The following is a 115,343-nucleotide window of genomic DNA, read 5'->3' as shown; positions in this document are numbered from 1 at the left end:
CAATATGAGAGATTTTTTCAATTGCAACAGGATTCCATTCCTCTTCTTGCTTTCCAGTTAAAAATTGAAAGGGCTCCGATTTCTTTTCGGTAAAGGTCGAAGGTAATACTACAACAAGTGCAGCAGGCACATCTAAAATGTTTATAGGATAACCTATCCCATAATATGGTGTTTCGAATAAGGAATTATCTAAAACGGCGTCTGTTCGTTTCCTTGTGCGTAGTACTTGCTCTGCAATGCTGCCAGATTTTACTTTTTGTCCTACTTCCAAGTTAATGTTTTGATGTCCAGAATGAAAATAGATATAGGAGTTTTCAGCAGCAATTGCAATGGATGAATTAGCTGGAACCCAGTCTTTTAACATTGAAATAAACTGTTGTGAAATATCTTTTGGCAAAGAATTAAACTCATTGTTCATTGTGAATATCCCCCTTGTTTGTAAACAGTTTACCAAATTTCGTCGCCGAAAAAAGCGGTTTCATCATTAAAATTTGGTATTTTATCTAAAAATAATGAAAATTCAGATGTTCTGTTATATATTAATTTACAACAAATAAACCTGTTATGGAACAGCTGGTTAAAAGTTTTTTAACAGAGTATATTGTATACAAAGGGGAAGGTGGAATTTCAATATGTCAACACGTCAAGAAAAAATCCAAGCATTAGAAAAACAATGGGCAGAGAACCCTCGTTGGGCAGGTATTGAACGCTCATATTCAGCTGAAGAGGTTATTAAATTACAGGGCTCTGTTGTACTTGAACAAACTTTAGCAACTAAAGGTGCAGATCGACTTTGGAAATCTTTACACGAAGAACCGTTCATTAATGCATTAGGTGCATTAACTGGTAATCAAGCTGTTCAACAAGTAAAAGCGGGATTAAAAGCAATCTACTTATCTGGCTGGCAAGTTGCTGCTGACGCTAACCTTTCTGGTCAAATGTACCCTGACCAATCCTTATATCCAGCAAACTCTGTACCAGCAGTAGTTAAGCGTATTAACCAAGCTTTACAACGTGCAGACCAAATCGATCATGCTGAAGGACGTGTAGATCAATTTGATTGGTTCGCTCCAATCGTAGCAGATGCTGAGGCTGGCTTCGGTGGTCCTCTAAACGTATTTGAGCTTGTAAAAGGAATGATTGAAGCTGGAGCTGCTGGTGTTCACTTAGAAGACCAATTAGCTTCTGAGAAAAAGTGTGGTCACTTAGGTGGCAAAGTTTTACTTCCTACACAAAATGCTGTTCGTAACTTAATTGCTGCTCGTCTTGCAACAGACGTAATGGGTGTTGATACAATTTTAATCGCTCGTACAGATGCTGATGCTGCTGATATGGTAACATCTGATATTGATCCACGTGATGCTGAGTTTATTACTGGTGAACGTACTCCAGAAGGCTTCTTCCGTACAAAGCCAGGTATCAAACAAGCGATTGCTCGTGGCTTAGCTTATGCGCCATATGCAGATTTGATCTGGTGCGAAACTTCTAAACCATCTCTTGAGGAAGCTCGTGAATTTGCAGCGGCTATTCATGCTAAATTCCCAGGTAAATTGCTAGCATACAACTGCTCACCTTCTTTCAACTGGAAAGCAAATCTATCAGAAGAGGAAATCGCAGAATATCAACGCGAGTTAGGCAAGTTAGGATATAAATTCCAGTTTGTAACATTAGCTGGTTTCCACGCATTAAACCACTCTATGTTTGAGCTTGCGCATGATTATAAAGATAATGGTATGGCTGCATACTCTAAGCTACAACAAGCTGAGTTTGCATCAGAGTCAAAAGGCTACACAGCTACACGCCATCAACGTGAAGTAGGTACTGGTTACTTTGATGATGTGTCTCAAGTTATCTCTGGTGGTACTTCTTCTACAACAGCAATGGCTGGTTCTACAGAAACAGAACAATTCGTATAAGTTTCATAAAGTAGTACGTGTATTCCTAAATTCATAATCATAGATTAGTCTCCTCCGCTCCTCCTAAAGCGGGGGAGGACTACTTAAAATCACAAAGGTGGGGGAAATAACTGATGGAACAAGCAACAACAGGTAAGCTTAAAATTGTTGGGGAACAAAACGAGCAAACAAAAGAAGTTTTAACACCAGAAGCCCTTGAGTTTGTTCTTGCCCTGCACGAAAAATTTGATGTTCGTCGAAAAGAGCTATTAGAGGCTCGCCAAGAACGTCAAAAGCGTCTTGATGCAGGTGAGAAACTCGACTTCTTACCAGAAACAAAGCAGATCCGTGAGGGAGATTGGACAATTGCACCACTTCCAGCAGATTTGCAAGACCGTCGTGTAGAAATTACAGGACCTGTTGACCGTAAAATGGTTATTAATGCACTAAACTCTGGTGCAAAAATGTTTATGGCTTGCTTTGAGGATGCATCTGCTCCGACATGGGAAAACATGATTGGCGGTCAAATTAATATGCGTGATGCTATTAATAAGACAATTGAGTTTACACAAGAATCTAATGGTAAAACGTATAAGTTAAATGAAAAGACAGCTGTGTTATTAGTTCGTCCACGTGGTCTACATTTACTTGAAAAGCATGTACTAGTGGATGGCGAACCGATCTCTGGTAGTTTCTTTGATTTCGGTCTGTATTTATTCCATAATGCTAAAAATGCATTGGCACAAGGTACGGGTCCATATTTCTACCTACCGAAGCTTGAAAGTCATTTGGAGGCACGCTTATGGAATGATGTCTTTGTGTTTGCACAAGACTATATCGGGATTCCACAAGGGACAATTAAGGCTACTGTATTAATCGAAACAATTTTAGCAGCATTTGAAATGGATGAAATTTTATATGAACTACGTGAACATTCAGCTGGCCTAAATTGTGGACGCTGGGATTACATTTTCAGCTATATCAAACGTCTGCGCAATCAACCTGATGTAATTTTACCGGACCGTGGACAAGTAACGATGACTGTACCATTCATGAAAGCATACACGTCTTTATGTATTCAAACATGTCATAAACGTAATGCTCCTGCGATGGGCGGTATGGCAGCACAAATCCCTGTTAAAGGGGATGACGAAGCGAATGCTGTAGCGTTTGCAAAGGTTGCAGAAGATAAACGTCGTGAGGCAACAGATGGCCACGACGGAACTTGGGTAGCGCATCCGGGTATGGTTGCAACGGCAATGGAACAGTTTGATACGATTATGACGACACCAAACCAAATCCATAAAAAGCGTGAGGATGTAAATGTTACAGCAGCAGATTTAGTCGCTGTTCCAGAAGGTACAATCACACTTGAAGGTCTTCGTATTAACTGTAGTGTAGGGGTTCAGTACATTGCTTCTTGGCTACGAGGCAACGGAGCTGCACCGATTAACAACTTAATGGAGGATGCTGCAACTGCAGAAATCTCACGTACACAAGTTTGGCAATGGATTCGTCATCCAAAAGGTATCTTGGATGATGGACGTGGTATTACATTAGCCTTTGTACTAGAAATCTTGGAGGAAGAACTTTCGAAAATTAAAGAGGCTGTTGGGGAACAAGCTTATAACGGTGGCCGCTACGATGAAGCTGCTGAGCTGTTTAAATCTTTAATTGAACAAGATGAATTTGCGGAATTCTTGACGCTTCCAGGTTACGAAAAATTAGCTTAACTTGATGCTGAGGCATAATTGATTTGAGATACGAATCTACTAAACGAACATATTTAACTTTCCTAAATTTGTTGTGGACTAAACTCGAATGGGGTCCACCTTATTCCACTTAATGTAGCGGGCGGGGTCTGTTCCCCTGTTCCTTACTGAAAAATGATCACGGTTACAAAAAGGGGTCTATTAATAAAAAGAGATTTAAAAGGGGTGAAGGATGTCTTACGAGCTTAGATGGGGAGCTTGTAAGGCATTTTTTTATTTTCCAAAATATTGTGAGGGGGAGTATAACATACGAAATAACGAAATATTATTGGTTCCTGGACCGATTAATAGGGAAAACATTAAATGGAATAGGAAGTACAGTTGATACAGAACAAGCTGTTACATGTTCGAAATAAAAATTAGCAATAGTTACGAAATAGCTATTGTTGAAAGGAGATGTCTCGAATTAATCATGAGATATCTCCTTTTTCGATTATTTAACTATAGCAAGCACAAAACCATCGTAGCCTTTATTGCCAACGGTTTGTATAGCTGTAGATTCAATTCGAGATTCTTCTTGCAATAAATCCATAAACTGTCGTACACCTTGTACCCTTTCATCTACATTTTTTTCTTCAATTACAGCGCCATCACGCACTACATTATCAGCGATGATTATTGCTCCTGATTTAGCTAATTCTAATGCCCACTTCAAATAGTGTGGATTATTGGGCTTATCTGCATCAATAAAGATTAAATCGAACAATGACCCTGCTTTTTTCAAAATAGGCAATGTATCTAATGCCTTTCCAACTATAATCTCAACTTTATGTTCACAGCCAGCTCTTTTAATATTTTCCTTGGCTACTGAGGCATACTCGGGATCAATTTCAAGTGTGTAAACTTTACCCTCGTTTGGAAGGGCACGTGCCATCCAAATACTACTATAGCCACCAAGTGTTCCGATTTCTAAAATGTTTTTTGCCCCATTTATTTTAGCTAATAAATATAATAGTTTGCCTTGAGTAGGTGATACATCAATCTCCGGAATACCTGCTACTTTATTAGCTTGTAATACTGCTTCAAGTTCCGTGTCTGCCGGTATTAGTTTTTCCATAAAGTACTTATCTACATTATTCCAAACATTTAAATTGGTCATCAAACAGTCCCCGTTTCGTATTTTTTCTTGCAAGCTTGCATGTAAAGTGTATGATAGGATGAATCATAATAAAAATATATTATTATTATTAATTCATAACTTTAAGTTATGGGGTGAGGTGAAATCGTGAATATTCATGGATTAAAATTGTTTTATCAAGTTGCTAATACTGGTAGTTTTACGAAAGCAGCAGAATTACTTCGTATTAGTCAGCCAGCAGTTTCAAGCCAAATAAAAAAATTTGAGCATGAGATTGGGATTCAATTATTTAAGCAACAAGGACGTGGTGTAGTATTAACTGAATTTGGGGAAGCTTTAGCGGAAAAAGCGAAAAATCTTGTTACGCTTGAAGAGCATATTATTTCGTTCATTGAAGATTATCGTCATGCTAAAGCAGGAACAATACATATAGTTGCTACATACTTACCGGCTAACTTTCTAATTCCTAAGTGGGCAGCTACCTTTAAAGGGGCAAATGAAGACGTAAATTTAGTCATTACGACTACTAACACCAAAGACGCATTTGAGCAATTAATACAGTATAAAGCTGATATTGCTATTTATGGTGGTGGTATTTTAGAAAGACCGGAAGAAGTAGCGTGGGAGGAGCTTTTTGAGGATGAATTATGGTTTGTAGTCGCACCTGATCATCCTTATGCAAATCAGTACATTTCACTTGCTGACATGATGAAAGAGCCTTTTATTATGCGTGAGGAAGGAAGCTCAATGAGAGAGCATCTTTTTTCTTTATGTCAAACGTATCAAGTCAAGCCACCAAAAGTCGCACTACAGTTTAATGGAATCAACGAAACAATCCGTTCAGTTATGGCCGGCTATGGTGCAAATTTTATTTCGTCACTAGCAGTTCGAGAGTATGTTGATAGTAGGCAATTGGCGAGGGTTTATGTAAAGGATGTTCATATTAATCATAAAATTGCAATTTGCACTAGAAAGAATGAAAAGTACAGTGTACTTGTGCAAAAGTTTATAGAAACTGTTAAGAACTCTTTGTAATTGCTTTTTCTTTATGCAAAAAAATGATTATTTGTTATATTATTTGTATAACAATTTTGGAGATGATAGTAATGTTTATTCAAATAGAGCCACAATCTGATGTACCAATCTATGAACAGGTAACACGGCAAATTATTGAAGGAATTGCAAGGGGAGAAATGAAACCAGGAGATACCCTACCGTCTGTTCGTAATTTAGCGGCTGATCTAGGTGTAAATATGCATACGGTTAATAAAAGTTATCATGAGCTGGAGGAAAAGGGAATCATTATAATTAGAGCTAAATCAGGTGCTATTATTCGTTCAGCAGAGGAGCGAGCGTTAACTCCTGAACAATTACAACAAATTGAAAAAAACTTAAAGCCTGTTGTGGTAGAAGGAATGGTGCTCGGCGCAACAGCTGAACAAATCGAGCACATGATAAAAAAGGTATTTTCTGATTTGCAAATACCTGCAAAAGGGGTGTAGTACATGCTACTTGGCGTTTTTTTAACAGTCTACATCATAACATTAGTTCTACAAGTATTTGTTCCATATATAGTACGTGAGACAATCATTTTTGGCGTTACTGTACCTGAACAAAATATAAAACATCCCGCATTGCGAAATATGAAAAAGCATTATGCTCAATTCGTTGGAATATCTGGTGTCATTTTATTAATGATGATGATTGTTAGCTATTATTACTTTGCACAATCCGAGTTCATGCAAAGTATTTTATTGTTAGGATGCTTATTTGCAATGCTTGCAATCAGTATGACATTATATTGGATAAACCATCAAAAAGTTTTAAAACTTAAAAAGGAAGAGCAATGGGGCTTAAATATAAAACAAGTTCGTGCAGTTGACTTAACGGCTCGTAGTCGTGATGAAATGCTTCCGTGGCCATTTTATGTAATCCCTTTTGGTGTTACGGTGTTTCTAATTATCTTTACATTCCGCCATTATGACCAAATACCAGATCACATTGCTGTACACTGGGGACCTAGCGGCGAAGCGGATTCCTGGAGAAGCAAAACATATTTTACTGTGGTTTCAATGCCACTTGTTATGCTGATGATGCAATGTATGATGTGGGGAATTGTAGATTCCATAAAGCGTTCAGCCATCAAGTTGGCTGTTAATCGTAAGGAAGAATCATTGGAAGATCAGCTAAAAAGTCGAAAGTATATGAGCTGGAGCATTATGTTATTAAGTTATGCCCTTACAATATTATTTACGGTATTACAGCTAAGCAATATCTATCCTTCAATGACTACAGGAAATAGGCTATTACCGATATTTATTTTGTTCTTATTGCTTGTTCTGGGCTCAGTCCTTGTTTATGCATGGAAAAAACGCAAGCTAAGGGTGAGCTATGGAGATAATGTTGCTTCAGAGGTAACGGATGTGGATGAGGATCGCTATTGGAAGGGTGGATTAATGTATGTGAATCGTCAGGACCCTTCTATTTTTGTAGAGAAACGCTTTGGGGTCGGTTGGACGATGAATTTTGCAAATCCACGTGGATATATCGTAATTGGTTTGCCGTTACTAATATTGCTGTTGATTTCTTTCTTTTCGTTATAATATAAGTTGTTATGAAAAAATTCGCTACATCCTGCGGGACAGCGAGCACGCGAGGCTTGCAGAACGTCCGCGGAATGGAGCGGATTTTTTGTTAAAAGAATGTACGGGAAACAAGTTGGATGGAGGTAGACGTGAATGAAAATTCTTGTTGTAGATGATGATGTACATATTTTACAGCTAGTGAATATTTATCTGACAAGAGAGGGCTATCAGGTGATACAGGCGGAAAACGGGCAACAGGCACTTAAAGTACTTGAAGGAAACTTACCTGATTTGGCTGTTGTAGATGTTATGATGCCGGGAATGGATGGTTTTACATTAACCGAGACATTGAGCCAGGATTATGATATTCCCGTATTATTATTAACAGCAAAAGGCGAGCTTGAAGACAAAGAACGGGGGTTTTTGGCAGGTTCAGACGACTATGTTGTAAAGCCTTTTGAACCTAAAGAATTGCTGTTTCGCATAGCTGCGATATTGCGTAGACTAGATAAGAAAAATCAGGTGACCATCCAGGTGGGCAGGCTCGTTATCGATCGTCGAAGCTTTGAGGTTGTCATTGGAGAAGATACACTCGTTCTACCGTTAAAGGAATTTGAACTATTGGCATTACTAGCTTCCCGTCCAAATCAGGTGTTTACACGTAGCTTTATTATGGAGCAGGTGTGGGGCTATGACTACGATGGAGATGAGCAGACTTTAAATACACATGTGAAGCGGATTCGTGAGCGTCTGCATCGTTATGAAACAGGTGTTGAGATTACAACTGTACGTGGTGTTGGTTATAAGGTTGAGGTTATTGCATGATAAAAACGTTATATAGTAGATTTGTTGTCACGACGATGCTTGTTATGATCGGTAGCTTATGTATTGGTTTTTTAGCGACAAATACGTATTATCATCAAGTTGTGAAGGAAAAAAACGATGCTAAAAATGTGAAAATTGCGCAGGATATTGCTAAATATATTGAGTCTTCAAAGCCTAACGATTTAGATAGTTATTTAACGACTCTTGGTGAAATAGGTTATCAAATTTATGTAACAACTGATGGCGCAGGACATTTCTTCGGCGGTGAGTATCGTGATAAAACATTACCATCTAATACAGTCAAGCGCGTTTTAAACGGGGAAGTTTATCATGGTATGCGTGACTTTCCAAAAGAGACTTTTGTGACAGGCTTTTTTGCGAATGAGTTAATTAATACGATAGGTGTGCCATTTTCTTATGAAAATAAGCAGTATGCACTGTTCATTAGACCTGACATACGCTTGTTGTTTTCTGAGGTGCATACGATACTTGGTGGACTTATTCTTGTGATGACAGTACTTAGTCTATTGGCAATGCTACTTTTTGCTAAGGCACTAATTCGCCCAATTACGCAACTGACAGAGGCAACGCATCAGCTTGCACATGAAAAATTCGATACGCTATTGGATATAGATCGAGCAGATGAGATTGGACAATTAGCGGTTAGCTTTAATGTTATGACCGAAAAATTACAGGAAAATGATCGAATACGTAAAGAGTTTATTAGTAATGTGTCCCATGATTTTCAGTCGCCATTGTTGAATATTCAAGGCTATGTAGATTTACTAAAGAATCCTTTACTGACCGACAAGGAAAGGCAGGAATATACAACGATTATTGAGCTAGAAACGAAGCGTATGTCGACATTAACTAAGCAATTACTTTTACTAACGTCACTTGATCAATCTACAAGGCTGTTAAAGCGTGAACCTTATCGTTTAGATGAGCAATTAAAGGAAACAGTAAGAAAATATCGCTGGCAGCTTGAAGACGCAAATGTACAATTGTCGTATCAGCTTGAATCAGTAACATATGATGGCGATGCTGGGCTATTACAAAATGTGTGGGATAACTTATTGACGAATGCCATTAAATATAATGTCGAAGGTGGAGAAATTCATATTCACTTGCAAGAATCCTCAAACTCAGTTGAAGTGCTTATTGAGGATAGTGGCATAGGAATAACTGCTGAACAATTACAAAAGGTATTTGATCGTTTTTATCGAGTTGATGCGTCCAGAACAAGGCAAGGAACTGGTCTTGGACTAGCCATCGTGAAGCAAATCGCAGAGCTACATGGAGGAGCGGTTCATATGGACAGTGTGATGAATTCCGGCACAAAGGTCCGCGTCCACTTGCCAAAATTGTAATGAGGAGTTCATGTAAAGTTCATGTTCACAGGATAAACTGCTAATTAAGTTGAAAAAGCTTAGGGGGAGTTATCGTATGGAACAAAAATGGAGTATGCGCCTTATTCGTCTTGCTGCGATTTTTGCCTTATTTGGTACGTATCTAGGCTCACATATGTCTGGCTCCGGTAGTTATGAATATAGACCAATACATGCACATATTTTGCTAGTTGGCTGGTTAAGTATGTTTGCATGGGGTATTTTCTATCGTGCCTTTAAAGTGAAATCACAAAAATTAGTGACAGCACATGGTTGGACAGCTATTCTCGGTGTTTTTGGCTTAACACTAGGCATGTGGTTCTACAATTTAAATCCATTTAGTTTTAGCAGAACATTTACAATGGTTTTCTTTATCGTGGGTGGGACAACATTATTAATTAGTTTTGCTTTATTCATCGTTGTAACATTTATGGTAAACCAAAAAGAAGAAGTGAAAATCTAATAACATACCGTGTCACTGTCTTTAATAAGAGGTGGCACGGTATTTTTTATGAAGGACAGTTAAATCTTTTTTACTATTTGAAAGGTGAATGTCGATAAAATTCAGAAGTTGGGTGATAAAAATTAAAAGTTGAACGATAAAACATGAAAGTTTATCGATAAAACTAAAAAGTTGGGCGATAACTCCTGAAAATGTTCCGATAAAACTAAAAGTTGGATGACATGAGTGTGGGTGAAGCTGCTCATCTGACGCCTCAAAGAAATCGCCTAACTCCACGATATGCATATAATCCCTTTATTTCATATTTTCAAGAGACTTCTTAAGCCATTTTGTTGCCTCGGTATAATCTTGTGCAACACCGTGTCCTTTTTTATAAAGCATACCAAGCTGGAATTGAGCTTTTTGATGCCCTTGATTGGCAGCCAGTCGATACAGCTGGGCTGCTTTCGCAAAATCCTTTGGTACTCCTTGCCCGTGACTGTGCATTTGAGCTAACTGATATTGTGCTTTGGCATGTCCTTTAGTGGCAGCTTGTTCAATCCATTTAGCGGCCTCTGTATAATCCTGTTCGACACCTTTTCCCTTATCAAATAAATTTCCGAGCTGATATTGTGCACCTGAATGTCCTTGGATGGCTGCTAGTCGATAGCAGCGTCGTGCCTCTTCTAAATCTTGCTCGATCCCTAATCCGTGCTCATATAATAATCCTAATTGGTATTCAGATTGAATATGGGACTGATCTGTAGCAGCTCTCCACCATTTTACTGCTTCATCATAATTCAATTCAGCTTCATATAATAATCCGAGCTCGTACTGAGCATCCGCATATCCCTTTTCTGCAGCCATTTTGAAGAGAGGGAGAGCTTTCTCTGGTTGCTGAAGTTGGTATACATAAATACGCCCAAGCTCAAATCCTGCACTTACATGTCCATTGTTAGTGGCTAACTGTAACCATTTTTCAGCTAAAGTTATATCGTTTTCTTTGACATAGAGCACACCGAGACAGTATTGAGCATTTAAATGGCCTTTATGTGCTGCGAGCTTAAACCATTTTATAGCCTCTAGGTGATTCTGAGGAATACCTTGACCAGTGTTGTATAGCATTGCCAATTGGAATTCTGCATTTGTATGGTCTTGAAGTGCAGCTAAATGGAACCATTGCGCAGCTTCTTCAAGATTTTGCGAGATGCCACGACCTTTAAGGTGCATATACCCAAGATTATACTGAGCACTTGCATCACCAGCTAATGCAGCCATTTCAAAATAGGCTATAGCTTCCTCATAGCTTTGCTCGACACCAGTTCCATTGTGATAAAGGAATCCAAGGTTATTTTGAGCACTTGTATTTCCTTGATTGGCTGCTAGCATGTACCATTTTGCTGCCTCGGCAAAGTTTAGTGGCATCCCAAGTCCTTGATTGTATAGAACCCCTAGATTGTATTGTGCATCTGCGTTTTCTAAATCCGCAGCAGCTTTATAATATTGGGTGGCTTCTTCATAATTTTGTGCAACACCATGCCCTAAATGATAGAGCACGCCTAAGCTATAAAGCGCGTTTGCATCATTTTGCGCAGCGGCGCGTTCATACCACATTTTTGCAATAGCATAATCTTTCTTAACACCGCGGCCTTGATTATAAAGAGCGCCTAAATTATATTGAGCACTTGCATTCCCTTGTTTTGCGGCAAGCTCAAACCAGTTTGCAGCACTTTTATAAGCTTCGGTTGATTGGTCATCTTGCAGAAGCAAATTTACATCAGAAGCTGAAGTTATATCTTCAAAGCCTGGTGCTATGCGAATCATTTTGGCCTTTAAGTTACGGTCATAGCGTTCGATAAACCATTCTACAATATCACTTATATAATCAAGAACAATTTTTGCAGCCTTCGCTTCGATAACTTCACTACTATTACTAGAAGTCATTTTGCTTACAAGGTTCATTAATAAATAAATACGACGTGGGTGAATTTTTGCAACAAAGTTACGATTGTTGAGTAACGTTCGCATGTTTTTTAGCTTCGGTTCGGTATGCATTTCTAGCTTATAGAGCTCATATAAAATTTCCTCCAGTACTAGGAGTGATTTTTGAAGAGATATAGCTGGCTTTGAAATGGCGAGCGAGCTAGCATCCTGTAAATTTTTAGCCAATTTAACCAAGTATAAAGCTTTTAATTTCGTACATTGATTTTGGAGAATCTCATATTGTATGACGATAGAACTCACCTCTTTCATAAAATTCCTCTTTTTCTACTTATCACCAATCTAAATATTAAATTTGATAAAACGTATATCATATAATTAGTTGATTGGAGTGAAGACTGGGCGACTCCTTGGGGATCAGCGATAGAGGAACGAAGGCTAAAACCATCACGTCCTGCGATAACGCCTTCGTGATCAACATCGTGCTGTTGCTGTCGCTACGTTGCACTACGCTTTCGCGCAAAAAACATCTGTTGGCCCAAGCGGCTCATCGGAAGCCCCTAGGAAGCTCTGCTCTGAGCGAAAGCGTAGCGTCAGCGATAAAAGCGCCCAGTCGGAACGGAAATCAACCATATGCTACGATGACATCCTCTTTTTTCATATATCGGGAAAATACCGTTATTGTTGAATTGTCCTCGGTAAATGATACTATGTGATATAAGGAGATTTGTAGAAATTCGAAGTAGCAATTACTAAAAAATATATTTGCCAAAGTTTCATGTTATCCGGGGGATAGAAATGATGAAAAATATTGCAGCAATTATACCAGCCTATAATCCACAACAGTCACTAATAACCTATGTCCATCAATTATTAGCCACCTCCATTAGCCAAATTATTATTGTCAATGATGGCAGCGATCAAAAATATGCAAGTGTATTTGAAGAGTTGAAAAAGATTGACTGCTGTCGAGTGTTAGAGCATGACCATAATATTGGTAAGGGAGGCGCACTAAAAACAGCCTTTGCCTATGTAAGGGCGCAAAGGCTGTTTCAAGGTGTCATTACAGTAGGTGCTCATGGCCAACATACGTTACAAGATGTGAAGTTAGTTTTAACGATGACAAAGGTATTTTCTGATGGAATTGTGTTAGGAGTACGTAACTTTCATTCTTCGGACAGCACGTTTTTATCATATTGGGGTAACCGTGCAACAAGTTTGTTTTTTGAAGCCCTTTATCATAGAAAACTAATGGATACACAAACAGGTTTACGGTTTATTTCTATAAAGGAGCTACCATGGCTGATAAAAGTAAAAGGTGAACGGTATGACTACGATACAAATATGTTAGTTGCCGCACTTAAAAGAAAGTGTCCAATTTTTGAAGTAGAGATAGGTCAGTTACGAATTAAGAAAAATACAGTGATTCAGTATGATGAAATAACAAATGCAGGGTCAATTATTTCTAAAATGCTTATGAATTATTTAAAACCAAGAGAAAAATAACTATAGGTGAAGTAATATGCTAGGATAAAGAATAAAAATTACTCAATAACGTAGCGGGTATAGAAAGAAGGAGCAATGATGATGGAATATTCAGATCAAGTGAAAAATCGTGTGAAACGTATGGAAGGTCAGCTACGTGGAATTTTAAAAATGATGGAAGAAGAAAAGGACTGTAAGGCAGTCATTACACAATTATCGGCAGTACGCTCAGCAGTAGATCGTACAGTTGGTGTTATTGTTAGTACAAATCTTTTAGAATGTGTACAAAATGCTGAAGGTGATGGCGAGAAAATGAATGAAGTTATTCAAGAAGCAGTCAATTTAGTAGTGAAAAGCCGTTAATTAAAGGAAAGCCACCTTATAAAAAAGATCATTAATGAAAACTCACTTTAAAACAGGTGAGTTTTTATTTTTTTACAAAAATATAGTTTAATTCGATACTTATATTTTATTTTAGGGTATTTATACCTATTAGTTATGTGTTATTTATACAGTTAAAAGTCACGGCTAGTGAACTTGTCCGATAGATTTATAGCTCCTTCCTTTGTTATTCTAATTACAAGAATATAACAAATGGGAAGGTGATTTATTGTGAAAAAGTGGTTAATAAGCGGAGCAGCATTATTGATGTTAAGCCCAACAGCAGCCTATGCTCAAAATGCAGATGCTCGTTCAGTAAATACTTCCCCAGTAAATGCTTATAATGTAGTAGCTAATATGAAAGTAACAACTTGGGATCAATTCACAACAGAAATCGTAAAGCAATTAAATAATTTCGCTCCCGAAATTAAAATTACATATAGTGGACCAATGACTGATTTTAAAAAGAACTTTTTGGAGTCCTTTGAAAAAGCACAGGAGCAAGCAGTCTATGCGAGTGGTCATATGGAAAGTACCGCTATTTCTGCAGACTCAACAGGCAATGTAACGTTTAAAGTGAAATATTTGACGAACCAAACACAAGAAGTGGCCGTACAAAAAAAGGTGGATCAAATATTAAAAACGATTATTAAGTCTTCAATGACAGAATTCGAAAAAGTAAAAGCGATTAATGATTATATTGTGTCAAATACTACATATGGTACTAAAACAAAGGCTAGTCCCCATAGTACTTATGCATTGTTAATGGAAGGGCAAGCGGTATGCCAGGGCTATGCGTTAACAACTTATAAAATGTTAGAACAAGCTGGATTCGATGTAAAATATGTTGTTGGTACTGTTAATAGTAACGAGGCACATGCATGGAACCTAGTGAAGGTTGATGGTAAATGGTATCATTTAGATACAACATGGAATGATCCATTACCAAATCGTTTCGGCGCTTCTTCATACGATTATTTCTTAGTAACGGATGCACAGCTAAAGAAAGATCATAAATGGATAGCAACAAACTATCCTGCTGCAACAAGTACAAAATATAGCTATATGCAAAATGTTCATTTTGCATATCAGGTTAATAATACACTGTACTTTAGTAATACAGCAGATAAAGATAAATTGTATAAGCTTGATATAGCGAGTGGTACAAAAACAAAGGTCATTGATAAACGTGCCTTATATATTACAGGGGCGGATAACTTTTTATATTTCAGCGATTACAGTAACAGTGGTTACTTAACAAAATTAAATCTTAAAACATTAAAAACTGAGGTGCTCGCGAAGCAAGTAGTTTCTGATTTAAGAATTAATGATAATTATTTAATTTATACTGTTAATGGAAAAGACCAAAAGCTTAAAATAAACTAAGCTTCAAATATCCTTTTCTATTTATAAAATGAAAGCACAAAAGGACTTCAGAGTGAGTTCTTTGTGCTTTTTTTGTATATAATGAAAACAGGAAAACGGTTGGAGGTGAGGATTTTGTGGAAAAAATTAGCCATTATCGTAATTATTATTATTTTTATTGACCCCATTTATACGGCTGGTAAAGCAGTTGTACAACAAGTGATAACTTGGTCAAATAATGATGAAATAGAAACGATGCTTCTTTCAACAAAGGAAAAAATTATAGACGTTACTGCTAAACTTTCAGAGAATGCCTCTATTGAAACGGCCACACCTATAGAAGAAAAGCCAAAAGAAGGAGCAGCCGTTACAGCTCCGGCAGCCAAAAAACCTGAAGCAAAGCTAGTTGTAACTAATGCAAAGGAAATGGCTGATGCGATGTATGCGTATTACAGTAGTTTTTCACCTAAGTTTGAGATTCAATATAAAGGCAATACACAACGAATTGAACAGCTAGTGGAAGAAGCCTATGAAAATGCTATAAAACGAGATGATTATGTATATGGGCATATTAGTAAACACTCAATTCGTTTTGAATATGGAGGAAGAACGGCCACAATTTTTGGAGAGCAAAGTTATTTAATGACACCAGAGCAGGCAGCGTTTGTTGAAATGAATGTGCAAGAGATTGTAGCCTCTATCAATAAAAAAGCTTTAAGTGATGTAGAGAAGGTTAGGGCTGTTAATGATTATATCGTTGCCAATACCGCCTATACGGATCAAACGAATTCAAGTCCACATAGCGCTTATACAGTGCTTGCGGAGCATGGTGGTGTTTGTCAGGGCTATGCATTGCTGGCTCATGCGATGTTACAAAAGCTAGGTATAGAAACAAAATATATAGTAGGCTATGTCGGACAGGAAGGACATGCTTGGAATTTAGTAAAGCTGGACGGTCGATGGTATCACCTCGATACTACATGGAATGATCCGGTGCCTGATCGTAAAGGGGCGGTACGCTATCAATATTTTTTAGTGGATGATCGAACAATGGCAAAAGATCATACGTGGATTGCTAACGACTACCCGAAAGCAACGAGTACGACGTATAACTACTTTCACAATGTAGATTTCGCTACACAGGTAGGGCAACAAATATTTTATAGTAATGTCGCTGATGATAATAAATTGTACGTGCTTGATTTAAAAACAGGTAAATCGAAAAGCGTCTCAAGTTCACGTGCACAGTACATCGTTTATGCAGATGGCTGGGTATATTTTAGTAATTATTCACACGGAGCGTATTTAACAAAGATTCGCCCGGATGGAAGTGGAGAAAAATTATTAAATAGGGAAGAAACAAAGGATCTATTTGTGCAGGACAACTATTTATATTTCACGACAAATGAGCTAAAGAAAATGGCACTTTAACGTTATCAACGAAAACGATATGAGTGACAAGCCGGAAGATAAATACTATGTGTAGTGGTTGATTGGAGTGGAGACTGGACGCCCACAGGAAAGCGCACAGTTGGAACGGAAATCAACCCCTCGTTTTACAGAAGAGTCATACTTTATTTAAATAGGCACCTTAACTGAATAATAGTTTTTCAACAACATGAAAGGCCTATGACATTACAAACTGTCATAGGCCCTTTTTGTTCGTTCCATAAGATAATAGATTGGTTGATGCTGACATAGGGAAACTTCAATTTGTGGATACATCGATTTCATTTCCAGTGAAAAAGTTTTAAAAATCAATGGATTATGCTTAATGGCACCACCATTACAATAAAGGCTAAATGCTTCGCCTTGATAGTCAACTTTCTTCAACACGGCACAAGCAAGGAGCACTAATTCATGGGCAGCACGCATGGATATTTGAATGGCACATGAATCCTTTTTCGTCACGGCATCTGCTAAAAATGCGCCCATTTTTGCAAGCTGCGCATTCGAGTAGGATGGACGAAATAGCCATGTAGCTAACTCTGTAACATCTTGGATCCTTAAATAATCATAGACAGCATTTTTTAAAATGGTCGCCTCACCGCGTCCGTCTTCCATGTGAAAAATGGCACGTATGACTTCTTGCCCTAACCAATAGCCACTGCCTTCATCTCCTGCGCGATGCCCCCAACCACCTGCACGTACTATTTGTGTACCATCAAATGCGTACGCAATGGACCCTGTTCCAGCAATGAGTAATGCGCCTGCCTGTCCAGCAGTAACACCAAGTAAAGTGGCTTGTGCATCATTTTCTATAATAAGCGTATCTATTTTTAACTGTATTGTAGATACGGCACTATGAACGATTGCCGATACGACTTCATGATCTTTGGAAGAATCAATCCCAGCCATTGCAAAGGTAGCAACAGCAATATTTGCATCATCTTGTTGTTGCAAAAAATCCTTCACATTTGCTAATAATGCTTGCAATATTTCTGTAGCAGACTTAGCACCGATTGCTTGATAATTCGATCCACTCGTTGATGTTGTATATTTTATTTCACCAGACTCGGCATGTACGAGCGCACATGCCGTTTTTGTAGCACCACCGTCAATAATAAGTAACAATTCCATCATTGATTCCATTCCTCTATATATACAGTTAATTGTTTTTCTGCTTCAATAATCATAGACTCCTTCAAACGAATCCACTCATAAAGGTTATGAGTATTTTCCTTGGAGCGTTCAAGAGATGCTTTCATCGTTACGGGTGCTGGACCACCAGGTAATGTACGTACAGCAACGAAAGTCTCTGGTTTTAATGTGTTATAAAAATCTTCCTCGGAAATTTTTAATGTTTTACCAGTAATTAATTTAGACTGAGTATTGGTAAGCCCCCATGTAAGACTTGCTAGAGATTCCTCACCATGAGAGAGCAATACTTTAATACATTTACTAACTATACTATGTGCTTGGCGGAATGAAATACCTTCCGAGCGTACTAGCGTATCGGCAAGTTCTGTCACATTGGCAAAACTATTTTCTGCTCGACTTCTTAGTTTTTTCTTGTTTACATCCATCGTGACAACAAGTGAACCAAATAGTTTGTAAATACCTATTAAACGGTCGATGGCGCGCCATAAATATGGTTGCATATCATCCTCTGTGTCTACAATATCTCCAAAAGGCGTATTATGTACCATTTGTAATACAGTACTAGCATCACCAACAACCGCCGAGAGCAATGAACGCGTATGCTCGATCGACACAGGGTTGCGTTTTTGTGGCATGATAGAGCTAACTTGCACGTACGGGCTTGCTAGGGTAAATGCATTGAATTCCTGTGTAGCCCATAATAAAAAATCTTGGGATGTGCGGCCGAGATTAAGTGCCGCAAGCTGAACAATACTTGCTGCCTCTGCAATATAATCTGCGCCAGCAACAGCATCCCACGCATTTTCAATAATATCATCGAATGCCAATAACTCACGCATACGCTCTCGATTAATATTGAAGCCTGTTGTTGTTAGTGCCGCAGCCCCCATACTACTGCGATTTACCGTTTTATAGACATGCTGTAAACGTTCAAAATCTCGGTCAAGTTGATCGATGACAGCTTTCAAATAATGCGCAAAGGTTGTTGGCTGTGCCTGCTGCGTATGTGTATAGCCAATCATAATCGTATCAACGTGTTCCTCAGAAGCTGCGATTAAATCATCTCGTAATGTCAGTAATTCTTGCATAAGCAATAACAATTTTTTTCTTAAAGTCATGCGATAAATGGCAATACCCATATCATTACGACTTCTTCCAATGTGAAGATTCCCAGCAACATCGCCAGCAAGCTCTATTAATTTATTTTCGATGCGGAAAAACAAATCCTCATATCGCGGGCTGTAATCCTCTATACGATAATAGTTCAAGTCTAGTTTTTTTAAAGCAGTACCAATTTCTTTAGCTTCTTCTTTCTTTACTAGCCCCTGTTCTTCCAACATTTTTAAGTGTGCGATATTGATTTGTAGCATAATTGTTAAAAAATTTTTCTTGGCTTCATCGTAAGCCGGCTGTAAAACAATTTTACGATAAATATTAGAAGGGAAGTTCATCCCATCTTCTTGCTGGGTTTTGTTGCGGAAATCTTCAAACATATTAATTGCCTCCTAGTAGATTGGTAGTTATATGGCCGAACCAGCACTGCCTTTAGATAACTTCTCGGAAATAATAAGTACAATTAAAATTAAACAAATTTGTAAGACGCCATATGCACAAGCGGTTCCAAATTTAAAAGAATATAATTTTTGGAATATCGCCACTGATAATGGGATTGTTGACGTACTGTAAATAAGGATAGACGCTACGAATTCGCCAAAACTTTGAACAAGTGCTAGTAACGTACCTGCCAAAATGCCCGTAAATGTAAGTGGTAAGACAATACGTCTAAATGAATACCACCATGTTGCACCTAAACTTCGCGATGCTTCTTCGATTGATTGATCTAATTGCACAAGTGATGCTGATGTCGATCGGAAAACAAGAGGTAAATGTCTAATAAAATAAGCTAACGGCAAAATCCAGAACGTCCCGATAAGAACCTGATTAAAGGAGAAGATATTTTCCGTACTAAAGGCTGCGATTAAATTCACAGCTACAACCGTTCCCGGCAATGCCCAAGGAACCATGATTAAAATATCGAGTAATGTTTTACCTTTAAAATTTAACCGTACCATCGCATAGGCTGCTGCAACACCGAAAATGATATTGCCGAGTGTTGCAACAATCCCCATTCGAATGGAATTCCAAATCGGTCGCCACGTCCGTTCATCTGTAAAAAGTGCTTGATAATGATCCAATGTATAGTCTGTTGGAAGAATTTGTGTTTTCCAGGCACCATCAACGGAAAATGAAATTAATATAAGCACTAAAATCGGCAAAATTAAAATTAATGTACCTATGAAAGACGCAATAGTCGCCATAACTTTCATGCCTCTTGAAGACACTTCAGATCGATGAACACTAATACCTTTGCTGAGATTTTGATAATTTCTGCGGTTTTGATACCAGCGCATAATAATTAAAAAGGTAATGGACACAAAGGATAAAATCATAGATTGTGTCGCTGCCATATCTAAATTCCCATTCGTACGTGATAAATAGATTTGCATTGTCATCGTGCGTTCAACACCGAACATTAAAGGTGCAGTGTAGGATGCCATAGATATCATAAATACGAGTAAGGATGAGGCAACAATCGAGGGTGTCAACATGGGCAAAATAACCTTTGTCCATACTCGAATACGCCCGGCACCTAAGCTAGTTGCGGCTTCTTCTAAAGCTGGATCAAGACCTTTTATAGCTGCTGAGGCAGTTAAGTAGAAGTAAGTGTACATAGTGAATGTGTGTACTACGATAACCCCCCATATGCCTTTTAATGAAAAAGGTACTTGCTCTAAACCAAATAGGTGTTGAAACGCACGTGGGAAAATCCCACTTTCTCCATACAAAAATGTAAAGGATAGCACACCTACTAATGGCGGAAGAGCCATGGGTACTAATACTAAAACAGAGAGTATCCGTCTACCTGGGAAATCATAGCGTTCCAGTAGAAATGCCATGGTTACACCGACGAGTGCACAACAAATAACACTGATAATGGATATATATATACTAGTCCACAATGCCTCTAAATTTGCTGGGCTAGCAATATTAAAAAAGTTTTTATAATTAGATAGCGCATCAGCACCAGAAAAGCTTTCTTTAAAAGTTTGATAGAATGGGTATACTACATAGGCAAACAACACTAAAAATAAAGGTGCAACTAAAATATAGACAAACCAATTTGAGCTAGTTAGTCGTGTCCATGCATTTCCTTCAGAAAGTTTGAGGTGTGTTTTTTCCATGTTGGTACTCTCCTATTCCCCTAAAAAATACAGTGAATCTTGGGCTATATTTAAGGTGATTTCTTCACCGATTTTTTTAAATTGACCGTTCATATTAATAATCATTACTTTTAGTGAAAAATCTAGACATTCCACAATGTAATTCACACTAATTCCTGTAAATTCAACAAAAGTGATTTTACCCGTTAATGTGTTTTCACCAGTACCTTGATTAATGGATTCAGGGCGAATAGAAATAAACACTTTGTCTCCAATCATATGCGTTAAAGTGGGGGAGCTTTGTTGCTTTCGCCCAGTGAGAACAAGTCCACTTGTGGTTTTTACTTGTATATCGTCACCATTAACAGCATCGATTGTCGCCCCAATTAAGTTTGTCTCACCAATAAAATCTGCTACGAAGCGGTTTGAAGGTCGATTATAAATCTCTTGAGGAGTACCGATTTGTCTGACGTTCCCATTTTCCATGACCATTATCCGATCGGACATGGACATAGCTTCCATTTGATCGTGCGTAACATAAATGGTTGTAACACCGAGCTCAGATTGAATACGTTTTATTTCAACGCGTGTTTCTTCACGTAATTTAGCATCTAAATTCGACAATGGCTCGTCTAGTAATAAAATGTCAGGCTCAATTACCAGAGCTCTTGCCAATGCAACTCGTTGCTGTTGCCCACCAGATAATTCATTAATTTTCCGATTCCCATATTGCGATAAATGTACAAGCCCTCTAATACGGTCAACCTTTTGCTTGATCTCCGCCTTCGAAAATTTTCGTACTTGTAATCCAAAGGCGATATTTTCATCTACCGTCATATGTGGAAAGAGAGCATAATTTTGAAACACCATACCGATGTTCCGTTTATTAGGTTGAAGCCTTGTCACATCGAAATCATCAAAAAGAATTTTCCCTTCGCTTGGGTAATAAAAGCCGGCTATCATCCTTAGCGTTGTCGTTTTCCCACAACCACTTGGGCCGAGGAATGTGAAAAATTCACCAGCTTTAATATGAAGATCTAAATCTTTTACGCCATAAATGTGACCGAATTTCTTAGAGACATTTTCTATTTTGACACTTTTCAAGTGAAATGCTCCTTTCTAGTTAGAAAATTAGTTACATGAAGCCTCGAGCAATATATACTCGAGGCTTAAAAACATGAACGATATTCGTAGATGTTTGTTTTATGATATTAAAAGGCTTCTCCATAACGTAGGGTTGATTTCCGTTCTGACTGGGCGCTTTTATCGCTGCCGCTTCGCTTTCGCGCAGAAAACATTTGTTGTTGCTGTAACGTAGCGACAGCAACAGCACGATGTTGGTCACGAAGGCGTTATCACAGGATGTGATGTTTTTAGCCTTCGTTCCTCTATCGCTGATCCCCAAGGAGTCGCCCAGTCTCCACTCCAATCAACTTATATGCATGACATACGTTTTAACAAATATCATTCCTGATTTTTTATGAGTAACCTGTCAGTAACATAGGATAGGTTCACAACTTTTTAATCCTCGGTCACTTTTTCCCGCGTCCTTTAATATTGTTATCCCAATGCTCCATCCATTCAGCTTCTTTTTCAGTCATGAGTTGCCAATCGATATCAAAAGTTTTTAAATCTAATTCTTTAAACCACTCAGGCATTGCCGCTTTATCGATATCTGAGCGAGTAGGGATTTGATAGTAATCGTTGGCTAGTTGAGTCACCATACCTTTTTCAAATAAGAATTCTACGAAGAGCTTTGCATTTTCTAAGTTTTTGGCATTGTTGACAACTGCGACACCATCAACTAAAATCGGTGCACCACTTTTCGGATAAATATAATCAAACGGATAATCAGTCGTATATTTCTTTAATAAAATATCTTGTAAATTCCATAAAGAAACACTGCCTTCTTGTCGTGTCATTTTTAAATAAAGTGCATTTGGATCTTGTGTATATTCCTTCGTGTTGGCATCTAATTTTAATAACCAATCGTAGCCTTTCTCAGGTGAATCTGCACCTTGACGTAAAATCATAGATGAATAAATAGTACGCATCGTTCCAGATGCTAATACACCACGAATTAAAATTTTATCCTTCCACTTTGGATCTAATAAATCATCCCAATCTTGTGGACCCGTTTCTTTCGTTAATACATCCTTGTTAATCATAATGACTTCTGGCAGTAACATTTCACCAAACCAACGACCATCTGCATCTTTATAAGCTGCATCAATGGAGTCGTTAAAGCTAGGCTTCCAAGCTTGAAGTAAATCTTCATTGGCACCAACAGTTAGTGCAGATTGCGTACCACCCCACCAAAAATCGGCCTGTGGATTTGCTTTTTCACCACGTAGGCGCTCTAAAATTTGCTGTGCGCCCATCGTTAAAAATTCCACTTCAATGTCCGGGTACTTTTCATTAAACTGATCGATGACTTTTTGGACCATCTCTTCATCGCGCCCTGTATAAATAACAAGCTTTCCAGATGGTGTAGCTGCCACATCGGTCTTTTCAGAATCGGACGTTTTGCTAGTTGTTGCATCTTTTGTAGAAGTCTTATTATCACTACTACAAGCAGCTAATACAACAACCATCAGCACAAGTAAAAAGCCGAAGATCCGTGTTTTCTGCATAATCTTCCCCCTCCCTAATAGTGAAAAACTTACATACTAACAGTATAATCTGTAGAACTGGCATTAATGTTAGAATAATTAAAAAATTATAGTTAGATTCATCATAGCTAAGGAAATACTAGATAGCAATGGTGCTTCACTAAAGTCGGAAACTCTTTAAAATAGCGAGAATTAAAGCTTTTCGGAATAGATTATCAACTTTTGTTCAAAAGTGGACAAAAGTTGATTTTGGTGATTTTGAAATGCATGCTATTATTTTTAGAACAATTTGAATTATTTGTTTTTTGAAAATGGAAAGGAGTGAAGCAAAAATGAGATACTTATTATCAACAATGTTTGGAGTATTATTATTTTTAGATTTTTCAACTACTCCAAGTTCTGCAGCTGAATTAAATGAAGGGGAAATAGTAGTTGATAGAGCGGATTACAATTCTGAATTAGATTTTCAAAATGCTGTTAATAATTATATGAATGATGATAATTTCCTAACTGTAACAATTATTGATAACAATAACACCATTGAACAAAACGTCGAGGAGAGTGTAAGTAACCAACCAACCAAGGAGTAGATTAGTACCGTATGCAGACAATGTATTTATGGCAGGAAGAACTCAAGGTTCGAAAATACTTAATACACTATGGGGCGAACCTGGAATTAATATTAGCTTAACCAATACTTATTCGACTTCTGCAACACTTGAAGGTACTATGACTGGATTTGATAAAAGTACAGTTTCTGCTGCAGTTGGATTTAATGTGTCAAAATCATTTTCAGTAAGTTATGTAGGTGAATATACAGCTCCGACTACCCACAATGGAAAAAAGTAAGACGAGTAGAATTAGACGCTTTCCTGTACTCGATCTGTATCATTTTGATCATTGGGTTCCGGAGAGAAAAATTATTCCTATGAAATATGTGCCTGCGGAGAGTGGTCTTGCAGGAAAACCGGTAGGGGTATCCTATACAAAAACTTTTAGATATCTATAGACATTATTGGTAGGTGATTTTTTGCCTAAAATTGATGTGAATAGAGATTATAGGTGGGTTTTCAAATGTTCTTTAAACGATAACATTAACTTTCTCCTAAGTTTTCTGATGATTATCCTAAATACTGTTTTTCTTAGGAGTCTTTGGGTACGGTAGGACTTCATATTTGATGCATTAACCTATTTTCGGATGTACCTAAAAACCACAAATTACACGACTACAACGAGCGGGTATCGTGGATGGTTCAAACGGAGCGTTTCAGCCAAACGCTTATATAACAGGTGCCCAAATGGCGAAAATACTAGTGCTTGCATTTGGCTTAACGCCAGAAGGCAATAATACGTTCAAAGATGTCGATCCATCACACTGGGCAAGTGGCTATATTGCCACTCTAGCGGACCATAACATTGCACTAGGCGATGAAAACGGTAATTTTAGACCAAATGAAAACTTAACACGTGCACAATTTACGGCGTTCATGTATAGAGCGCTTGATTTATAGAATAAGGTTTTGAAAAAGAGAGATGTATCGTATATTCGATCCATCTCTTTTTCTATGTGTGCCGGCATGCGTATGAATTATAGGAAAGTCCTTTTTTTAAGAGGGGATATCAAGTAAACTTACTCGAACTAATCTCAAAAATAAGGTTGAACATAATTATCGTAATAATGCAAATAAGAGGTTTATCAAAATATGCTAAAAAGTAAACAAAGATTGATTTGCATCTTCCTATAGTAGGTTTTAACCTTAATAAGCATAATCTTTAGAGATAAAAGGATGTCTTTTTTGCTTTTTTTCATTACACAAGATTCAATTCGCACTAGGTAATTGTAAGAGATAAAAAGTAAAAAAAATACTTAAAAGAGGGAAAAAATGTTTAAAGAAGTTCAGTTAGAGGTATAGGTTAAGTGTAAAAAGTAAATAATCTTGTATTTGTGGCAATGGTATTGATGTTTCTAAGTTTTTCTTTTTCATCTAATGCTAGATTACAAGCCTATCAAAGCAAGAGAAAGTTAACTTTTTGGAATGAATGTTGACCCTGGTTCAGGAGTGATACCAGAGTTTAGTTTTGAAAGGAGATTACTAAATGAAAAAAGCCTTTTTATTATTAGTTTCCACGCTTTTGGTGTTTTCTCAATTATCATTGGGTAGCCTACCTGTTTATGCAACAAGCAATGTAGAGCATGATATTGTAATGCCGAATGATGAAAATAAAAACGAAGCATTTAAAAACATAGAAGAAGCCGAAACGTCAAATATTGAAGATGTTAATATAGCGCCAGGTGAAAATGAAGATGAATTCATAACGAGAAATATGTTCAATGGTGTTGTCATTACGGGCTTTAATGGTTCTGCAAAGGATATCGTTATTCCTAGTGAAATAAACGGTCAACCAGTTGTCATGATAGATGATAAAGCATTTTATAACCATCAACTAACAAGCGTAGAGATTCCGTCAAGTGTGACGACGATAGGAAGACATGCGTTTGCAGAAAATATTTTAACAAATGTAGTAATTCCAGTAGGTGTAACAACGATTGGAGCAAGCGCATTTTTTAGAAATCAATTAACTAGCGTTGTGATTCCTTCTAGTGTAACAAAGATAGAAGAATTCGCATTTACACATAATCATTTAAAACATGTAGAAATCCCGCCCAAGGTGACAACGATAGAGGCAAGCGTATTTGCTTATAATCAATTAACGAGTGTAGAGATTTCCGAAGGTGTAACGACAATAAAGGGGGATGCATTTACTTATAATCAATTAACAAGTGTAAAAATTCCCGAAGGTGTAACAAAGATAGAAGCACATGCATTTGATCATAATGAGCTCACTAGCGTTGAGCTTCCATCAAGTTTAACAACGATAGGATACAATGCATTTTCTTATAATCAATTGATAGATATAAAGATTCCCTCAAATGTGAAATCGATAGCGTCAAGTGCATTTAGATATAACCAGTTAAGGAATGTAGAGATCCAGCTTGGCGTGACAACGATAGGAAAATTTGCATTTGCTAATAATCAAATAGCAAACGTAGATATTGCACCAAGCGTTGAACGTATTGAACAATCGGCATTTGAGGATAATCGATTAACAGAATTAGACCTTCCATCAAGTGTGACAATGATAGAATGGGCTGCATTTAAAAATAATCAATTAACAAGTGTAAAGCTCCCATCAAGTATTAAAACGATAGAGCACACGACATTCGTTAATAATAAATTAACAAATATAGAGATTCCATCGAGTGTAAAAACGATAGGGCCACACGCATTTGCGAATAATCAATTAACAAGCGTAGAGATTCCGACAAGTGTGACAGCGATAGAGTATGGAGCATTTTATAAAAATAGATTAACAAGTGTTGAGCTACCTACAAGCTTAACAAAGATAGATACTTATGCATTTAAAGATAATCAGTTAACAAGTGTGAAGATTCCATCAAGCATAACGACAATAGCATATAGTTTATTTGAAAATAATCAAATAAACAGTGTGGAAATTCCATCAAGTATAACAATGATAGCGCCATATGCATTTAAAAATAATCGATTAACAAGTGTAGAGATTCCGTCAAGTGTAATAGAAATAGGCGGGGATGCCTTCAGTTTTAATGAATTTGATTTCGTAACATTTCACGGAACACCTAAATTAACTAACTCTTCATTCGAAAGTCAACTTAAGCGAGAGGAAAAGGATAAAACGTTTGGTGGCTGGTTTGAAGATAAAGATTATACTATCGAATGGACTAACTCTATTTCCCAGCCAATGACAATCTATGCAAAGTGGAATACAAATTACATTGTTACTTTTAACTCAAACGGGGGAAGTGAAGTACCGTCTGAAAAAGTATTGGAAGGCAATTTACTACAAGAACCAGCTAAACCAGTAAAGGGAGGCTATACATTTGCCGGCTGGTATAAGAACACAGAATTTAAAACAGCGTGGGATTTTGCAAAAGATGTCGTAACAGAAAATATCACATTGTACGCGAAATGGACAAAGAATAATACTTCTGAAGGCGAATCTGGTGAGGTTAAGCCAAGCTATAAGGTCACTTTTAATTCAAACGGAGGAAGTGTAGTGCCGTCCCAAGAAGCTTTAGAAGGAGAAACTTTACTAGCGCCAACTATACCAGCAAAGAAAGGCTATACATTTGCCGGCTGGTATAAGGACACAGGTTTTGCATCAGCATGGGATTTTACAAAAGATGTTGTAACAGAAAATATCACATTGTACGCGAAATGGACAAAGGATAATACTTCTGAAGGCGAATCTGGAGAATCTACGCCAAGCTATATTGTTACTTATGAATCCAACGGAGGAAGTGAAGTTCCATCTAAAGAGGTTTCAAAAGGTGAATTGCTACAAGCACCGCCTACACCTGTGAAGGAAGACCATACATTTGCCGGCTGGTATAAAGATGAAGAACTCACAACAGCATGGGATTTTGAACATGATGTAGTGACAGCTAACGAAGTATTATATGCTGAATGGACAAAGTATAATTCTTCTAACGGTGGATCTGGGCAAGGTTCGCTAAGCTATATCGTCACTTTTAATACAAATGGCGGAAGTGAAGTACCGTCCCAAACAGTGGCCTATAAAGCATCATTGCAAGCACCTTCTAACCCCGTGAAGGAGGGCTATACATTTGCTGGTTGGTACAAGGATCAGGAACTCACAACAGCATGGGATTTTGCTAATGATGAAGTAATAGAAAATACAACATTATTTGCAAAATGGACGGAGCTAAGCAGTGGCTGTAACATTATATTTAATGATATTTCTACGAACTGGGCAAAAGAAATGATTGAAGAAATTGCGAATCGATGCATTATTAAAGGTTATCCAGATGGCACTTTCCGACCAAATGATATGATTCAACGTCAGCATGTGGTGCTTATGATTGACCGTGCATTACAACTAACACCAGTACGCAAAGCTAAACCATTTACGGATGTACCTACAAGCCATCCATATTATGAACAAATCACACGACTACAACGAGCAGGTATCGTGGATGGTTCAAACGGAGCTTTCCGTCCTAATGCTTATATTACTCGTGCACAAATGGCGAAAATACTAGTGCTTGCCTTTGAATTAACGCCAGGGGGCAATAGCTCGTTTAAGGATGTTGATCCATCACACTGGGCGAGTGGATATATTGCCACTCTAGCAGACCATAACATTGCACTAGGCGATGAAAACGGTAATTTTAGACCAAATGAAAACTTAACACGTGCACAATTTACAGCGTTTATGTATCGAGCACTAGGTTTATAAAAATTCATATAGAAATAAGGGAGATGTATCAAAAAATGTGATACATCTCCCTTTCTAATGTAGATTAAAGTATTTACTTACTAATAGTCTCTAAAGATTTATCCTTTTGTCGTCGCTGCGAAAGTATTGTAGGTAGCATCATACCTAGAATAACTAAAATAATACCCGCTATTTGTAAAAAAGTTAAAGGTTCATGTAAAACAATAACTGAAACAGTTACAGCAACGGGTAACTCCATAGCACTTAAAATAGAGGCAAGTGCTCCTCCTACTTTCGGAACTGCTATAGAGAATAAATAAATCGGCAAAATAATACCGAAGAGCCCCAGAGCTAGTCCGAATTTCCATAACCCTCCGGCAAATAATTTACCGTTCCAAAGAACTTCAGGGTTTAAGAAAATACAAATAATGATAAGGGCGACAAAGGAAACAATCAACACGCGTGATGTAGTTGTAATACCTTCCACGTGACGAGAGTTAAATTGGATAAAGCAAGCAAAAGTAAAGGCAGCAGCCAAACCTAGCAGCCAGCCTTGAATAGCAATACCGCTTAAATCTACATTTAGTACGCCAGCAGCTAAAATAGTTCCAGCAAATAATACAATGATTGAAATCACTTCAGGCCGACTTGGTAACCGTTTATGAAGTGCGCAATCTATTAATAAGCCTATCCATGTGAATTGGAAGAGCATTACTACAGCAAGGGAGGCTGGTAGATACTTTAATGATTCACCGTATATAATTCCTGTAGTCCCGGTAAGTATCCCGGCGCACACCAAAATAAGCAGACCCTTTTTAGAAATCCTCGGTAATTGTCTTTGCGTCACTATAAAAATAGTTGCAACAAGCATAAAGCCAATAATATATTGACTCGATACTGCCTCTCCTGTTGTAAAGCCATGCTGCATAGCTACTTTGACAATTGTCGATAGTACACCGTAGCTACTAGAAGCAATGACAATTAAAAGAGGATAAAATAAATTTTTCTTCATGTTTTTTGTTTCACTTCCTAAAATTGCTTCACCATATGATGAAATGGTTCATCGATTATGGACCATGGCTCTGTAATGACAAAGCCCATGCGTTCATAAAGGCGACGAGCGTCTTCTTTTTGTGTTTCAACATTTAATGATAATTTTGTATAGCCTCGTTTTTGTGTTTCCTCTATGGCAAATTTCAGTAATAATGTTCCTATTCCTTTACCACGAGCTTCTGGTGCTACACAAATAGTATCAATATAATATTCATCTTCATGAGCTTCTTTATCGATGATTATAGATGGCGCATTTTTTTCTTCAAGCCATTTTACGAGATTTGCATCCATATGAATGGCTTCGACACCATTATAGTAAACAAGAGTTCCTAATACTTGTTCTTTCTCAACAGCAACAAAACTATTTAAATAGGAATGTCGATTGTCCTCACGCTTGAATAGTACAGTAAGTTCTTGTTCAACGGCTTTAGCTGTTTGTTCACCTGTTAAACGGTTGGCAATATCACCAATCGCATCAATAATTAATGGTACAACGGCATGGGCATCCTGTGGTTGCGCTTGTCGAATTGTAATACTCATTGTCAAAATCCCTACCTTTCTATAGGCAAGTATAACAAAGATAGAGGATGACTCAAGTTTTTGAATAAATGGTGATATTCTGACGGCGTCATTACCTTATTTCAGCAGGCGCCGAACACCCGCTGAAATAAATATAGAAACTAAGTCTAAGTACAAAGCAGATTCCAGACGCATCGTTTATCTGCGCAAAGTGGTAATTATGCCAAGGCATAATTGATTATTTTTCCGAAAGTTTAAAACTTTATACGATATCAGATTTCGTGTTAATCTATAATGACTAGAGTTTCGGGAGGACAACAATGACAAAGGATGATAAGGATTATATTTTAGTTTATGGAGATGCTTTTATTGACTATATCGCAGATGATGTAACAAACACATCTTTTACTAAATATATGGGGGGTGCAACGGTAAATGTTGCTGCTGGAATTAGCCGTATCGGTGCTCCATCTGCATTAATTACGATCACAGGAGACGACGAAGGCTCTCAGTTTGTTCGAGATGGCCTTGCACAAGAAGGGGTAAGCCTGGATTATGCAGTATTTAACCCTGCGAAGCGAGTTAGCGGTGTCTATGTACATTTAACAGAAGCATGTGAGCGAATTTTTAAAGATTATGTCGATGAGACGCCAGATTTACAAGTAGAAGCAATACAATTAAATGAAGCCGCTTTTAAACATGCATCTGCTTTAACTGTGTGCTCCGGTACAATGTTCCATCCTACAGCCCTGGATACAACACGTGCTGCTGTAGAGATGGCAAAGGAAAAAGGGGCAATTATCGCAATGGATGCGAATATTCGTCCTCTGCGCTGGAGCAGTGAGCAGTTTTGTCGTGAAACGATCACGTCATTTTTTGAGCACGTAGATATTTTAAAGGTTACTGATGAAGAATTATTTTTCCTAACAGAAACAACTAGCTTGGAAGAGGGCATTGAGCAATTAAACAGTTATTTAGTGCCCATTATATTAGTAACAGTAGGGGAAAACGGCACATATGCGGTATTGAATGGCGAGGTTATCCATGTACCAACAGAAAAAGTAGTGCCAGTAGATACTACAGGTGCTGGAGATGCATTTATGGCTGGTGTATTACGCGATGTTCATTACAATGGTTTACCTACAACGGAAGAAGAACTTGTTCGTTGTGTAAGCTTTGGCAATAAGCTAGGTGCTATGGCAGCTACTAAAGCAGGGGCATTAACAGCTCTTCCATTTTATAATGATATTAAACATTTACTTAAATAGTCGTTTGGAGCGTGCATACAATGGAGAAGAATTACGATGTATTAGTGGAGGATCGATTATTCTTTGGCGGTGCGAAAGATGCAGATTTAGCTTTTGAACAAGAAACGGTTGATATCGTGATTGACGTTCGAGTAAATGGCTTATCTAATGAGGAGCAAGAAGCGGCTTCATATGCGTACAAGCATATGCCAATTGCTGATGAGGACATAGAATTAGCACCATCTATTCAAAAAGTTGCGAAAGAAATTGTTTCTGCCTATGAGAATGGGCAGAAAGTGTACTTTCATTGCGGAAGCGGGGGAGGTCGAGCAGGAGTGGCTGCCACTGCTGTATTGATGGAACTTGGCAAGGCTAATTCTCTAGAGGAAGCGGAAGAGGCCGTAAAGAACGCCCGTCCACAAGTAACAATTCGTCCAAAAATGGCAGATGCTTTGCAGAAGCTATATAAATAAATGAGAAGATGTACCAAAAGGTTTTTTAACTTTGGTATATCTTCTTTTTTAGTTAGTGAATAAACTTTTTTGCTCTTTGAAAGTTGGGCGATAAACGTGATAGTTAATCGTTGGATGATATTCTGTTACGTCCCCAGGAAAGCGCCTAAACGGAACGGAAATTAACCTCCACGTTATGTAAAAATCATCAAAATAATAAATTGGTTTATTTTTGGAAATATAATTCACTTTAATTTTTGTAAGTTAAAAATACAAATTTAGGAGTGAATCAATTGACTACATTTACACCCTTACAAGAGGCTCAAGCCTTCGCCGAAGCTTTTCTTCTACCTACTGAGCAGGTATCTGTAAACCATCCTTATAAGAAGGATAGAGGTCGATATCCACGAGTACGAAAATTTTTCCAAGACCATTTATTAAATGGTACAAGTGATGCGTCCACATATCAACAAGGTGTTGGCCAATTAATGATGTTCTGTGCCCAGTTTGCCCAACATAAGGCACTAGCTGGAGAGCGTGACGCAGTTTACAAGGGAATTATCAACATTGTTATTCCAAAACTTTTGGAAAGAACAAATAATTTTCCAACAATCAATCCATTAGCTGGCTTTCTTTATCTTGGTGTAGCAATGCTTAAGAAATTAGAAGAATCGCAAAGTGATGTATCTCTTTCTAATGTAGATGAGTTGTTAGTGCGATACCGAGACTATTTCGCTGATGAAGTATTAAGTTCTAAAGAATACCATGCTTTAATGTATCATCGTACACCATCTGCTTGGACATACAATGACTCAGAAAAAGCGTATCGTTTTGCTACTGGGCCATATTCGGGGCAAATTGGATACTGGATAACTACCGCAGATTTATCCACCGAACCTCAAAAAGATTACTTAGAGATGCCGACAGTTCTGGATAGTTCAGGACAAGTTTCTTTCGCGGGTATTCAACCAGGAACAAGTGGAAGAGATTATATAGATCACCATTCCTTTTTCAACACTAAAAACCAGCGATTTATTCTCAATGCCTCGCTAAATGCAATTGCTTTATGGATGGCAGCACATGTTTATGATGTAAAGGTTAATGAGACTGGAGCTTCATTATATCCTGCTTATAACATGAAAAACGCAATTAGAGATGTTCTTAGTTATACTCATTGGGGTTCCAATACTTCAGTTGCAAATGCTTCTAAAGGGTGTTTCCAACAAGAGCCTTTCAATGGTGCATTAACTGCTAAAAGAGTTCTTCCGGTTCATGGATTTTCCGAAGTAAACTTAACGAACAGTATGCTGCGATCTCGATTTGATTCTCCGGCATATAATACATTTGCAATAACATTCTTACAGATCTTTGCAAGCTTAATTGAAAATCCAACAGCTTCATCATGGAGCAATCTTGTTCCAAATTTTGATTCAGATTCTGGAGTAATGGTAACTCAGATGATTAATACCTATCAAGATATATTTACAAACTATTCAACTATCAAAAATACTTTAATTAATAATCCGTTTAGCCTAGCTAAATATTGGGGTATGTACATTCCGGAAAATGCTATGTTAGGGTCATCCGAGATGATTAAAAATCCGTGGCAAATGCCTAATAAGGGTGAAGGGATCAATCAAGCTATGGTTGGATTATTCAATGTTTATCCTGGATTTACAGGTCAAAGATTTGCAAGTAGTAACAATAAAATCGGAGAAGCAATTAAACTTCAACTTGAAGTTGGTCAAGCATTACACGGTCAAAGTTCCTTCCCATCGCACGGTCGTTCTGGTCTTTGGGATTTAGCCCGCTTAGATATATTAGCCGATGCTTCAAATACAGATGGAACTGTTAGCTCTGCTACAGACCTTACTACTACTGATAAAGAATCTCCAAACTGTGCCGGAGCACGTCGCACATTCTACGCTTTAGCTATGGCGTTAGCAGTCGATGGTTCTAATGGCTTGGATTCAAATTAATTTTTTACTCCATATGAGTAGAAGAAAACAGATAAATAATGGCTAGCTGTGATATAAAAGCCTAATCATGAACGCATATAAATTTGGTGATATTTCGAATTTATATGTGTTTTTTTATGCAACAGTAATTTTTATAAATTTAGTTCCGGCTGAAACCCGCAGGGATGGTAATTGGTTACATTTTATGGTAATCAACTGTTAACATAAGGCTTGTTGACGTCCTAGTTGATATATAGTTATCATTGTATATAAGGAGGTTCTTCAATTGCCTTTAAATAAAGAACGAATTGACGCAGTAAAATTTATGCGAGTAACAGCGATGTTACTTGTTATTTTAATTCATGCTACTGGGGTTGCATTAAGTAAAATCCCACAGGATCATTCATCTTACTTTGTCTATTTATTTTTAAATCGCTTTACACGGTTTGAAGGTGCTGTTTTCGTATTTTTAAGTGGCCTTACACTGTTTTACAATTATGAATCTAAGCCCTTTACAAAACAAACATGGACAAACTTTTACAAACGTAGATTTTTGTTTATTCTAGGACCTTTCCTCGTTTGGTCCATTTTTTATGAGTTATTTTCCTACTATCAAGGATTTCGAGTGTTCACAGGTTGGAAGGCAATGTTCATTTCCATCGTTACGGGGGGAGCCTATTATCAACTATATTTCATTTTAATTTTAGTGCAGCTATATTTTTTAATGCCGCTTTTCGTATATCTCGTAAAACGCTTTTGGTGGTTTAAAAAATATTTATTATTCATTGGCTTTGCTGTTGAAGTAGCCGTACAAAGTTACTTTGAAATGTTTGATATTTCCTTTACCGTCCCTTTATTTGCAATATACATTGCAAGCTTCTTTTTCGGTGGCTGGGTTGCCTTACATTATCAATCTTTAAAGGAACAATGGTCGAAAAGGCAATATTTCATATGGATATCCTTTACCTTTTTATTAGGTATAGCTTATACAATTCTGTATTATTTCCGCAGCACATTGGGGCATGTTGAAATTTCATACATAGCATTTAAATTTTTGTCTACTAGTTATATGCTTCTCTCTTGTTTTGTACTATTCAAAATTAGTATTTATTTAGTTTATCACGGAGGACGAAAGCTCAACGAATTTGCAGAGCATTTAAGAATTTATTCGTTTGGGTTTTATTTAGTCCATCCATGTATTTTATACTTATTGAGCGATACTATTTTGAGTGGCCTTGATCCTTCGCATATACATTTATATGTATTCCTGAGATTTTTCTTAACAGTCATTTTCTGTTATGTATTTATTCGCTCGTTACATCTTCTTTTCCCACGTGCATGGTTTTTATTCGGAAATTTACCTGCACCGAAGAAAGAAATTATCAGTTGATAAAAATCAAAAACAGCCTTAGATCTTCAAAATTGTTGATCTTTGGCTGTTTTTGTTTGCATAAATTTGTGCTATACATATTAGAACAGTTTTTGTTATAGTAGTAATATAACAAAGATGAGGTGATCTGTATGATGGAGGAGTTAGCGAAAGTCCCATGGGCAGTCATAGCACCACTTATTGTGGTTCAATTTATTTTAATGATTGTTGCTCTAGTCGATTTGCGTAAAATCCATGCAACAAACGGGCCTAAAATTTTATGGGTGGTTCTTATCATTTTTACTAGTTATCTTGGATCGATTGCGTACTTTATAGTTGGGAGAAAACAATCATGACAATATTACTTCAGGTAACAGGACTTACAAAGCAATTCGCAGATAGGGTAGTTGTGGATGGAATCGAGTTCACGTTAGAAAAAAATACATCGACAGCATTAATTGGACCTAATGGAGCTGGTAAAACAACGACATTATCGATGCTAACAGGTTTATTAAAACCAACCTCTGGAAGTGTAAAAATGCTGGATGGTGATTTAAGAGCCAATATTGGTTTCTTGCCACAATACCCGCAATTTCATCCTTGGTTAAGTGCGTTAGAGTTTACTGAAATGGCGGCAAAGTTAAATGGTGTGCCAGCAAAAAAAGCAAAAGTTGAAGCACAAAAAACACTTGATTTTGTAGGTCTAGGTAATGAGTTAAATAAGAAAATTTCTACTTTCTCTGGTGGCATGAGGCAACGACTAGGTATTTCCCAAGCAATTGTGCATAAGCCTAAATTGCTTTTATTAGATGAACCTGTGTCTGCTTTGGATCCGGTTGGTCGTAGGGAAGTTCTTGATTTATTGAAGGGCTTACAGCAAGAAACAACTATTTTATATTCGACACATATTTTAAATGATGCCGAAGAGATGACAGATCAATTATTGTTTTTACGTGATGGAAAGCTAGTAGAGCAGGGAACATTACGTGAAGTTCGACAACGTTTCGATGAATCAAATTATGTTGTAGAGTTTGGCACTGAAAAAGAGGCGCAACTTTTTGCCAGTCAATCTGAACTTATAGGAGAAGTTAAGGGCAGTCATGTATATATAGAAATTATTGATGAAAAACCGAGTATGCAGGAGCTGCTTCAGCATTTAAGCAGTTGTCCTTATAAGATACGAAAAGTTGAGCGGCAAACAGCATCACTTGAAGAGATTTTCATGAAGGTGGCGAGAAAAATATGAGAGGATTTAATGTACTTCTGCAAAAGGAATTCAGAGAAGCTTGGCGAAGCTGGAAGTTTTTATGGATACCTCTTGTATTTGCTTTGCTCGGTATGAGCGATCCACTGACAAACTATTATATGATGGATATTTTAAATGCTGTTGGTAACGTACCAGAAGGCTTTGAAATGTTGATGCCAGAATTAATGCCAGTTGACTTATTACAAGCTTCCATTGGACAGTTTCAAACGATAGGTTTACTCATATTAATGGCTGCTTTCGTAGGAGGCATTAGTAAAGAAAGAGCAAGTGGAATGGCTACTTTATTGTACGTCCGTCCTATATCGTTCGGCGCTTATTTTATGAGTAAATTTATCGTCATGAGTACTGTTGGCTTTATTAGTATTTTAGCTGGTTTTGCTGCAAGCATATACTATACAATCGTGCTTTATGGGACATTTGAGATAGGGCCATTAGTGGCAAGTTTTTTCACGTATTTTTCTTGGCTACTCTTTGTGATAGCAGTGACATTAATGATGAGCGCGATGTTTAAAACAGTGATAGCTACAACATGTGCATTCGCTGTCATATTTATTGGGCTAATATTGGATTCTTTAGTGGGGGCATTTTGGACAATATCACCGTGGAAATTACCGTTATACGGTGTTCAATTAATGAGGGGCACAATGGAGATGCCGGATTATTGGTTGAGTCTATCTCTTACAATAGTTATCTCAATAATTTGTGTGAGTATAGGAATTTTGACAATGAAGAAAAATGCATCGATGACGAAAATTTAAAGGAAATAACCTTGCCAATAGAAAACTATACATGATTAAAGTAAGAATTCCATGTCTGTTGAGGTACTATTCCTTTACACATAATTAACTTTGTTTTTATACGCTTACCCATATTCAAGAGCATCAACTTGGTGGATCCCTACCGGGTTGATGTTTTTTTATCTAAGAACTGTTCTTGGAATATCCATAACTTAGGAATATAATGTAGCTATAACCCGATATTTGTCGAACAACTCAGAAAATACATATATATAAATAAGTAGGAGGATGTGAATAAATTGGCTACAGAAAATTCCGATCGCTTTCTCATAGCATTTAATCGGATAGATCACAGATTAAGAGATATTGTTGTTGCAAAGGACTTTATGCCTTTTTATCGTCTTATCGATCAAGCTAAGAAGAAGGATGTACTAGTTCGTAAATACGAAGACGACTTGCGCTCTTATGCAGATTTACGAAATGCCATTGTTCATCATCGCACGTCGTTAGAATTTGTCATTGCTGAACCACATATAGACGTGGTGGAAAGAATTGAATATATAGATGCAACACTTGCTAAGCCAACGCTCGTTGGTCAAATGTTTCATAAAAAAGTACTAGTTTTTCAGGAAAGAGATTCACTAAAACATGCTTTAAAAGTTATACGTCATCGCAAATATACACAGTTTCCTGTATACCATAAAGATCAATTTAAAGGACTTGTGACAACAGTAGGAATCACAAACTGGTTAGCAACGATGATGGGAGGAGATCAAATACCTAAGAAGATTCCGACCTTACATGATATATTACTACATGAAAAGAATAGAGTGAATTATAAATTTGTGAGTAGATACATAACGATTTACGAGGCTGAAGATATTTTTAAACAAGGGGTAGAGCGAGGACGTCGCTTTGAAGCTTTATTAATAACGGAGCATGGGAAACCCCATCAAAAACTAATCGGCATTGTTACACCATTAGATATTGTAAAAATAGATTAAGCAAGACGAGACAAGCTGTTAAGAGCTTGATCGTCTTGCTTTATCCTTTAAGCTTACATATAAAGAACCGTTTCCTTGAACTTGAGCAAAATACACATCTTCTACGGATTGGACGTTTTGCTTTTTCAGCTTTTTCATAAGCCAATCTTCAGTTAATTGAAGTTCAACTAAGTTTTCATAAATAACTTTCCCATCTGAAGCTACTTCTGTTGGTATATAGGTTGGTGGTGTGACATCGGCCTTTACATCTTGTTTTGTAGCTGGTTGTTCAGCGGGCTTTGGTAGCACACTTAGTTTACCCGTAGTTTCAAGTAACGCATATTGTACATCTTGTACAGAGAATACGGCTTGTTCCCTTAGCATCATCGCTAATTCATCCATATGCAAACGATTTTTCTTTAAGGCAGACTCTAAAATAATTCCATTTTGAATAAGGATTGTCGGCTTGTCATCAACAATCACACGAGCTTTTTTAGATTTTATTGTTATGATGGTCATAATATATGTTAAGATACTCCACCAAATAAGTGCAATAAGTCCATCTAAAAACGGTGTTTCAGCCTGTGCTGCAATTTCAGAAGCAATGGAACCAAATGTGATACCTGTTGTATAGTGGAAGAATGTAAGTTGTCCAAGCTGTTTTTTCCCTAGTAATCGGGTTACGATGAGTAACGCAAAGAAGGAAAGGGTTGCCCTAAGTATCATTTCCCAAAAATCAGCTTTAAAAAATTCGTCTATATTCATACATAAATCAACTCCCTTAAAACTGCTATTTTCAATGAATAGCTTGTGCAAAAAGGTCAATAGTATGCGACGATCTCTTATAAATGGAAATTGAATAAAATTGGAAAGTAGGTGGTGACATGGATAAGAAAATAGAGAATTTAAATAATCCGGTCTATCCAATTATGATTGCAATAGCTGTTGCCCATCTTATCAACGATACGATGCAGGCTGTTATTCCAGCGATGTTCCCGATATTGAAGAGTGATTTAGGGTTAACTTTCACACAAATAGGTCTTATTTCGTTCGCATTAAATATGTTTGCTTCTGCTTTGCAACCTGTTGTTGGTTTTGCTAGCGATAAAAAGCCGATGCCTTACGCATTACCTATTGGTATGATAAGTTCATTTATAGGCATTGCCATTATAGCGTTCACATCACAATATTGGATAATTATTATTGCGGTATTATTTTTAGGGTTTGGCTCAGCTATTTTCCATCCTGAAGGTTCACGTGTTTCATTCATGGCAGCTGGCTCAAAAAGAGGACTTGCTCAATCGGTTTATCAAGTTGGAGGTAACTCTGGGCAAGCACTTGCACCACTAATTAGTGCTTATATTTTTGATATTTTTGGGCAACGTGGTGCAGCAATTGTCTTAGTAGTGGCAGCAATGGGTATTGTTATATTGAGCAAAATTGCAACGTGGTATAGAAAGCAATTGGAGCAAGAACGCATGGCAAAGAAAAAGCGTGTCTTAGTTTCTAACTTGCCTCCATTAACAAAGAAACAGGTAGGCATTGCGTTGACGTTACTATTTACTATTATTTTTGCAAGATCATTTTATACAACTAATATTACAAGTTTTTATGTATTTTATTTAATGGATCATTATGGAGTTAGTCTTCGCCTTGGACAAATTTTAATTTTCACCTTTATGGCATTTGGCGTCATCGGCACATTTTTCGGAGGCTCATTATCAGATAGAATTGGTAGAAAAAACGTTATTTTACTATCCGTTGTTGTACCGATGCCATTTTGTTTAGCATTGCCTTATGTACCGTTATGGGCAGCAATGATATTTTTAGTGATTATCGGTACGCTCATTATGATAAGTTTCTCAGTAACAGTTGTCTACGCACAAGAGCTTGTTCCGACAAAAATTGGGACAATGGCGGGTTTAACAACTGGTTTTGCTTTCGGAATGGGGGCAATAGGTGCGATGGTAATTGGCGTATTAATGGATCATAGAGGTATTGATTTTACGATGATGGTCGTATCTTTACTACCATTATTATTACTAGTAGCATTTTTCTTGCCTAAGGATAAACCAGCTTCGGCAGCGTAATGATCAGGTAAGAGTGAGAGATAAAAACGCTACTCCTAATTGCATAAAGCTGTATGTTGATTTTTTGAAAAGATCATCGAAACAGTCTGTTTTCCTCCAAGGTGAGGCTTGAGAGAATAATTTAGGTTGGATCTGTTAGTATTTTAATCAAAGTTTTTAAACTATTATGGTTTAGCTTGCTATTCATACCAATGATGAGGAACTGTTGATTTTTCACGGAGAGTGGCGACTCCTGCGGGATGAGCTAGCGCTGAAAGCCCCGCAGGAACGTAGTGCCGAGAAGAATCAATTATGCCTCGGCATAATTCCGTGACATCCGCCGGAGGCTGTAACTTCTTCCAGCAGGTTGTCCAAACACCTGTTGAAAGAAGTTACAACCAAGCCCGCGGAAAGCGCCAACTCGGAGTGAAAATCAACTTTTGATTAATGCTACACTTTAATTTATATTCATTATTTTATAGATAAACTAAAACGCGTTCTCAAGTTAGAGAAACGCGTTTTTATTATTGACGTAATGGGGATAAAAATTCAGCCGGAAGTTTGTCTTTATCTAGTACATAGCCCTCTGATATGTGAACTTCATGCATTTTATCATTGTAAGTGAATTTAAAAATACCATTATCAAAGTCAGTACCAATCTCTTTGAAAAATATACCTTCAATTGATACATATTTAGGACATGTAAATGCTACTTTAAAATCCTCATGTTCTTGGATTAAATAAGCCCGTACACCTTTTTCATATGTATCGTTCGCATCATCGTCAGTTGGACGTTGGACAGACACGATATGAAAATCAACAAAAGGAACCTCTTTTAATAAGACGTTTAGGAAGGAACCCTTTGTAATCTCTTCCCAGCGACTTTGTGCGCTTTGGCCTACGATGATTTGCGAAATTCCGTAATCTTTTGCCACTTCTGCAATAACTTTTTGGATTGGGCGCTTTTCATTATCTTGTAATATAAATTTTTCAATTTCAAGCTCGTCAGATAACTTTTTCCATTGCTCGATGTAGTTAGACTTCTCTGCATCAAAGGCATCAAGGGGTTGCGAATCGACCGAAAGAATATACAATGGACAATCTAACATTGTAGCCATTTTATGGCCACGTCGTATTAATCGCTCTCCGTTAAGCCCATAGTAGACACAAACTAATATACTTTCGTCTAAACGCCCTTTTACATGCTTCATAAAAAGTAACACCTCTTATCTTGTCTTTTTTTTGTCATTTTTACTGTAGATTTCGAAAAAAACACCCTAAAACAGCTAAAATCGATTCTGATACAGTGCATTATGCTTATTTATATTGTATACTAAAAAACGTATAAAAGTTAATGATAATATATTGGGAAAACCTTGAGGAGACTGGGTTATTTCTATACTTTATAGTTATTTGATTTATGCATTTCGTGCATCTAAACCAATTGCTTCTATATGCCACACTATTATGCAGTTAGTTAAAAAGATAGTCAAGTGAGTTGGTATGCCATAGTGACAGGAATAGTTGTACATTTTATGTCTTCAAAAGTCATGCCATTTTCTAAAGGCTTTAAGAAAATGCACTATTGGCTATTCAGTCTACCCAAGATATGAAGCTCATAGCCTGAAAAGTTTCACTGGTTTTATGCAGCATTAACCACCATAAGATTCTCCCTGCATAAAATATGTGCTGAATGTTGAATAACTAGATATGTCCTTATTATTTTTGTCTATTACTTCAACACATACCACTTACTTTCCAATTCAAGTAGTACACAAATCAAATTTCAGAGAATTTCGTTAGCTTTATTCATCCAATATCTCCCGCCTTTTGGGTTGCAAGAAACTAAAGGCTTTAGTATTTTTCAGTGAGTTTTTAAACGTTAGAGTCTCCAGCAATTGTTATAGATTTTTGTGCGTGAATCAAAGTATAAAACAGTAGTAACTTCAGTAGATTTGGGAATACTTTATTATCTGTTATTTTCTCATATACACAGTTTTTCGCACCATATCAAACAGTTGCTGAACAAATTGTTAGTAGGAGGTTTTCACTTGGTTACAGTTCTCTTTGCGATTCTTTTACCAATTGTCTGTGCTGCACTTATTCCGCTACTTTATAGGCAGCTAAGGCGTGTTGCACATCTTGGCTGGTTTGTTTTATCCGTTCCATTCATCTTGTTTCTTTTACTCGCGCGCTACATTCCTCAAATTGCCGGGGGTAAAACGTTTATTCATACATATGAGTGGATTCCCTCTTTTAATATAAATTTCACAACTTATCTCGATGGACTCAGTATGATTTTTGGCTTGCTGATTACGGGTGTAGGTAGTTTAGTCATTTTATATTCTATTTTTTATTTATCAACGAAAGAATCTCTTCACCATTTTTACTGCTATTTATTACTATTCATGGGCGCAATGCTTGGCGTCGTCTTTTCAGATAATTTAATGGTATTATACACATTTTGGGAGTTAACAAGTGTGTCATCTTTCCTGTTAATTGCATTTTGGCATCATCGAAAAGCATCTCGTGCTGGTGCAAGAAAAGCTATGACAATTACCGTTTTTGGTGGCCTTTCAATGCTTGCGGGTTTTTTGATGCTTTATGTGGCATCGGGTACATTTAGTATTCGCGAAATCGTAGCCAATGTAGACGTTATACGAGATCATACATTGTTTATCCCAGCGTTAATTCTTATTCTAATCGGTGCATTTACAAAATCTGCACAGTTTCCTTTCCATATTTGGTTACCAGATGCGATGGAGGCACCAACGCCTGTCAGTGCTTACTTACACTCGGCAACGATGGTAAAGGCTGGAATATATTTAGTTGCACGTTTTTCTCCAGTATTTGGAGGAGAGGCTGTCTGGTTCTGGCTAGTAAGCGTGATTGGCCTAGTAACGTTGTTCTGGGGCTCATTTAATGCTGTACGTCAGACCGATTTAAAGGCGTTATTAGCTTATTCCACGATTAGTCAACTTGGTTTAATTATGAGTTTATTTGGACTAGGGTCAGTTGGTCATTATTTCGGTTATGCTGCAGATACTGTTCTTTATACACAGGCAAGCTTTGCAGCGTTGTTTCATCTTATTAATCACTCCACGTTTAAAGGTGCACTATTCATGATGGTTGGTATTGTCGATCATGAGGCGGGCACACGCGATATTCGTCGTCTTGGGGGATTAATGGCCTTAATGCCAGTAACATTCACAATTGCAGTCATTGGTGGATTTTCTATGGCCGGTTTACCTCCATTTAATGGCTTCTTAAGTAAAGAAATGTTTTTTGCCGCGGCACTAGCTATTCGCAATGTAGAGGCATTTTCAATTGCTGATTTGGGACTGCTCATTCCAATAGTGGCGTGGGTGGCAAGTGTCTTTACATTTGTTTACTGTTTGATTTTGATCAGTCGAACGTTTTTTGGAAAACTACAGCTAGATAAGTTGGATAAAAAACCGCATGAAGCTCCGATAGGTATGCTGCTTTCGCCAATCATTCTGTGCGTCTTTGTAGTTGGGATTTTCTTCTTCCCAAACGTGCTAGGGCACTATATTTTAGAGCCTGCTATGGCAAGTATTTATCCAACATTCCCTTCAACTAGTGAAATAACACCACATATTCATGCTTGGCATGGCATTAATGCAGAATTGTTAATGACTCTTGGAGTAATTATTATTGGGATTATCTTATTTAAAACGTTAAAAAGCTGGAAGCCTTTGTATCGGATATTCCCTCAAAGATATACGTTCAATATGTATTACAATCGCATGATTGAGTTTAGTGAAAATAGTTCTGCGAAGCTTACTAATCGTTATATGACAGGTAATTTAACGCATTATTTTGTCTATATTTATGTGTTTTTTGTTGCGCTTATTGCAGGATATTTTATTTGGTCGGATGCTATTGCATTTAATTTTGCGAAGGATTCAACAATTGAGTCCTATGAGCTCATTTTAGTGTTTGTAATGATGTTCGCCGCAGTATGGATCATTTTCGCTAAAGGACGCGTAACTGCTATGTTATTGAATGGCGTACTCGGCTATTCAATTGCATTTTTCTTTGTTATTTTCCGTGCTCCTGATTTAGCGTTAACTCAATTAGTCGTTGAATCTGTGACAACTGCATTATTCCTTCTATGCTTTAAATATTTACCTGATTTAATGCCTGAAGCCTCTCGTAAAAAAATGCAATGGTCTAAGGTGATTATATCCATTTTCGTTGGCGCCACAGTTACATTAATAGGATTAGCGGTTGTCCATTTCGATCGCTTTGAGCCAGTGGCTACTTACTTCAATGATTCCTACGAACTGGCGGGTGGTTCAAATATCGTCAACACCATATTAGGCGATTTCCGTGCATTTGATACGATGCTAGAAGTGGTCGTTCTTCTAATTGCTGGCTTAGGAGTGTATACATTAACGAAGCTAAAGCCACGAAAGGAGGAAACGGATCATGAAAATAAATGACGTTATTTTACGTACTATCACAAAGACGGTCGTCTTCATTATTTTAACCCTTGGTATTTATCTATTCTTTGCGGGGCATCATGCTCCAGGTGGAGGTTTTATAGGTGGTCTCGTGCTGGCCTCGGGCATTGTTCTACTATATTTAGCGTATGACATTGAAACAGTGCATAAAGGGATGCCATTTGATTTTAAAAAAGTGGCAGCGTTTGGCGTATTACTTGCGACAGGCACAGCAATCGGCTCATTATTTTTTGATGTTCCATTTTTAACGCAGACACATAGTTATATAAATGTACCGATATTCGGGAAAATGGGCTTTTCGACTGTAACCATTTTCGAGGCTGGCGTGGCTTTAACGGTAGTAGGTGTTGTGGTAACAATTATTCTAAGTATAAGTGAGGATGAGTAGCCAATGGAGTCTTTAATACTAGTGTTAGTTGGTGTATTAGTAGCTGTTGCGACGTACTTAATCCTCTCGAAACAGTTATTACGTGTGATTTTAGGAACTGCGGTCTTATCGCATGCGGCACATTTACTGATTTTAACGATGGGTGGACTGAAAAAAGGGGACGTACCACTCTTAGAAGAATCAGAAGGTCCTTATACAGATGCTCTGCCGCAAGCATTAATTTTAACTGCAATCGTGATTAGCTTTGCGGTAACGGCGTTCGTGCTTGTTCTCGGTTATAGAGCCTATAAAACGAACGGTTCGGCGAATTTTGACGAAATGAGAGGTACGCCGGATGAGTAATATGATTGTTTTACCATTAATTGTGCCGGTTATTACGGCGATTTTACTTGTGTTTTTACGTGAAAATATTTTTTTACAGCGCATTATTAGTTTATTGACATTAAGCTTTGTTGTCCTTATTAGTGTCATTTTATTGAAAGAGATTCAAAAACAAGGTGTGATGCGAATTGATTTTAGTGGCTGGGCACCACCATTCGGCATTTCATTTGTTGCTGATTCATTCGCAATGCTTCTTGTATTAGTGGCGAATATTGTCGCAGCCATCTGTTTGTTATATGCCATGTTTACAATCGGTAAGAGCTTTGAAAAGATGTATTTCTACCCGTTTGTCCTGCTTATGGTAGCGGGAGTTAACGGCTCGTTCCTAACAGGAGATATTTTCAACTTGTTTGTGTGCTTTGAGGTTATGTTACTTGCTTCTTATGCCCTCATTAGTTTAGGTGGCGAAAAAGTTCAGCTACGTGAGGCGCTAAAATATGTCCTGATCAATATTGTTGCATCTTGGATTTTCCTAGTAGCTTTAGCTTTTTTATATGGAACCGTTGGAACGTTGAATATGGCACATATTTCTGTTCGTGTTATGGAGGCAGGAGCTAACCCACTGATTACGACAGTGGCTCTTATTTTCTTAATTGTTTTTAGCTTGAAGGCTGGTCTGTTATTATTTTTCTGGCTTCCAGGCTCATACAGTGTACCTCCAACCGCTATAGCTGCACTTTTTGCAGCATTATTAACGAAGGTGGGAATATATGCGCTCGTCCGTACCTTTACATTACTTTTCCCAACTAATACTGAAGTGACTCATATGGTGTTAGGAATTATGGCGGGAGTTACGATTATTGCTGGATGTATGGGAGCACTAGCAGGGCGAGATGTAAGAACAATTGCCTCTTATAATGTCCTTATTGGTGTCGGATTTATAGTAGCTGGTCTAGCCATCGGTACGGAGTCTGCTTTACAGGGCGTAACATACTATTTGATGCATGATATGGTGGCTAAGGCCATGCTGTTTTTAGCAGTTGGAATGATGATGTATGTTACTGGCGAAACGGTTATTGATAAAATGAGTGGGCTTATTCGAAATTACCCTCTTTTTGGCTGGTTATTCTTTATTGTCATGTGTTCGCTTGCTGGGATACCACCATTAAGTGGCTTTTTAGGGAAGGTTTTAATTGGACAAGGAGCTATTGAGGGCGAAAATTTTGTTCTACTAGGGCTAGGATTTTTATCTAGTTTAATTGTTTTGTATTCACTATTACGAATATTTCTCTCCTCATTCTTTGGGGAAACCATTATTAGTCTTGAGGATGAAAAGCCGTTACCAAAACGTATGGTCTTGCCATTAACATTGTTGGCAGCTTGTACAATTGGTTTAGGGATTGGAGCTGAATGGATGGCTCCGTATGTAACAGATGCAGCTAAAACACTCTACACGCCATCAATCTATATTGATGCAGTGTTGGATGGCACAACATGGCAAGGTGAGGTGAATAAATAATGGCGATGCAATTTATTTTAAATTTATTTATCGCAACACTTTGGCTTTTGTTACAGGATGAAGTTGTACCGCAGTTTTCGACATTTTTAATGGGGTTTATCGTCGGAATAGGGATTTTATATGCTATGCATCGATTTTACGGCACGCAATTTTATTTACGACGTGTGTTTTCAATCATTAAATTATTATGGCTTTTTAATTGGGAGTTACTATTATCGAGTTACAGCGTAATAAGACAAATTACTACGCCGAAGCTCAATATTACGCCCGGTATATTTACGTATAAAACAGCGCTTAAAGGAGACTGGGAAATAACAGCACTTGCGTTGTTACTCACTCTTACTCCAGGTTCAGTAGTGATGGAAGTTTCTGAGGAGGGAGATATGTTTTATATTCATGCAATGGATATTGAACAATCGAAAGAAGCTGTCATTCGTTCAATAGGGAAATTTGAACAAGCGATCATGGAGGTGACACGTTAATGACTGAAAAAATTTTACTATTGGCCCTTGCGTTATTTAGTGTATCGATTGCGTTGTCGCTGTTTCGTGTAATTCGAGGTCCTTCGTTGCCTGACCGTGCCATAGCACTTGATACAATAGGTGTTAATTTACTGTCAGCAATCGCTATCGTCTCAATTATATTGAGAACAAAGGCGTATTTAGAAGCCATTTTAATATTAGGTATTTTAGCTTTTATCGGCACGATTGCGTTTACGAAATATATTGAAAGAGGTGTGATTGTTGAACGTAAATCAAATGATTGAATGGGCGGCAGTTATACTTATATTGATTGGCTCTGTTGTTAGTGTTATTAGTGCATTCGGGATGATTCGTTTACCTGACGTATACACGCGTTCACATGCTGCAACGAAAAGTTCGACATTGTCGGTCTTAACATGTCTATTAGGCGCATTTATTTACTTTTGGGTTCATGATGGATATGTGAGTGTACGTTTAATATTAGGGATTGGATTCGTTTTTGTAACAGCTCCTGTAGCAGGGCATTTAATATGTCGTGCAGCATATCGCTCTCGTGTACCTTTAGCAGAAGGATCAGGGGAGGATGAATTGAAGGAAAAGCTATTTGCAGATGAAGAATAAGTGGCTAGCTGACCTCCATTTTTTGGAGGTCTTTTGTTGAATAAAAAGGCTTAAACATGTACATCACTAAAAGTTGGGTATTGCATTCTTTAATACGTATACAATGTTTAAGTTGATCTTCGCTGAATGCCCCCAGGAAGCTTTGCTCTGTGCGAAAGCGAAGCGACAGCAATTGTTTTATCTGTGCGAAAGCGAAGCGACAGCAACAACAACGACAACAAAGCGCCCAGCCAGAACGGAAGTCAACCATACGTTATGGTGAGCTTATTTTTTATAGGGAAATTCAAATAGATTGATTTATCAGAAAATTTTGTGTATAATGTTTTGTCGGAAAATTTTTAGTTTAGCTTGATTATTACTTCAAAAGGGTATATCTTAATAGCAGATAGATTTTTTATTCTCTAAAGTGAATAAATATCCATTCTAATATTTTCAAGAACTTAGATTTTAATAGACAAAAAACATAAATAAAAGGAGATCATTGAATATGAAGAATAAATTTTTCATGCTAATGCTCATTCTAGTAATTGGTGCACTAGCAGCATGTGGCGCAAAAGATGATAAAGCAAGCGATAAAAATTCAAATGCTGGCGAAGGCAATGGACAAAAACAAGTATTGAAAGTAGGTACTTCATCTGATTATGCACCGTTCGAGTATGTTGACGCTGCAAAAGGTGAAGACATTATTGGTTTTGATATTGATTTAATTAAATTAGTTGGTGACAAGATTGGTGCAGAAATGCAAGTTCAAGATATTGACTTCAATAGTTTAGTGCCAGCTCTACAAGCAGGTAAAGTGGATATTGTTATTTCTGGTATGTCCCCTAATGAAGAACGTGAAAAAGTTGTAGATTTCTCTGATAAATATAATCAAACAGAGCAAGTATTTATCGTTAAAAAGGATAGTGGAATTAAAAAAGAGGCTGATTTAGCTGGGAAAAAAATTGGTGTTCAAAACGCTTCTATCCAAGAAACTTTAGGTAATAAAATTGCAAAAGAAGTAGATGCTACGGTTGAAGGACGTACTCGAATTCCTGAAATTATTCAAGACATGATGTCAAAACGTTTAGATGCTGGGATTGTAGAAAGTGGTGTAGCAAAAGGTTATCTTGATACGAACGATAAACTAGATGCGTTCCCAGTTAAAGAGCAACCTGAAGATTTTAAAGCAATTGCTGTTCAAAAAGGTAGCGATCTTAAAGATAAAATTAACAAAGCATTAAAAGAATTAGCTGATGAAGGTAAAATTAAAGAGCTAGAAGATAAATGGTTAAAAGTTAAATAAGTAAGGTAAACTGCGATAGCTCTATTTCGAGCTATCGCTTACGTTTCCTTTAAAAGAGAACAAGAAAGGAGGGGTGCGCTGTGAATTTAGATTTTACAGCTATCATTCCCTCTATTCCTTATATATTAAAAGGGATAGGTGTCACGCTTCAAATTGCAATCGGTGCATCAATCATCGGTTTTATAGTTGGTATTTTACTAGCGTTATGCAAAATTGGTAAAGTGAATGTTTTGCGTTGGTTTGCAGATTTTTATACATCGATTTTCCGTGGTACACCGCTCGTACTTCAATTAATGATTATTTACTACGCAGTGCCACAGTTATTAGATATTCAAATTGACCCAGTTCCAACTGCTATTATTGCATTCGGGTTAAACTCGGGTGCTTATATTTCTGAAATCATTCGCGCCGGTATTAATGCGGTAGATAAAGGACAAATGGAAGCGGCACAAGCGCTAGGTATTCCATATGCAAAAATGATGAAAGATATTATCATCCCACAAGCCGTAAAAAATATTTTACCATCTTTAGTAAATGAGTTTATTACATTAAATAAAGAAACAGCTGTTGTTACAGTTATTAGTGCACTTGATATTATGCGCCGTGCCTACATTGTAGGTGGTTCAACATATCGCTATCTTGAACCTTTACTATTTGCGGGTGTGATCTACTACATTATGACGCTTGTATTAACGTTCCTTGGTAAACGAATCGAGAAAGGAATGAGAAAAAGTGATTAAAATTGAAGATTTACACAAATCATATGGACAAAACGAAGTACTAAAAGGTATTTCAACAGAAATAAAAGAAAAAGAAGTAATTGCTATTATTGGACCATCAGGATCTGGTAAATCAACATTCCTGCGCTGCTTAAATTTATTAGAAGAGCCAACGAGCGGAAAGATTACAATTGCTGGCGACGTTCTAACGGATAAAGGGACAAACATTATGAAGATCCGTGAAGAAGTCGGTATGGTATTTCAGCATTTTCATCTTTTCCCTCATAAAACGGTACTTGAAAATTTAACATACGCACCGATTAATGTGAAAGGAATGGATAAGGCAACTGCGATCAAAAAGGCTGAAGATTTATTAACGAAGGTAGGCTTATTTGAAAAGCGCAATGAATATCCAAATCGTCTATCAGGAGGGCAGAAGCAACGTGTTGCCATTGCTCGAGCACTTGCGATGGATCCAAAAGTAATTTTATTTGACGAGCCTACTTCAGCTCTTGACCCTGAAATGGTAAAAGAGGTTTTAGCTGTTATGAAAAATCTTGCTGATACCGGGATGACGATGTTAATCGTAACGCATGAGATGGGCTTTGCTCGTGAGGTAGCTGACCGTATACTATTCCTTGATGGCGGGAAGTTAATTGAGGATGCATCACCAGAACAGTTTTTCGCAGCACCATCTACACAGCGTGCGAAAGATTTCTTAGAGAAAGTATTATAAATAAGAAAAACGCATTTAGACTTTCTTAAAGGAGTGTCTACATGCGTTTTTTTGTCCGCCTTAAATGTAACGTTTTGAGTTATTCTTTTTGTGCAATCTAATGATTTTATGTGTATGTGCTTACAATTACTTTGTTTTATGCTTATAATAGGAGGGTCAGATTTTTAGCTTCATTAAGTATTGATCTGATGAAAAAGTAGCCTAGGGTGAGCGATTGCGATTGAAAAAATTATTATATGTAGCTTTTTTTGTTGTTTTTATAGTCATTTTTTTGTACGTAAACAATCACTGGCTGGTTGTAAGCAAGTATGAATTCGAGTCAGAAAAAGTGCCTGCCAGCTTTGATGGGCTACGCATTACACAAATATCAGATTTACAGGATGCTCTCTTTGGTGAGCATCAAGAGAGACTCATAGCAAAGGTGAAGACAACGAATCCTGATCTGATTTTTATTACAGGAGATTTAGTTGATAGTAATCGCTATGATTTGGAGCGAAGCTTACAGGCTGTTAGAGGATTAGTTAAAATAGCGGATGTCTATTATGTACTAGGAAACCATGAAGTAGCGACGAATAAAGTGGATGTAATTTATGAGAAGCTATCATCGTTAGGTGTACATGTGTTGTCCAATGAATCGACCTTCATTGAGCGCGACGGGGAGCGCTTGGCGATTGTTGGCATAGACGATCCGTTGATGGGTAGAACAACGAAAAAAATGCTAGAGATAGCAACTAGAAATGTTCAACCAAATGTACTAACGATTTTACTAGCGCATCGACCAGAAGTGTTTAATACGTATGTGGAGTTTGGAATTGATTTAGTATTTTCAGGACATGCACATGGTGGACAAGTTCGGATTCCTGGAATTGTTGGTCTTTATGCAAGAGGACAGGGAATATTTCCAAAATATACGGCAGGTCTTTATAAAGAAGGATTCACAACTATGGCTGTTAGTAGAGGATTAGGTAATAGTACAGTACCTATACGGATTTTTAATCCACCAGAGATTCTTGTCATGGAATTAAAGAAAAAATAAGCACTGCGTCTTTGCTACGCAGTGCTTTCAATTTGTTTACGCTCTATACGTTTAACGAGATAGATGCTTATTTCATATAAAATAACCATTGGGATTAAGACAAGTAACTGACTAATAAAATCAGGTGGTGTAATCAAAGCAGAACCAACGCCCATACCGATATAAGACCAGCCTCGTATTTTTTTCATGGATTCAGCCGTTAATACACCAATGGACGATAAAAAGAGGGCTACGATTGGTAATTCAAAGAGTAGTCCAAGTGGTACGGTTGTCATCACTAAAAAATGCATGTATTCATTTGCGGATACCATAACATCAAAATTAGTTGCTCCTATACTCACTAAAAACGAGTAACTGAGTGGATTCACGATAAAGTAACCGAAAGCTATACCTAATAAAAAGAGTACAAGCATGACAGGTGCATAAAGACCGAGGAAACGGCTTTCTTCTTCTTTTAAACCTGGCTTAACAAAGCTCCACAGAAAATGAACTAAAAACGGCATAGATAGCCCGAATGCTAGTGTTGTGGAAATCGTCATATAAAATTTGACAACTTCTAAAGGACCTAAAATAATTAGTGAATGTCCTCGAGTTACATAAGGAAACCAAATATTAATGGTAGAGAATACAATAATAAAAAATAGAATAAATACGATTAGTCCTTTAATAATTTGTTTTCGCAGTTCCGTAAGATGTTCAAGCAATGATGCTATTGGAAAAAGTGGTCCATCGACTTTTGTATCCTCTGCAGTTGTCACTACTGGAACTTCAACAAAAGCCTCCACAGGTGTGAGAGGCTCAGCTTCTTTCTTATCAAGTGGACTTAAATATTTTCTTTTTCCTTCTTCATATGGATCCATAGGACAACCTCCTACGAAGCGTCAGATTTTTTTTCTTCTTTTTTCGTTGAAACATCCTCATCATCGATAAGCCCTTTCGTGGACTTTTTAAACTCCGCAAATGTTTTACCGACTGCACCGCCGATTTCTGGCAGTTTTTTAGGACCAAACACGATTAAAACAATTACCAAAATAATGACTAACCCAGGTACTCCAATTGCTCCAAGACCTCCCATAGTCTTGCCTCCTTATAATAAAATGTTTAGTATATCACTCGGCATAATTGTAGCTGACGCTTTGCTTTCGCTACAGAAAACATTTGTAGCTGACGCTTTGCTTTCGCTACAGAAAACATTTGTAGCTGACGCTTTGTTTTCGCTACAGATAAACAATGTGTCTGGACTCGGCCTTGTGCAAGCATAAAGAACTCCTTTTCGATTCCGTGATATCCGCCGGGGGCTTTGGGCCAACGTGATGTTGGTCACTCAGTCGTGTGTTGCTGTCGCTTCGCTTTCGCACAGATAAATTGCCACAGGACGTGGCGTTCTTAGACTGAGTTCCTCTATTTTAGTGGGTGTCCAAACACCCGCTGAAAGAAGTTATACTAGGGAACCACCCGATTTACTATATTTCACAACACCCTCTGCGCAGCGATAAGCTAGTGCCCCTAACGTACCAGTTGGATTATAACCACTATTGTGTGCAAAGTTTCCGGCACTTACAGCAAAAAGATTTTCTACATTCCAATGCTGCATGTAGTTATTCACAACGCCATCCTCTGGCTTTAAGCTCATAACTGTTCCGCCTGTATTATGGGTTGTTTGATACGGTACAATATTGTAATCAGTGATCTCAGCATTCGGGACAACAGTTTTGGCACCCATTTCTTTCATAATGTCAGCTGCACGTGCTGAAATAAATTTATGAAGTGCGCGATCCTGATCCGTAAAGTTGTACGTTAACTGTAGTAGAGGTAAGCCGTAAACATCCTTATACGTAGAATCAAGAGACAAATAATTTTCTTTATGTGGCATCGAAGCACCTTGTGCACCAATCCCGAATGAGCGTGTATAGTAATGAATAGATTGTTTTTTAAATTCTGATCCCCATGTTGGCGTATCAGGCGGTGTTGGGTTCGAGCCGATAGGGCGTGCACCTGTTTGTGTTAGAGCAATATTTCCGCCGTGAATAAAATCTAAATCACTATGATCGAAATTATCGCCATTATAGTCATCTATACTCATACCGAGTGAACCTGCACCCATAAATGTGTTATATTGCTCATCAAAGAATCCAGCTGCTCCAGGTAATATTTGATAGCAATAGTTTCTTCCAAGGGTCCCTTTTCCAGTAGCAGGATCATATCGTTCTCCAATGTTCGAGACCATCAATAGCTTGGCATTATTAAAGACATAACTAGTGAGTACAACAGCGTTTGCTGGTTGAATAAATTCTTCCCCAGATATCGTATCGATGTATCGGACACCAGTTACTTTATTGCCTTTCTTTAAGATTTCAACAACATTGGAGTTATAGCGTAAGTCAAAATTACCTGTTTTTAATGCAGTAGGAACAACAGTAATCTCTGCAGATGATTTGGCGCCATACTCACAGCCAAAGCGCTCACAGAAGCCGCAATATTGACAAGCATTAATCGTTTCACCGTCAGGATTCTTATAAACTTCTGATACGTTTGCAGAAGGTACCATGTAAGGTGATAATTTTAATTTTTTTGCAGCTGTTTCAAATTGAGTAAGCATCGGTGTCATTTTCATTGGCCCTGTCGGATAAGGATTTGAACGTTTTCCGCTAAATGGATTTTTATCATCTCCGGAAATGCCTGCCGTTTTTTCGAATTTGTCGAAATAGGGCTCAAGTTCATCGTAGGTTAATCCCCAGTCCTGTAATAAATAATCAGGTCCAAGCTTTTTCGGACCATAATGTTTGTCTGTTAATGTTTTAATTTGAAAATCATAAGGTAAGAAGCGATACGTCATACCGTTCCAGTGTGTACCAGAGCCCCCTAGCCCTTCACCGAGTAAAAAAGAACCGAGCTGACGCATAGGCAATGCCTTCATATTGCGATTATTTCGGAAGCTTATCGTTTCCTTTGAAAGATTTTGCATTAAATCATAACGAATTGCATAACGATACTCGTCGTGGATCGTCAAATAATCTTCTGTGCCACGCTTTTGTCCACGTTCTAAACCAACGACCTTTAAGCCAGCCTTCGAGCACTCTGCAGCGACAATACCGCCAGTCCAACCTACCCCGACTGTTACGACGTCTACACCTGGTAATGTTGTTGCCATTTTCTAACCCCCTATATTAGTGACTACCTAATGAATTAGGCTCAATTTTTTGGAATTTCGGATCTTCGATTTGAGTGCTATATGCCATTTGATGACCAGGGAAGCCTTTCATACGCCAGCCATCCATATTACGATTTCCACCATATATAGGGTCAGAGTAAGCACCTTCTAATGTTGCTGCACGTAATAAAGTAAAGAAGAAAGCAGATGTGACACCACTCATTTGTACGTCACCTTTCTGGAAGGCAGTTAAAATTTCATCCATTTGCTTAGCATCTATATCATTAAAGCTCTTTTTAAAGCGATTCTGTGCCTCCGACTCTAACTTTTGAACACCTTGCTTAAAAATTTCCGCACGGGTTAAACGACTCTGGTAGCCTTGTGTTGGGGCACCCTCACCAAATGGGCCCTGCATGTATTCTTTAGAGTTACTACCGTATTGTCCTGCTAGCTGTTGATCGATAAAGTAAGGTACATCTAAGCCCTTTGCTCCTGGACCTAAATCATCCTCAGGGAAAATGCGTTCAGTAGCATTTGCTAAAATATTAAAATCTCGTTGATTCATAAAAAACATTTTAGCTTTTGGCGAGCCAGTCTCTGCAGTAGTAGTTCCATGCTGACCATGCTCTAGCGTGGCAGTCCCTTTACCAGGCATGTTATAGCCTACAAGACCTCCTATTAATCCACCGCCGACTAATGTACCCGCTGCAATCCCTGTTGTTTTTAAAAAATCACGACGTGAAATATCCTTATCCGGACTCATCGAAATCCTCCCCTCAAAATGTATAGAACTATTCTATTTTTTATAATCAGCAAAAAAAGTAAATTATAATCAGGTATCTATGGAAAAATTTTAAATTTCATCCAACTAATCAATTGATTTGGTGTAATTGAGATAAATTGTGGGGGAGTTGTGGATAAAGTGTTGATAATTTGTGGGTAAATGGAAGTTGCTGAGGAATTGATTACGTCTGAACAATCATCGATGGGGAAGAATAGTAGCAATAGAACATGCAGCAAGGGATGATGTGCATGAATGAACAAAGGAGCTACCCTAGCAATGGGGTAGCTCCTATTTGGTAATTTATTATCGAAAAGGTCAGTTAAGTACTTCTTGCATAGCTTCCAGTAGTTGCTCGGCAGAGATAATACGCTCGCCACCGCCTTGTACCATCTGATCACTGCCGCCGCCTTTTCCATTCACGAGTGGCAATGCTTTTGCAGCAATGTCCTTCATACTTTTCTCAACTTTTGCACCACGTGCTGCGACAAACTGAAGCTTATCTTCATTTTCTGAAACAAGTAATACGATAGCGTCTGCCTGCTCAGCGACAACAGTTCGAGCTAATTTTTGAAGTTCTTGCACAGTACGCTGAGTAAAGGCAGCAGTAATAATACGTTTTTTACTAGAAACTAGCGCTTTTGCTTCATAATTTAAAAGCTCCTCTTTTGCTGCCACAAGTGCTTTTTCTGTGCTTTTTTGTGTTGTTAAGATTTTTGTAAGTGCCGTAGCTGCTTCAGCTTCAGGTACACTTAATTGTCTTGCAACGTCGGCTAGTACTTTCTTTCGCATGGCAAGCTCCGCTAAAACTCGATGGCCACAAACAAAGGAGACGCGAATATTGCCCTTCATTTTTTCTGTGCCAAGGATTTTTACTGCACTTACTTGTCCTGTTGATGTCGGATGGGTTCCGCCACAACCGTTGTAATCAAAATCAGGAATAATAACAAGTCGAATATCTCCCGTGACGGCTACCTCTTTACGAAGGCTATAGTTTTTAAGTTCTTTTTCTGTAATCCATTTCGTTTCAATTGGACGATTCTCTAGAATAATTTCATTTGCACGGGCTTCCGCGGCTACAAGCTGTTCTTCAGTTAGGGCATCCACGGCAATATCAATTGTGACTTGCTCACTACCTAAATGGAAGCTAACTGTTGGTGCATCAAAAAGTTCGACAAAGGCTGCTGTTAAAATATGTTGACCTGCATGCTGCTGCATATGATCAAATCGTCGTTGCCAATTCAATTTACCATGCACTTCTCCAGCTAAACTTGAAGAGTCACCTTGAATATAATGACGAATTTCATCATTAATTTTCTCAACATCAATGACCTCGATATCATTTAAAGTACCTGTATCATGAGGTTGTCCGCCTCCTGTCGGATAAAATGCAGTATTTGATAGCACCACGTAGTTACGGCCATCTTTATCAGTCCCACTGTTGATAACTGTTGCTTTAAATTCACGTAGCATAACATCTTGATAATATAGTAGCTCTTTCAAGAAAAAGGCCTCCTTTATGTAGAGTATTCTTAAGAGAAGCAGGTCTCTCAACTAGTTCCATTTTATTTTGGCATATTTACTTTCAAGTGTATACGAGTTTTCTAGTTGACCCATGCTGAATTTGATTTAATATATAAAAGAACAGGTTAACTTAAAGGAGATCATACAATGGAAATTACACAATTCTCAATGGAAGAAATTTTAGACCCAACAAATATTATTGAAGGTAAGCGCTACGAATTTATTTTAGATGTAGATATTGATGAAGAAGATGAGCTTTATCACGAAGCAGGAATTGAAATTCGTGTACTAATTGCTGAAAAAGATGAAGAGCAGTTTATTTTAAATTATTTCATTATGGAAAAAGCAGAAGGTGAGTATTTAGATTTTGCATTAGAGGATGAAGAGCTAGAGGAAATTTTAGCATTCTGCAAAGAGGAAATTGCAAAAGCATAGTATGCCCACGTAAAAGTCTTTTCAACAAAAATTAATATTTTTCTATTTGATAAAATTCCGCTTTTCATTCCGTGGGCAGGCACGAGTTACATTGGTGTACTCTTGTTTGTCTCCTGAGAGTCTTAAGCGGAATTTTAACTTTATAGCCAATATGACTGCCTTATTTTTAAATTAAGGATTATTTAAGATTGGTGAAATTTTCGTGTTGTGTTCAAGGGTTAAACTAAGTTTAAGATATAAAAAACGGGGATTTTTAAACGAAGAGGTGTTCTATGTCAGTTTATACACATTCAATAATGGTAGCTTTTTTAATAACAATTTTCGCATCCTTTGCGCTATTTGTACCTTGGCTAATTTATACGTATCGGAAATATGGCTACTTATCTGTATCCAAAACCATTATTATGTTTTCATTTATTTTTTACTTTTTATCGGCATTATGCTTAGTTTTACTGCCTTTCCCGGAAACACGTGATACTTGCTCTCTACAAGCCCCAGATACAGTCCATTATAATTTACATCCTTTTCAATTTGTCACTGATATTTTAAAGGATAGTGGGATTGTTCTTACGAATCCATCAACATGGATTTATATCCCAAAGCAGCCTGCTTTTTATCAGGCATTCTATAATTTCTTACTGCTCATGCCTTTTGGTGTATACTTACGTTATTTTCTTAAAAAAAGACAGTACTGGAAGCGTGCATTTTTATTTAGCTTTTTGCTAACATTGTTTTATGAGGTAACTCAGTTTACAGGGATTTATGGCATTTTTAATTGTGCGTATCGAATTTTTGATGTGGATGATTTAATTCTTAACAGTGTTGGTGCACTATTAGGGTTCTTTTTAGCTCCTGTTGTGTGGGCGCTGTTTCCTTCACATGAAGAGGTAGCGGCTAAAGCAGCAGAAATGGTCGAAAAAGATATCGTCAAGCCATTATCTATTTTGTTAGCACTAGCAATGGATTTGATTATCGCACAGTTCATTTTATTCTTCGTTGATGTCATAACAGGCTATAGTGGTATGTTCGAGTTTTTAGTGAAAATTGCTTTGTATATGTTGCTATTTGGTGTTGTTCCAAGCTTTACAAATGGTGCAACATTAGGGATGAAATTTATGCGTTTTACAATGGTCAGTGAAAACGGCAAAAGTATTGTAAGTCAATCTTGGCGCCGTTGCGTTGCTATTCTCGTGGTAGTATGTACTTCAAAAATGATAACAACTTTAGGCCATATTCAATTAGATATGGATTCACCATTTTATGTACTACAAATTGTCATTACATTAGTAGCCTTTATTGCGAATTTTGTTCTAACGATGGTAATTGCTATTCATGTAATACGTGTCATCATAAGTGGAGGCAGACGCCGTTTATTTATGGACTATTATGCAGGCTTACTAGCAACGAGAAAAAAATAAGGGGGATTGTTGGATGAAATACGTAATCGTCGGAGGAGATGCTGCCGGAATGTCAGCAGCAATGGAAATATATCGAAATGTACCAGGAGCAGAGATTACATCTGTAGAACGTGGATTTATTTATTCATATGGGCAGTGTGGCTTGCCCTATGTTGTAGATGGGCGTATTTCATCGACAAAGCGTCTTATAGCAAGAGATGTAGAAACGTTTCGTGATAAGTATCGTATTGATGCTCGTGTTGGTCATGAGGTTAAAGGAATTGATGTAGACAAAAAGCTTGTTTTTGGAACGCGGTCGTCTGGTGAAGCTTTTGAAATTCCTTATGATAAGTTACTTATTGCAACAGGCGCAGATCCTATTATGCCGGTGGAGAAGGGCTCAGAGTTAACGGGTATACACACGGTGAAAACAATCCCTCAGCTAGAGGATCTACTAGCTGATTTAACGCAAGATATAGAAAATGTAACGATTATTGGTGCAGGCTATATTGGGCTAGAGATGGCCGAGACGATACATGCTTGCGGCAAAAAAGTAAGATTGATACAACGAGGTAGCTATGTTGCAAGAATTCTAGACGAAGAGCTAGCACAACATGTTCATGAGGAAGCAAAAAAGAACGACATCGAGCTTGTGCTAAATACAAAAGTAGAGGCGTTTGAGGGCAATCACCGTGTTGAGCGTGTTATTACGGATAATGGCGCATTTGATACAGATTTAGTCATTATGGCTGTGGGGATTAAACCGAATACACAATTTTTAGAGGGAACAGGCATAGCGCTAGCTAAAAATGGTGCAGTCATCGTCAATCGACATCTAGAGACATCTGTTGAAAACATTTACGCTGCGGGAGATTGTGCAACACATTTTAATATTGTAAAAGAGCGCTTAGATTATGTACCTCTTGGCACGACAGCTAATAAGCAAGGTCGTTTAGCGGGACTCAATATGTCAGGAAAATCCGCGCCGTTTAGTGGTATTGTAGGTACTTCAATCTTAAAGTTTTTCAATTTAACGATCGCCACGACAGGTATTAATGAGCGCAATGCTAAAGAGCTAGGCTTTGAATATGAGGCATTTAAATTATCTGCCCGCCATATTGCAGGTTATTATCCAGGTGCTCAACGGATGTTTATTAAAATTGTTGTTCGTAAACGAGATCAAAAACTTTTAGGAGCACAAATTGTTGGACCTGCAGGTGTTGATAAACGGATCGATGTGTTTGCAACAGCGTTATACAATAAAATGACATTACCAGATTTACTAGATTTAGATTTAGCCTACGCGCCTCCATTCAATGGTGTATGGGATCCTCTACAGCAGATTGCTAGAAAAAATGCACGTTTATAACATAGGGGGTAATTAGAAATGAGCATTTACGACATTCAGGTTGCTCTAGAAGATGGTACTGAATATGGCTTAGATCGTTATAAGGGCAAGGCAATGCTAATTGTTAATACTGCTTCAAAATGTGGTTTTACACCCCAGTTTGAAGAATTAGAAGGTCTATATAAAAAATATGAAGGTCAAGGTCTTGTGGTTCTTGGCTTCCCATCAAATCAGTTTAAGCAAGAGGTAGCAACCGCTGAGGAAGCGGCATCGCAATGTCGTTTGACATATGGGGTGACGTTCCCGATGCATGAAATAGTAAAGGTAAATGGTAAAGATGCACACCCTATTTTTGAGCATTTGACATCCCATTCAAAAGGTTTTCTCGGCAACAGTATAAAGTGGAATTTCACAAAATTCCTTGTGAATCGTAATGGTGAAGTTGTTGGACGTTATGGATCAGCCGATAAGCCAAGTAGCTTTGAGGATGATATTAATAAAGTATTAGCATAATAAGGGTAGAGGATTCACGCACATTTTATGTGTGTGAATCCTTTTTTTGCTCTTTGGCAGGTGGAGATGTTGATAAAATTCAAAAGTTGGGGTTATTTTGTTAAAACGTATGTCATGTGGATAGGTTGATTGGAGTGGAGACTGGGCGACTCCTTGGGGATTAGCAATAGAGGAACGGAGGCTAAAACCATCACGTCCTGTGATTAGCCTTCGTGACCAACATCGTGTTGGCCCAAGCGGCTCATCGGACGCCCCCAGGAAGCTATGCTCTGTGCGAAAGCGTAGCGTCAGCTACAAAGCGCCCAGTCGGAACGGAAAACAACCTCCTCATTTTGATGACGATTTAAGGTTGTTGTAAGCTTGCGACAATTTTGTTGTAAGTTTGGGGTCGTATACTAAAGTCAGAAAGAAGAGGTGAGCGTTTATGACGCCATTATTAAAGGTACAAAATGTAGAAAAGACTTACGGCAAAGGCGCAAATACATTTACAGCGCTATCGAATATATCATTTGAAGTAGAAAAAGGAGAGTTTGTTGGTGTAATGGGGCCTTCAGGGGCTGGGAAATCGACGCTACTAAATGTGTTAGCGACAATTGATACACCAACGACTGGTGAAATCATTATTGGTGATACAAACTTAGCGCGCATGAAAGATGCAGAGTTAGCAGATTTTCGTCGCGACAATCTAGGTTTTATCTTCCAAGACTATAATCTACTCGATTCTTTAACAGTTCGTGAAAATATCGTACTGCCACTTGCGATTGCAAAAGTGCCAACAAAGGCAATTAACGCAAAGGTAGAACGCATAGCTACACTGTTTGGAATTAAAGAGTTACTCGATAAATACCCATATCAAATTTCAGGTGGTCAAAAGCAACGTACAGCATCATCACGTGCATTAGTTACAGAACCGAAATTAATTTTTGCGGATGAGCCTACAGGTGCTCTTGATTCAAAATCAGCAACAGACTTGCTTGAAAGCTTAAGTGATTTAAATAATTCTCAAGCGTCCACTATTATGATGGTTACGCATGATGCATTCGCAGCAAGCTTTTGCCAGCGCATTCTATTTATTCAGGATGGACAGCTTTCTAAGGAGATTCATCGTGGTACTCAAACAAGAAAGCAATTCTTCCAAGAGATTTTACAGGTGCTTGCTGGCATCGGAGGTGGAGTAAATGACGTTATTTAGTTTAGCGCGTAAAAATATTCAACGCAATTTGTCGAACTACTTTTTATATATCGCCTCAATGGTTTTTAGTATCGTCATCTACTTTACGTTTGTGACATTAAAATATAATGATGATATTTTAGCCTCACAACAATTTTCACGGCAAATTAAAGGATTGATGAGTGGATCATCTGTTGTGTTATTATTCTTTATCGTCATCTTTATGGCTTATTCCAATTCGTTTTTTATGAAAAAACGAAAAAAGGAAGTAGCACTTTACTCGCTATTAGGTGTGCGTAAGCAGAAAATTGGCTTAATGCTCTTTTTTGAGAATTTAGTAATCGGTTTTGTTTCTCTAGTATTAGGAATTGTACTTGGATTCTTTATGTCACAAGGTTTATTAATGATTTTAGTACGTTTAATGGGCTTTGAGGTTGTAGGAAGTTTAACATTTTCCACTGAGGCTCTAATAAATACAGCAGGAATTTTTGCGCTACTATTTTTATTTACATCTTTACAAGGCTATCGTGTCATCTATCAATTTAAATTGATTGATCTGTTTCATGCTGAGAAGCAAGGAGAGAAAATTCCACGTGCATCATTTATAGCAGCTATTCTTGGGACAGCGCTACTTGCATTTGGTTATTATACAGCGTCTGCAGATATCTTTACGAGTGAAATTTGGAGATTCTTCACAATTCTAGGTACTCCACTAATGGTTATAGGTATGACAATTGCAGGGACATATTTATTATTCCATAGTGTGAGCGTGTTTGTGTTAACGGCGTTGAAAAAAGCAACTTCTTGGTCATGGAAAGGCTTGAATTTAATTGGTGTATCACAATTATTGTACCGTATTCGAGCAAATGCTAAATCTCTTTCAATCATCGCTATTTTAAGTGCGACAACGATCACAGCAGGTGGCGGCGTATTCGGGATGTACTACAATGCGGAGGCTAGTGTACGTCAAATGCTACCTAACACATTTATGTGGAAGGGTGATACGGTAAAATTTTCTCAAGAAGATGTTTTGTACAACGAATCGCTTTCTGTGAAAAATTTACGTGTGGATAATGAATTTTCGTATTTTGAATATACATTATTAAAGGAATCCGACTATAATCGTTTAGTAAAATTGCAGGGGAAAGATGAAGAACAACTACACATAGCAAATGGTTCAACAGTTTTACTTGATGCAAGCTTCGATGAACGTTTTTCACATGATTTTACGGGTGAAGAATTTAAATTGGAGAACGGGGAATCATTCCATGTTGATAAAATGTATACAGAGAGTGTATTAAACTATATTGGAGCTGGTACAGTCCTCGTTGTTAATGATAAAGTGTTCTCTGCAACAACTGCAGAAGATGTTAAAATGCAGGTAGTTGGTATGGATAATGACTTGAAGCAACAGGCTATTTCAAAGGAAATTTACAATCAACTATCTACTGAACAGCAGGAAGGGTTTTCAAGTGTTCCACAAAGTTATGAGGCTGGTTTAGCTACTGTAGGATCACTATTATTTGTAGGAAGCTTTTTAGGATTAGTATTTTTAGCAGCGACAGGAAGTATTATTTACTTCAAAGTTTTAACCGAGGCAGAGGAAGATCAGCCTAAATATGCAATTTTAAATAAAATCGGTGTTAACAAAAAACAAATATTAAAAACAGTTGCAGGGCAGGTTGCCGTTATCTTTAGTGCACCACTCGTTGTCGGCATCGTCCATAGTGCATTTGCGCTACTAGCCTTTTCACAGCTATTTAGTATGGATATAACTAAACCAGTAATACTGTGGATGATTGCGTACTCAGCAATTTACGGCATATATTATATCTTTACAGTTCGTTCATTCTATAAAATTATTAGACAGGGGAATTAATATGAAAAAGGTTTTCTTAGGCATAGGAGCATTGTTCTTATTGTTCGTAGCAGGACTTATTGTTCTGATGACCGTTGATTTTAACCGTTTAAATAAAGAAGCATACTATGTTCATATCACAACTGATGGTGAAGTAAAAGAGTATAAGTTAGATAGTGGAGAAATTATGAAATCGTATTGGTACGAGATACCTGCTTATGATGAAAACGGTAAAGAGCAAACATTAAAGTTTTCAGCTCAGAAAAATTTGCGCCACGATGCATACATGAAGCTTTATGTAAAAAAAGAAACGGAAGTTACATCATATGATGAAGTAAAATTCCATGAGCTACCAGCAAAAGTACAGGAGCTAATGAAGAAATAAGAAGAAGGAGTAGTCCCTGGTGTCGGGCTACTCCTTTTTTCCTTCTTGTAATTGAATGCTGACAGTTGTACCTTGTTGTTCTTCAGAGGCAATAGTTACAGTTCCACCGTGCGCTTCAATAATATCTCTAGCAATAGCAGTACCTAACCCAGTACCATGTGTTTGCTCAGTATTTGTCCCTCGATAATAGCGCTCAAAAATATGTTCAAGATCTTCTTCAGCAATACCATTACCGTTATCAGAAATCGTAATAGAATGATCATCAACAATAACATTTACTAAAACATCAGAAGGATTATGAAGCAACGCATTGTGTAAAAAATTCATCACTGCTCGTCGCATAAAATGCTCATCAATGTGATGCTGGATAACATCGTTAGTTGCAGTAAATTCGATATTGGCCTGCTCATATTGCGGTGTATTGAGTGTATCAATAACGATTTCGCGAATAAATTGCACCATATTTACCTCGCTTAAGCTGAGCGGAAGCTGCTGATGTCTTAATCGCATAGTTAAATTTAAATCGTCCAGTAAATCTTGCATATGCAATGATTGTTTTTCGATAATCTGAGCATATTCTGTTTGTTCATAAGGAGTCGATTTTCCATCATTCAGTAGCTCCGCATAACCACGTATGGAGGCAAGAGGTGTTTTCATATCGTGTGAGACATTACTAATCCATTCCTCGCGCATCATCTCAAGTCGTTTGCGTTCCTGCTCGTGTGCAGCTAGTTCGCTGGATACCTCATTTAAATTCTCGAAAACAGGTTTGTACACTCCACCTGGCACTTTACTAGTCACATGCTCATGATTCTTTAAATGACGAATACGTTCAATCATTGCATGTAAAGGCTTAGTCAATGTTCGCCCGAAAAGCCAGCCAACAAGTGTAGCTACTAATAAATCAGCAATGACAATGAGCAAACCAAACTTACCAATAAACTGTAATACGGATGAGCCAGAAAAATGAGTGACATATCTAGTAACGCCACTTCCCTCGATGCCGATAAGATAACTAATACTTTCTTTACTTCCCACATATACGGTTGTATCCACATCGAATTCTTTATATTTATAAACTTGAATTAAATCAATCGGCGCATAGTGTGCAGGAGCTTCATTTGGAGCAAAATGGGCTTCAATGACCTGTCCATTATTATCAAGTAATTGAATCCAGGCATTTCGCTGATGTAATTGTTGAAGTCCATCCTTGTTAACTGCTGGCGTGCCATTATTTATATCAATATACTGCTGGAACTCGCGCACGAAGTTTTCCTCTGAATACGAAGTTGTATTATCGTATTTATTCACCTGTTGGAAAATGAAAAAACCAATTAAAATGGCTGTATTCAAGAAAATAACAATAATAACAATGGACAGCACAGACAGAAGGAATCTAGCTGTTAATTTCCATTTCATACTTGCTCCTCTTTTGGAATGACAAATTTATAGCCAAGCCCTTTTACAGTTGTAATGTACATAGGTTTTGATGCATCTTTTTCAACCTTTTCACGTAGACGTCGAATGTGCACCATGACGGTATTGTCTGAGCCGAAAAAGTCCTCTCCCCATACACGCTCAAACAGAGTCTCTTTACTTAAGATTCGATTAGGATTGTTCATAAAGCAAGCCATCAAGCCGATTTCCTTCGCCGTTAGCTCCAATAAAACGCCGTCCTTATGTACTTCCGTTTCATCCGCATTAAGCAAGAATGGACCAACTTGAATTGACTTCGAGGAAGTTACTGGTGCTGCTTCCTGCGTTTGATAACCAGCTCTGCGAAGCTGTGCCTTCACACGATAGGCAACCTCTTTAGGACTAAAAGGTTTCGTAATATAATCGTCGCCTCCGATCGCAAGTCCTAAAATTTTATCGATTTCCTCATTTTTCGCTGACATGAAAAGCACTGGCACATGCGATACTTCTCGAATACGTCGACATAAATCGTAGCCCTCACCATCAGGAAGCATTACATCAAGAAGTACAATATCGGGTTGTGCCTGTTGAAAGCTCGTCCAAGCTTCTTGAATGGAGCCAGCTGTATGAATTTGCTTATAACCTTCTTTTTGAAGGCTAACTTTTAGAAGGTTAGCTAAATCTGCCTCATCATCCACCACTAGAATAGTTGGTTCTTGCATTGTTCACACGTCCTTTCTTCTTTATTATTTTATCGTCATTAGAATTTTAAAAATAGTGTATAGCAAGCAGTGGTCATTATTATTTCTCAAAAAAGGTTCTTTATTAAAATGTGAGTTGATTTCCATTCCGACTAGGTGCTAGCTTGAGATTTTCCTGCCATTGAAGTTTTACTTTATGTGACTCATTATAAATGAAACTTGCTTTAAAAAGGAATTGAGACATTATTTGAAATAAAAAAAGAGCCATTATTCACGAGATGGCAGGGATTATATCGAGCTTTATGTAGAGTTTGATAAAACTGAAAATTCTGTTAAAACAAAAAGTGCTAGTATTATTAAATGATATTCATAAAGGGCTTCAAAAAATATTGTCTAACTAATTCGAGGGATAATAAAAGGGGATGAATTATTGGACAGGAAGCATTGGATACCGATGATTTTAGGAATCTTATTTGGAATATTGGTACTTCCTGGTATATTTAAATGGTTAGGGATACCAACATTTGATAAATTGCTCCATACAGTTCTTGGTCCACCCAATACACCCAATATTGTTTTAGCCGTCCTACTGACGATTACACTCATTTTCATAGTACTAAAACTGCCCAAACTTACAAAAAGATGAACGTTTATTACAACAAAAGTGTAGACTTTTACAATGCATTTGTACGAGTCTGTGCTTTTTTTATGTATAAATGGTTGAAAACACACAAATTAAACGGCATAATTTTCCATGTATTCGGTAACTAGATCCAATTCTCTTGAATGAAAATTGTGCATTTTTGTTCACTGAAAAAGAAGGATTTCAACGCTAATTTGAGTATTCAATACATACGATTAGTAACATATTCCTCGAAATGGGAGGAACTATCGAACTTGATGTCGAAATTAAGTTTTACAATCGACAATTCACTACAAAAATTTATATAAAGTGTTGATATCAAATTTAATTTCTTTCAGCAGGCTACAAACATCCGCTGAAAAGAAGTTAAAAGCCTCCGGACGCAATTATGCCGAGGCATAATTGATCAAGAACCTATATACATAAAATAAAAACTAGGAGCGTGACGAAAGAAATGACAAGCGAATTGCATGTGCTAGAGACAGAAGGAATGCAAAGTGAAGACTTTGTACAGCAGCCGCAAGCCGTCGAAACATTATTCGTAAATGAGTTCATAGATGGTATTTTAGATCCACAACAAAAAATGCTAGGACCTGTCAAAGACGGTGGAACAATTATTGCTAATACAACGCCAGGATGTTGGGGCCCGATGCTAACACCAACGATTCGTGGTGGGCATGAAGTAACAAAACCTGTATTTGTAGAAGGAGCAGAGGTAGGAGATGCCATTGTTATCAAGATTAAATCAATACAGGTAACATCAATAGCAACAGCATCTGGGCACGATGAGGCAATTTTGGATCGATTTATTGGGGATCCATTCGTATCAGTAAAATGTCCAGGCTGTGGCAAGCTTCATCCTAGTACAGTTGTCAAAGGGGTAGGTCGGGGGGCCATTCGCTGTTCGACATGCGATACAGAAACATCACCTTTTAACATGACGAATGGTTATACTATGGCGTTAGATCATAAAGGCAATATTGGTGTGACTGTTGGGCGAGAAGGGGCCCGCCGTATTGCACTTGATGCGAAAAATTATATGCGCACACCTGAAAATTCTGTGCAAAATCCTGTAGTTGCATTAGCACCAAGTGATTTAATTGGTGTTATGGCAAGAATGCGACCGTTTTTAGGGCAGCTTGGAACGACACCTTCAAAGGCGATGCCAGACTCCCATAATGCTGGAGATTTTGGCTCGTTTTTAATTGGTGCACCACATGAGTATGCATTTACGCAGGCTGAATTAGATACACACCGTACAGATGGACATATGGATATAAGCCGTGTTCGTGAGGGTGCAACAATTATTTGTCCAGTCAAGGTTCCGGGTGGCGGTGTGTATATAGGTGATATGCACGCAATGCAAGGGGATGGAGAAATTGCAGGACATACAACGGATGTTGCTGGTATTGTTCAACTTCAGGTAAGTGTAATGAAAAAAGTAGCTTTAGATGGCCCTGTTTTATTGCCAAATACAGAGGATTTACCTTATACGGCTAAACCTTTTACAAAGGAAGAAAAACGTCGTGCACGTGAGCTTGCGGAGGAATTTGGCGTTAAACAAGTGGAGGAAGCATTCCCTGTATCAATTGTTGGCTCTGGAACATCATTAAATGAGGCAACAACTAATGCTATAAGCCGTGCTGCAAGGCTTTTTGAGATGAGCGAGCCAGAAGTTATGAATCGAGCGACGATTACAGGATCGATTGAAATCGGCCGTCATCCGGGAGTTGTAACAGCAACCTTCCAAGTACCTAAAACAGTACTTAAAAAAGCGAAAATTTATAAGCCAGTGAAAAAACAATATGATTAAATGAATACCTAAAAGCCTGAAAAGAAAGCAAACTAGAACATTTCATAGTTTGCTTTTTTTGTGTCTTGGGCGAAAAACTACTGAACCTTTATATGGTAAAAGTAAGATGCTATTTGAAATTATGTCTAAAATTCGACATTTCGAAAATAATCAGTAGTTGTTATAATAAAACAAGCTTAGAAGATACAAATAATTCGACACGATTCTATAGAATTTTGGATAGAAAGAAAGGTGACTCATGGCAGATTTCGTACGTTTGCAGGACAAGGAAGAAAAAGCAAACCCTATTAAGACATACATATTCAAGATGAAAGGTGGGGGACATGCTCCTTCACGAACAAATTTTGCTGATGCCATAACAGGTGCATTCGGCGGATTAATATGTATTTCCGTATTGCTTTGGTTGACTAACTTTACAGGGGCGCCATGGCTAATGGCATCACTTGGTGGGAGCTGTGTACTCGTATTTGTCGTTTGGAATGCGCCATTGTCTCAACCTCGAAATATTATCGGAGGTCATTTAATTTCAGCTGTCATCGGCTTAATCATGTATTCACTATTGGGGACAAGCATTGTATCCATTAGCCTTGGTGTAGGTTTAACCATTTTTTTTATGGCCTTATTAGGAATCATTCATCCGCCAGCAGGAGCAAATCCGATTATTATTATTTTAGGAGGCTATGGATGGGGCTATCTAGTAATGCCCGTCCTTATTGGCGCTTTCATTATCGTAGTTTTTGGTCTTGTGATAAATAATCTACGAGAAACACGGAAGTATCCTTTGTTTTGGTGAGGAATAAATTTAAGCAAGTTGCGGAAAAATGCGTTCCAATGGGGCAGAAAAAAATCCATCAAAAATTTGATGGAAGAACTTTTTGCATCTGTCGCTACGCTTTCGATGCAGAAAAAATACGTCAAAAAACTTTGACGTAATGAAAACCTTTTTGCCCCTGCCACTACGCTTTCGGGGCAGAAAAAAATCCATCAAAAATTTGATGGAAGAGCTTTTGCATCTGTCGCTACGCTTTCGATGCAGAAAAAATACGTCAAAAAACTTTGACGTATTTTTTTGTAACTATTTTGCTGGTCGCCCGTCTACTGTTGTGAGAATGCTTTTTCTCGATTGTATTAGTGAATGATGCATAGCTTTTTAAGTTGTGCGTACTATCGCGCTAGCTTTGATTAGCGTAGGCAATGAGCCGTTTGTGACAATACAAATGGGCTACCAACTTATGAGTAATTGTCCAATGAGCTCATTTGCCGTTAGGCTTTAAAACAGCAAATTTAATTTTTACCCATCTATGAGGCAGTTGACCTTTATAGATGGCTTTTTTTATGCGTTGTAGTTAAAGTTGTCGATTTTACGCGAATAATTTTGTTGTCATTTCTTTTATGCATAACATAATTTCTTTAGCATATGTTGGATAAGATTTGTTATATTGAAGAAAGAGTGTTAAAACATTTAAGCGAGTATTTTACACGAATAGGGGAAGATTTTTGTTGGTTGAATTTGATGGGGGGCTCCAGTTGCATGCTGTTGGATTGTGATGAGCAGTTATTCATGACATATAAACAAAGTGGTGAAAAGGGTGCTGAGAAATTACTTTCAAAATGGTTAGAGGCAGAGATTGACTCACCGGCTGACCCGAAAATTCTAGGCACTGCACTGTCACCGGATTTATTTTTAGTGAATGAGGAAGCAGCGATGAATATTGCGTTTTCAACTGCACGAAAATATTGGGGTCGTGTAACCACAGATATGCAAACTTTTTTTAACAAGCATGGTTTAGATACTAAATTTGTTAATGAACGTCTCAATGCTTTTTTTTACACGCAAAAAGGCAAGGAGACCTTTTTTGAGCAGCTTTTCGCACAACATACAATGGACCTAGAACGATTAATCTGGCTAATTTTCGGGAAGCGGCTGCAAATTACATTGCCAGTTAACGAACTACAAACAATATTTTTATATAAATTTGAAAATGAATATTTCGTGCATATGATTTATAAAGAAGAGGCCCAATTTTGGCATTGGCTTTTCACGAAAAAAGTTTATTCACTTTTTATCCACAAACCATTAGAACAATTCACATTTATCCATGAAATGATGGGTCATATTGAACAATCTACAAAAGAAACTTGTGCACATGTGGATAACTTTGTGGATAATTATAGAGAAACGTTGGATAAGTGTATAACTTATGTGGATAACTATAATCCTACTTGCTTGGCAAAAAAGCAGTTACACCTTTACCAAATTGTAACGCATTATCGCTTATCAAAAGGGGATTATCGATGTGTTAAAGCTCTAATTACTTCCTTTGAAGCCGATTGGCGTTATTCGATGTATGCATTGACAGAGAAAGAAAAAGTTCTGATTGCATATCTTCTATTTCATATAGCACATCAGGGGCAGAATCATGAAACTGTTATTCACTACGGTGAGTATTTATTAGAAGATGAAAGACTTAGTAATTACGCGATAGAGATTTTGTTGGAATATAAGGACTTATTACCGAACCGTAAGCCAACACCTCCTGCCATTATTAAAAATTATGAACTAAATTTTTTAGAAAACTTGTATGCAGTATTGCTTGAGCATTATGTAAAAATGGAGCGTTACCAAGAGGGGCTCCTGCTTTTAAAGGAACATGTACTAGCATCCAATAAAAAAATACATGCCACTTTAGTACAGAACAACTATAGTAATGAGCAATTTATTGCGATTGAGGCGTCAGTTCAGCGGGATGTTGCGCTCCATGTGAATAATTCATTACAGCATATTGGCTTGTCTGTGGAAGAATGGCGCCAAAATTATCGACAACCAGAAACGCCTTGCCATTTGGTAGCACAGAGCGCATCCTTGCATATGCTTAATATTTTAAAAGTTTTATTTGTGACAGAGCAGTATGAGCTGTTTGAAAAATTAATGGAAATTTATAAAAAATATTTACTCATTGACGATCATTTCGAAAAGCTACGAGTTTTTATAAGTGCACGTTTAATAGAAATACAAAAAAGTGTCTAATGTGTTTTACAAGCATCATTAGACACTTTTTTTATTTCGAGTAGTTGACCTACGATATTATTCTAAAACCCCTTTGTCCTTTAAGTCCGCGATTTGCTCAACACTATAGCCAAGTAAAGTTAACACTTCTTCATTATGCTCCCCAAGCTTAGCACCGACATGCTTGTACTGCGGTTTAACGCCGTCAAATTTAAAAGCAGATGCAATTTGTTTTTGCGAAGTACCGTCGCTTTTGGGAATATCAACAATCATGTCACGTGCCTTGAGCTGAGGATGCTCGCATGCTTCAGGGAAAGTTAATACTGGTTCGACACACCCCTCGAAATTCTCGTTAAACACTTCAAGCCATTCTTCGTAAGTCTTTGATAAGAACGCATCATGAACAGCCTCTTTAAAGCGAATTTGTGTATAGTATGAATCATTAAAAGTATTATCAATGAGCTCAGGAATATCAAGTGCTTCACAGAGTAATCTGCGGAATTGAGGCTCAAGACTTCCTACTGAGAAAAATCGGCCATCTTTTGTTTTGTAAAAGTCATAGTAGCTGCCACCATTTAAAATTTCCTGCTCAGGCTGAGGCACACGACCAGCACCAATATAGGCAGACCCATACATAGCATTGAGCGAAAATACAGCATCGGTCATACTTATATCAATATATTGTCCTTCACCTGTTTTTTCCCGATGTAATGCAGCTGCAAGTACTCCAATTGCCGCATGCATCGTGCCTCCAGCAATATCAGCTAGCTGAATACCCATGGAGACAGGTTTTTTATCTTTATGGCGTGAATAATCAAGTATGCCAGCTAACGATAAATAGTTATTGTCATGTCCTGGCCGATTGCTATATGGTCCAGTTTGTCCATAGCCTGTAATAGCACAATAAATAACCTTAGGATTTACTTCTTTTAGAGCGTCATAGCCGATGCCGAGTCGTTGCATGACACCAGGTCGAAATCCTTCGATAATGATGTCGTACTCTTTCACGAGTGACTTAACAATTTCTATAGCTTCAGGCGATTTTAAATTTAATGTTAATGACTTTTTAGAACGATTTAAATGTTGATGAATATACGCCTCATGATCGTCGTCGTAAGGAGGCATAATACGTGTTAAATCTACGCGCTTTGATGATTCAACGTGAATAACCTCTGCGCCTAAATCAGCAAATATCATTGTCGCCATTGGTCCCGGTAGTAATGCAGAAAAATCGAGAATTTTTAACCCCTTTAAAATACCCAAATCTCCCAACCCCTTTTTGTGTAGGCTACATTGTATTCAAGAATGCATTGTAGCGCTTTTCTCATAATCCCCATTTTGTGAAAAGCATGTATCACACTGTATTAATACAGTGTGATGATAAATTATCAGTATTATAACAGAAGAATTAATGGCTTGACTATGTTAAATTTTATTATAAAATATTTAGTCAAAAAATTATATGTCAGAATAACAATAAAAGTAAAAAAATTCAGAATGTAGGATTGTCTTCGCTTCGGTGGGGGGATTTCGTTCAGATTGGTTAATCCGATCAACTTATAGAAGGGGACCGATTTTCTGTTTTATTTCAGTAAAGGTACAAAAAATCTCTATGCAATAGATGTTTGCATAGAGATTTTTGTGTATATTGGTCATCGTCAATAAGCTTCAACTATTCAAATTACTTAGAATAGAAGTTAACCGTATAATAGGGCGCACCGTTATCTTTAAAGCAGACACCAACAAATATATGTGTAAATTCTTTTCTTAAAATATTTATACGATGCCCTTTTGAATTCATCAGTGCCTCATGGGCAAATATACTATTTGGCTGACCGTGTGCTATATTTTCGCCATACCAATAGTGATTAACTCCACCAGTAGTGAGACGGTCATTGGAATGATTGCCTTTATGATCTTCATGACTAAAAAATTGATGTGTGATCATATTGCTACTATGCTGCCGAGCAATAGGATTACATCCTTTGTCATAAATGAGCGGTTGCAATCCTTCTATAACCCGCTCATGGTTAATAAGATCAACCATTAAATCTTCTAGTCCTGTTCGTAGCTCATTGGAAGGCTTACCATAATAACTACGTTTACTTAATTCTGTTTTGGTGTTAATCCAAATAATAGAACGGACAATATTGTTTTTGTGTATATCATAGAAGAAAGTAACATAGTGATTATCAATTAAATAGGTACCGTGTGTAGTATTGCCTTCACAATCATTGTAGTCGAGCAAAAAGCTTGTATTTTGATAGTGAATGTCTCTAAGCGGAAGACCATATTTTCTATTCACATCTATTCGATTAGTACCGATAGGAATACCAAAGGCGCTATGCCCAGTGAGTGTTTCATATCCTCCAACCTCATAAGAATTATGCTTTCCTACGAGGGAAAATGGGGAGTAGTCCTTCTCTACTCGATACCATTTCATTCTATATTCACTTTGAAAGCTGGGTAGTGACAAATTTTTTTGTGTATTTGTTATTTTTGTACGAGCTGACTTATTTGGATTGAGAGAAGTATTCGTCCGAAGGGCCATACTTAAACCAACCATTATTGGAGCTACTTTACGTAACAACATATTTAAACCCTCTTCTAATAATAAATTTATAATAAAAATCTATCAAAATAATAAAAGTTCTATAGATATAAAATACTATATTTTTGTCTCGTTAACGATGCTAAAATCCTGGAACTTTCCCTACTATATGGCTAATCATCAAAACGTGGGATTACGCTTCGCTTTCGCACAGATAAAACATTTGTTGCTGACGCTTCGCTGACGCGCAGAGCAAAGCTTCCAGGGGGCGTCCGATGAGCCTTCATTCCTCAGCGGCAATTGTTTTCTGTAGCGAAAGCAAAGCGACAGCTACAAAGCGCCCAGCTGGAACTGAATATGTACTCGCTCCAATCAGCCTATATACAAGGTAAATTTTCATTTCGAATTTTTTATGGTGAGACTACTATTTTATTTTTGTTATATGAGGGAATATAAAAGTACTATTTTTATAAATACTTTATTCTCAATATAAGATATTTTCTTAATTAAGGAATTTTTTTGTGCTTTAATAGAACCATAGAAGAAATTATAAACTAGGGGTAAAAGACAGATAATGAAATCAAAACAGATAAAGTTAAAGTATTTAATCATGGGTGTTGCCATGGCTGCTTTTTTCTTAACAGGTATTGGTAGCGTTTGGAGTGGTTACCGTATGAATGTTGCTTCGATTAAAGAAAATACGCTTGAAACGAATCGAGTATATTCACAGAAATTAGCAACAACCGCAAGTTCCTATCTTGAAGAATCTTTTCAGATTTTAGGGTATAGCGCCAGTACGATAAAGACGAAAATGCATGATAGCAATGCATTAATTCAGGAAACTGATCGTTTGAAAAAGCAAAATAACATGTTTAACTCTGTTCTTATCACAAATGCAAAAGGTTATGTATTATCTATTTCGCCACCATCTGAGGAAGTACAAGGTAAAGTATTAACATCAGTTGGAGCGAAAGAGGCTCTATCTAAAAGGGAACCGCTTGTCTCAAAGCCTTATAAAGGAATTACAGGGCGTCTCCTTATTTTTATCTCGTATCCTATATTTTCAGAGACAAATGAATATTTAGGAATGGTAGCTGGGTCAATTTATTTAAAGGAACGCAATGTTTTTAATGAATTACTCGGAGAGCATTATTATCATGATGGTTCATATGTGTACGTAGTTGATTCAGATGGGCGTGTTATCTATCATCAAAACCCAAGTCTCGTTAATGAAATTGCTATTGATAATAAAGTTGTTCAAGCAGTGGTATCTGGAAAAAGTGGGGCTCAGCAAGTAACAAATACTAAAGGGGTAGAAATGCTTGCTGGTTATAGCGCTGTACCTTTAACAGATTGGGGAGTAGTTGCTCAAAGACCGTTAAAGGTAGCATTAGCTCCTTCATTTGATAGAGTACAGGAAGTAGCTATAAAATCCATTCCGCTTATGCTAATTTCAATTATCATTGTCCTTTGGATGGCAGCACGTATTGCCAATCCTTTACAGCAATTAGCTACTTTAACAGAGGAGAGCATGGAATCGAAAAATGTAGAAGGCTTGAAATCTGTACGTAGTTGGTATTTTGAAGCGCACTTTCTAAAAAGTGCACTCATTCGGAGTTTAACATTTTTACAGGGCCAGGTGTCCTATTTTAAGGATCAATCTACAACAGATCCGTTAACAGGTGTAACTAATCGTCGCACAATGGATGCGATGCTAGCTGAGTGGCTTGAGAACGATTTGCCACATGCACTCATTTTGCTGGATTTAGATCATTTTAAAAGTGTGAATGATACTTATGGTCATGCGGTAGGTGATAAAGTTTTACAATTTTTGGCTCAAAATATGAAAGCAGTCGCTCGTGAGGGAGATGTTTGCTGTCGCTACGGTGGTGAGGAATTTGTGATGTTATTGCCAACTACTACAGCTGAGGAAGCGGCACAGGTGGCCGAGCAATTGCGCAATAATTTAGCACATACTATAAGTCCATGTGGTCGCCCTGTTACATTATCGGCTGGAGTTGCAGTATATCCACAAATGGCCGACACGACAGAAAAGTTAATTGAGGTAGCGGATGGTGTCCTGTATCTTGCTAAAGAAGCTGGACGTAATCGAGTCATGGTAGCAGAGCAAAAAAATAAATAAAAAATGTTTTGAAACAAGCATACTTTTCTAATTTTGGGGTACATGATTAATGCAGTGATCATTTGGGCAAGCTACTTTTAAGTCATCCCCCATACGACTTGTGAATCAAGTTCAAATGATACGTAACTCGGGACACATCTCTTGATCCGACTTGACAAGATGCAAGGTTATCCCCCTTTCCCTTATGACATCACAAGTACGACTAGATGTATGCCTATATATCGTTAAAGCCAAGTGAGCACCGATGCTCCTTGGTTTTTTTATATTAGGTGAAAATTAAGTAAAAGGTATTTGGGATAAAGTTAATTATTGATTAGCAGAGCAGTTTGGATGGCTGAGAGCGTAGTATCTAAATTGGTTTTTGATTCATCAAAAGGTTGGGACAAAATATGTCATTGAATAAGTTGATTGGAGTGGAGGCTGGGCGACTCCTCGGAGATCAGCGACTCATCGGACGCCCCCAGGAAGCTCTGCTCTGAGCGAAAGCGAAGCGACAGCAACAAATGTTTTATCTGCGCGAAAGCGAAGCGACAGCGGCAAATGTTTTATCTGCGCGAAAGCGAAGCGACAGCGGCAAATGTTTTATCTGTGCGAAAGCGAAGCGTCAGCAACAAAGCGCCAGTCGGAACGGAAATCAACCTCACGTTATGCTGCTGAGGAATTTTTTTGAGTTCTTAACCATTTTTTATTAACGATTTTCTTCTAGTATTTTAGAATTATCTATGAAGGTTCACTATCTACCTGTCGATATAAAGGGTATGTTGAAAATGATATTTTGAACGTATCAAATACATAGATGAAAGGAAGAGTGGGATGGATAAAACAAAAGTCCAAAAAGTGAACAAAGCACTTATAGCAACTGTTTTTGCTACTAGTGGGATTGCTGTTGTAGTACCACCACAAAATGCAGCTGCGGCTACTTCACCATTTACGGATATTAACCAATATTCAAGCCATTACGATAATATTTTAAAATTATACTCTCAAGGTGCGATTAGTGGGTATGCAGATAAAACCTTTCGACCAAATCAAAATGTAACACGTGGTCAGGCAGCAAAAATGCTGGCAACTGTTTTAAAATTAGATTTAAAAAATGTACAAGATCCATATTTTAAAGATGTCCCAACAAGCAGTGAATACTACAAGTATATAGCTGCATTACAAAATGCAGGAATCATGGCCGGGTATTCAAACGGAACATTTATGCCTAATGAAGTGATTACACGTGGGCAATTAGCGAAAATTTTAGTGCTTGGCTTTAAATTTGAAGTAGCATCTAATTACAACCATAGTTTCAAAGATGTAACTAGCCAAACAAGCAACGCTATCTATATTCAAACTTTAGTAGATTTAAAGATTACAGAAGGAACAACACCTGTCACTTTCTCACCATATAATGCGGTAACACGTGGACAAATTGCCTCCTTTATTGTGCGTTCACAAGAGAAGAAGGGCAACGCCACATCTTACAAAATTACAGGTGTTGAAGACGATAATGTCTTCATAAATGGTGAGCCTTACTCAGTACCGGAAAGTCTCTCGCATATTTTTAACGAAGATAATGCCCCAGTACTAAAAGGTGCGCTTATTGAAGGGGATCTTTCAGGCAAAACCATTCGCTCTGTTTCGAAGCTAACATTGAACGCTAGCGGGACAAGTTCAAGATTTTTAGAGTTTGATGGCAATCATGGATCCTTTGGTGCAACAATCGTTGTTAACGGGAACTATATTGAATTTTCAAATGTTACACTGACTGGAACAATGCTTGTCAATGAAACGGTACGTCCACCTTTACAATTAGGCGCTACCAACTATAAGCCATTATCGCTTGGCCGTATTGCAAGCACCAATACTGCATTTATCAACTGGTCTAATCCAGATAATCCAAATGATGAAGGCTCGTCTTCGTCCAATAACGGTCCGACAACAGATCTTCAAAATTGGACAGATCAGAATTCCGACAAGAATCCTGATAAAAACAAGCCATTTGAGAACTGGTCTAAAGATAAAGTGACGATGAAAAATGTTGAAAAACATATTGAATTTTATAACAGCACTGTATCACGCCTAGTCGTCTCTCAAAGCGGTACAAAAATCGAAACAAATATGAAGCTACCACGTGTAGACATTTTCGGGAATGTCCGTGAATTTGAGATTCAAGGAAATATTGGCACATTGAACCTTGATACAGAAACGAAACTAACAATTTACGGAGATGGCAATATTGACTGGATTAACTACAATAGCTATACAGATTTAGAACTGTATATAGATGGTCGCGTAGGTACTCTGTATGTTGATAATGTATATGGTTGGGTTGATCTTGGAGATTACACGTATGTTGACAAAGTTATTTTACCGAAGGGTGAAGGACCAAATAATATTTTCGACGACTTCCTAGAAGATAAAGACAATATTGGTACAATTACAGATCCAGACGGTAAACCAATCGATAAAGATGATCTTGAAAACCAAAAACCAGCTGATAAAACAAAGCCTTTAATCGACATTACGAACGTAACAGTTTTAAATGGTAGTGAGATACAAGTAGATTTCACTTCAGATAAAGTTGGAACTTACTACTATATCGTCCGTGAAAAAGGTTCCGATGCACCAACGAAAAAGGAAATGGTAAATCGTATTTCTACTGACAATGTGGCAAGTGGAACAGGCGCAGCAGTAAATGGTAAAAACACTTTCAAAATCACTAAATTAGGTGAGAAAAAAGAATATGTTGTTTATGTGATGGTTGTTGACGGGGCGAACAATGTCTCGGATATTAAATCACAATCATTCCAAATGAAAGATGGAACACCACCAGTTGTTAAATCTTTAACAGTAACACCTCTACGTGGTGGAAAACGTGCAGAGTTTACATTTACAGCGAGCGAACCAGGCGACTATTACTACTATGTGCGTAAAAAGACGACTGCAGCTGCTCCAACAACAGCAGATATTGTTGCTAAACCAACAGGTAAGGGCAAGGCGGTTGCAGGTAAACTTGGGATTACTGAAATGTTAACAGGTTTAGAGGCTGAAACAGAGTATGAACTTTATGTAGTGATGAAGGATGATTCGGGTAATTATTCGATAGACCCAGCTGCTTCGAAAGGCTTTAAGACAGGTGCACTTGATAATATCCCACCATATATTGTAGGTGGCGAGCTGTTTTTACTTGATGAAGTAAAAAATGAGTTTTATGTAACAGTGAGTGAGGAGTTAGATCCTGTTTCTTCTGAAAAAGTAGAGAACTATGAACTCACGGGTACAGGGATTGTCAATCAAGGCTTACAAAAACCAATTCGTCCAGAAAAAGTTGTCTATAATAAATCACAAAAAAGATTAATATTCACAATCCCTTCGTTAACAGGATTTGTAAATGGTGATAACTTAGTTGTAACTATTTCTCCAAATGTTAAAGACTTAGCTGATAATGGATTCGAAAATATTAATAATATTCCGCCTAATAGTGTTCCTAGAAATACGGCTGAATATATTCATAAAGACGGTGAATGGCCTTACTTAACAATTATAGGAGAACCTGCGATTAATGCGGCAAAAGATCAGACGCTTATTGAATTCAATGCATCAAAAGCAGGTACTTATCATTATTTGATTATGGAGTCAGACTTAAAGCTAACACGTGATGATCGTCTACGTTTAATTGAAGCTGTTCAATTGAATTCGAAAACATTTAAAGTTGGTACAGAGGATGTAGCTATTATCGGTAGTGGCGGTAATAAACCCGCTCAATTAGGAAAACAAAAGGTTACAGTTCCGCTTCCAAATACAACACCACCATTAGATCCATTTAAAAGCTATTCGATTTATATGGTGTTACGAGATCGTTCAGGAAATGTTTCTGATATTCAAACAAAACATGTTATTGATGACCAAACACCACCGAAAATTGAAAATACATCAATAAAAATAGCTGAGGGTGACAAGAAAGCTACATTTAAATTTATGTCAGACGAAGATGGAACCTATTACTATGTCCTTAGGAAAGCTGATGATACAACTATCCCAGTTCCAACTAGCGCTGAAGAGGTTATCGCTAGAGGAACAGCTAGTAATATGCGAAAAGATACAAATGAAATTAACCTTTCCTTATCAGAACATCAAGATTACGAGCTTTATGTAGCTGTAAAGGATCGCTATAATAACGCAACAATGCTACAGGTAGGTACAGAATCAAAAGTTTACACATTTGATGAAAAACAAAATAAACCAATAACCCTGACTCCTGGTGGAAATGGCACAGGTGTTATGGCATACAAATTCTTCTCAGATGGCACACCACCAAAGGTAGAAGATCCAATCTTTAAACGTATTGATGGTAAAACGTTTGAAGTAACATTTTCAGAGGCCGTTGATCTAAAGGATTCAGATTTTAAATTAGTAGAACCAGGTAAAGATACTGCTATTTCACCATCCTACGCATCGTGGGAGTGGGAAGATACTACAGGCAAAAAGGATTGGGAGCCACGTAAGCTAATTATCAAGTTTGCTAATGAAGTAATACAAAGCTTTGATCTTACTGTAAATGCTACAGTTAAAGATAAAGGTGGCTGGACATTTAGTAAACCTACAGCTTCTTACATCTACAGAACACTTACAACAAATATCGAAAGTGCGAAATTACAACCACCTATTTCAACGGATAGAGGGAAAAATATTTTAGCAACATTTGACTTTACCTTTGCTGATCCATCGGTTCAACCGGGGGAAGCGGCAAAATTCTACTATAAAGCATACAGTAAAACATATTCGCAGACAGTTATTGATGCAATTAAGCCAATAGAGGTAATTCAACCAGATACATCTGGCGCACTAATAAGCTTAAGTAGTGGTAATGGTCAAACAGAACTTTCAAAAGGACGTACTGAGAAACCTATTACACATCCAACAGTACCGTTTATCGAAGGGGATTATATCGTGATTGTAATTGTAGACAAATACGGTAACATGTATAAAGTTCAGGATAAGATAACAAAATAAAGAATAGTAATAAAGAAGGAACTTTCAACATTTTTTAGTTGATGGGTTTCTTCTTTTTTATCTAGTTGAGCAAGGTGAAAGCGTTTTCTTTCTCTTCCACTTCATTGCAGTCTATAAATAGAGAAGGGCAAGTATACTAATGAGAATATCCATAGAAAAAGGAATCAATATGCCTTTATTGAAGGTATTGATCCCTTTAAAAATGTTTCCTAAAACGGTTAACAACTACAGCACAGTATACCCACCATCCACAGTAAACACGCCTCCTGTAACAAAAGAAGAAGCCTCCGAAGCTAGGTATAACGCAATACTACCTAGTTCGTCTGGTGTTCCGGGTCTGCCCATAGGTGTAAGGCTCGTCCAAGTGTCAATCATGTCTCCATCTTGTTCAAAATACGACTTTGTCAGCTCTGTTTTCATGTATCCTGGAGCAATTTTATTCACTTTTATATAAATGCTTTACCCATTCCATTGCTAAACTCTTCGTAAGCATTTCACACCGGCTTTTGATGCGTTATAGGAAGCTTGAAATAGTGGGGTATACGCAATGATGCCAGACATAGAGGAGATATTCATGATAGACCCTCCTTTTTGCACAATCATTACTTTACTTGGTCATTATAATTTTGTAGTGCCTACTTAGCTTTCTGTTTTTCAATAAGAAATGGGGATAAAACATACAGTACCCAAAAGAGACGTCTCAAAATCAATTGAGATGTCTCTTTTCATGTTTAAAAGAAAATAAAATCCGTTATACCGCATTATTATCCGTCTATTGGTAGAGAAGTAGGACTAAAAAAATTAAGATAACTATATTTCTAAATGAGAAAAATTATCAAAAGGGAGATCTTAGATAAACATATTGAATAGTTTCTTTAATTTAAGAGTCATAGGCATTCATTAATGAAAGGGGAATAAAAATGAAAAATTTTTGGACATTTGTTATAACTGGAATGCTATTAATCGTTACAACTACGGGATTTGCCCGTATGGCTTACGGAATTGTATTACCTTTTATGCAGGAGGGGCTGTCATTAACTACATCACAGTCAGGTTTATTAGGTACGATGCTCTTTTTAGGTTATTTACTCACAGTAGGTCTGTCTGGGATGCTGACGATGCGTATTGGGGCGAAAAACGTGCTGTTGGTAGGTGGAGGCTTAGTTATTGCGGGTTTAGGAAGTCTTATATTTATCCCGAACTTTTGGTGGGCTGCTATAGCTTTATTTTTAGCTGGTGCTGGTAGTGCTCTCGTCTATACACCACTACTATCGATAGCAGTTAGCTCATTCCCAAAGAAGAGAGGGACGGTGATGGGGTTACTAATGAGTGGTGCGGGAGTGGGGATGTTATTGTCTGGATTAATCGTGCCCTTTATGCTTCAGCATTTTCCTGAGCTTGGCTGGCGAGGAGTGTGGTTAGTATTTGAAGTAATCACAATCATAGTCGTATTAGTGGCATTTTTTGTGATAAAGACACTACACTCGGCAGAAAAGAGTTCTGTACAAGAAAAAACTAAAGCCTGGAGAAGTAAAGAGCTATGCCTCATAGCTGGAATTTATTTTGCCGTTGGACTTGTTTATCTTATTCCGAATTTATATCAAACAAGCTATATGAGAGACATCGGGATTTCTAATGCAGTGGCCGGCTCAATTTATGCTGTTGCAGGGATCGTTTCTATTGGTGGTGCGCCATTATGGGGAATGCTAGCGGATAAGATAGGCGTAAAAAAAGCATTAATGGCAGCATTGCTTTTATCAATTATTGGAGATGTTTTTCCAATTCTATTTCCTGATATAGGAGGATTTATCATGTCTGCTATTATATGGGGATCGTCTCTTGGAGGTGTCCTTGTGCTCATTCAAATGAAGGCAAGCCAGGAGGTATCGGCAAAATATGTGGCATCGGCGATCGGCTTTATTTCTATCTTTTATGCAATCGGTCAAATGATTGGGCCTGGACTTGCAGGATGGCTTATAGAATATGCTGGGGGATATGTTACTGCTTATGGTTTTGGAGCTACTATCTTCTTTTTGTGTTTACTGCTATCAATGGCACTTACAACTAAAGAAGAATAGATAAATCGCAGTTCATTTGCTATACTTTGGTTATAATTGATAATCGTTCTCAATAAACTAAAGGATGGTGATGAACACGTTGAATACTAATTTCCATGATAATTTTAATGAGTTTTTTCATGCATTGGAAATATCAAAGGTACATGAATGTCCGTTTGTATTCCAACCAAATATGCAGGAAGGAGCTATACATCGTTTTATTCCCCGCCAAGATTTAGAAGTGGTTATATCTGATTACTCATTTAATCGAGAGCACCAAATGCAAATAGTTACAAAACAGCCTATGGTTGAGCTTAGTCTTTGTTTACAAGGTAATAGAGGTGTTTACATCTCAGGCTCAGAATATGAAATTTCTTCAGGAACATGCTCGCTTCAATTTATAGAGCAGGTGGGGGCAAATTTTATGTTTCATCAAAATCAATCCTATCAAATGGTTGGGATTGGTATTCCGGTTTCAACTTTTAATCATTTTATGAGTGAAACTAGTAAAACTAGTGAGGAATCCCCAAGTTTCTCTAAAATTCTTGGTGGGAAACGATATAGACTCTTTCAAGAGAGAATTAACGCATCTTCCTTAATTATTGTTCAGCAAATGTTAGATGCTATAGCAGGTAAGAGAATGACCAATTTAGAGCTAGAATGTCGAGCATTACAGCTATTATCAATGACATTTCGTTCTCAACTAGTTGATAATTGTCTTAGCCCTGTTATGTTTTCAAAAAGTGATAGAACCAAAATACAGCAAGCTCAATCAATTATTACAGAACATATGTCTAATCCTCCTACACTTATTGAACTATCACGTTTAGTTGGTTTAAACGATTACAAATTAAAAAAGGGATTTAAAGAGATGTTCGGAAAAACAGTGTTTGGATATTTACGAGAAAAAAGGTTAGAGAAGGCATTTTTTTTATTACAAGAGGGAACTATGAATGTAATAGACATTGCGAATGCAGTGGGATATTCTAATCCTAGCTATTTTGCGGAGATTTTTAAAGAGAGATTTGGAATTAATCCTAGAGAAATATTAAGAGACCTTAATCGAATGTAGAGTCCTAGATTATAAAAACACCTTAAATTAAGTAATCAATTTAAGGTGTTTATTATGGGGGTATCAAAAGGATAACTTGTAAGTTGCCTTTCCATTTATAGTTTTTTGCTCTATCGTTTTATGAAAAATTAAGCACCGTATGTGATACCAAATAAAGGATATCTGGCTTAAGACCATCCCCTCCATCATTACACCCAACCAAACGCTCGAGCAACTGTAGCTGTTAGCCACGTCACGCCAATAGCAATAACAGTTGGAATTAAAAACGACATAAACGTCCACTTTGCACTTTTTGTTTCTTTATAAATATTGACTAGAGTCGTTCCGCAAGGGAAGTGTAGAAGTGAGAATAACATCATATTTAAAGCTGTTAGCCAAGTCCAACCTTGGTCGATAAACACTTGTTTTAGCTTTGATAAATCCTCAATTTCTAGCATAGCTCCTTGTGATAAATACGCCATAATTAGGATAGGGATCACAATTTCATTGGCTGGTAACCCAAGAATAAATGCAGCCATAATAAAGCCATCCATACCAAGAGCCTGACCAAACGGATCTAAAAAGTTAACAAAATGCATTAGAATACTCGTATCACCAACGTAAATATTGGCGAATACCCAAGTCAAAATAGAGGCAGGCGCTGCAACGATAACTGCTCTTTTTAATACATTCCATGCTTTATCAATACTTGCTCTTAAAACTGTATCCCAAAACTTTGGTTTTCGAAATGGTGGAAGCTCTAAAGTGTAATGGGTAGGTACACCCTTTAAAGCTGTTTTAGAAAGAACCCAAGAAACAGATAATGTCACAATGACGCCCAACATAACAAATCCTATTAAAATGCCCGCTGTGACCAATGAACCTGTTGCACCTGAAAAACCAGTTACCATAAATAAAGATGCTAATAAAATAAGTGTTGGCCATCTCCCATTACAAGGAACAAAATTATTTGTTAAAATGGCTAACATTCGTTCACGAGGAGATTCTATAATTCTCGTTGATAGAATAGCAGCAGCATTACAGCCAAAGCCCATTGCCATTGTTAATGATTGTTTCCCATGTCCTCCTGCTCGTTTAAATAAACGGTCCATGTTAAATGCTACACGTGGTAGATAACCGTAGTTTTCTAATAGGGCGAAGATAGGGAAGAATATAGCCATTGGTGGCAGCATAACACTAATAACCCAACCAGTACCTCTAAATAGCCCAAGAATTAAAATACCGTGTAGCCATTCTGGTGCGTGCATTGTTTCAAAAAGAATTGTTAGCTTACCCTCTAGATAGCCAAATAAGTTTGCTAACATATCTGAAGGTACATTTGCACCGGCAATAGTAATGTAAAAAACAGCCCCAAGCAAGATAAGCATAATAGGGAATCCCCAAATGCGGGATGTGAAAATTTCATCTAATTTATCAGACCTGTACATTGCAGGCTGCTGCGATACTACTTTTTTACATAAAGATTTGCTTTTAGTATAAATATCACTAACGATTTCATCTCGAATATCCTCATTCGAAACTTCGTTCACTTCAGCTAAAATACCCCTAAGTGAATTACGATTTAACACTGACTGGGACTCCATTCGTTCTCACCTCGTGCTGTTTATTATTTCTATGGTCTTGCAGTTTTAAGATCAATTCCTCATCACCATCAAGTAAGCGAAGAGCAACCCATCTCGATGGATATTTATCATCAAAATAACCTTCTAATTTCGATTCTATCTTTGTAATGGCTTCCTCTATATCTTTCGAATATTTCATGCGATACGGAGTTGTAACAATTTGTCCATTCACCAGTTGATTTAATGTATCTAGCAACCGAGTAATGCCTTTTTTATTTCTTGCCGATATTTTTACAACTGGTACTCCTAGTTCACGAGCTAATCTCTGCTCATCAATTCGGATACCTTTTTTCTCAGCTTCATCAATTAAATTGATACAAATGATGACATTATTAGTCATTTCTAAAACTTGGAGCGCAAGATTTAAATTTCTCTCTAATGATGTTGCATCAAGCACAACAATCGTTGCATCCGGTTGGTCAAAAATAATATAGTCTCTTGCGACTTCTTCATCTGCTGAATTAGAAAATAGCGAATAGGTTCCGGGTAAATCTACGAGTACATATTGCTCTCCTTTGTGTTCAAAAGATCCTTCTGCATGAACAACCGTTTTCCCTGGCCAGTTCCCAGTATGCTGTTTCAATCCTGTTAATGTATTAAACAATGTACTTTTACCGGTATTTGGGTTTCCTGCTAAAGCTATTCGATTTACTCTCACTTTGTATTCCCCCTAACAATTTCGCCAAAAATCATAGAGCTTTCATCATGACGTAATGCAATCGTCGTATTGCTTACGCGATAAGCAACAGGGTCTCCTAAAGGACTTTTACGAAGAACAGAGATTTCTGCTTCTTTCACAAAGCCTAAATCTAATAATCTTCTTCTTAACGGACCCTTAATGTTAATTTCTTTTATTAAAAAGCAATCTCCGAATGAGCATTCAGAAAGAGGTTTCAATGTTTTTTCCATGCGCATTTTTTATTCCTTTCTGTAATAATATTTCCTAATCTTCACATTGTTTCTCTAAGGAAACTTTATTAATGATTATCCCTGTTTTATGACAATTGTCAATAGTTTTCTGAAAAGTTTTTGAAAGAACACGATCAAAGAGTGCCCCATTGAAGGGAACGACGGCACATTATTTAATCGATTGTTTGACCAAGGAATGTTAAGAAAGGGGGGCTGCTGGAAGTATCGAGCAAGGCGAAGTTGTTGATGTAATGATGTGAAAAGGTCCATATTATGATGTATTAATGTAAGCAGGATTTCGTTACACGTGCCCATTGGATTTTTGAAAGAAGAGGTTGACGGTGAAGAAGAGATCTTAAAGCAGAAAAAAGCATAACCCTCTGCGAAATTGGCAGTGGATTATGCTTTTACTTATCTAACGATTTGGAATGAACCAGATGTAGTTGTTTGAATGAAATGACGATTTCCTTCTATTGTGTAATCAGCTGGCTCTTGTTCGCCAAAGTCAAACGTACGAACGATGGAGGCATTCGGCGATAAATTATCGATAATGATTTCCATATCTGCCTCAAATTCAACTGGTTTTTTATTTAATGTTGCTTGGAATGTTATACGATTCAAATTTCGTGTAATTTTAATTTCCATAACACCAGTATCCTCATTAAGAAGAGTTCCTAGCGGTGGAATAATAACAGTCATATTAGATTTTGTTGTTAAAACGAAGCGTTCTGTACTGATCTCCGAGTCAGCAACGTTTATTTTTGCAGTATAAGTATTTTTATTTCTAGTCATAGCTGTAATTTTACCAGGTTCGGCTGCCGTATCTGATAAAATTGGAGTTTTTGTCCCGTTCCCTTTAGTCGGTAGCTTATATTTCCCATTTACAAAGTCCACTAAAGTCCAGACATTAGGAACAAGCTGCTGTTGCACAGGCGTTAAAGCTTCGAAGGCTGTTTTCACTGCCTGTACATCTTGGGCAGTGGACGTTTTAGGCGATAAATCTGCAATGGCGTTTTCAACTTCCTTGGCTGCTTCCTTATCTTTCACAACAAGCTGTTCAGCATCTAATAAAAGCTGCTCTACACCAACAGGTAAAGAAACGTTTGTAAATTTGCGTAATGCATTAAGCTCTGCTCTAGCATCGGCTACATCTTGATGGAAAGTAATGCGAGAAGAGTTTAACAATCGAATTTTATTAACCACTTTATCGATAGATGTGTTTGGTGCGATAGTAGATGTCAGTATCTTTTGTGATGCAGCACTCACAAATGTTTTCTGTGCTGCATTTAACGTATTGTACCAATCTCTCGTTTCAATAACATTTTGGTAGTAATTGATGGAAGTAGATTCTACTGAAGCTAATTTCTCTTCAATTTGATCAGCAAGCTTACGATAAGCTACTTTTGTCTGTTTATGATTTGACAGCGTTGAATAATTCGTGACGTACTCTTGTTCCGTTACAGTTAACGCATCGTATGCTTTGCTGGCAGTCTCTAAAGTTGTTTGGAATGAAGCGGTTGTATCATTAATGTTGTAAATAAGTCGAACAACATTCGCAACATTAGCGTTGTAGTAATAAGTATTATCGTATATGTAAGCAGTTTTTATCTGTCCTGTAATATCAGTAGCCGATGCTGACGTAGGTGCAGTATAGATTAGTGAAGGGGCCGCAACTAGGGCGAGTAAGGCTAGTCTTTTTTTGTTTTTCATAATACGGGAAACCTCCTATTTGGGTTTTGATAAATGTGATGGGTAATTTATAGGTATTTTATCCTATATAAAATCTTTAATTGCTTCGAGAATATCCTAATATATGTTGGTAATCCAATTTTATCATATATTAGGATTCTTTTATGTATATTTTGAGTGAATAGGTAGATAGGTTGTGCATTTTTTTTAATACTTTGTGTCTTATGTACTTTTGAAAAAGTGAAAGGTAAGCATGTCGCTTTTCAATAGAGATGGATAGAATCGTAAGAATGATGGATATAGAACCAATAAAGTCGTGGATATAGTTGCAAGAATGATGGATAGAACCTTTAAAGCCGTGGATAGAACTGCAAAACTACAGGATAGAATCCCGAAACGGACGGTTAGAACCCTCATACTAAGGCGATAGTTTGTTATAATGATGCTAAAAGAGCGGGGGTGTTTAATTTGCAAAAAGACTGGCAGAAGGTAGTTGTTGAAAAGCTAGCATCAGCTGTTAATCCAGCCTTTGTTATTGTTTTTGGTTCTTATGCGAGGGATTTGACACGTGAAGATAGTGATTTAGATATTGCGTATTTTGCAGATAAACCGCTCTCAGGTTATGAACGTTTTCTATTAGCCGGAGAAATTGCACAGGCGTGTAATATTGATGTTGATTTAGTCGATATGAAGACGGTTGATACAGTTTTCGCAGCACAAATTTATTCAAGTGGTATGGTCATTGATTGCCAAGATGAAAATACCTTTGTTAAAGAACGAATGAAGGCCCTATCCATGTATGTGACGTTAAATGAACAACGTGCGGGAATTCTCAAGGCAATTGAAGAGAGGGGTAGTATCTATGGTGAATAACGATGTTGTACTAAATAAGATTGCTACAATTGAACGCTGTGTGAACCGTGTTAACGAGGTGTATAGTGGTAATCCTGAAAATTTGCAAGATATGACGAAGCAGGATAGTATCATTTTGAATATTCAACGTGCGTGTGAAGCTAGTATTGATTTGGCTATGCATACTGTTAGTGATTTAAAGCTTGGTTTACCTAAAACGAGTAGAGAAGCATTCAAGTTACTTGAGGAAAACGACATTATTGACCATGCATTAGCAAAAACATTAATGAATATGGTTGGGTTCCGAAATATTGCTGTGCACGATTATCAAGCCATTGATTTAAATATACTTCAAGCAATTATTGAGAATCATTTAACTGATTTTAAAACCTATACAGAGGCAATATTGCTTATATAAAAAAACAACAGGCTATAGAAATTTTCTAGTCTGTCACAGATAGAACTCTTAAACCGATAGAGATGACCCTCATTTAGGAATTATAGAAAGAGATGGTCGTGGCCTTGTCCAATCACATTTTCGATCGTTAATTCCGCGCCGTTGTTCGGTATTAACGAGGCGGACGCTGGCTTTCTTTTTAACACAACGAATGACTTGTCGCAAGGGACCCTTGTAAAGTTCAATCAATTTCTCCTGATGAGCAAGATAGTTAGTTCACCTTGATGAAGCTCTATGATTTACTGAACAACGCTGCTGCAGGAGCAATTAGCAGTGGAGCCAGGTGAGGAATTTGAAGAGTGGTATAAAGACTGGAGAAAAATGAGTGAGATTTCGCAGGCGGACGTTTTGGGTTAGATGTAATTTATATGAAATAAAAAGGACTCGGCATGTGCCGAGTCCTTTTTATTAATTTTTTGAGCTATAACTTTTAGCAATGTAATAGTATTAATTTCTACCATTTTTTTTGTTACTATTATACGTTGAAATAGCATTTCTTAAATTATCGTTGGCATAAGAAACGTCATACTGAGTCGAATCGCTATTATTATAAATATTTTGAGCATATGAAACTGCGGAATCTAAAGCGTTTCTTTCAGCTTGTGTAGTCCAATGAGTATAATATGGCAACCCAACCCCGTTTTCAGAAACTTCTACATATTCAACGGAATAGATAAGTGACCAAAGTTGAGATTTATCCACATAATACCCATTCGTCCCATATTTCTGAGCACTCTTGTAAGTCCAGATAGCATTGTTTAAATTACTCATAGCATTGGCAATATCGTTTTGAGTTGAGTAGTAATTATTCACAACTGATTGAGCAGATGAAACCGCCGAAGACATAGCATTATACTCAGCTTGAGTTGTCCAAGGCGTGTTATATGGAACGTTGTAGCCATCCGAAGAGACGGTTACATACTGAACAGAATTGATAAGGTTCGTTAGTTGAGATTTATCAACATAATTTCCATTAACACCATATTTATAAGCGTTCTTGTAAGTCTGGATAGCATTGTTTAAATTATTCGTAGCATTCGTAAAATCATTTTGAGTAGAATAGTAATTATTCACAACCGTTTGAGCAGATGAAACAGCTGAAGATAAAGCATTTTTCTCATATTGAGTTGTCCAAGGCGTGTTATATGGAACATTGTAGCCATCCGAAGAAACGGTTACATACTGCACAGAATTGATAAGCGATTGAAGTGAAGCTTTATCGCCATAACCATATTTTGTTCCATTTTTTTGTGCAGCTTGATAAACGGCTAATGCATTTTTGTACTGTGTAATCGCATTGTTTACTTGTTCCTGAGAGGCGTTGGAATTATTAGCTACTACTTTTGCGCTGCTTACGGCAGATTCGAATGCTGTACGTTCAGCTTGCGTCGTCCATTTTTCAGTTGTTAAAACGTCATATCCATTAACAGATACTGCAACGTACGGAGGTGTAGCCACTAATTTACTTAGCTCTGTTTTATTCACCACTGGTAAGGTTACAGAGGCTTTATTATCATCCACCTGCACTTTGTTAATTAGATGTCCTGAATCTAATGCTACCTTTGCCCCGTGCTTAACGATCACTTGATCAATTTTACCTTCTCCGTAAAGGCTGAAATCTTTCTCAACATCGATAGTAAGCTTATCAACATTGGCATGAACTTCAAATGCTGCAACTTTACCTACTACATCAACTTTAGAAATGTTTTTGTCAGAAGTCACATTTACTTTAGTACGCTCCATGTTAATGTTTGGAGATTTAATATCTTTTAGGGAAACATTTAACCATTTGATGTTTCTCGTCACTAAAGGTTTAAACGTAATCATATCCCCGATAGAAACGGTATCAATCGTAATTTCCTTCTTTACACGATTAGTTACGATAAGTTCATCTTTAATATTTACATTTTGAACTTTTACGTAATCCGCATTTACAGTTAGGCTTCCATCAATTTGTTCGCCACCGCCATCAAAATTTACCTCTTTTTTGTTTGTACCAGCTTTAGTTAGAGTTAGTGCTGTAATACTTGTAATTTCACCGTTCTTTACGATAATAGTAGCTTCGGCGTTTGCTAATGCAGTGCTATTAGAAGTCTTTAAGAGAGGCTTCAGCGAACTATTAATTTTAAATTGGCCATTGGATGTAAGTACTTTATCTTTAGTGATGTTGTTAATGGTAACGGTTTGCCCCTTAGCTTTAGCTGCAGCTACCATCCCAATTTGAGCTGAGTGGTTTAAAGATGAATCATTTGAAGCAGCGTTTGCAGGTACTACTGGCAAAACTAATGTTGCTGTAATAGCTGTTGCCATAAAAGTCGATAACGCTTTCTTTTTCAAGTTAATCACTCCAATCGTAGTCTTTAGTAGATAATATATCATATATTTCAATATTTTAGTATATAAAGGGTATGTTTTACTAATGAACCAAAAATAAATGGATAATTAGTCCTTTTTTAGGCGATTTAAATTTTGTAATGAGAACATTATATTTCTCTATAAATCATCATATTTCTACTTGATTCGCTAATATCTTATTGTGATATGACCTCTCATCCATTATCATTATGTATAAAAATGGGGTGTTGTGATGGGGAAGTCTAGGAGTATCGCTTTAAAGCTATCTGCTTTAATTATAGGTTTATTTTTAGTGTTATTTATTACATATACGGTTATTGTAGGTGTTATTTTAAAGAATCAAAGTGTTGATGATGCAGAAAGTGCAACATTGAAAACTGCTGAATATTCGGCAGCAAAAATGAGTGAACGCTTTAATAAAGTAAACACGACTTTACTGACGACGAAACGTATAGTCGAGGATATGGAGAAAAAAGGTAAACTTTCTGCAGAAGACATAATAAAAATGATGGAAACTAACTTAACTAATAATGAAGATTTACTTGGTGTAGGAGCTGTTTTCGAACAAAACTCCACAAATATAGAGCCAACAATAAATGCTACTTTAGTAGATTCAAAAAAACGCTTTATACCTTATTTAAATAAGGATGGAAATGGAATAACAACGACTTCTCTTGAAAGCATCGACGACAAGAGTATTTCCGAGTGGTATTGGATACCGAAAGAAGAAGGAAGATCCGTCCTAACGGAACCGTACGAATATACTATCAACGGCAAAACAGTACAAATGACAACGATTGCTGTTCCGTTAGTCGATGCTTCGGGATCGTTTTTTGGCACATTGACGGCTGATATAGCTATTGACTATTTAAAGGGATTGACAGAGTCCGTAAAGCCAGATGGTGGCTACGCAGCTATTATTACTAATAATGGAGTTTTAACTGCAAATAGCTTTGGTGAGTCATTAAAGGGATTAAATATGCAGGATAATTTGGACTGGACAAGTATTAAACAAACAATGGATAGTGGCGAGCTAAAAAGTATGTATTTGGATTCCGAAGAGCTTAAAGAAAATTCATTTAACGTTTTTGCTCCGATGAATTTAGATGGGATTGATGAAACATGGACTGTACAATTAGTGCTACCAAAATCCAAAATATTAGAAACCTATAATCATGTGCTTACTTTTACCATCATAGCGTCAATTATTATAATTGTTTTAATGGCTGTTGCTAGTGCACTGTTTATCTATAAATTACTGAAACCATTAAAGTTTTTACGTACTTCTATTGAAACGGCTGCAAGTGGAGATTTAACTCAAAAAGTGGATGAGAAATATATTAAGCCTGATGAGATTGGTGCTGTTGCATTGGCTTATAATAATATGTTAGATCAAACGAATAGCGCCATTCAAACCGTGCTGAATGCTACGACATTACTCAATCAATCATCAAATTATGTTCATGAGGCGTTTAATGAAGCAGTTGCTTCAAGTCAAGAGGTCTCGGTAGCTATTAATGAAATTGCGCAGGGAGCATCAAAGCAATCTGAGGATACAGAAGAAACCAATTATCGAATGATTGATTTATCCGATCAAATTGATGCTATTACAACACTTTCGAATGAAATGGATGAGCTATCGAATAAAACGAAAATAACTACAGACGAAGGAATGAAAGAAGTCGAAAGTTTACGTGAACGTAACTTAGAAACGAATGCAATGAATGGACGTATTCAGCAACAAATGGAGTCATTGGCTTCTAATATTGCCAATATCAATCAGATTATAGCGTCTATTCAGGGTATTACTGAGCAAACAAATTTATTAGCGTTAAATGCAAGCATAGAAGCTGCACGTGCTGGCGAACATGGTAAAGGTTTTGCAGTTGTCGCTGAAGAGGTACGAAAGCTAGCAGAGCAATCCAAAAATGAAACAGATATTATTAAGCAAACAGTAGATAGCATTCTTGAAAATTCTCAGCAAACGGTAGCTGTCATTGCCTCAAACGCGGGCTTAATACACGCTCAAAATCAGTCAGTACAAAGCACTGAGGTTGCGTTTAAAGACAATAGTGAGCTTTCTAGTTCTATTGCAACATCAATTAGTGAGTTAATGGCTAAACTTTCTCATATGTTAGAGCATAAAAATCAAGCGATTATGGCAATCCAAAGTATTTCTGCTATTTCTGAGGAAACTGCTGCATCTGCAGAACAGGTAAGTGCATCTGCTATTGACCAACAAGCGGAACTACAAAAGGTTGCAGAGTCCATCAATAATATGAACGAAATTTCAAAAGAATTACAAGAGGTCGTTAATCGATTTAAGCTTGTTTAACTTCTACCAGAGAAAGACTGCTTCGATATATGAGGTAGTCTTTTTTGTATATTTATGGTAAAGATAATTGGGCTGAAAATATCTCGTAAAGGGCTATGAGTTAACGGTGAGGTACATTGACCAAGTATAAAAACAGCACTACTATAGGAGAGGAAAGGGGACACGCTCTGATGTATCTCGGTATGATTTTTTTTAAAATTGTAGCTCCAATTTTAGTGCTTCTAGTACTCGGCGCAGTTTTACAAAAGAAATTTCGCTTTAATTTAAAGGCGTTATCTCAACTTATTACATATTGCTTTATGCCAGCGGCTGTTTTTGTGAATATATATGAAACGAGTATAGAGCTGACTGTACTTGGAGAAGTTGCGTTATTTATTTTACTCTTTATCGGAAGCCAAATGGTGCTTAGTCACTTTCTAGCAAAGGGACTCGGCTTAGTAAAAACTGAGGCAGCAGTTTTTAAAAATAGTGTTGTCCTAATTAATTCGGGTAACTATGGTATTCCGGTTGCACAAATGATTTTCGTGACCCAGCCGATTGGAGTAGCAATTCAGGTTATTCTCGTAATATTTCAAAATATGACGACCTATACTTACGGCTTGTACAATTTAATTTCTTCAGCAAAATCGGGCATGTCTATTGTGAAAGACTTCCTCAAAATGCCTATTATTCATGCACTTATTATTGGTGTAGCAATGAACTATTTTAATATCGCTATTCCGCAGTTTGTAAGAATTCCGATAGACCATGTGGCAGATGGCTTTATCGCTGTAGCATTAATAACTTTAGGGGCACAACTATCACAGCTTGAAATTAAATCCATGTTCAATAAGATGGTATTCATTAGCTGTTTTACACGACTAGTCATAGGACCAGCCGTAGCATTGCTGATCATTTATGTGCTTGGCCTTGACGGTGTCGTAGCACAGTCACTTTTTATAGCTAGTTCGTTCCCGACATCACGAAATAGTTCTAGTCTAGCATTAGAATATGACGTAGAATCGGCAACAGCTGCACAAACAGTATTATTTTCAACGATTGTGAGCTGCATTACAGTGACGATTGTGATTTATGTAGCAGAACTGTTGTTTACCTAACAGTTTGGTGCTATTCAGAATAAAAGATAGGGTGGAAAGCTTTTCAGAGGTTGGTAGCTTTTCTTCTGATTAAAAGCTAGGGATTTATATTTCTTAAAACAAGATATAAGTTGATTGGGGTGGAGGCTGGGCGACTCCTCGGGGATCAGCAATAGAGGAACGAAGGCTAAAAGCATCACATCCTGTGATAACGCCTTCGTGACCAACATCGTGTTGGCCCGAGACCCTGGAGCGAGCATCGCGAGTGAAGCGGCTCATCGGACGACCCCAGGAAGCTCTGCTCTGCGCGAAAGCGAAGCGTCAGCGGCAAATGTTTTCTGTAGCGAAAGCAAAGCGACAGCTACAAAGCGTCCAGCCGGAACGGAAATCAACCACACGTTATGAGGTAAGTTAAAAATAATAAAATGTAGCTTCCATCTCTTAGCAATATCTGCTAAACTAGCATCAAACTTAATAGCATTAACTAGGGGAGTCTGATGAGTCAGGCTGAGAGGGAAACGCATAGAGGTTTCTTGACCCTTTGGACCTGATCTGGCTCATACCAGCGTGGGAAAGTTAACCTTTATTGCACTCTTTGTTATTTGCAATAACTAAACCTTTACATTCTTAGCCGGATCCAAAAAATTTTTTGGATTCGGTTTTTTGTCTTCATTCAGCAGAAGACTCCTATCTTTGCAGGTGATGAGATGTATGCGGTTAAGCTTCCTAACTAGTAGGTGCCCAAACGCCTGCTGAATGAAGACAAGCCTCCGGCGGATGTCACGGATTTTAAAAGGAATGAATTGTGCGGGCACAATTCAAAATCCGAACGCAATTACGCCAAGGCGAAATTGATTTTTGTTGGGTGAGCTAGATTCGGTCCTTGTATAAAAGTAAAAGGGAGCGAAGTAGTTTATGACAACAGTTAGCGACAAGAATATTACGATTATGTCAAGTTTTGAAGGAAGTAAAAAAGTTTACGTAGAAGGATCTCGACCAGATATTTTAGTGCCAATGCGTGAAATTGCTCTAAGTCCAACGACAGGAAGCTTTGGTGAAGAGGAAAATGCACCAGTACGTGTTTATGATACGAGTGGCCCGTACACTGATCCTGCATATAAGGTGGATATTACGAAAGGATTGCCAGTTTTATGTAGTGAATGGATCAAAGAACGAGGTGATGTTGAAGAGTACGAAGGTCGTACTATCAAGCCAGAAGATAATGGATTCCGCAAAGCTGATGATCCGCGAATGAATGAAAATGTTTTTCCGGATTTATCTAGAAAGCCTTTGCGTGCGAAGAAAGGTAAAAATGTAACACAGCTTCACTATGCACGAAAGGGAATTATTACTCCAGAAATGGAATTTGTAGCAATACGCGAAAATATGGACCCGGAATTTGTGCGCTCAGAGATCGCGGCAGGACGTGCTATTTTGCCATCTAATATTAATCACCCTGAGGCTGAGCCGATGATTATTGGACGTAACTTCCACGTGAAAATTAACGCTAATATTGGAAATTCAGCGGTATCATCCTCTATTGCAGAAGAGGTAGAAAAAATGACGTGGGCTACACGTTGGGGTGCTGATAACATTATGGATTTATCTACTGGTAAGCATATTCATACGACACGTGAATGGATTATCCGTAACGCTGCGGTGCCAGTGGGGACAGTGCCGATTTATCAAGCGCTAGAAAAAGTAAATGGTGTGGCAGAGGATTTAACGTGGGAGGTGTATCGTGATACATTAATTGAACAGGCTGAGCAAGGTGTTGATTACTTCACGATTCATGCAGGGGTATTGCTACGCTATGTACCATTAACGGCTAATCGTGTAACAGGCATAGTGTCTCGAGGAGGCTCAATTATGGCGCAGTGGTGTTTATATCACCATCAAGAGAGCTTCTTATATACTCATTTTGAAGAAATCTGCGAAATTATGAAAACCTATGATGTTGCCTTCTCTTTAGGTGATGGTTTACGTCCAGGTTCTATTGCAGATGCAAATGATGAGGCTCAGTTTGCGGAGCTAGAAACGCTAGGGGAGTTAACGCAAATCGCCTGGAAGCATGATGTACAGGTGATGGTGGAAGGACCAGGTCATGTACCAATGCATCTTATTAAAGAAAATATGGATAAGCAGTTAGAGGTGTGTAAGGAAGCGCCTTTCTATACTTTAGGGCCGCTAACAACAGATATCGCGCCTGGCTACGACCATATTACATCGGCCATCGGTGCTGCGATGATCGGTTGGTATGGTACAGCAATGCTATGTTATGTGACGCCTAAAGAGCATCTCGGTTTACCAAATCGTGAGGATGTTCGTGTAGGGGTTATTACGTATAAAATTGCTGCACACGCTGCAGATTTAGCGAAAGGGCATCCGGGAGCACAGCAGCGCGACGATGCACTATCTAAGGCACGCTTTGAATTCCGCTGGCGCGATCAATTCAACCTATCGCTTGATCCAGAGCGTGCAGTCGAATACCACGATGAAACGTTGCCTGCAGAAGGAGCGAAAACTGCGCACTTCTGTTCAATGTGTGGACCTAAGTTTTGTAGTATGAGAATCTCACAGGATATTCGTAATTATGCAAAAGATCAAGACTTAAATACGACTGAAGCAATCCACAAAGGTATGCAGGAGAAAGCCGAGGAATTTAAAAAGGCAGGCAGTCAACTTTATCGATAATTATTAGAGCGGGCTTGTGTTTATCAGACACAAGCCTTTTTGGTCATTAAGATAAAAAAACTCCATGTGAAGTTCCCTTCACATGGAGTAAAAAGTTGGATTCGGATATCAATAATAGTGGAAAATCAATTATGCCTCGGCATAATTGCGTCTAAAATAAGTTAGACGTTAGTTGGTTGTTTTACGTACGGGTTTGAAAGATCCATGCCTTCTAATGAAAGACCCATAGCTTTTGCTACACCTTCACCATATGCTGGATCAGCTAAATAGCAGTGCAGGATATGGCGACGTTTGATGAACTCTTCCACTGACGCCATATCATTCGCAGTATTTTCGAATAGGCGTTGTTGCTCTTCGGCAGTCATTAGGCGGAATAATTTACCTGGCTGCTCGAAGTAGTTGTTGTCGTCTTCACGGAAGTCGTGGATACCAGCATTACCGTCAATACGTAATTCAGGCTCTTTGTAGTCTAAATTATGCTCCCATTCACCATAGCTATTTGGTTCATAGCCTAAAGTTGAACCAAGATTGCCATCGAAACGCATAGCACCGTCACGGTGGAACGTACGGAATGGACATTTTGGTGCGTTTACAGGAAGCATGTAGTGGTTCACACCTAAACGGTAGCGTTGTGCATCTGCATACGCAAAGATACGAGCTTGTAACATTTTGTCTGGCGAGAAGCTAATGCCAGGGATAATATTTGATGGTGCAAATGCAGCTTGTTCAACTTCCGCAAAGTAGTTGTCCGCGTTTTTATTTAACTCGAATTCACCCACAGGAATTAATGGGAAGTCTTTTTTATACCATACTTTCGTTAAATCAAATGGGTTATAGGGTAATTCGCGAGCTTGTTCCTCTGTCATTACTTGAATATACATTTTCCATTTTGGGAAATCGCTATTTTCAATTGCTTCATATAGATCGCGTTGTGAAGATTCACGGTCATTACTGATCACTTCAGCAGCCTCGGCACCAGTTAAGTTTTTAATGCCTTGCTCTGTAGTAAAGTGGAATTTAACCCATACGCGCTCATTTTCTTCATTAATAAAGCTATATGTGTGAGAACCGAAACCGTGCATATTGCGGTATCCAGCCGGAATACCACGATCAGACATAACGATTGTTACTTGGTGAAGTGCCTCTGGTAATGAAGTCCAGAAATCCCAGTTTGAATTAGCGTTTTTCATATTTGTACGTGGATCGCGTTTTACCACGTGGTTTAAATCTGTAAAGTGTAAAGGATCACGGAAGAAGAATACAGGTGTGTTGTTACCAACTAAATCCCAGTTACCCTCTTCTGTATAGAATTTAAGTGCAAAGCCACGAATATCGCGCTCAGCATCTGCTGCGCCACGCTCACCTGCAACTGTAGAGAAGCGTGCAAACATTTCAGTCTTTTTCCCAATCTCTGAGAAGATTTTTGCTTTTGTATATTTAGTAATATCATGCGTTACAGTGAAAGTACCGAATGCACCTGAACCTTTAGCGTGCATACGACGTTCAGGAATAACTTCACGGTTGAAGTTCGCTAATTTCTCAACTAGCCATACATCCTGAAGTAATAGAGGACCACGAGGACCTGCTGACATTGAATCGTGGTTGCTTACTACTGGAGCGCCACCTGCTGTTGTAAATCGACGGCTACGATCATTTTTGTTTGTCATATTAGTTTACCTCCTAAAGAAAAATTGTGAGTCAAACTCTTCATCAATAACTATAACAAACACAAACTAGAATTGCTAGTAAATTATAATAATTATTGTTAAAGAATTTTTACATAAAGATATAAACTATAAATATATGCTAGATTGAAAGATGTTATGAATATCCTTTACCACAAATTTAGTTTTTTTAAACATTTTCGAGAATTATTTAAAAATGAGTTATAAATAATAGATAACTTAAAAATAAATGAAATCTTTAATTCATTTATTCTTATTGAAAATAAAATATAATAATTGAAAATAACATGGTGAAGGTTTGTTACTTCTTGTAGATCAGGTATCCTGAAATACTGTGAAGATAATGCCTTTATCCGCTACGATTTCGCACAAGCGCTCAGTTGGAACAGAAATCACCCTTGTGTTACATTTTTACGTTTTACGATAACGATGGGGAGTAATTCCGATGTGCTGTTTAAAAATTTTAATGAAGTAATTTGAATCATCGAAACCATTTAAATAAGCAACTTCACTAATAGCAAAATCTGTTTCTACAAGCATCTTTGTAGCATTTTGAATTCGGACTTGTTGTAGGTAGCGTTTAAATGGCAGACCTTGCTTCTTAGAAAAAATCGTACTTAAATAATTGGGGCTAATCCCTAGTTTATGGGCAACGTAAGGTAAAGATAACCCACTATCCTGAAATTGTTGGTCGATAATTTCTATGGCCAGTTCTACATAGTCAGCCCGTTTTTCTATTCGTGCCTCATTAGCTAATTCAATCAGCCTTTGTGTAAATGATATGATGCCATTTAGAATGGTATAAAATATAGGATGCTCAATAATTAAATGAAAAAGCTGACGGTAATTTTGCTCAATTGTAGCTTTCTCATGTAATTTATACTTCAGCATAAAGCGTCGAATTTGCGCCAAAACACTTGTTAGATGAATACGTAAGTCATCTTGCTTGTAATAAATCCCCTCATTAGATAGTCGATATAAAAATGCTTTGACGGCTTCAATGTTTCCGTCTTCTAAACTACTGATTAGTAATTGCTGCTCTTCAGGTGTTAGTAATGGATCGAAGGTCTGTGTTTCAAATTGTTTGCTCGCATAAAAAATATGCCCATAGCCTTCGTAAAAGCTTTGATGAAGTGCACGTTTTGTTAAGGTATACATATTCTTCATGGTGGTTGGTTCCCCATCATAAACCCCAATATTTAAAGAGCTATTATTCGTTAATCGCCATTCCTTCATTAATGTACGAATATCCTTTTCTAAGTCATTTGTTTGGAATAAACATACAATTTTTTCTGATAAAGGATAAATCCTCGTACTATAATAAATAGGAGTTTGCTGAAGCCAGTTGTATAGTTTATTAAACATTTCGGCATGCTCAGGCTCGATCATTGTGAAATGTATATTTGTCTCAAGGGAACTTGTTTTATTATCTAAAAATAGTTGATAGTAAAAGGATTCATCTGTAGCTTCTTGATACACTGCTTCTACCTTTGGTGTCCGAAGGGAAATGGCAGTGAGCTTTTGCTTTAATACTTCTAAATCAATTGGTTTAACGAAGAGATGTGCGACCTGTAAATCGATTGCTTTTAATGCATTTTTAAACAGTGGCTCTGTCGTCATAGCTAAAATAGTCCCTGAATGTTTTTGTAAAACACGATAAAGTGCAGTTAAACGATTATTCGAGAATAGGTCAATATTTAGTAGTATCACCTCAGGCTCGAATTGCTGGATACTTTGAAGGGCATCATTAATAGTTGTACTTATTTCTATAGTTACATCCCCAGGGAAATATGTATGTAAAAACCAACGAATCCCTGAAAGATCAGTGGAATCCCTGTCAATTAATAACAATTTCAAAACTCGAACCCCCTTATAATTATCTAGTTTCGTAAAAAAATACTATTATATTATTAAAATAACAAAAATTCTGAAATAATTCATGTTTTCTCTTTTAAAATTCCCTATTTTCTGAAAAAGGTAGTTAGTACAATGTAGTTAGTGTTATTGTTATTTATCTTTTATAGCAATAGCGAGATTGATTAAAAGCATTTTTACATAGCTCTAAGGAAACAGGGGGATGTCATTATGAAGTCTATTATCGAGCTTGATGGTCAGACATTAACAAGACAGCAAATAGGGGAAATTGTAGAAGGTCGTGCCACGGTAGAGCTTTCTCTAGACAGTGTGGAGCGTATACGTTTAAGTAGGGACCGAATTGAAAAGCGTTTAGCTGAGGGGCAAACGATATATGGTGTGAATACAGGCTTTGGAAAGCTAAGTAATATAAAGATTGAAGAGGAAGACATTGAGCTTTTACAGTTAAATTTATTGCGCTCAGATGCAACTGGTGTTGGTGCACCGTTTCCAACAGATGTTGTACGTGCCATGATGGTTTTACGTGCAAATGCTTTAGCTCGTGGTTTTTCAGGTATTCGTCTGGAAACAGTACAGCTGCTATTGGATTTTATTAATAAAGGAGTACATCCGATTGTGCCTTCTCAAGGTTCAGTTGGAGCAAGTGGGGATTTAGCGCCGTTATCACATTTGGCTTTAGTGCTAGTAGGCGAAGGTAAGGCGGAGTTTAATGGAGAGATTATGAGCGGTAGTGCGGCGCTACAGCAAGCTGGGTTAACGCCTGTCCGACTACAAGCTAAGGAAGGGCTAGCGCTTGTAAATGGTACACAAGCAATGACGGGTATCGGAGTTTTAACGGTGAACGAGGCAGAGCGAATTGGATTAGCGGCAGATATGGCAGCAAGTTTAACGCTTGAGGCACTTAAGGGGATTACTTCCGCATTTGATCCAGCACTTTTAGCGGTAAGACCACACCCGGAATTAGAGCTTGTTGGTGGACGAATCCGTAAGTGGCTAGATGGAAGTAAACGTGTGACAAAGCAAGGTGAAATCCGTATGCAAGATGCCTATTCACTACGTTGCATTCCGCAAGTACATGGTGCTTCATGGCAGTCATTTTTCTACGCTCAGGACCGCGTACAAACTGAAATGAATGCAACGACAGATAATCCGATTGTTTTAGAAAATGGTGAAGTATTGTCTGGTGGGCATTTCCACGGTCAACCAATCGCATTAGCCATGGACTTTTTAAAAGTCGGTGTAAGTGAGTGGGCTAATATTTCAGAGCGTCGTACAGAACGCATGGTTAATCCCCAACTTAATGAAGGTTTGCCACCATTTTTAGCAACAAATCCTGGTATTGAATGTGGACTAATGATTGCTCAATATACAGCAGCCTCTATCGTATCTGAAAACAAAGTATTAGCACATCCTTCAAGCGTGGATTCTATACCGACTTCAGGTAACCAAGAGGACCATGTGAGCATGGGTACAACATCAGCCCGCCAAGTACGTCAAATTGTACACAATGCAGCCCATGTCATTGCAATAGAAATGATTTGTGCATCGCAGGCTATTCATTTGGATAAGGCAGAAGAGAAGTTATCTCCAACAACACGAAAGTTTTTAGAAAAAGTGCGTGAATATTGCCCACCACTGTTAGCAGATCAACCAATTGGCGATGAAATTGAAGCGCTTGCAAAGTATTTATTAACGAGTGATGTTCTATTGAATGAGTATGTGTAAACCTTTAGGCGATAGCTTCCTATAAGAAATCCAACAAATCTTTCATTTTGTCCGGATTGACAGGGAATTCTAATTAACGGTCGAGGGGGAATAGAATGGAATTTCAACAACAAGAGCTGAGGCAAGACTCGCAATTCCGAGTCTCCTCAGCTATGAAGATGATTGCGTGCAGCTTGGTCGGAATATTCAGTTTCTTCATATCGTTTGAATGGCAGGGTAAGAATACAATTTTAATTGATCACATTGTGAATTTTATTCGCACCGAAGCACCACTACTTGTAACTGCCTATGTACTCATAATGCTTGTAGGTGGAGCGCTTCATCCATTCCTTACGAAGAAGTGGAATAAGTCGATCGTCAATATTGTATTGTCAATTTTTAAAGTGGGCGGTATGGTTGCTGGGATTTTATTAATTTTTAATATAGCACCTGCATGGCTGGCAAATGAAAGTATCGGTCCGTATTTACTGGAGAAGCTTATTAAGCCAGTAGGGATACTAATCCCGATTGGATCTTTATTTTTAGCACTTCTAGTAAGCTATGGATTGCTTGAATATATCGGTGTTTTAACACAGCCGTTTATGAAGCCTATTTTTAAAACACCTGGACGTTCAGCGGTGGATGCGGTTGCCTCATTTGTCGGAAGTTATTCGGTTGGCTTACTTTTAACGAACCGTGTTTATATGGAAGGTCGCTATACAGCGAAGGAAGCCGCTATTATTGCAACAGGTTTCTCGACGGTATCTGCAACGTTTATGGTCGTTATTGCGAGTACGCTAGATATTATGCAGCATTGGAATGCGTTTTTCTGGGTGTCGCTCGTTGTAACATTCGTGGTCACTGCGTTAACAGCGCGTATTTATCCACTTCGTTCAATGAAGGATGAATATTACAAGGGCGCGACGCCGATGCCAGAAAAGATTGTAAAGAAGGACCGTTTTAAAGAAGCGTGGCGCCAAGCGATGGATGCGGTTGAGCAAAATCCACCTTTAGCTAAAGTTTTATGGATGAATTTAAAGGATGGCTTCATCATGGCGATGGGTGTTATTCCGTCGATTCTATCAATTGGTCTGCTAGGGCTAGTACTTGCAATGTATACACCAATTTTTGATTGGCTTGCGTATATTTTTGTACCTTTCACATATGTGTTACAAGTTCCAGAACCATATTTAGCAGCGAAAGCGCTGTCATTATCGTTAGCGGAAGTATTTTTACCAGCACTTGTTGTCACACAGGCGGCACTTGTGACGAAATTTATTGTGGCGGTCGTATCGATATCGGCAGTTCTGTTCTTTTCCGCCGTTATTCCACTTATTTTATCGTCAGAAATTCCATTGACATTACGCCAAATTATAATCATTTGGTTTGAACGTGTCGTTTTAACTTTAATCATCGTAACACCAATAGCATTTTTACTATTTTAAAGGAGAGTGTTTTTAATGGCAGTCAAAACAAATATTCGTGCACCACGTGGGAATGAATTATCTTGTAAAGGTTGGACACAAGAAGCTGCAATGCGCATGTTAATGAACAATCTAGATCCTGAAGTAGCAGAAAATCCAGATGAGCTAATCGTCTATGGTGGGATCGGTAAAGCAGCGCGTAATTGGGAAAGCTATGAGCAAATTATTGCGTCATTAAAAGAATTAGAGAATGATGAAACACTTCTTATTCAATCAGGAAAGCCGGTAGCTGTATTCCGTACACATGAACATGCACCACGTGTATTAATCGCGAATTCTAATTTAGTGCCAGCATGGGCAAATTGGGAGCATTTCTATGAGTTAGAGGACCGTGATTTAATGATGTACGGTCAAATGACTGCTGGTAGCTGGATTTATATTGGTGCACAGGGCATTTTACAAGGTACGTATTTGTCATTCGTAGAGGCTGGTAAAAAAGTATTTGGTACAGCAGATTTACGCGGCAAATTCATCCTTACAGGTGGTATGGGTGGTATGAGTGGTGCTCAGCCTTTAGCTGGGAAAATGGCTGGCGCTGTCATTTTAGTAGTAGAAGTAGAGCGTGCTCGAATTGAACGTAAAATAAAAGAAGGTTACTGTGATTACCTTGTAGAGACGGTAGATGAAGCTATTGAATTAGTCAATAAACTACGTGACCAAAAAGAGCCTGCGTCAATAGGTCTTGTTGGCAACTGCGCAGATGTTAATCGTGAGCTATTGAACCGAGGAATTATCCCTGATTTTGTAACAGACCAAACATCTGCCCATGATCCGATCAATGGCTATGTTCCAAATGGCATGACGTTTGAGGAAGCGCTTAAACTGCGTAAAAATGATGTGAAAACGTATGAGCGAAGAGCGAAAGAGACGATGGCTGAGCATGTTCGTACAATGCTTGAATTCCAACAAGCAGGTGCAGAAGTATTTGATTACGGGAATAATATTCGTGCCTATGCCAAAGAGATGGGTGTAACGAATGCCTTTGATTTCCCTGGTTTCGTTCCAGCGTATATTCGTCCTTTATTCTGTGAGGGGAAAGGTCCATTCCGTTGGGCTGCACTTTCAGGTAACCCTGAGGACATTTATAAAACAGATGCACTTGCCAAAGAAATGTTCGCTGAAGATGAAGGTCTTGTGAATTGGATTGATATGGCGCAAAAAATGGTTAAATGGCAGGGGTTACCAGCGCGAATTTGCTGGTTAGGCTATGGTGATCGTCATCGTTTTGCATTGAAGGTTAATGAAATGGTTGCTAGTGGTGAGCTATCAGGGCCGATTGTCTTTGGTCGAGATCATTTAGACTCAGGCTCAGTTGCCTCACCAAATCGTGAAACAGAAGGTATGATGGATGGCTCTGATGCAGTATCAGATTGGCCAATTCTAAATGCACTTGTCAATACAGCAAGTGGTGCTAGTTGGGTAAGTGTTCATCACGGTGGTGGTGTAGGTATGGGTTATTCTCAGCATGCTGGCCAAGTGCTAGTAGCGGATGGTTCTGAGTTAGCCACAGAGAAGATTGCACGAGTGTTAATTTCCGATCCAGGTATGGGTGTTGTGCGTCACGCAGATGCAGGCTATGAAATTGCTATTAATACCGCAAAGAACAAAGGTGTGCGTATACCAATGCTAAAGGATGATGCGAAGTGACAATTTTAATCAAAAATGCTAATGAAGTGATCACGTTAAAAAGTGCTGTACAAGGTCCTCGTACGAAGGAACAAATGCGAGACATTGCAGTAGTGGAAAACGGCAGTGTTTTAATGGAGGGCAATAGCATTATAGCAGTAGGTTCAATTGCACAGCTAGAAGCGGATTTCCCTGATCTTGTAAAGGTGGCTGAGGTTATTGACGCCTCAGATAAGATTGTTATGCCGGGTCTCGTCGATTGCCATACGCATTTAGTTCATGGCGGTACACGTGAGCAGGAGTTTAATATGCGACTCAATGGTGCCACATACATGGAAATTATGAATGCGGGTGGCGGGATTCATGCCACAACAAACCGGACACGAGAAACTAGCTTTGGTGATTTATATGGAAAAACGATGAGTCATTTAGATGTGTTTTTAAAGCATGGTGTTACTACGGTTGAAGCAAAATCAGGCTATGGTTTAGATTGGGAAACTGAAAAGAAACAGCTTGAAGTAGCTAAGGAATTGCAAGCCACACATGACATTGATGTCGTTAGTACATTTATGGGGGCGCATGCGGTGCCACGTGACTATAAAGGACGTGAAGATGAATTTGTCGATGTAGTCATCCATGACATGCTGCCGAAAGTAGCTGAGCTAAATCTTGCAGAATTCAATGATGTATTTTGTGAAAAAGGTGTATTTACCCCAGAGCAATCACGACGTATTTTAGAAGCCGGGAAAGCGTTAGGGTTAACACCGAAAATTCATGCAGATGAAATTGAACCTTATAAGGGAGCAGAGCTTGCTGCTGAAGTAGGGGCAATTTCGGCGGAGCATTTATTAGTCGCTTCTGATGAGGGGATACAAAAAATGGCTGAAGCTGGAACGATTGCCGTGTTGCTACCTGGTACAGCATTCTTCTTGCGTGCGCCATTCGCAAGGGGACGCCTAATGATTGATGAAGGGGTACCTGTTGCTATATCAACTGACTTTAATCCTGGCTCATCCCCTACAATGAGTCTACCCTTTATCATGAATTTAGCTTGTATGCATATGGGTATGACACTAGAGGAAGTGTTAACAGCGACAACTATTAATGCTGCATGTGCACTTAACCGTGGACATCAAATTGGCTCTCTTGAAGCGGGCAAACAAGCTGACGTCATTATATTGGATGTTGCCAATTACAAGCAGTTACAATATTTCTATGGCATGAATCATACGAATACTGTAATTAAAAATGGGCAAGTTGTCGTACAGGATGGTATTCTTTTGAAAAACCAACTAGTAAATTAAATAATACGAAAGGCATAAATAAGGCAGAAATGCTTTGTTTATGCTTTTTTATTGAAAGCTTTTTTTATTCTTTTTTATAAAAAGAGTTGAAATTGTTAACTGGAAAAGTTATTATGTTATTAAATAGTAATTCTAGATTTACAAATTACCATCTCTGCAAAACATTGAATCAAAGGAGTTATCTTAAAATGACAAAATACCGTTCACAAGAAGAAGTTCTTGCGAATTATGATTCTTCTAAATATATAACACCTGATGGATATACATCAGATATCGCAATTTTTACAATAACATCCGAAAAAGTAGAGGAAAAAGCACCTCCGATGATGACGCTTAAAATCATGTTGATTAAACGGGTCGAAAAAGATCATGAAGGAAACTCAAATATCGAAGGTGGAAAATGGGCGCTTCCAGGTGGATTTGTAGATGCGACAAAAAAGGAAACCGCCTATATGGCTGCTAAAAGAGAATTGAAGGAGGAAACGAATGTAGATAGTCTACACATTAAGCACTTTGGTGTCTATGATGATATAGATCGAGACCCTCGAGGTTGGATGATTTCAAATGCCTTTTATGCAATCGTTCCGGAAGTATACATTGACCTACGTCAAGCCAATGACGATGCGGTAGAAGTAGAGCTTTTCGATATAAATGAAGTGTTCGAACTCGATTTAGCCTTTGATCATCGGAAAATTATTTCGGACGCTTTAGAATTTATTAAGAAAGATATGATACAAACAACAGTTGCTAAAAATTTTTTACCGGTAGAATTTACGTTATCTGAACTACAGAGAGTTTTATTGACAGTGGGAGATGATCCGCGTATTTCAAACGATTCGGTGTTCTTTACAAAAGCGCCTAAGCTGCCTTTTATTGAAAAAGTTTTAGATGGAGATGGGAAACCGAAGAAAACGAAAAGAAATTCATTTAGACCATCGCAATTATATTCTTTTAATGACTTCGAAATCGTAGAGTCAATTTATCATTAGGAAAGCATCAGTCTTTCCTAATTAATTTTCAATATACTAATTTGTAATTTGTCAATTACTAATTAAATGAGAAATTGGAGTGATGGAAATATGTCAAAGCGTGCATTGATTAATATTGATTATACAGTGGATTTTGTAGCTCAAGATGGAGCCCTAACTTGCGGAAAACCAGGGCAACTATTGGAAGGGGTAAATACACAATTAACAAAGGAATTTATGTCAAACGGCGATTTTGTAGTTTTCGCTATTGATGTTCATGAAAAAGAAGATAGCTATCACCCAGAAACAAAGCTTTTCTCTCCTCACAATATTCGAGGTACGAGGGGGAGAGAACTATATGGCTCTTTAAAAGAAGTATATGAAGGAAATAAAGAGTTGGATCATGTCTACTATTTGGATAAAACCAGATATTCTGCTTTTGCGGGTACAGATTTAGAGATTAAATTGCGCGAAAGAGGCATTACTGAACTGCATTTAATCGGTGTATGTACGGATATTTGCGTTCTTCATACAGCGGTAGATGCCTATAATAAAGGGTTTAACATTGTTATTCATAAAAATGCAGTAGCATCTTTTAATCAAGCGGGGCATGAGTGGGCGTTAAGACATTTCGAGCATTCTCTCGGAGCTACTATTATATAAACGGAGGAACAGGGTATGAAATATGCAGACGATAGCTTCATGTTGCACACAGATTTATACCAAATAAATATGGTGGAAACGTACTGGAATGATGGTACACAAAATCGAACAGCGGTTTTTGAACTATATTTTCGACAACTTCCGTTCGGGAATGGCTATGCGATATTTGCAGGCTTAAAAAAGATAATGGAGTTTATCAAAAACTTTGGTTTTTCAAATAGTGATATTCAATATTTACGCGAGGAAGGAAAATACTCAGAGGAATTTCTTAAATACCTTCAAAATCTAAAATTTACAGGTACTATTTCTGCAATGAGGGAAGGTGAATTAGTATTTGCAAATGAACCTATTTTACGAATTGAAGCCCCATTGGCAGAAGCTCAGTTAATGGAGACACCTTTATTGAACATCGTTAATTACCAAACTCTTATTGCAACGAAGGCTTCGCGCATTAAACAAGTAATTGAAAAGGATGTCGCGATGGAATTCGGTACTCGTCGAGCGCATGAATTTGATGCAGCAATTTGGGGAACTCGTGCAGCTTATATTGGTGGATTTTCTGCAACTAGCAATGTCAGAGCTGGAAAATTATTTGGCATTCCTGTCTCAGGTACTCATGCACATGCCATGATACAGGCATATCGTGATGAATACACCGCGTTTACAAAATATGCAACTACGCATAGAGATTGCGTTTTCTTAGTGGATACGTATGATACGTTACGTTCGGGTGTCCCTAACGCAATTCGGGCCGCAAAGGAGTTTGGAGATAAAATCAATTTTGTAGGAATCCGGCTGGACAGTGGAGACTTGGCTTACCTGTCAAAAAAAGCAAGGGAAATGCTAGATGAAGCTGGTTTCACTGAAGCAAAAGTTATAGCATCTAATGATTTGGACGAATACACGATTATTAATTTGAAGTCTCAAGGGGCTAAAATTGATACATGGGGAATCGGAACTAAGCTCATTACAGGCTACGATCAAGCAGCTCTTGGTGGCGTATACAAATTAGTATCTATTGAGGATGAAAACGGGGAAATGGTCGATACCATCAAAATTTCCGGAAATCCAGAAAAAGTAACGACTCCAGGCCGCAAACGTATTTATCGAATTATTAATACAGCCAATGGTCATGCTGAAGGAGATTATATTGCATTGGACTACGAAAACCCGCAAGAGGAAAAACGCTTGAAAATGTTTCACCCTGTTCATACTTATATCAGTAAATTTGTGACGGATTTTACAGCGAAAGAATTACATCAAGACATTGTGGTAAATGGATCTATTCTGTACAAAGAACCAACACTTCAAGAAATTCAAGTATATGTAGAGGAGAATTTACATCTACTATGGAGTGAGTACAAACGAACAATGAATCCAGAAGAGTATCCGGTCGATTTAAGTCAAGCGTGCTGGGATAATAAAATGGCAAGAATTAAAGAAATTAAAGAAAAAGTAACGAAGATGATGAATGGGAGAAACTAATAGAGAAGTGGAATGGGGGGTAGGAAATGGCGAAAATAGGGATTTACGGATCATCTTTTGATCCAATTACAAATGTTCACCTTTGGACTGCAAGCACAGTCGCACATCGTTGCAAATTAGATAAAGTGATCTTTTTACCTTGCTCAAACAAACGAAAGGACAAGGAGATAAAAACGGAGAATTCTCATCGATGGAATATGCTGCAGCTAGCTATTGCTAAGGATGAGCGCTTTATTGCAGATTCATATGAAATGGAGCAAGAAGGCTGGAACATTTACACGTATGATACGATGAAATATTTTAGAGAACAACACCCGAATGATGACATTCATTTTATTATGGGAGCCGATTTATTAGTTGATATTGGCGCAGGATTGTGGAAAAAAGGAGAAGCATTAGTAGATGAGAACAAATTTATTGTAATGGCAAGGCATGGGATTGATATGTTATCAACAATTAGTCGCTCTCCAATTTTGAGGAATCATGATGATGGAAGATTTCATTTGATTGACAAAGGCTTAGCAATGGAAATTAGCTCTACCTATATTCGAGAAGAATTTGCAATGGGCGGTGAACCAAAATATCTACTGCCTTCCGCTTGTTATGACTATATTAAAGAGCATAATCTATATCAAAAATAATCTAGGCATGGGCGATAACTTTATTGGTAGACCCCGTCATGTTTCGTATTGTGAGGAGCGTCAAAAGGATTTCGTTTTTATCCATGATGAGATTTTATTTTGATCCTAGCTATACTCTTTTAGTTCGGCTTGCCCTGAAACCCCGTAGATACGTAGTGACGAGGAGATTGAAGCTAAGCTTGCGGAAAGCGCCAACTCGGAGTGAAAATCAACCTCGAGCTATGGTAATGGATCTTTTATTTTGTAAAGATGGTGAACTTTCTCATATATCGTTTTGGGTAAGATATAATGAAACTAAATGATATAGCAAACGTGCAAGGTGCTGCAATTACAAAAGGTTTTGTGTATCACCTAGCACAATGATTAATGTTAGAAAGGAATTCTTAGATGTGCAGCTTACATTAACATTTCTTATTTTAGGAGCGACAATTTTTGCTTTTGTGACAAATAAAGTACGAGCGGATCTAGTTGCGATTGTGTCGCTTCTAGCATTCGTCATTACAGATATTTTAACGCCAACAGAGGCGCTTGCTGGCTTTTCGAACTCTGTAGTTTTAATGATTGCAGGGTTGTTCGTTGTGGGCGCAGGAATTTTACGCACTGGACTGGCAGGGATGGCAGGGCGATTATTGTTAAAATGGTCAGGTGATAGTGAGCTGAAATTATTTGTGTTATTGCTCATTATTGTAGGGACGGTAGGTGCCTTTATGAGTAATACGGGTACTGTAGCTTTAATGATGCCGATCGTTGTTAGTATTGCCATTAGTATGAAGGAAAGCCCTTCGAAATTCTTGCTACCACTTTCTTATGTTGCGAGTCTTTCGGGGCTTATGACATTAATTGCTTCACCAACAAATTTAATTGTCAGTCAGTTATTAGTAGATCGCGGCTATAATAAGCTAGGGTTTTTCGAAGTGACGCCCATCGGTATTGTAGGGATGATTGTTGGTATTACCTATTTAGTACTTGTGCGAAATAAACTGTTACCAAATGATAAGAACCGTTCACAAACAAAAGCTGACTATAAACTATCCCCGAAGAAAATTATTAAGCAATATGATTTAAACAATCGTCTGTTTAAAGTGTTTGTGCCTGATGGTTCGCCGATTATTGATGCAACATTAGCAGAATTAAAACTTCCTGCCAAATATACGCTTTGTATGATGAAAATTCATCGTCGATCTCAAGAAGGCATTAATTTTTTACCAATGACATATCAAGAAATGGCAGGTCCGACAAGCGTGATACATGCCAAAGATGAATTGTATGTCCAAGGTGAAGAAGAAAATATTCGCCGCTTTGCTTCGGATTATAGTCTAGAGATGCAGGAGCTAGTCGAAGGAGAGGCTGATGAATTGGTATCGAAGCATCTTGGTATTGCTGAAGTATTATTAACGCCAAATTCGAGTTTTATTAATAAGACTGTTAGCACCTTAGGCTTCCGAGAGAAATATAATCTTAATATAATTGGTATTAATCGTAGAGGCGGCTATAAACTGCAAGATATGGTGACACATAAATTGAAATTTGGAGATGCCATTTTAGTGCAAGGTGCATGGGATGAAATTCTATTACTTGCAAGGGAAACGCAGGATGTCGTTGTTGTTGGACAGCCGAAAGAGCATGCGAGTGTCGCGGCAGCAACGGGTAAAGCGGGTGTTGCCGGTGTCATTATGATTTTAATGATTATGTTAATGGCTTTTGAAATTTTCCCTGCTGTTATTTCCGTTATGATTGGTGCTGTATTGATGATATTAACAGGCTGTTTACGTAATATGGAGGATGCATACAGCAATATGAACTTTGAAAGTATTGTGCTTGTAGCTGCGATGCTTCCGATGGCAACTGCATTGGAGAAAACAGGTGGTATGGTTATTCTATCCGACGGTATTATTAACGCGCTTGGAGATTATGGACCGTATGGAGTACTAGTTGGTGTATATATTTTAACAGTTATTTTTGGACAATTTATTAGTAATACGGCGACTGCTGTCTTGTTCGCACCGATTGCTATGAATGCGGCAATTGCAATGGAAGCAAGTCCAACGACATTTATGATTGCTGTTGCTGTAGCAGCGAGTATGGCGTTTGTCACGCCAATTGCTTCCCCGACAAATGCGCTTGTGATGACGGCTGGCGGTTATAAATTTATGGACTTTGTGAAAATAGGAATCCCGTTACAGATTATTATGTTTATCGTCATGATGCTGACAATTCCATTTTTCTTCCCATTCTAACTTCTTTCAGCGGGTGTCCAAACATCCGCTGAAGAAGTTAGAGCCTCCGGCGGTTGTCACGGAATTATGTCGAGGTATAATTGATAAACTCGGTTTCTATACCGAGTTTTTTGTTTTAGTGAAAAACAATTAATATTTTTATAGGGATTATGATAAAATTATATTTTAGATAACAATAAAACATTAAATTTACTTCAAATTGTGGGTCTGATAATAATTGTTTTTTAATCCTATATATAGGAAGTTTCTCGGAGAAATGAAAAACTATCAATTTTTTTCAGAAAAAATGTTGACCGTCTTAGATTAAGAGTGTATTATTATACAAGTCGCTAAGACATCTACTAAAAACAATTTAATTAAATAAATTAGTTGTTGACATAGAGTTTACGACATGATATTATATAAAAGTTGCTGTTGAAGAAACGGCAACGAAATGAACCTTGAAAACTGAACAAGCAAAACGTAATCAATAAAGTTTTTAGTAGCTAACCTTGAGTTGGCGAACGAAACAAAATTTTGGACATCAAACATGATGCCAGCAAAACAATTTGAGCTAATCAAATTTCTTTTATGGAGAGTTTGATCCTGGCTCAGGA

At 37.7% G+C, this 115,343-nt stretch carries 94 protein-coding genes, 1 pseudogene and 1 riboswitch (1 of these 96 running past the window's edge); of the genes and pseudogenes, 64 read left to right on the top strand and 31 right to left on the bottom strand.

Annotated elements, in window-relative coordinates; genetic code table 11:
- On the bottom strand, positions 1-418 hold the 5' portion of the coding sequence (locus tag ACFVT8_RS21740) for a LytTR family DNA-binding domain-containing protein (protein WP_387085260.1). The gene continues 254 nt to the left of window position 1, outside the view; 418 of the gene's 672 nt are visible here — the first part of the coding sequence; its start codon is at positions 416-418; the stop codon falls past the left edge of the window.
- 214 nt (positions 419-632) lie between these two features.
- Between ACFVT8_RS21740 and aceA the strand changes: the two genes are divergently transcribed.
- Positions 633-1,916 carry an isocitrate lyase gene (gene aceA, locus ACFVT8_RS21735; RefSeq protein WP_387085262.1) on the top strand — a complete coding sequence of 428 codons (1,284 nt, stop codon included), beginning with the start codon at positions 633-635 and terminating at the stop codon, positions 1,914-1,916.
- 113 nt (positions 1,917-2,029) lie between these two features.
- Positions 2,030-3,628 (top strand): malate synthase A, encoded by a 1,599-nt coding sequence (gene aceB / locus ACFVT8_RS21730; protein ID WP_387085264.1) that lies wholly within the window; start codon positions 2,030-2,032, stop codon positions 3,626-3,628.
- A gap of 472 nt (positions 3,629-4,100) precedes the next feature.
- Here the strand turns inward: aceB and ACFVT8_RS21725 are convergent, their stop codons facing one another.
- Positions 4,101-4,766, bottom strand: coding sequence for an O-methyltransferase (locus ACFVT8_RS21725; RefSeq protein WP_387085267.1), 666 nt, complete (start codon positions 4,764-4,766; stop codon positions 4,101-4,103).
- A gap of 126 nt (positions 4,767-4,892) precedes the next feature.
- Between ACFVT8_RS21725 and ACFVT8_RS21720 the strand changes: the two genes are divergently transcribed.
- The 6 genes from ACFVT8_RS21720 (at position 4,893) to ACFVT8_RS21695 (ending at position 10,006) form a co-directional block, all read left to right on the top strand.
- Entirely contained in the window at positions 4,893-5,780 is an 888-nt protein-coding gene (locus ACFVT8_RS21720; protein ID WP_387085270.1) for a LysR family transcriptional regulator, read from the top strand.
- A gap of 71 nt (positions 5,781-5,851) precedes the next feature.
- Positions 5,852-6,247 (top strand): GntR family transcriptional regulator, encoded by a 396-nt coding sequence (locus tag ACFVT8_RS21715; protein WP_387085273.1) that lies wholly within the window; start codon positions 5,852-5,854, stop codon positions 6,245-6,247.
- A 3-nt stretch (positions 6,248-6,250) separates the two neighbouring features.
- Positions 6,251-7,348 carry a DUF1648 domain-containing protein gene (locus tag ACFVT8_RS21710; RefSeq protein WP_387085276.1) on the top strand — a complete coding sequence of 366 codons (1,098 nt, stop codon included), beginning with the start codon at positions 6,251-6,253 and terminating at the stop codon, positions 7,346-7,348.
- A 135-nt stretch (positions 7,349-7,483) separates the two neighbouring features.
- Positions 7,484-8,155 (top strand): response regulator transcription factor, encoded by a 672-nt coding sequence (locus tag ACFVT8_RS21705; RefSeq protein ID WP_387085279.1) that lies wholly within the window; start codon positions 7,484-7,486, stop codon positions 8,153-8,155.
- Positions 8,155-9,525: a sensor histidine kinase gene (locus ACFVT8_RS21700; RefSeq protein ID WP_387085515.1), complete on the top strand. Its 1,371-nt coding sequence runs from the start codon at positions 8,155-8,157 to the stop codon at positions 9,523-9,525. The genes ACFVT8_RS21705 and ACFVT8_RS21700 overlap by 1 nt, the downstream gene beginning before the upstream one ends.
- Before the next feature lie 76 nt (positions 9,526-9,601).
- Positions 9,602-10,006, top strand: a complete 405-nt coding sequence (locus ACFVT8_RS21695) for a hypothetical protein (protein ID WP_387085282.1) — start codon at positions 9,602-9,604, stop codon at positions 10,004-10,006.
- 21 nt (positions 10,007-10,027) lie between these two features.
- Here ACFVT8_RS21695 and ACFVT8_RS21690 read toward each other — a convergent pair whose 3' ends face one another.
- Both ACFVT8_RS21690 and ACFVT8_RS21685 read right to left on the bottom strand, forming a co-directional pair.
- Positions 10,028-10,282, bottom strand: a complete 255-nt coding sequence (locus tag ACFVT8_RS21690; RefSeq protein ID WP_387085285.1) for a hypothetical protein — start codon at positions 10,280-10,282, stop codon at positions 10,028-10,030.
- 18 nt (positions 10,283-10,300) lie between these two features.
- Entirely contained in the window at positions 10,301-12,238 is a 1,938-nt protein-coding gene (locus ACFVT8_RS21685) for an SEL1-like repeat protein (RefSeq protein ID WP_387085288.1), read from the bottom strand.
- A gap of 486 nt (positions 12,239-12,724) precedes the next feature.
- On the opposite strand from ACFVT8_RS21685, the gene ACFVT8_RS21680 reads away from it, so the two are divergent.
- From ACFVT8_RS21680 to ACFVT8_RS21665, 4 genes are all read left to right on the top strand, one after another.
- Positions 12,725-13,432, top strand: coding sequence for a glycosyltransferase family 2 protein (locus ACFVT8_RS21680; protein ID WP_387085291.1), 708 nt, complete (start codon positions 12,725-12,727; stop codon positions 13,430-13,432).
- 81 nt (positions 13,433-13,513) lie between these two features.
- Positions 13,514-13,774, top strand: coding sequence for a metal-sensitive transcriptional regulator (locus tag ACFVT8_RS21675; RefSeq protein ID WP_010857552.1), 261 nt, complete (start codon positions 13,514-13,516; stop codon positions 13,772-13,774).
- Positions 13,775-14,023: 249 nt separating this feature from the next.
- Positions 14,024-15,178 carry a transglutaminase domain-containing protein gene (locus tag ACFVT8_RS21670; protein WP_387085294.1) on the top strand — a complete coding sequence of 385 codons (1,155 nt, stop codon included), beginning with the start codon at positions 14,024-14,026 and terminating at the stop codon, positions 15,176-15,178.
- Between the two features lie 114 nt (positions 15,179-15,292).
- A complete protein-coding gene (locus tag ACFVT8_RS21665) occupies positions 15,293-16,588 on the top strand; it encodes a transglutaminase domain-containing protein (RefSeq protein ID WP_387224325.1) in 1,296 nt (431 codons plus the stop codon).
- A 204-nt stretch (positions 16,589-16,792) separates the two neighbouring features.
- On the opposite strand, the gene ACFVT8_RS21660 is transcribed toward ACFVT8_RS21665, so the two are convergent.
- The 5 genes from ACFVT8_RS21660 to ACFVT8_RS21640 all read right to left on the bottom strand — a co-directional run bounded on the left by ACFVT8_RS21660 (position 16,793) and on the right by ACFVT8_RS21640 (position 23,612).
- Entirely contained in the window at positions 16,793-17,740 is a 948-nt protein-coding gene (locus ACFVT8_RS21660; RefSeq protein ID WP_387085300.1) for an N-acetylglucosamine kinase, read from the bottom strand.
- Complete coding sequence (gene argH, locus ACFVT8_RS21655) at positions 17,737-19,251, bottom strand: argininosuccinate lyase (RefSeq protein WP_387085303.1); 1,515 nt, start codon at positions 19,249-19,251, stop codon at positions 17,737-17,739. Before argH ends, ACFVT8_RS21660 begins: the two co-directional genes overlap by 4 nt.
- A gap of 27 nt (positions 19,252-19,278) precedes the next feature.
- Positions 19,279-21,000 carry an ABC transporter permease gene (locus tag ACFVT8_RS21650; protein ID WP_387085306.1) on the bottom strand — a complete coding sequence of 574 codons (1,722 nt, stop codon included), beginning with the start codon at positions 20,998-21,000 and terminating at the stop codon, positions 19,279-19,281.
- A gap of 12 nt (positions 21,001-21,012) precedes the next feature.
- A complete protein-coding gene (locus tag ACFVT8_RS21645; RefSeq protein WP_387085309.1) occupies positions 21,013-22,083 on the bottom strand; it encodes an ABC transporter ATP-binding protein in 1,071 nt (356 codons plus the stop codon).
- A 428-nt stretch (positions 22,084-22,511) separates the two neighbouring features.
- A complete protein-coding gene (locus tag ACFVT8_RS21640) occupies positions 22,512-23,612 on the bottom strand; it encodes an extracellular solute-binding protein (RefSeq protein ID WP_387085312.1) in 1,101 nt (366 codons plus the stop codon).
- Positions 23,613-23,923: 311 nt separating this feature from the next.
- On the opposite strand from ACFVT8_RS21640, the gene ACFVT8_RS21635 reads away from it, so the two are divergent.
- From ACFVT8_RS21635 to ACFVT8_RS21620, 4 genes are all read left to right on the top strand, one after another.
- Entirely contained in the window at positions 23,924-24,181 is a 258-nt protein-coding gene (locus ACFVT8_RS21635; protein ID WP_387085315.1) for a hypothetical protein, read from the top strand.
- A gap of 28 nt (positions 24,182-24,209) precedes the next feature.
- Positions 24,210-24,440, top strand: a complete 231-nt coding sequence (locus ACFVT8_RS21630) for a hypothetical protein (protein WP_387085318.1) — start codon at positions 24,210-24,212, stop codon at positions 24,438-24,440.
- 368 nt (positions 24,441-24,808) lie between these two features.
- On the top strand, positions 24,809-25,102 hold the full coding sequence (locus ACFVT8_RS21625; RefSeq protein ID WP_387085518.1) for an S-layer homology domain-containing protein: 294 nt from the start codon (positions 24,809-24,811) through the stop codon (positions 25,100-25,102).
- 586 nt (positions 25,103-25,688) lie between these two features.
- On the top strand, positions 25,689-28,892 hold the full coding sequence (locus ACFVT8_RS21620) for a leucine-rich repeat protein (protein WP_387085321.1): 3,204 nt from the start codon (positions 25,689-25,691) through the stop codon (positions 28,890-28,892).
- A gap of 73 nt (positions 28,893-28,965) precedes the next feature.
- Here ACFVT8_RS21620 and ACFVT8_RS21615 read toward each other — a convergent pair whose 3' ends face one another.
- Positions 28,966-29,883, bottom strand: coding sequence for an EamA family transporter (locus tag ACFVT8_RS21615; protein ID WP_387085324.1), 918 nt, complete (start codon positions 29,881-29,883; stop codon positions 28,966-28,968).
- Positions 29,884-29,900: 17 nt separating this feature from the next.
- Positions 29,901-30,464 carry a GNAT family N-acetyltransferase gene (locus ACFVT8_RS21610; protein ID WP_387085327.1) on the bottom strand — a complete coding sequence of 188 codons (564 nt, stop codon included), beginning with the start codon at positions 30,462-30,464 and terminating at the stop codon, positions 29,901-29,903.
- A gap of 299 nt (positions 30,465-30,763) precedes the next feature.
- On the opposite strand from ACFVT8_RS21610, the gene ACFVT8_RS21605 reads away from it, so the two are divergent.
- The 8 genes from ACFVT8_RS21605 to ACFVT8_RS21570 all read left to right on the top strand — a co-directional run bounded on the left by ACFVT8_RS21605 (position 30,764) and on the right by ACFVT8_RS21570 (position 38,477).
- On the top strand, positions 30,764-31,711 hold the full coding sequence (locus ACFVT8_RS21605; RefSeq protein ID WP_387085330.1) for a carbohydrate kinase family protein: 948 nt from the start codon (positions 30,764-30,766) through the stop codon (positions 31,709-31,711).
- Positions 31,712-31,731: 20 nt separating this feature from the next.
- Complete coding sequence (locus ACFVT8_RS21600; RefSeq protein WP_387085332.1) at positions 31,732-32,163, top strand: protein-tyrosine phosphatase family protein; 432 nt, start codon at positions 31,732-31,734, stop codon at positions 32,161-32,163.
- Between the two features lie 272 nt (positions 32,164-32,435).
- The gene (locus ACFVT8_RS21595; protein WP_387085335.1) at positions 32,436-34,121 is read left to right on the top strand and encodes a hypothetical protein; all 1,686 of its coding nucleotides are present in this window, start codon (positions 32,436-32,438) and stop codon (positions 34,119-34,121) included.
- 265 nt (positions 34,122-34,386) lie between these two features.
- The gene (locus tag ACFVT8_RS21590; protein WP_387085337.1) at positions 34,387-35,490 is read left to right on the top strand and encodes an acyltransferase; all 1,104 of its coding nucleotides are present in this window, start codon (positions 34,387-34,389) and stop codon (positions 35,488-35,490) included.
- Positions 35,491-35,621: 131 nt separating this feature from the next.
- Positions 35,622-35,825, top strand: a complete 204-nt coding sequence (locus ACFVT8_RS21585) for a PLD nuclease N-terminal domain-containing protein (RefSeq protein ID WP_387085340.1) — start codon at positions 35,622-35,624, stop codon at positions 35,823-35,825.
- On the top strand, positions 35,822-36,715 hold the full coding sequence (locus ACFVT8_RS21580) for an ABC transporter ATP-binding protein (protein WP_387085343.1): 894 nt from the start codon (positions 35,822-35,824) through the stop codon (positions 36,713-36,715). The genes ACFVT8_RS21585 and ACFVT8_RS21580 overlap by 4 nt, the downstream gene beginning before the upstream one ends.
- Positions 36,712-37,494: an ABC transporter permease gene (locus ACFVT8_RS21575; RefSeq protein WP_387085346.1), complete on the top strand. Its 783-nt coding sequence runs from the start codon at positions 36,712-36,714 to the stop codon at positions 37,492-37,494. Before ACFVT8_RS21580 ends, ACFVT8_RS21575 begins: the two co-directional genes overlap by 4 nt.
- Before the next feature lie 278 nt (positions 37,495-37,772).
- The gene (locus ACFVT8_RS21570; protein ID WP_387224323.1) at positions 37,773-38,477 is read left to right on the top strand and encodes a CBS domain-containing protein; all 705 of its coding nucleotides are present in this window, start codon (positions 37,773-37,775) and stop codon (positions 38,475-38,477) included.
- 18 nt (positions 38,478-38,495) lie between these two features.
- On the opposite strand, the gene ACFVT8_RS21565 is transcribed toward ACFVT8_RS21570, so the two are convergent.
- Positions 38,496-39,182: a DUF421 domain-containing protein gene (locus ACFVT8_RS21565; RefSeq protein ID WP_483869508.1), complete on the bottom strand. Its 687-nt coding sequence runs from the start codon at positions 39,180-39,182 to the stop codon at positions 38,496-38,498.
- Between the two features lie 158 nt (positions 39,183-39,340).
- Here ACFVT8_RS21565 and ACFVT8_RS21560 point away from each other — a divergent pair, with 158 nt between their 5' ends.
- Positions 39,341-40,546, top strand: a complete 1,206-nt coding sequence (locus tag ACFVT8_RS21560; RefSeq protein ID WP_387085355.1) for an MFS transporter — start codon at positions 39,341-39,343, stop codon at positions 40,544-40,546.
- 503 nt (positions 40,547-41,049) lie between these two features.
- On the opposite strand, the gene ACFVT8_RS21555 is transcribed toward ACFVT8_RS21560, so the two are convergent.
- A complete protein-coding gene (locus tag ACFVT8_RS21555) occupies positions 41,050-41,736 on the bottom strand; it encodes a histidine kinase (RefSeq protein WP_387085358.1) in 687 nt (228 codons plus the stop codon).
- A gap of 840 nt (positions 41,737-42,576) precedes the next feature.
- Here ACFVT8_RS21555 and ACFVT8_RS21550 point away from each other — a divergent pair.
- The 11 genes from ACFVT8_RS21550 (at position 42,577) to ACFVT8_RS21500 (ending at position 52,119) form a co-directional block, all read left to right on the top strand.
- Positions 42,577-44,991, top strand: a complete 2,415-nt coding sequence (locus ACFVT8_RS21550) for a Na+/H+ antiporter subunit A (RefSeq protein ID WP_387085361.1) — start codon at positions 42,577-42,579, stop codon at positions 44,989-44,991.
- A complete protein-coding gene (locus ACFVT8_RS21545) occupies positions 44,978-45,400 on the top strand; it encodes a Na(+)/H(+) antiporter subunit B (protein WP_387085364.1) in 423 nt (140 codons plus the stop codon). Before ACFVT8_RS21550 ends, ACFVT8_RS21545 begins: the two co-directional genes overlap by 14 nt.
- A 3-nt stretch (positions 45,401-45,403) precedes the next feature.
- Complete coding sequence (locus tag ACFVT8_RS21540) at positions 45,404-45,742, top strand: Na(+)/H(+) antiporter subunit C (protein ID WP_387085367.1); 339 nt, start codon at positions 45,404-45,406, stop codon at positions 45,740-45,742.
- Positions 45,735-47,240 (top strand): Na+/H+ antiporter subunit D, encoded by a 1,506-nt coding sequence (locus ACFVT8_RS21535; protein ID WP_387085370.1) that lies wholly within the window; start codon positions 45,735-45,737, stop codon positions 47,238-47,240. Before ACFVT8_RS21540 ends, ACFVT8_RS21535 begins: the two co-directional genes overlap by 8 nt.
- Complete coding sequence (locus tag ACFVT8_RS21530; RefSeq protein ID WP_387085373.1) at positions 47,240-47,722, top strand: Na+/H+ antiporter subunit E; 483 nt, start codon at positions 47,240-47,242, stop codon at positions 47,720-47,722. Before ACFVT8_RS21535 ends, ACFVT8_RS21530 begins: the two co-directional genes overlap by 1 nt.
- A complete protein-coding gene (locus ACFVT8_RS21525; RefSeq protein ID WP_387085376.1) occupies positions 47,722-48,006 on the top strand; it encodes a Na(+)/H(+) antiporter subunit F1 in 285 nt (94 codons plus the stop codon). The genes ACFVT8_RS21530 and ACFVT8_RS21525 overlap by 1 nt, the downstream gene beginning before the upstream one ends.
- Positions 47,984-48,343, top strand: a complete 360-nt coding sequence (locus tag ACFVT8_RS21520) for a Na+/H+ antiporter subunit G (RefSeq protein WP_387085379.1) — start codon at positions 47,984-47,986, stop codon at positions 48,341-48,343. Before ACFVT8_RS21525 ends, ACFVT8_RS21520 begins: the two co-directional genes overlap by 23 nt.
- Positions 48,344-48,830: 487 nt before the next feature.
- On the top strand, positions 48,831-49,628 hold the full coding sequence (locus ACFVT8_RS21515) for a transporter substrate-binding domain-containing protein (RefSeq protein WP_387085382.1): 798 nt from the start codon (positions 48,831-48,833) through the stop codon (positions 49,626-49,628).
- An 80-nt stretch (positions 49,629-49,708) separates the two neighbouring features.
- Entirely contained in the window at positions 49,709-50,368 is a 660-nt protein-coding gene (locus ACFVT8_RS21510) for an amino acid ABC transporter permease (RefSeq protein ID WP_053485396.1), read from the top strand.
- Positions 50,361-51,083 carry an amino acid ABC transporter ATP-binding protein gene (locus ACFVT8_RS21505; RefSeq protein ID WP_387085387.1) on the top strand — a complete coding sequence of 241 codons (723 nt, stop codon included), beginning with the start codon at positions 50,361-50,363 and terminating at the stop codon, positions 51,081-51,083. The genes ACFVT8_RS21510 and ACFVT8_RS21505 overlap by 8 nt, the downstream gene beginning before the upstream one ends.
- 220 nt (positions 51,084-51,303) lie before the next feature.
- The gene (locus ACFVT8_RS21500) at positions 51,304-52,119 is read left to right on the top strand and encodes a metallophosphoesterase (protein WP_387085390.1); all 816 of its coding nucleotides are present in this window, start codon (positions 51,304-51,306) and stop codon (positions 52,117-52,119) included.
- A gap of 14 nt (positions 52,120-52,133) precedes the next feature.
- On the opposite strand, the gene tatC is transcribed toward ACFVT8_RS21500, so the two are convergent.
- The 6 genes from tatC to ACFVT8_RS21470 all read right to left on the bottom strand — a co-directional run bounded on the left by tatC (position 52,134) and on the right by ACFVT8_RS21470 (position 57,554).
- Positions 52,134-52,979 carry a twin-arginine translocase subunit TatC gene (gene tatC, locus ACFVT8_RS21495; protein WP_387085393.1) on the bottom strand — a complete coding sequence of 282 codons (846 nt, stop codon included), beginning with the start codon at positions 52,977-52,979 and terminating at the stop codon, positions 52,134-52,136.
- A gap of 11 nt (positions 52,980-52,990) precedes the next feature.
- Positions 52,991-53,194 (bottom strand): twin-arginine translocase TatA/TatE family subunit, encoded by a 204-nt coding sequence (gene tatA, locus ACFVT8_RS21490; protein WP_387085396.1) that lies wholly within the window; start codon positions 53,192-53,194, stop codon positions 52,991-52,993.
- A 26-nt stretch (positions 53,195-53,220) separates the two neighbouring features.
- The gene (locus ACFVT8_RS21485; RefSeq protein WP_387085399.1) at positions 53,221-53,379 is read right to left on the bottom strand and encodes a hypothetical protein; all 159 of its coding nucleotides are present in this window, start codon (positions 53,377-53,379) and stop codon (positions 53,221-53,223) included.
- 178 nt (positions 53,380-53,557) lie between these two features.
- Complete coding sequence (locus tag ACFVT8_RS21480; RefSeq protein ID WP_387085402.1) at positions 53,558-55,270, bottom strand: GMC family oxidoreductase; 1,713 nt, start codon at positions 55,268-55,270, stop codon at positions 53,558-53,560.
- 16 nt (positions 55,271-55,286) lie between these two features.
- A complete protein-coding gene (locus ACFVT8_RS21475) occupies positions 55,287-56,033 on the bottom strand; it encodes a gluconate 2-dehydrogenase subunit 3 family protein (RefSeq protein ID WP_387085405.1) in 747 nt (248 codons plus the stop codon).
- Between the two features lie 336 nt (positions 56,034-56,369).
- Complete coding sequence (locus ACFVT8_RS21470; protein ID WP_387085408.1) at positions 56,370-57,554, bottom strand: alanyl-tRNA editing protein; 1,185 nt, start codon at positions 57,552-57,554, stop codon at positions 56,370-56,372.
- 168 nt (positions 57,555-57,722) lie between these two features.
- Between ACFVT8_RS21470 and ACFVT8_RS21465 the strand changes: the two genes are divergently transcribed.
- The 7 genes from ACFVT8_RS21465 to ACFVT8_RS21435 all read left to right on the top strand — a co-directional run bounded on the left by ACFVT8_RS21465 (position 57,723) and on the right by ACFVT8_RS21435 (position 64,682).
- Positions 57,723-58,010 carry a DUF6509 family protein gene (locus ACFVT8_RS21465; RefSeq protein WP_387085411.1) on the top strand — a complete coding sequence of 96 codons (288 nt, stop codon included), beginning with the start codon at positions 57,723-57,725 and terminating at the stop codon, positions 58,008-58,010.
- A 272-nt stretch (positions 58,011-58,282) separates the two neighbouring features.
- On the top strand, positions 58,283-59,428 hold the full coding sequence (locus tag ACFVT8_RS21460; RefSeq protein ID WP_387085414.1) for a VanZ family protein: 1,146 nt from the start codon (positions 58,283-58,285) through the stop codon (positions 59,426-59,428).
- Between the two features lie 13 nt (positions 59,429-59,441).
- Positions 59,442-60,776 carry an FAD-dependent oxidoreductase gene (locus ACFVT8_RS21455; RefSeq protein WP_387085417.1) on the top strand — a complete coding sequence of 445 codons (1,335 nt, stop codon included), beginning with the start codon at positions 59,442-59,444 and terminating at the stop codon, positions 60,774-60,776.
- 18 nt (positions 60,777-60,794) lie between these two features.
- The gene (locus ACFVT8_RS21450) at positions 60,795-61,268 is read left to right on the top strand and encodes a glutathione peroxidase (protein ID WP_387085420.1); all 474 of its coding nucleotides are present in this window, start codon (positions 60,795-60,797) and stop codon (positions 61,266-61,268) included.
- 424 nt (positions 61,269-61,692) lie between these two features.
- Positions 61,693-62,460: an ABC transporter ATP-binding protein gene (locus ACFVT8_RS21445; RefSeq protein ID WP_132363565.1), complete on the top strand. Its 768-nt coding sequence runs from the start codon at positions 61,693-61,695 to the stop codon at positions 62,458-62,460.
- A complete protein-coding gene (locus ACFVT8_RS21440) occupies positions 62,447-64,318 on the top strand; it encodes an ABC transporter permease (protein ID WP_387085423.1) in 1,872 nt (623 codons plus the stop codon). Before ACFVT8_RS21445 ends, ACFVT8_RS21440 begins: the two co-directional genes overlap by 14 nt.
- A gap of 1 nt (position 64,319) precedes the next feature.
- Entirely contained in the window at positions 64,320-64,682 is a 363-nt protein-coding gene (locus ACFVT8_RS21435; RefSeq protein ID WP_387085426.1) for a YxeA family protein, read from the top strand.
- 27 nt (positions 64,683-64,709) lie between these two features.
- Here the strand turns inward: ACFVT8_RS21435 and ACFVT8_RS21430 are convergent, their stop codons facing one another.
- Both ACFVT8_RS21430 and ACFVT8_RS21425 read right to left on the bottom strand, forming a co-directional pair.
- Positions 64,710-66,101 carry a sensor histidine kinase gene (locus ACFVT8_RS21430; protein ID WP_387085429.1) on the bottom strand — a complete coding sequence of 464 codons (1,392 nt, stop codon included), beginning with the start codon at positions 66,099-66,101 and terminating at the stop codon, positions 64,710-64,712.
- The gene (locus ACFVT8_RS21425) at positions 66,098-66,820 is read right to left on the bottom strand and encodes a response regulator transcription factor (protein WP_387085432.1); all 723 of its coding nucleotides are present in this window, start codon (positions 66,818-66,820) and stop codon (positions 66,098-66,100) included. The genes ACFVT8_RS21430 and ACFVT8_RS21425 overlap by 4 nt, the downstream gene beginning before the upstream one ends.
- A 1,076-nt stretch (positions 66,821-67,896) precedes the next feature.
- Between ACFVT8_RS21425 and ACFVT8_RS21420 the strand changes: the two genes are divergently transcribed.
- The 3 genes from ACFVT8_RS21420 to ACFVT8_RS21410 all read left to right on the top strand — a co-directional run bounded on the left by ACFVT8_RS21420 (position 67,897) and on the right by ACFVT8_RS21410 (position 72,283).
- Positions 67,897-69,255 (top strand): acetamidase/formamidase family protein, encoded by a 1,359-nt coding sequence (locus tag ACFVT8_RS21420; protein WP_387085435.1) that lies wholly within the window; start codon positions 67,897-67,899, stop codon positions 69,253-69,255.
- 238 nt (positions 69,256-69,493) lie between these two features.
- A complete protein-coding gene (locus ACFVT8_RS21415) occupies positions 69,494-70,048 on the top strand; it encodes an HPP family protein (protein WP_387085438.1) in 555 nt (184 codons plus the stop codon).
- A 738-nt stretch (positions 70,049-70,786) separates the two neighbouring features.
- Positions 70,787-72,283 (top strand): hypothetical protein, encoded by a 1,497-nt coding sequence (locus ACFVT8_RS21410; protein WP_387085441.1) that lies wholly within the window; start codon positions 70,787-70,789, stop codon positions 72,281-72,283.
- Positions 72,284-72,340: 57 nt separating this feature from the next.
- Here the strand turns inward: ACFVT8_RS21410 and ACFVT8_RS21405 are convergent, their stop codons facing one another.
- Both ACFVT8_RS21405 and ACFVT8_RS21400 read right to left on the bottom strand, forming a co-directional pair.
- Positions 72,341-73,525 carry a CaiB/BaiF CoA transferase family protein gene (locus ACFVT8_RS21405; protein WP_387085444.1) on the bottom strand — a complete coding sequence of 395 codons (1,185 nt, stop codon included), beginning with the start codon at positions 73,523-73,525 and terminating at the stop codon, positions 72,341-72,343.
- Positions 73,526-73,943: 418 nt separating this feature from the next.
- Positions 73,944-74,855: a CAP domain-containing protein gene (locus tag ACFVT8_RS21400; protein WP_387085447.1), complete on the bottom strand. Its 912-nt coding sequence runs from the start codon at positions 74,853-74,855 to the stop codon at positions 73,944-73,946.
- A 532-nt stretch (positions 74,856-75,387) separates the two neighbouring features.
- Here ACFVT8_RS21400 and ACFVT8_RS21395 point away from each other — a divergent pair.
- Positions 75,388-76,956, top strand: a complete 1,569-nt coding sequence (locus tag ACFVT8_RS21395) for a sensor domain-containing diguanylate cyclase (RefSeq protein ID WP_387085450.1) — start codon at positions 75,388-75,390, stop codon at positions 76,954-76,956.
- An 813-nt stretch (positions 76,957-77,769) separates the two neighbouring features.
- Complete coding sequence (locus tag ACFVT8_RS21390; protein WP_387085453.1) at positions 77,770-81,957, top strand: S-layer homology domain-containing protein; 4,188 nt, start codon at positions 77,770-77,772, stop codon at positions 81,955-81,957.
- Positions 81,958-82,182: 225 nt separating this feature from the next.
- On the opposite strand, the pseudogene ACFVT8_RS21385 reads toward ACFVT8_RS21390, so the two are convergent.
- Positions 82,183-82,560, bottom strand: a pseudogene (locus ACFVT8_RS21385) (SDR family NAD(P)-dependent oxidoreductase); the annotation flags it as partial.
- 311 nt (positions 82,561-82,871) lie between these two features.
- Here ACFVT8_RS21385 and ACFVT8_RS21380 point away from each other — a divergent pair.
- Positions 82,872-84,035 (top strand): MFS transporter, encoded by a 1,164-nt coding sequence (locus ACFVT8_RS21380; RefSeq protein ID WP_387085521.1) that lies wholly within the window; start codon positions 82,872-82,874, stop codon positions 84,033-84,035.
- A gap of 70 nt (positions 84,036-84,105) precedes the next feature.
- On the top strand, positions 84,106-85,086 hold the full coding sequence (locus ACFVT8_RS21375) for a helix-turn-helix domain-containing protein (RefSeq protein ID WP_387085456.1): 981 nt from the start codon (positions 84,106-84,108) through the stop codon (positions 85,084-85,086).
- 188 nt (positions 85,087-85,274) lie between these two features.
- Here the strand turns inward: ACFVT8_RS21375 and ACFVT8_RS21370 are convergent, their stop codons facing one another.
- The 4 genes from ACFVT8_RS21370 to ACFVT8_RS21355 form a co-directional block, all read right to left on the bottom strand.
- Positions 85,275-86,669, bottom strand: coding sequence for a nucleoside recognition domain-containing protein (locus ACFVT8_RS21370; protein ID WP_387085459.1), 1,395 nt, complete (start codon positions 86,667-86,669; stop codon positions 85,275-85,277).
- Positions 86,641-87,366, bottom strand: coding sequence for a FeoB small GTPase domain-containing protein (locus tag ACFVT8_RS21365; RefSeq protein WP_387085462.1), 726 nt, complete (start codon positions 87,364-87,366; stop codon positions 86,641-86,643). Before ACFVT8_RS21365 ends, ACFVT8_RS21370 begins: the two co-directional genes overlap by 29 nt.
- Positions 87,363-87,617 carry a FeoA family protein gene (locus tag ACFVT8_RS21360; protein WP_387085465.1) on the bottom strand — a complete coding sequence of 85 codons (255 nt, stop codon included), beginning with the start codon at positions 87,615-87,617 and terminating at the stop codon, positions 87,363-87,365. The genes ACFVT8_RS21365 and ACFVT8_RS21360 overlap by 4 nt, the downstream gene beginning before the upstream one ends.
- A gap of 411 nt (positions 87,618-88,028) precedes the next feature.
- Entirely contained in the window at positions 88,029-89,327 is a 1,299-nt protein-coding gene (locus ACFVT8_RS21355) for a hypothetical protein (RefSeq protein WP_387085468.1), read from the bottom strand.
- Positions 89,328-89,774: 447 nt separating this feature from the next.
- Here ACFVT8_RS21355 and mntA point away from each other — a divergent pair, with 447 nt between their 5' ends.
- Positions 89,775-90,179: a type VII toxin-antitoxin system MntA family adenylyltransferase antitoxin gene (gene mntA / locus ACFVT8_RS21350; RefSeq protein ID WP_387085471.1), complete on the top strand. Its 405-nt coding sequence runs from the start codon at positions 89,775-89,777 to the stop codon at positions 90,177-90,179.
- On the top strand, positions 90,172-90,576 hold the full coding sequence (hepT, locus tag ACFVT8_RS21345; RefSeq protein WP_387085524.1) for a type VII toxin-antitoxin system HepT family RNase toxin: 405 nt from the start codon (positions 90,172-90,174) through the stop codon (positions 90,574-90,576). The genes mntA and hepT overlap by 8 nt, the downstream gene beginning before the upstream one ends.
- 486 nt (positions 90,577-91,062) lie before the next feature.
- Here the strand turns inward: hepT and ACFVT8_RS21340 are convergent, their stop codons facing one another.
- Positions 91,063-92,952, bottom strand: a complete 1,890-nt coding sequence (locus ACFVT8_RS21340; protein ID WP_387085474.1) for an S-layer protein — start codon at positions 92,950-92,952, stop codon at positions 91,063-91,065.
- 250 nt (positions 92,953-93,202) lie between these two features.
- On the opposite strand from ACFVT8_RS21340, the gene ACFVT8_RS21335 reads away from it, so the two are divergent.
- The 3 genes from ACFVT8_RS21335 to thiC all read left to right on the top strand — a co-directional run bounded on the left by ACFVT8_RS21335 (position 93,203) and on the right by thiC (position 99,075).
- Positions 93,203-95,305 (top strand): methyl-accepting chemotaxis protein, encoded by a 2,103-nt coding sequence (locus ACFVT8_RS21335; protein ID WP_387085477.1) that lies wholly within the window; start codon positions 93,203-93,205, stop codon positions 95,303-95,305.
- Between the two features lie 167 nt (positions 95,306-95,472).
- On the top strand, positions 95,473-96,402 hold the full coding sequence (locus tag ACFVT8_RS21330; protein ID WP_387085527.1) for an AEC family transporter: 930 nt from the start codon (positions 95,473-95,475) through the stop codon (positions 96,400-96,402).
- 455 nt (positions 96,403-96,857) lie between these two features.
- A riboswitch (TPP riboswitch) is annotated at positions 96,858-96,972 on the top strand.
- 324 nt (positions 96,973-97,296) lie between these two features.
- Positions 97,297-99,075, top strand: a complete 1,779-nt coding sequence (gene thiC, locus ACFVT8_RS21325; protein WP_387085480.1) for a phosphomethylpyrimidine synthase ThiC — start codon at positions 97,297-97,299, stop codon at positions 99,073-99,075.
- A gap of 161 nt (positions 99,076-99,236) precedes the next feature.
- On the opposite strand, the gene ACFVT8_RS21320 is transcribed toward thiC, so the two are convergent.
- Positions 99,237-100,742, bottom strand: coding sequence for a catalase (locus ACFVT8_RS21320; protein ID WP_387085483.1), 1,506 nt, complete (start codon positions 100,740-100,742; stop codon positions 99,237-99,239).
- A gap of 429 nt (positions 100,743-101,171) precedes the next feature.
- The gene (locus ACFVT8_RS21315) at positions 101,172-102,617 is read right to left on the bottom strand and encodes a helix-turn-helix domain-containing protein (RefSeq protein WP_387085486.1); all 1,446 of its coding nucleotides are present in this window, start codon (positions 102,615-102,617) and stop codon (positions 101,172-101,174) included.
- A gap of 228 nt (positions 102,618-102,845) precedes the next feature.
- Between ACFVT8_RS21315 and hutH the strand changes: the two genes are divergently transcribed.
- From hutH to ACFVT8_RS21270, 9 genes are all read left to right on the top strand, one after another.
- A complete protein-coding gene (gene hutH / locus ACFVT8_RS21310) occupies positions 102,846-104,360 on the top strand; it encodes a histidine ammonia-lyase (protein ID WP_387085489.1) in 1,515 nt (504 codons plus the stop codon).
- Positions 104,361-104,455: 95 nt separating this feature from the next.
- Positions 104,456-105,784 (top strand): YjiH family protein, encoded by a 1,329-nt coding sequence (locus tag ACFVT8_RS21305; protein WP_387085492.1) that lies wholly within the window; start codon positions 104,456-104,458, stop codon positions 105,782-105,784.
- A 15-nt stretch (positions 105,785-105,799) separates the two neighbouring features.
- On the top strand, positions 105,800-107,470 hold the full coding sequence (gene hutU / locus ACFVT8_RS21300) for a urocanate hydratase (protein WP_387085495.1): 1,671 nt from the start codon (positions 105,800-105,802) through the stop codon (positions 107,468-107,470).
- Positions 107,467-108,753, top strand: coding sequence for an imidazolonepropionase (gene hutI, locus ACFVT8_RS21295; protein ID WP_387085498.1), 1,287 nt, complete (start codon positions 107,467-107,469; stop codon positions 108,751-108,753). Before hutU ends, hutI begins: the two co-directional genes overlap by 4 nt.
- 188 nt (positions 108,754-108,941) lie before the next feature.
- Positions 108,942-109,742: an NUDIX domain-containing protein gene (locus ACFVT8_RS21290; protein WP_387085500.1), complete on the top strand. Its 801-nt coding sequence runs from the start codon at positions 108,942-108,944 to the stop codon at positions 109,740-109,742.
- 90 nt (positions 109,743-109,832) lie between these two features.
- Positions 109,833-110,384, top strand: coding sequence for a cysteine hydrolase family protein (locus ACFVT8_RS21285; protein ID WP_387085503.1), 552 nt, complete (start codon positions 109,833-109,835; stop codon positions 110,382-110,384).
- Positions 110,385-110,399: 15 nt separating this feature from the next.
- A complete protein-coding gene (locus ACFVT8_RS21280; RefSeq protein WP_387085506.1) occupies positions 110,400-111,869 on the top strand; it encodes a nicotinate phosphoribosyltransferase in 1,470 nt (489 codons plus the stop codon).
- 26 nt (positions 111,870-111,895) lie between these two features.
- The gene (gene nadD, locus ACFVT8_RS21275) at positions 111,896-112,510 is read left to right on the top strand and encodes a nicotinate-nucleotide adenylyltransferase (protein ID WP_387085509.1); all 615 of its coding nucleotides are present in this window, start codon (positions 111,896-111,898) and stop codon (positions 112,508-112,510) included.
- Positions 112,511-112,869: 359 nt separating this feature from the next.
- The gene (locus tag ACFVT8_RS21270) at positions 112,870-114,747 is read left to right on the top strand and encodes an SLC13 family permease (protein ID WP_387085512.1); all 1,878 of its coding nucleotides are present in this window, start codon (positions 112,870-112,872) and stop codon (positions 114,745-114,747) included.
- Positions 114,748-115,343: the final 596 nt, after the last annotated feature.

The sequence above is a fragment of the Lysinibacillus sp. NPDC058147 genome, assembly GCF_042884205.1.
Lineage (GTDB): Bacteria > Bacillota > Bacilli > Bacillales_A > Planococcaceae > Lysinibacillus.
Note: the sequence above shows the minus strand (reverse complement) of the source record. Positions and strands in the feature narration are given on the sequence as shown.

Coding starts and splice junctions, on each gene's coding strand:
- ACFVT8_RS21560 (WP_387085355.1), top strand. CDS start 39,341: ATGGATAAGAAAATAGAGAATTTAAATAATCCGGTCTATCCAATTATG.
- ACFVT8_RS21320 (WP_387085483.1), bottom strand. CDS start 100,742: ATGACAAACAAAAATGATCGTAGCCGTCGATTTACAACAGCAGGTGGC.
- ACFVT8_RS21640 (WP_387085312.1), bottom strand. CDS start 23,612: ATGCAGAAAACACGGATCTTCGGCTTTTTACTTGTGCTGATGGTTGTT.
- aceB (WP_387085264.1), top strand. CDS start 2,030: ATGGAACAAGCAACAACAGGTAAGCTTAAAATTGTTGGGGAACAAAAC.
- ACFVT8_RS21335 (WP_387085477.1), top strand. CDS start 93,203: ATGGGGAAGTCTAGGAGTATCGCTTTAAAGCTATCTGCTTTAATTATA.
- ACFVT8_RS21485 (WP_387085399.1), bottom strand. CDS start 53,379: ATGCTTGCACAAGGCCGAGTCCAGACACATTGTTTATCTGTAGCGAAA.
- ACFVT8_RS21420 (WP_387085435.1), top strand. CDS start 67,897: ATGACAAGCGAATTGCATGTGCTAGAGACAGAAGGAATGCAAAGTGAA.
- ACFVT8_RS21615 (WP_387085324.1), bottom strand. CDS start 29,883: ATGAAGAAAAATTTATTTTATCCTCTTTTAATTGTCATTGCTTCTAGT.
- ACFVT8_RS21525 (WP_387085376.1), top strand. CDS start 47,722: ATGACTGAAAAAATTTTACTATTGGCCCTTGCGTTATTTAGTGTATCG.
- ACFVT8_RS21440 (WP_387085423.1), top strand. CDS start 62,447: ATGACGTTATTTAGTTTAGCGCGTAAAAATATTCAACGCAATTTGTCG.
- ACFVT8_RS21585 (WP_387085340.1), top strand. CDS start 35,622: ATGATGGAGGAGTTAGCGAAAGTCCCATGGGCAGTCATAGCACCACTT.
- ACFVT8_RS21580 (WP_387085343.1), top strand. CDS start 35,822: ATGACAATATTACTTCAGGTAACAGGACTTACAAAGCAATTCGCAGAT.
- ACFVT8_RS21610 (WP_387085327.1), bottom strand. CDS start 30,464: ATGAGTATTACAATTCGACAAGCGCAACCACAGGATGCCCATGCCGTT.
- tatC (WP_387085393.1), bottom strand. CDS start 52,979: ATGGATCCATATGAAGAAGGAAAAAGAAAATATTTAAGTCCACTTGAT.
- ACFVT8_RS21650 (WP_387085306.1), bottom strand. CDS start 21,000: ATGGAAAAAACACACCTCAAACTTTCTGAAGGAAATGCATGGACACGA.
- ACFVT8_RS21480 (WP_387085402.1), bottom strand. CDS start 55,270: ATGGCAACAACATTACCAGGTGTAGACGTCGTAACAGTCGGGGTAGGT.
- ACFVT8_RS21515 (WP_387085382.1), top strand. CDS start 48,831: ATGAAGAATAAATTTTTCATGCTAATGCTCATTCTAGTAATTGGTGCA.
- ACFVT8_RS21355 (WP_387085468.1), bottom strand. CDS start 89,327: ATGAAAAACAAAAAAAGACTAGCCTTACTCGCCCTAGTTGCGGCCCCT.
- ACFVT8_RS21370 (WP_387085459.1), bottom strand. CDS start 86,669: ATGGAGTCCCAGTCAGTGTTAAATCGTAATTCACTTAGGGGTATTTTA.
- ACFVT8_RS21475 (WP_387085405.1), bottom strand. CDS start 56,033: ATGAGTCCGGATAAGGATATTTCACGTCGTGATTTTTTAAAAACAACA.
- ACFVT8_RS21390 (WP_387085453.1), top strand. CDS start 77,770: ATGGATAAAACAAAAGTCCAAAAAGTGAACAAAGCACTTATAGCAACT.
- ACFVT8_RS21725 (WP_387085267.1), bottom strand. CDS start 4,766: ATGACCAATTTAAATGTTTGGAATAATGTAGATAAGTACTTTATGGAA.
- ACFVT8_RS21685 (WP_387085288.1), bottom strand. CDS start 12,238: ATGAAAGAGGTGAGTTCTATCGTCATACAATATGAGATTCTCCAAAAT.
- ACFVT8_RS21450 (WP_387085420.1), top strand. CDS start 60,795: ATGAGCATTTACGACATTCAGGTTGCTCTAGAAGATGGTACTGAATAT.
- ACFVT8_RS21375 (WP_387085456.1), top strand. CDS start 84,106: ATGAACACGTTGAATACTAATTTCCATGATAATTTTAATGAGTTTTTT.
- ACFVT8_RS21305 (WP_387085492.1), top strand. CDS start 104,456: ATGGAATTTCAACAACAAGAGCTGAGGCAAGACTCGCAATTCCGAGTC.
- ACFVT8_RS21710 (WP_387085276.1), top strand. CDS start 6,251: ATGCTACTTGGCGTTTTTTTAACAGTCTACATCATAACATTAGTTCTA.
- aceA (WP_387085262.1), top strand. CDS start 633: ATGTCAACACGTCAAGAAAAAATCCAAGCATTAGAAAAACAATGGGCA.
- ACFVT8_RS21280 (WP_387085506.1), top strand. CDS start 110,400: ATGAAATATGCAGACGATAGCTTCATGTTGCACACAGATTTATACCAA.
- ACFVT8_RS21705 (WP_387085279.1), top strand. CDS start 7,484: ATGAAAATTCTTGTTGTAGATGATGATGTACATATTTTACAGCTAGTG.
- hutH (WP_387085489.1), top strand. CDS start 102,846: ATGAAGTCTATTATCGAGCTTGATGGTCAGACATTAACAAGACAGCAA.
- argH (WP_387085303.1), bottom strand. CDS start 19,251: ATGTTTGAAGATTTCCGCAACAAAACCCAGCAAGAAGATGGGATGAAC.
- ACFVT8_RS21680 (WP_387085291.1), top strand. CDS start 12,725: ATGATGAAAAATATTGCAGCAATTATACCAGCCTATAATCCACAACAG.
- ACFVT8_RS21620 (WP_387085321.1), top strand. CDS start 25,689: ATGAAAAAAGCCTTTTTATTATTAGTTTCCACGCTTTTGGTGTTTTCT.
- ACFVT8_RS21430 (WP_387085429.1), bottom strand. CDS start 66,101: ATGAAATGGAAATTAACAGCTAGATTCCTTCTGTCTGTGCTGTCCATT.
- ACFVT8_RS21455 (WP_387085417.1), top strand. CDS start 59,442: ATGAAATACGTAATCGTCGGAGGAGATGCTGCCGGAATGTCAGCAGCA.
- ACFVT8_RS21400 (WP_387085447.1), bottom strand. CDS start 74,855: ATGTTGTTACGTAAAGTAGCTCCAATAATGGTTGGTTTAAGTATGGCC.
- ACFVT8_RS21675 (WP_010857552.1), top strand. CDS start 13,514: ATGGAATATTCAGATCAAGTGAAAAATCGTGTGAAACGTATGGAAGGT.
- ACFVT8_RS21715 (WP_387085273.1), top strand. CDS start 5,852: ATGTTTATTCAAATAGAGCCACAATCTGATGTACCAATCTATGAACAG.
- ACFVT8_RS21290 (WP_387085500.1), top strand. CDS start 108,942: ATGACAAAATACCGTTCACAAGAAGAAGTTCTTGCGAATTATGATTCT.
- hutU (WP_387085495.1), top strand. CDS start 105,800: ATGGCAGTCAAAACAAATATTCGTGCACCACGTGGGAATGAATTATCT.
- ACFVT8_RS21465 (WP_387085411.1), top strand. CDS start 57,723: ATGGAAATTACACAATTCTCAATGGAAGAAATTTTAGACCCAACAAAT.
- ACFVT8_RS21660 (WP_387085300.1), bottom strand. CDS start 17,740: ATGATGGAATTGTTACTTATTATTGACGGTGGTGCTACAAAAACGGCA.
- ACFVT8_RS21435 (WP_387085426.1), top strand. CDS start 64,320: ATGAAAAAGGTTTTCTTAGGCATAGGAGCATTGTTCTTATTGTTCGTA.
- ACFVT8_RS21395 (WP_387085450.1), top strand. CDS start 75,388: ATGAAATCAAAACAGATAAAGTTAAAGTATTTAATCATGGGTGTTGCC.
- ACFVT8_RS21555 (WP_387085358.1), bottom strand. CDS start 41,736: ATGAAGCATGTAAAAGGGCGTTTAGACGAAAGTATATTAGTTTGTGTC.
- ACFVT8_RS21535 (WP_387085370.1), top strand. CDS start 45,735: ATGAGTAATATGATTGTTTTACCATTAATTGTGCCGGTTATTACGGCG.
- ACFVT8_RS21635 (WP_387085315.1), top strand. CDS start 23,924: ATGAGATACTTATTATCAACAATGTTTGGAGTATTATTATTTTTAGAT.
- ACFVT8_RS21695 (WP_387085282.1), top strand. CDS start 9,602: ATGGAACAAAAATGGAGTATGCGCCTTATTCGTCTTGCTGCGATTTTT.
- nadD (WP_387085509.1), top strand. CDS start 111,896: ATGGCGAAAATAGGGATTTACGGATCATCTTTTGATCCAATTACAAAT.
- ACFVT8_RS21285 (WP_387085503.1), top strand. CDS start 109,833: ATGTCAAAGCGTGCATTGATTAATATTGATTATACAGTGGATTTTGTA.
- ACFVT8_RS21445 (WP_132363565.1), top strand. CDS start 61,693: ATGACGCCATTATTAAAGGTACAAAATGTAGAAAAGACTTACGGCAAA.
- ACFVT8_RS21270 (WP_387085512.1), top strand. CDS start 112,870: ATGATTAATGTTAGAAAGGAATTCTTAGATGTGCAGCTTACATTAACA.
- ACFVT8_RS21460 (WP_387085414.1), top strand. CDS start 58,283: ATGTCAGTTTATACACATTCAATAATGGTAGCTTTTTTAATAACAATT.
- ACFVT8_RS21530 (WP_387085373.1), top strand. CDS start 47,240: ATGGCGATGCAATTTATTTTAAATTTATTTATCGCAACACTTTGGCTT.
- ACFVT8_RS21545 (WP_387085364.1), top strand. CDS start 44,978: ATGAAAATAAATGACGTTATTTTACGTACTATCACAAAGACGGTCGTC.
- ACFVT8_RS21415 (WP_387085438.1), top strand. CDS start 69,494: ATGGCAGATTTCGTACGTTTGCAGGACAAGGAAGAAAAAGCAAACCCT.
- ACFVT8_RS21565 (WP_483869508.1), bottom strand. CDS start 39,182: ATGATACTTAGGGCAACCCTTTCCTTCTTTGCGTTACTCATCGTAACC.
- ACFVT8_RS21575 (WP_387085346.1), top strand. CDS start 36,712: ATGAGAGGATTTAATGTACTTCTGCAAAAGGAATTCAGAGAAGCTTGG.
- thiC (WP_387085480.1), top strand. CDS start 97,297: ATGACAACAGTTAGCGACAAGAATATTACGATTATGTCAAGTTTTGAA.
- ACFVT8_RS21605 (WP_387085330.1), top strand. CDS start 30,764: ATGACAAAGGATGATAAGGATTATATTTTAGTTTATGGAGATGCTTTT.
- tatA (WP_387085396.1), bottom strand. CDS start 53,194: ATGGGAGGTCTTGGAGCAATTGGAGTACCTGGGTTAGTCATTATTTTG.
- ACFVT8_RS21360 (WP_387085465.1), bottom strand. CDS start 87,617: ATGGAAAAAACATTGAAACCTCTTTCTGAATGCTCATTCGGAGATTGC.
- ACFVT8_RS21540 (WP_387085367.1), top strand. CDS start 45,404: ATGGAGTCTTTAATACTAGTGTTAGTTGGTGTATTAGTAGCTGTTGCG.
- ACFVT8_RS21600 (WP_387085332.1), top strand. CDS start 31,732: ATGGAGAAGAATTACGATGTATTAGTGGAGGATCGATTATTCTTTGGC.
- ACFVT8_RS21410 (WP_387085441.1), top strand. CDS start 70,787: ATGCTGTTGGATTGTGATGAGCAGTTATTCATGACATATAAACAAAGT.
- ACFVT8_RS21425 (WP_387085432.1), bottom strand. CDS start 66,820: ATGCAAGAACCAACTATTCTAGTGGTGGATGATGAGGCAGATTTAGCT.
- ACFVT8_RS21630 (WP_387085318.1), top strand. CDS start 24,210: ATGGCAGGAAGAACTCAAGGTTCGAAAATACTTAATACACTATGGGGC.